Origin of the sequence: Bacillus sp. CGMCC 1.60114 (assembly GCF_042676365.1) — a bacterium.
GTDB classification, from domain to species: Bacteria; Bacillota; Bacilli; order Bacillales; family Bacillaceae_G; genus Bacillus_A; species Bacillus_A rhizoplanae_A.
In genome coordinates this window covers 1-115,343 of sequence record NZ_JBHTHG010000005.1, presented here as the reverse complement: position 1 = coordinate 115,343, position 115,343 = coordinate 1, and the positions used below count along the sequence as shown (strand labels likewise).

Genomic DNA, 115,343 nt, shown 5'->3' with positions numbered 1-115,343 from the left:
ACGGATGATTGCTAGTTTCACTTCACTTGGAATATGTCTCGCAACTTCTGTTCGATACAAAGTTGCACCAGCACCAACAGGATCAAACAAAACTGGTACATTGTGTGTATTTGCTGATTTCCCAGCAATGAGCATCGCTTCTACTTCTTCCGGGCGAAGTGTTCCCATATTTAAAACAAGCGCTCCAGCAATGCTTGCCATTTCAGCTACTTCTTCTTTCGCATATGCCATCACAGGCGATGCACCTAATGCGAGTAAACCATTAGCTGTAAAATTTGTCACAACAACATTTGTAATATTATGAACGAGTGGATTTCTTTCTCGTACTGTTTCAATTACTTGTGCAATTTCTTCGATTTTCATATTTGTCCATCTCCTTTTCTAATAATGGGAGATATAGCCAAAAAGACACTTTGCGCATGCAAAGTGTCTTAATATATGCTTTCACACTCTCCCTACGCTGGCATTATCCAACAGGTTCAAATGGTCAACGACAGATTAGCCGTACTCTCAGTTTGCATCCGCAAACTCCCATGTGTTTTATTATTCATCTAATTCAGAGTCTACTCTTATTCTCTCAAAATCACAAGTTACATTTTGTTATGAAAATTCTTCTCCTCTTAACTAACCAAAGATATAGAGTATTTCATTCATAACAATGGATGCGAATCTTCGGAATAACTGAATCCAAAAGGGATGTATGCTATAGTTAACTTACGGAAATTCGAAAGGATGTTTGAAATATGGCAAAAAGTGTTGTAATTGCTGAAAAACCTTCTGTTGCACGTGATATTGCACGTGTATTGAAGTGTGATAAAAAAGGAAATGGTTATATTGAAGGCAGTAAGTATATCGTTACTTGGGCTTTAGGGCATCTCGTTACATTAGCAGATCCAGAAAGTTATGATATGAAATATAAAAAATGGAATCTAGAAGATCTTCCAATGCTACCTGAACGCTTAAAATTAACAGTAATCAAGCAGACTGGCAAACAGTTCAATGCTGTTAAAAGTCAACTGACTAGAAATGATGTAAATGAAATCATCGTGGCTACAGATGCAGGAAGAGAAGGAGAATTAGTCGCTCGTTGGATTATTGATAAAGTTAAAATTAATAAACCTATTAAACGTCTATGGATTTCATCTGTTACTGATAAAGCAATTAAAGATGGCTTTGCAAACTTGAAGCCTGGTAAAGCATATGACAATTTATATGCTTCAGCTGTCGCACGTTCGGAAGCCGACTGGTATATCGGTCTTAACGCAACACGTGCATTAACTACAAGGTTCAATGCACAACTAAATTGCGGTCGTGTACAAACGCCTACTGTGGCGATCATTGCGGGTCGTGAAGACGAAATTAAAAACTTCAAAGCGCAAACATACTATGGTATCGAGGCTCAAACAACAGACAAGTTAAAATTAACTTGGCAAGATGCGAAAGGCAATAGTCGTAGTTTCGATAAAGAAAAAATCGATGCGATTGTAAAAAAACTAGGAAAACAAAATGCTACTGTAGTGGAAATTGAGAAAAAGCCTAAGAAGTCGTTTGCTCCTGGTCTTTATGATTTAACAGAACTACAACGTGATGCGAATAAAATCTTTGGTTATTCTGCAAAAGAAACGTTAAATATTATGCAAAAACTGTATGAGCAGCACAAAGTACTAACATACCCTCGTACAGATTCGCGTTATATCTCATCTGACATCGTCGGGACACTTCCAGAACGTCTGAAAGCTTGCGGAGTAGGTGAGTATCGTTCTTTAGCTAATAAAGTCTTAAATAAACCAATAAAAACTTCTAAAGCGTTTGTTGATGATAGTAAAGTAAGTGATCACCATGCAATCATCCCAACAGAAAGTTATGTAAACTTCTCAGCTTTCACAGATAAAGAACGCAAAATTTATGATCTAGTTGTAAAACGTTTCTTAGCAGTTTTATTCCCAGCCTTCGAATACGAGCAACTAACGCTACGCGCAAAAATTGGCGATGAAAACTTCGTCGCGCGCGGTAAAACAATTGTTAATTCTGGCTGGAAAGAAGTATACGAAAATCGCTTTGAAGATGACGATGCAGTAGACGATTTAAAAGAACAGATTTTACCTCGCATCGAACAAGGCGATACATTAAACGTGAAACTAATTGCCCAAACATCAGGTCAAACAAAGCCACCTGCACGCTTTAATGAGGCAACATTACTTTCAGCAATGGAAAATCCTACAAAGTACATGGGCACGCAAAATAAACAACTTGCAGACACGTTAAAATCAACCGGTGGACTAGGTACGGTTGCTACACGTGCTGATATTATTGATAAATTATTCAATTCGTTCTTAATCGAAAAGCGCGGCAAAGATATTCATATTACATCAAAAGGCCGTCAGTTACTTGATTTAGTACCGGAAGAATTAAAATCACCTACACTAACTGCTGAGTGGGAGCAAAAGCTTGAGGCAATTGCGAAGGGAAAATTGAAAAAAGACGTATTCATTTCCGAAATGAAAAACTACACAAAAGAAATTGTTTCTGAAATTAAATCGAGCGATAAAAAATACAAACACGACAACATTTCCACAAAAACTTGCCCTGACTGCGGTAAACCGATGCTAGAAGTAAACGGCAAAAAAGGAAAAATGCTTGTGTGCCAAGATCGTGAATGCGGTCATCGTAAAAACGTATCCCGCACTACAAACGCACGCTGTCCTCAGTGTAAGAAAAAACTAGAACTTCGCGGTGAAGGAGCGGGCCAAATTTTCGCATGTAAATGTGGCTATCGCGAGAAACTTGCTACATTCCAAGAAAGACGTAAAAAAGAATCAGGCAACAAAGCCGATAAACGCTCTGTACAAAAATACTTAAAACAACAACAAAAACAAGAAGAACCTCTAAATAATGCGTTCGCAGAAGCATTAAAAGGGTTGAAGTTTGATTAAAGCCATACTTAAGGGGCTATTTACTTCTTCTTTAATCTACTGGGTGTAGATTAAAAATAAGGTCGTACTATTTATAAAAAAGATGTACCGTTTTGAATGAGCTGATACGAAAAGAATTCGTGTCAGCTTTTTTTTATATCGTTTATAATAAATAATTAAAAACCCAAAAATTAACATCGGGAGTTAATCATATGAAAAATAACATTCTGTTAATCTTACTATCTTTATTTTCTTTTATATTATTTGCAATAGGTGTAGTTCAAAGTAATAATTCAATATGGATGATAATTGGATTACTAAGTTTTGTATCTTTTCTATTTTTAATATATAGACTTGTATCACTGAATTTAAAACAAAAGTAAATACTAAAGTGAAACTTTCGTCAGTGGGGTTTTCTTCATCCCCCACCTATCTTCTTTGTTTTCTCCGAACCTTGAGGTGAAGCAAAATAGCGGGATAAACAGAAGGTTCCTGCCATAACTGGCAGGAACCTTTTTCTATTAATGAATTAACTTACTTCCTTTTGCGTTTTCTACAAACTTTGAGCTCGACTTATTAATTGGCTTTTTCAAGACCAGTGCAACAATAAGCATAATAACGACCCATATACACAATGCGAGAAGATCCTTCCATACAATATCCCACAGCATACCGCCAACTGTCTCGCGAATCATACTAATCGCATACGTGAACGGTAAAAATGGATAAAGAGCTTGGAAGAATTTCGGCGTCATCTGAATTGGGAATGTTCCACCTGAACCGGCAACTTGTAGTACGAGTAAAATGACTGCCATTGATTTTCCGATGTTTCCAAATACAGAAACGAGCGAGTAAACAATGCAGACGAATACCGCACTAATCAACATGCTAAATAGAACAAACCAGAATTTATCTGCCACATAAGTACCTAGTAAGAACATATCACCCATTGCTACGATAAACGCCTGAGCAAGACCAACTGTTAAAAACGTTAAGAAACGTCCGAAGTAAATGTGATAGCTTTTATACTCCGCATCTTCCTCATGTACTTCTACTGTTAATAATGAAACCATGAGTAATGCTCCTACCCATAATGCTAACACTGTATAGAACGGCGACATCGCTGAACCATAGTTCGGTATTGGGTATAATTTATTCTGTTTTAAGTTTACTGGGTTTGCGAAGAAATCACTTTGTTTTTCTACGTCATGCTTTAACAAACGAATGATGTCATTTATATCTTCTTGTGATTTAAATTCGCGAATTTTATTGGCAATGTCTGTTATTTTCTTCTGTGCATCAGGAAGTTCAGCTTTTACTTTTTCAACTTCGTCTTTGCCAAGAGACAAACCTTTCGATGCATCTTCAAGTACTTTCTTCACATCAGGAAGACTTTTATTTGCTTCACTTAAGATTTTCGATGTATCTTTTGACATTTGTTTCGTACGCGCAATTGCATCGTTGAAGCTTGGAACAATTTCGGAATCATACCTTCCTAAAATGTCACCTAATGCCGCTGAAGCATTTTTAGATGCAGCATTTATACCATCAACTACATCCTTGGCAGGTTTCTGCCCTTTATTCATTGCATCTAATGCTAAATTTGCTCCATTGATTCCTTTTTGGAATTCACCTTTTACTTTGTTCAATTGATTAATTGTATCTGGTATATTTGTTGTTTTATTTAAATCTCCAGCAATTTTATCTGCATCATTTAATACCGGAATAATTCCATCTATTACTTGTATCCCAGCTGTCAAACTTGCTTTCAAAGAATTCAGTCCGTTTTTCGCTGGATCTAAATTTACGCCCTCTTGTTTTAATTGATCCAATTTAGGCCATGTTCCTAAAATATTGTCGATAATAGCAATCCCATCTTTAGCCCCTTGATCTAGTGCATTGATTGCATCTTGTGATGGCTGTTGCCCTTGATCTATAGCCTTAATCATATTATCAATCTTCTTACTTGTATTATCTAATACCGTTTTTAAACCTTTCAGTCGATCAATATTATCATTGAAAATTGTTGTGTTAAATGTATCATTAAGGGTTTGTAATAATGAAATGATTGTATCCACTTGTTTACTTCTAAAATCAATTTGATTTTTAATGATTTGAAGATCTTGTTTTGTCTTTTCAGGATCAACAACATTATTTTGTTTTATAGCATCTGCCATTTGTTGTGTAGATACTAACACTTGTCGAGTAGATGCTAAAAAGCTTTTTACAGTTTTTGATGATTCGGTTAATGTTTGTTCATTAATATTTGCTAAATCTAAATTCCCTGCTGGATTTTTCAAGAACTCTGTAATTTGCACCGCACCATCTGCAGACTGTTTTAGAAATGTTAGATTGTTTTTAATTGCTCCTGGTGCAGCTTCTAACGTTTTATTATTCTGTACAAAAAATGTATCTAAATCCTTCGTCATTTGTTGTCCATCTCGAATGACATTCTCAACGGTCGGCAATGTGTCTTGCGCTGTTTTTACAAGTTTTTGCGCTGTATCGGCATCCGTTAATGCCGTATCAACCAACTTGTTAATCTCTGGAAACTGCGCTTCTAATTTAAAAACAAGTTCTGTTACTTTTTCAATACTTGGCAAATTCGTTTCTAAATCAATCCCAAGTTCATTAAAAACTTTAAAAATCTCACCGTTTGCTGTTTTTACGAAGTTTTTATCTATTTCCTGTAAAACACCTGATGCACCTGATGATGTAATCTTTGGTGCAATCGCATTGACCTTTTCATTCACATAATATTGAAGCTCTGGTTTTTGCGGATTATCACTTAATACCGTTGCAATTTTTTCGGAGAAATCTTTTGGAATGGTAATACTTGCATAATAATCACCATGCTTTACACCATCTATTGCTTGCTTCTCATCAACGAACTTCCAACCGAGGTTTTTATTCTCTTTTAGGGAATTAACGACTTCTTTCCCTATATTAATGTCTTTCCCTCTTAAATTTGCACCTTTGTCTTCATTGGAAACTGCAATCGGAACATCTTTCGTATTGCCATAAGGGTCCCAAGAGGCTTTAATATTAAACCACGCATATAGCGATGGTAAAATCGTAAGCCCCAGTATGATAACAATTGCAGCCCAATGTTTCGCTACATTCCGTATGTCTGTCGTATAAATACGCCATATTTGTTTCATATTTTTTATCACCTAATCATATATTTTTTCTTTTTCCCAAATTCATACATACATTTTGCCATTATATCACTGTTTATCAAGATTTTTAAATTAAAATAATTGACACTTTCCCAGTAAACTTTATACGTCATTATATAATGAACACATGTAAATTATAACACTAAATGACCATTTTGGTTTTACGTTCAATATTTAAAATCATATATAAAATGTAATAAAAAAGCAACCAATCCGTATTTTACACGGCGGTTGCCTTTCTCATTACATATTAATTTGGACTTCAACACCAAAATGATCTGATACTACATTTCGGTTCATACCATTAAAAATCACTTGTGAGGAAACAACCTTCACAGGATGATTACTTAAAATAAGATCGATGCGTAAATTATTCTTATTTTCATCCCAACCAGCAATATTTCCTCGTACAGTTGTTCCTTCATCTTTTCTTTCAGCTAATTCATACGTGTCGTATAGACCATTTTTTATGAGATAGTCATATCCCTCACTCTGCGTACGTGCATTGTTGTTGAAGTCACCCATTAAAAACGACAACTTATTATGATCTACATGATTCAACAAATGATCTACTTGCTTCTTAAACGGCTCTTCTTCATCAATCCACCAGCCAAGATGACAAGAATAAATTGTCACCGGTTGATTGTTATAGGAAATTGTTGCGCTTACAATTTTTCGTGTTTTCCAGTACGTTGTATCTGTATTGGTTGATATGAAAAATGAGTCTTGTTTTATAATAGGATGCCTTGTTAAAACCGCTAATCCTTCTTCATATATATCATATCCGATATGGGAAAAATCCCACACAATATCGTAACCCGTTACTCCTAACTTCTCCAATTCAGCAAGCAATACGAGTCCGTAGTTGTCACGCTTCATGTGACCGCATACATTTTCCGCTGTAATCGACTGACTTACCTCTTGTAATGCAATAACGTCATAATCATTTTCTTGAATCGTTTTTGCTAAATAATGAATCTTTGCAAGTTGCTCTTCTTCTTGCCATGAATGACAATTTAAAGTTAATAATTTCATTTGTTATGCACCTAAAATATCTTGAATGTCTGACTTTAATACGTCAGCTTTTGGACCGTAAACAGCTTGTACCCCTTTATCTTTTACAATTAATCCAAGTGCTCCGTTTTTCTTCCACTTTGCTTCTGGTGCAACCATATCTAAGTCTTTTACTGTTACACGTAAACGTGTCATACAAGCATCTACATCCGCAATGTTACCTTTTCCTCCTAATAACTCAATAACCGCTGTTGCTAATGAACCTTCTTTTACATTTGCTGCTACTTCTTCAGTCCCATCTTCATTATCAATGTAGTTACCAGCACGTCCTGGTGTTGGTAAATTGAACTTTTTAATTAAGAAGTTGAAAATTGTAAAGTTTAATCCAAAGAATATAGCTGATACAACAACAAAGTTGATAAAATCTCTTGTTAATCCTGCCTTAATGATCATTGGTGTGCGAGTTAATAATTCAATAAAACCGAACGCATGGATGCGTAAATGAATAACATCTGCTAATGCGAACGCTACACCAGTTATAACTGCATAAACAACATATAGTACTGGAGCAACAAACATAAACATAAATTCAATCGGTTCTGTAACCCCAGTTAAAAATACTGCTAATGCTGCTGAGAAGAACATTGGTTTATATTTATGACGTTTTTCTATGTCTACGTTACGATACATCGCAAATGCGATACCAATTAATGATGCTGTGGAACCGATAACTTGTCCTACTTTGAAACGTGCTGGAACAACATTATTTAATAAATCATGATATGCTTTCATATCACCCTTATTTATTAAGTTATTTAAGTCTGTAATCCATGCAAGCCATAATGGATCTTGTCCTGCTACAACTTGCCCTGCCTTGGCACCTGTTAATATTGTGTACGAGCCGCCAAGCTCTGTATAGTTCATTGGAATCGTTAACATATGATGCAAGCCAAATGGTAATAATAAACGTTCAAGTGTTCCATATACAAATGGTGCAACAATTGGCGCACTATCTTTTGAAGCTGCAATCCAACGTCCAAATTCGTTTAATCCACTTTGAATGAATGGCCATACGAACGATAAAATAATAGCAGTGATTGTAGAACCAACGATTACTACGAATGGTACGAAACGTTTTCCGTTAAAGAATGCTAATGCTTGTGGTAATTTATCATAGTTATAATATTTATTGTATAACGTAGCTCCTAAGAAACCTGAAATAATCCCTACGAATACTCCCATGTTAAGTGCTGGTGCACCAAGAACAGAAGTAAAGTAATCTTTAACAAGTAAGTTCCCTGCTAATAAGGAAGAAACTTTCGCTTTTGAATCCGCTAACATTACAGCGTTTACACCAAAAATTGCTCCTGTAATTCGGTTTGTTAATATAAATGCTAGTAAAGCTGCAAATGCACCGCCTGCACGGTCCTTTGCCCAAGATCCCCCAATTGCTACAGCGAATAAAATATGTAAGTTTACAATAATTGCCCAACCGATATCTTCCATAACTCTAGCAATCGTTTGTACTGCAGATACATCACCAGCAGACATACCGATTAGTTTACCAATGGAAATCATTAAACCAGCAGCTGGCATAACCGCGACAACTACCAATAAAGCTTTTCCAAACTTTTGCCAAAAATCAAAAGATGCAAGCTTCTTCATTTCTTTGTTCCTCCTTTTTCTAAATTACAATCCCTCATGTATAAATAATAATTGCTTATCCCCTTACGAAAACATTTTTTACGCAATCGTTTTCATAAATCAATTTTAATAAAAGCGTTTTCATATTGCAATAATAATTTTATAAAAAATACAAATTTTTATAAAAAAAAGATGCTATATAAGCATCTTTTCCCTATTAATAAATACGATAAACTCTTGTTTCATATGGTTTTAAAGTTATTGTTGTCACTGCATCATGATCTTCTACTTCATAGTTATTTAAAAGCAAACGATTGCGTTCTAGCTTATATGAAGTCTCATCATATACAGCTTCACTCTTTGATAAATTGCTAATTACAATAACTTTTTTATTATTTAACGTACGTGTATACGCATAAATTTGTGGGTCATCTTCTAAAAGTAAATCGTACGTTCCATAAGTAAACACTTCGTGCTCTTTTTTCAATGCAATCATCTTTTTATAGAAATTTAAAATGGAATTTGAATCTGTTTGCTGCACCTCTACATTAATTTCTTTATAATTCGGATTCATTCCAAACCAAGGCATACCTGTTGTAAAACCAGCATTCTCTTCGTTACTCCACTGCATCGGTGTACGTGAGTTATCACGACAAGATGCCCAAATAATCTCCATAATTTCTTGGTGAGGTATACCCTCTTCAATCTTTTGACGATATAAGTTCTTAATTGCCACATCATCATAATCTTCGATATGTGGGAACTGGACATTTGTCATTCCAATTTCTTGGCCTTGGTAAATAAACGGTGTACCATGCATAAAGAAATACATTGCACCTAAAGCCGTTGCACTTTCGCGCCAATATTGTTTATCATCTCCCCAAGTAGAAACAATACGAGGCTTATCATGATTTTCAATATACAGCGCATTCCATCCTTTATTTTCCAAACCTTTTTGCCACTTCGTTAAAACTTTTTTAAGCCCTGCAACATCGAGTTCTTTTTTCTTTTCTGCATCCCATAAGCTTAAATGCTCAAATTGGAATACCATATTAAACTTTCCTTGTTCTTCTCCAACCCAAAGCTCAGCATCTTCAATTTTCACACCATTTGCTTCGCCAACAGTCATAATATCATAATTTGAAAACGTTTTTATTTTTAGCTCTTCTAAAAGTGGCTGAATGCCATCAACATTCATATGTTTATCAAAAGAAGGTACATACTTTAGCCCTTTTGGATTCGGCATGTCTTTAAACCCTTCTTCTTTTTTAATATGACTAATTGCATCAACACGGAAGCCATCAATTCCTTTATCAAGCCACCAATTGACAGTATCATATAACGCCGCACGCACCTCTTCATTTTCCCAGTTTAAATCTGGTTGCTTACGTGAGAACAGGTGTAAATAATATTGATTTGTTGCTTCATCATATTCCCAAGCAGAGCCATTAAAAATACTTTCCCAGTTATTCGGTTCTTTCCCATTTTTTCCGTCATGCCAAATATACCAATCACGTTTCGGATTATCTTTAGAAGAACGCGACTCAATAAACCATGGATGTTCATCACTTGTATGATTAATAACTAAATCTATAATGAGCCTCATTCCACGCTTATGAACTTCTTCTAATAACTGATCAAAGTCAGCCATTGTGCCGAATTCATCCATAATAGCTTGATAATCACTAATGTCGTAACCATTATCGTCATTTGGCGATTTGTACATTGGACAAATCCAAATTACATCTATACCGAGTTCTTTTAAATAATCTAGTTTTGAAATAATGCCTTGCAGATCTCCAATACCATCGCCATTTGAATCCATAAAGCTGCGCGGATAAATTTGATAAGCTACCGCTTCTTTCCACCACGTTTTATTCATAATTCCTTCTCTCCTTTTGCATAGGTTAATGCAAACGTTTTCGTAAAGCTATCATAACAAAATATGTGAAGTTTGTAACGTTTTTTTTATCTGATATTGTTACTTTTACTTATTCAATATGTTTATTTTTCTCTTCCTGATACGCAAATATCTGTATTTTTCAGTAAAAAATATAGTAAAACTCCCATATCACATAAAAACAAGGTAGCGCTCATGTGCTACCTTGTTTTTATTATTTACAAACTTTCACCTAATCGATTACTTTTTAATTTTTACAAGTTGTGCAGTTTCTATATCCTCACCTTGTTTTGGTAAATCTTTCGCTGGATCTTTATCAAACTTCAGCACACCTACAGATTTTTCTTCACCCTTAATTTTTGTATACATTGCATCATCTACAACAGCAAACATATCAGCATATGAGCGACCATCATAGTTACGAAAATTTCTCTATTACTAATAAAGGACTTATTATTGATAGCATTGGCTCTTTGCAATTGATACTGTATGGTTCGTTCCCTAAGCTCTCCTTGTTTTCCAAAGAAAATAGCTGTCCATTCATGGCTTCTCCTTTATTTAATCCTATTTGTATTTTTCTTCTTAAAGATTCATCCGAAATATAATTCAGAATATTAACAAAAAATATTGACTGATAATATTTTCTCTGCTAACCTTATTTTAATTCTTAAGTGAAGAAAATCTATGACGAGAAGAGTAGCCCAAGAACCTAGTTCTACAGAGAATCAACGTTTGGTGAGAGTTGATGTGCGAGACTTGTGCGAAAATCATCTCTGAGATGCAAAGCTGAATGACTAGTAAGCTTTGCCGGATTGTCCGCCGTTACCATGGAACACGTATGATTGTACGTTGATCGAGAGCCGCAGTGCACTTTTTGCTGCGGAAGTAGGGTGGTATCGCGAGTCAGCTCGTCCCTAACCATAGGGACGGGCTTTTTTTATTTTTCAAATTTGGAAGGAGTCGTTTTTATGAAGAAGAAAGAGACTGTATTTATCGGACTTATGTTATTTTCAATGTTTTTTGGAGCCGGCAACTTGATTTTCCCGCCGTTTCTCGGCATGAAAGCTGGAACCTCATTTTGGCTGGCAATCAGCGGTTTTATCGTGACAGGTGTAGGTTTACCGTTTGTCGTTTTAGCAGCGATGTCTCTTGTAAAGGGCGGGGCGCAAGCGTTAGGAAGTCGTGTACATCCCCTTTTCGGTTCTGTGTTTACTGTAATTGTATATTTATCAATCGGACCGTTCCTTGCGATCCCTCGTAATGCGAACGTCGCGTATGAAATGGGATTGAAGCCTTTTGTAGGCGGCAGTTCCTTAAATAATTCTGTACTCTTATTATTGTTTAGTTTTGTGTTTTTCGGTCTTGTTTATGCGGTGAGCCTAAACCCATCTAAGCTGGTTGATTACATGGGACGCTGGATTACACCGGCTTTACTTCTGGCAATTGTTGTTTTATGCGTAACAGCTTTTATTCATTTGGACGCTCCTTTGCATGCACCGGCGGAAAACTATCAATCCGGCGCATTTTTTAAAGGGTTCATTGAAGGATATTCCACAATGGATGCTCTTGCTGCCCTCGCATTTGGCGTTGTCATTCTGAATACTTTCCGTCAAAGAGGCGTGAAGGATAATCGGCAATTAATGCAGTCCACACTGAAAGCTGGATTTGTAGCTGGATTTGCATTGGCCTTCGTATATGTGGCAATCGGTTTAGTTGGCGCAAAAATGGCTTCGCAAGGTACATTTGAAAATGGTACTGCAATTTTGTCAGCAACTGCGAGTTCTTTTTTAGGTTACGGCGGAAAACTGTTGTTGGGCGTTATTTTTACACTTGCTTGCTTTACGACTTGCGTAGGTTTAACAACAGCATGCGGACAGTTCTTTGCACAGCTTTCTTCCAAATTCAGCTATAAATTTTTCGTAACTGCGGTAACTATTGTAAGTTTCGCTCTTGCAAACCTAGGATTGAATGAAATTATCACTGTATCCGTGCCATTCCTTGTAATGGCCTATCCATTAACCATTGTCTTAATAACACTTTCCTTCTTCACAAAGGCACAAAAGGTATACGGAAGTGCCATGCTGTTAACAGGATTGGTTGCTTTGTATGATGGTTTGAAAGCATTCGGTCTCCAATTGAAGCAAATGCAGAGCTTGATGGATATGCTGCCGTTTTCATCGTTTGGACTTGGCTGGGTTGTACCTGCTTTGATTGGGACTTTGATGGGATTTATTTGGGATAAATTTAGCCGCAAAGCGATTCCGGCAGCTTACGAGAAAAAAGCTTCCTAATAAATTATTTCGACTTTTGGGTGTTTTTGCACAACGTTCCGAAAAAGTTTAATAAGCTGTATCACTTGAACCACTTAAGTTTAGGGAAAGCCTCTCGAGAAGTACACTATTTGAAACATGCTGTTAAACTTGTCTTTTGTGTTTCATAAATACAACTTAAATCAATTTTAAACATATCAATAGTATTGTATACGTTTTGACATACGTTGTTTTTTTCTTAATAAACCTTTTCGAGGGGATATGTAAAAATACCCTTATTGTTAACTTTGCTAACTGCTACATTAGCTTATTTTCTCTCTCAAAAGAAATGAACTAACAGATGCTTAGTGAATAAACCCCCAATTTCATAAATAAATTGGGGGTTTATTCTGAAGAATTCTTAACGTTGTAAGTTCGCGTTTTTCCGTCAGTACCCCTTATACAGCTGGTGACTATGTAAACTGGCCAGATTTAGACATTAAAAACTGGCCAACCACTTATTACGGAACAAATTCCACAAGATCACAAGAAATGAAGACTGCATATAATCCTCATAATGTTTTTCGTTTTCCACAAAGTATTCCACCGCTTACAAAAAAATAAAAAGGAAGAACGATTCATCGTTCTTCCTTATACCATAAACTGTGCAATTGTCTTTTTTAATTCCACTGCGCGTTTCTCTAAATCTTTTGATAGCTGATCAATGAATATCATATTTTCAGATTGCTTCATCGTTACGCGAGCAACTTCCTGCGCCCCTGCTGAAGTTTCTTCAGCAATTGCTGCTACTTCCTTCGTTTGTATACCCGTTTCATGAATATAATTCATCTGTTCATTCATATAACCACTAATTTTTTGAATCGCATCCACTACTTCCATAATACTTGCTGTCATTTCTTTTAAAATAACCTCTGTTGCTTCGCCGCGTTTTGCCTCTTCTTTTGCTGCTTTCACTTGCTCTTTCATTTGCAAAGAAACATGATTCACTTCGTTTTGCATATCATGCAATAACTTTGAAATATTTTGTGCTGAACTTGCACTTTCATCTGCTAATTTTCGTACTTCTTCAGCAACGACTGCAAACCCTCTTCCATGTTCTCCGGCACGAGCAGCCTCAATTGATGCATTTAAGGCTAACAAATTCGTTTGGCTGGCAATCTCACTCACTAATGAGACAATATGCCCTACTTGCTTTGTATAATCTTCTAACTTTTGTACACTTTTCATCGACTCTTCATTTTCTTTTGCTAACATTTGAATTCCTTCAATAAGCGACACAAAAACACGTGTACTTTGTCCAAGCGCCTGCACCATTTGCGAAGATAATTGATCTGATTGTTTTGCTTTTCCTTCCACTTCACTTGCAATGGAAATTGTCGCATCCACAGTAGAAACAATCGTTTGAATAGAAGCTGCTGAATGCTCCGCTCCCACAGAAATTTCCGTGAGGGTTTCTGATACTCCTTGCGCTTGTTTCGTCGCCTCTCCTGTTTGCTCTCGAATTTGCTGTACTTGATTGTGTGTATATGTAAACGTTGTATCAATATCTTTCACCATTGTCCGTAAATTTCCAAGCATCACATTAAAAGCAACACTTAAAGAACGAATCTCATCATCCGCTTTCGGAAGTGAAACATCTTCACGAATATCCCCATTCGCCGCTTTATGGGCAGCTTCTTCTAGCTTTCGAAGTGGTTTAATAAGAAAATCTGCTGCAAAATATGCCAAAATCCCTGACCAAATAACCCCTAATACCATCACAATAATATTGTACATAGTTTGATTTACGTATTCATGAACATAATCATATACAACATAAATAAACACCAAACTTGTTGAATACGTAATGAGTGCTAAAATCGTCGTAAACAACACTAGCTGTATACGCAATCCAAAGGAAAAAGGCTTCTTTTCTTTTTCCATGCCAAGCTTCCCCCTATCTAAATGATATAAGTACCTTCTATATGTTATTATCTATATTTTTTATATAAAAAGATATATAGATTTTTAAAATAAATAATTAAATTTTAAAGTAAATAATTACACCTCTATTCCTTTCCATCAATGATCCTATATAACAGACCTAAATATAGCTGTTTACAGATTTTATATACGACAATTTATCCCGCTATTCACGGGCAATAAGCCCCCCACTGATGGAAGTTTCACTTTATAATCCCTTTAAATTTTTAACAAAAAATGAAGGAATATGACAATTTGTGACTAATTATCAAAAACAAGGTATTTTTATACGTCTGAATTTCATTGGAGGGGGATGCATGATACAAGTTCAAAATCTAACAAAATCTTTCGGTTCCTTAAATGTGCTCAAAAACGTCAATTTACACGTGCAAGAAAAAGAAGTTGTTGTCTTAATTGGCGCAAGCGGTTCAGGGAAAAGTACATTATTGCGCTGCTTAAATTTCTTAGAGCTGTATGATGATGGAGAAATTTCGATACAGGGTGAACAAATCCATCCAAAACATACAAATCTAAACAAAGTCCGCGAAGATGTCGGCATGGTTTTTCAACATTTTAATTTATTCCCTCATATGACCTCACTAGAAAACATCATTGAAGCTCCTATTCACGTCAAGAAGTTAGACAAAACAACAGCAACAACCATTGCTTACGAATTGTTAGGAAAAGTCGGATTGCAAGATAAGGCTAACGTAACACCCGATCTTTTATCAGGCGGCCAAAAACAACGAGTCGCTATCGCAAGAGCACTCGCAATGAATCCGAAAATTATGCTATTTGACGAACCTACCTCAGCTCTCGATCCTGAACTCGTCGGAGAAGTACTGCAAGTTATGAAAGATCTCGCAAAAGAAGGTATGACGATGATTATCGTCACGCATGAAATGGGATTTGCTCGCGATGTAGCTGATCGCATTATTTTTATGGACAACGGACGAATCATAGAGGATGCACCTCCAGAACAGTTTTTCACCGCTCCGTCAAATGAACGCGCAAAACAATTTTTACGAAACATTATATAAACATTGGAGGGGTTTTTATGAAACGAAAGATGCTTAAAGTAATAGCAATGATTACATTATGTGCTTCTTTAATATTAAGCGCCTGTAGTAAAGAAAGTAGCACTACATCAGCAGACGGAAAGAAAGAATTTCGCTATGCAATGAGCGGTTTATATAAACCATTTAACTATAAAGAAAATGGCAAGCTTGTCGGCTTTGACGTCGAAATTGGTGAGGCACTTGCTAAAAAAATGAATATGAAAGCTGTTCCTGTAACAAATCCTTGGGAAACACTCATACAAGGTCTGCAAGCAAAAAAATATGATGTAATTCTAGGAAGTATGGCCATCACAGAGGATCGTCTCAAAGCAGTTAATTTTACAAATCCATATTATCGCTCTGGGGCACAAATTTTCGTTGCAAAAAATAACACATCCATCTCCTCCGCTGAAGATTTAAAAGGGAAAAAAGTAGGTGTCGTAAAAGCAAGTACATTCAAAACGCTTGTTGCCAAGCAGACAGATCAAATTACAGAATACGATAGCGACATTACCGCTCTTATGGATTTAGAGCCAGGACGAGTTGATGCTGTTGTCACAGATCAAATGGTAGGCCTTCGCATGATGAAAGAAGGAAAATCAAATATAAAAGATGCTGGTAAACCATTATCTCTTGATGAAATGGCCATTGCTGTTCGCAAAGATGATAAAGAATTAATGAAAAAATTAAATAAAGCATTAGATGAAATCATTCAAGATGGTACGTATGAGAAGATCAGTAAAAAGTGGTTTGGTCGTAACATTCTAGGTGAGAAAGCAAAATAGATTTTTTATATGTGAGTAGTGCCCCGCACCTTTCATTGGGGCATTGCTATCATATTCGTAAAATTGAAATCAACCCTATAGAGGTGAGACGAATGATTGATATTTTTATCTCTACATATCCAACGTTCCTAAAAGCAATTGTTCTGACATTACAATTAACAATAACCTCCTTATTACTTGGATGCCTAATTGGATTGTTATTTGCATTTTTTCGTATTTCCAATAGCAAATTCTTAAATGGAATTGCGCATGTATACATTGCTATTATTCGTGGTATACCATTAGTTGTACAAATTATGATTCTCTATTTTGGAATTACTTCTGTTATTGTATTATCACCTTTTTGGGCTGGCGCTATTGCCCTTGCTATTCATAACGGTGCCTATATTACTGAAATTTTCAGAGGTTCTATTCAGTCTGTGGACCGCGGCCAACTCGAAGCAGCTCGCTCTCTAGGAATGACATATCCATTAGCAATGCGACGTATTATTTTGCCTCAAGCATTCCGGTTATCTATTCCTCCTCTAGGCAATCAGTTCATTATCGGCTTAAAAGACTCTTCTCTCGTTGCCTATGTAGGAATGTCCGAGCTATGGGGATCTGGACTTTCTGAAGCTGCTGCAAACTTTCAACAACTTGAAACATATATTGTCGTCAGCATCTATTACCTTGCGCTCGTTCTTCTATTTACGTACTTCGTTCATCTTCTTGAAAAACGATTAGCACGAAAAAATATGAATCACACACAACCCGCTAAACAAGAAGAAATATCTATGTAAAAAGCACGAACTCTTCATGAGTTCGTGCTTTTATCTTTATTATATAAAAATCATTGATTCTAATACCGAAATATATTTTAGCCGTTTTTTACATTTTTTACTTCTTCTATACTTTCCTCGCGATATTCAATATTCGCAGGATCTAATCCATTCCCTAAGGAACCGTATAGATGCGCTTTATGCGGATCAATTAACTCGCTACCTTCGTGGTACACACGCGGTGTATTCCAAAGCGTAGCTAATGCTTTCCCCATCGGCATTTCATGATAGCGCTCTGGCCACATTTCTTTAATTTTCTCTTTTACTAATGGATAGTATTTTGAGCTCATACCTGGGAACAAGTGATGTTCTGTATGATATGAGAAATTAAAATGTAATACGTCTACCCAGCGCGGCACCGTTACTGATAAACAGTTAGCAAGTGGATCATTTACAGGAACAATCGGGTTCAAACGGTGATTTGTTGCGATATATCCCATTACAATAGCGTTTGCAATTAATAATGGAATAACATAAGCAAAAAACCACTTTAAAGGTCCCATAATAAAAAATAAACTAATCCACACTGTCCATGGTAAAAGAAGCTGAAGCCATACAGATTTTTGAGTTGACGGCTTAAATTCCTTGATAAAAAGGAAAAACATACGAGACGAATGCATCGTAAATTGAAATGTTAACGATAGAAAGCTAAAGAAAGAACGAACGTGCAACGGAAGGCGATATACCCAGCGTAAAAATTTGCTTTTCTTAAACTTATCCATCGTTGGCCACGCATCCGGATCATGCTCCTCATGCTGTGTATGCACATGGTGAGTCAAATTGTGCCACTTTCTCCACAACTTTGGTCCAGTTGACAGCGGTAAGAACGCAATTGCCCCAAGAAAATCTCGCAGCCACGCTTTTCTTACTACTGTACCATGTAAAATTTCATGTCCAAGAAATCCCATAGATGCAAAACATAATCCTAAAACGATTGCAATTCCAAGATTAGCCCACACGTTCAAATCTAATAAACCAATTGTCAAAAATCCAGCTATCGTAATAAGTAAATAGGCCAGTCCACCAAACAAACGAGTTGGGACTGGTTTAAATGCCTTCTTTGGCAAATGCGGTGATACACGTGCTGCATACCATCCAAACGTATGAAGATCCTTCATTCTTTTACCCCCTTTTCATGCCGCGCTTACACACCTTACATACATCGATTATCGTTTCCAGATTGATAATACTATTATTATAAATATTATAAAATTTTCTTTCTCAAAGAAAATTATGCTCACTGACTTTTACAATTATTATTCATTGAAAAACATTTCTCTTTTTACTCTTTATCAACCTTTCCACTAGATGAATCATATCAGTAGACTTTCTATATTGTCAATAACTTTTATGACCTAGTAATAAAAGTTGGTTATATTTTCATAATCACTTTCTATGTTGATAAAGAAAAACTGCTTATTTACCAATACTTACACTCCCTACCAATTCTTTATCACTTCGTTGCTAAACACTTAATTTTGTGAATGAACTATACTTAATCCTATTTATCTTGTGTTTGTCAAGTAATTTAAACCAAAGAATCATATATAGAATCCTTGTTAATTTATTATTTTGAAATAATTTATTTTCAACACATGAAATTTTTGTTATTGGAAAAATTAAGTAAAAGAAATTCATTAGAATAAGAGGTGCATTCATATGGAACATAAACAAATGCCACAATTTCCAGAACCATATTGGCGAGATTCTACTAACTTCCCCACTTTTCCAAAGCTAACTGAGAACATAAAAACAGAAATTGCCATTGTCGGAGCAGGTATCACTGGTATTACAACAGCGTACTTACTTGCAAAAGAAGGAATCAAAGTTGCATTAATTGATGCCGGAAATATTTTAAATGGAACAACTGGACATACAACTGCAAAAATTACAACCCAGCACGATCTTATTTACGATGAACTAATTAACAATTTTGGGGAAGAGAAAGCGAGATTATATTACGAAGCAAACGATAAAGCGCTGCAATTTATAAAAGATACCGTACAACAGCACAATATCCAATGTGATTTCACAGAAGAAGATGCTTATCTATATACGAATTCAACCGACAATCTACACAAGTTAACGAAAGAATTAGAAGCATACAAAAAGCTTGGTATCCCTGGCGAATACATAGAAAGTATCCCGATTCCAATTCCTATAAAAGCGGCACTTGCTATAAAGAATCAAGCGCAGTTCCATCCGCTTCGCTATTTAGCGGTGCTTGTCGAACAATTCATTGAAGCCGGCGGCGTTATATATGAAAACACAACTGCAGTTGATGTGGAAAAAGGAAATTATTCGCAAGTTATCACAAAAGATGGGCACCGCATTACTTGTGGTTATATCGTTTCTTGTTCACACTTTCCGTTTTATGATGCAAACAGCTTTTTCTTTGCAAGAATGTACGCAGAGCGCTCCTATGTCCTCGGTGTAAAAACAAAACAGGAATATCCAGGAGGAATGTATATAAACATTGATAATCCGAAGCGCTCCCTTCGCTACACTACAATGGGTGATGAAAAATTGGTGTTAATTGGTGGTGAAAGCCACAAAACAGGACAAGGCATTAACATGATGAAACATTACGAAGCACTGCAAGCATTTGGCGAAGAAACCTTTGGCATAGAAGAAATTCCATACAGATGGGCAACGCAAGACTTAATTACACTCGATAAAGTTCCTTATATCGGACACATTAATGAAAATAACCCTAACATTTTCGTCGCAACAGGCTACCGTAAATGGGGGATGACAAATGGAACTGCGGCAGCTTTATTACTAAAAGCGTCCATCATGAAAATCGATAGTCCATATAAGGAACTTTACGCACCATCACGATTCCATACGAATCCAGATATCAAAACGTTCGTCACTCAAAACCTCGACGTAGCAAAACATTTAATTGAAGGAAAACTGGAATTTGCTCTTCGTAAAGCAGAAGACCTCGTAAATGGAGAAGGTGCTGTCGTAAACGTAAATGGGAAACGCGCTGGTGCTTATAAAGACGATGACGGCAAGCTTCATATTGTCGATACAACTTGCACACATTTAGGCTGCGAAGTGGAATGGAATAGTGGTGATTGCACATGGGATTGCCCTTGTCATGGTTCGCGGTTTTCGATTCAGGGAGATGTGATTGAGGGGCCGGCTGATAAAGCGTTAAAGAAAATTGAAGATATGTAGTACTGTTCATGTACAACCCTTACTAAGGAAGAGCACCAATATTATCGGTGCTCTTTCCATCTTTGATGTAGCATATCCCGAAACAGTACATTCAACTGCTCAATATCTATAGCCATCTTCTTTTCTAAACTCTTCACGTACTCCTCGTAATACGTAATCTGTCCTTCTAAAAATTCATTCAATGTCGCAATTCTTGGTCCTACATCCAGCTCGATACCTGCCTTTTTCTTCTCAAGCAGTTCCTCAATTTCTTTCAAAAGGTCTGCATCCAAGGCTAATCCATTCACTAGCCTTTCAAACTCAACAGGCGGCAATGTTCCTTTCTCTTCTAACCATCTGCAAGCTAATATCGGACGTAATACATAAAAGTATTTCTTTAGCTTTACTTCTTCACCTTGCAAAAACGTGCGATAGTTTTTAGATGCCATATGTAAATAATGATATATCGTTGCTTTTAGATCAAAATGACTACTCATTTCCTGCAAACGCTCCGGAAGATTTGATGTCTTAGCGTATACAATTGGCGAAAGAATCCACTCTAACAAAGCTGGATTCGATTTAGAAAATAGCTGTAATGCTTTACGGAGTTCCCAGCCACTTATATCAAGGGCATCGCTAATCGGGTACTCAATAACATCCCGCTTTTGTTCAATTGATAAGTACCAGTCTATTCGATGTACATATACAAAACGGACATCATAATCACTATCCTTCGACGGGAAACCCCACGCCCTGCTTCCGGATTCAACAGCGAAGAGAATCTTTACATCGTTTTCTCTTTCAATTCGCTGTAGCTCTAATTGGATTTTTTCTCTCATATTTATCACTCTCATTTTTCTATCATTTCCTCGGAAATTCGACACCGAATCCAAAACACCTGCCTTTAGTATGGCATCTGCGATAACATACATATACAAGTTTTCTATATATGTGATGTTTTCTTTTAAAATGAAATATTAATGAAGAAGATTCTCTATTTATCAACTACTGTAGCTTTGAAATAAAGTTTGATCAAAAATACCTCACAATTCCAAGTTTTACGATAAATAAAAAGAATCCATTTTGAAAAAAGATTGATCAAAATGGATTCTTCTCCAGCAAATTTAAGTTTAGTTTTTATAAAAAAATTTGATCATTTCTACCTATGTTGTTCCACAATCGCACCCTATAATGGAATAACTGATGTTTTTCTTACACCAAATTTACGAAGATCACAGTAAATTAGTAAAGTAAAGAAGAGAATATCCAAATTAACATTCTCTTCTTGAGATTTACCCGTTTAAAAAGAAGGTAAGTTATTTAAGTTATTTTCTTTAATACCATCAGGTTCACTACGTATAATATCCCTGCCATACTTATGAAATACGTCCACATGAGCTAACTTCCCTGATTTTGCTTCAGCAAGAGCAGTAATATAATCTAATTCTCTTCCACTACTTGTTTTAAAAGCAATAATGCCATCCTCATCATTTTTACGAACTGCAACAATTTGTTCTACTCCTGAATCGACTTCCTCAACTACTTCCAATCGAGCTTGGTCTTCCCCTTGTTGTAAGTATTCATTATAAATTTTTTGAAAGTCTTTTTTATCCATAAAATCCACCTCCAAAACATTTTATTAGTATGTTCGGAAGCTATTCGTTTTATGTACTATGATCCTTAACAAAAGTTTTTACAATTTTTCATACTTCCATTCCATAAATGCGAACCTAATCCAGCTTTTCAGCTCTTATTCAACATAGTCCCAATACATAAAGATTGAGTACAATTCTTGCTACAGAATTGCGTCCTTTAATGGAATAACATAACTTACGTTTTTAGAGATTGTTTTATCAATCATATTAGTAGATGAAGATTGTTTCCACGATGTAATAGTTTTATACGTACTAACCATTAAACATTCATTTTCAAATACCCAGAATCAAAAGGAATAGTGTACATAGCAGCATAAGAAATAAAAGAGGGAAAGAAAACTTTAGTATGGAGGAAATATTCCTATATTAACAGAAATAAGTATGGTTATAATTTCCAAACCATTTAACATTTAAAAGGAGGTAAAAACATGAGTGAACAGATACTGAAAGTAAATAAAGTAGATATATGTACAGAAAGTTTTGGAGATCCTAAGGATCCTACTGTGCTTTTAATCATGGGAGCGATGTCTTCATTAGACTGGTGGGATGAGGACTTCTGCCTCCGCCTTGCTGATCAGGGGAGATTTGTCATTCGGTACGATCATCGTGATTTGGGGCGATCCGTCACTTATGAACCTGGTACTTCTAACTATACAATAACGGACATGGCTGACGATGCGGTTGGAGTCCTGGATGCTTATTCCATAGAGCGGGCCCATATCGTTGGAATGTCCCTGGGCGGTTTGATCGGTCAGATTCTTGCCCTGAGATATCCAGAACGCATAGTTACGCTTACCCTAATTGCATCAAGTATATTCGGGACTGAGATGGAAAAACTGCCTCCAATGGACCAAAGCATACTGGATTACCATGCGAAGAGTACTTCCATAGATTGGTCAAATCGGGAGGCGGTCATTTCCTATCTGGCGGGTGGATGGAAAACTTTATGTGGTTCCAAACCTTACGAGGAGGTAAGAATATATAAACTGGCGGAAAGAGAGGCTGCCCGCGCTAAACAGCTGCCGAGCAGATTCAATCATGCCATGCTGCAAGGCGGAGGCGAGTATTACGATAGAATGGGTGAGATTAGCGTACCTGTCCTCATTATTCATGGCACAGAAGATCCAGCTCTCCCCTACGAGCATGGACTTGCTCTTGCGAAAGCTATTCCCCATGCTGAATTAGTGACTCTTGATGGATCAGGTCATGAGATTCATAGTGAAGACTGGGACCAAATTATAGACTCAGTTGTAAATCTTAGTTCGCGATAAAAAATTAGTGATTTCACTTTTGATATTAAAAGATGCCTTATTAAATTTTATACCTGTTGTATACTAGCTAATCTATATGAAGTGAGCAAAAACACTAATCCCTTACGGTTCAAGGGATTGGTGTTTATTCATGTTTTATCGTTTATACAGTTTTATACATTGTAGATAAATTAACGTTTTGGGCTTCTTCAATATCAAAAAATAACACCTTGGAAACCAAGGTGTTATTTTTGCTCTTGTGATATTTTCTCTGCAATCCGCTCAAACTCAGCTTGAATTTCATCTTTAAAGGCATCCACCTTTTCAAAGTCCATCGTTTCAATATAAATCTTCTCTAGCTTGTCACGTACAAATTTTGCCTTCGCTAAATAAGACATCGCTTCATTCATTTTTTCTCTATAGCGCCTTGATACATCTTGAATTTCTACTGCATATTTTTCATCTGTTCCCGGTGCAATAATAAGCTCATACATATCAATAATTTCATCACTCTCACGTGTTGGAAAATATTCATGAGGCGCCGTACTATCAAAAATTGCAAAGCCAAGTTCTCTTACAATGACCATATCAAGGCTATTCGGATCAAAGCCGCAATGATATATTTCAACATCGAAGCCCTTCTCCTCAGCTGCAGCTGCTAATTTCTTTAACATCGTCGATTTTCCAGAACCAGGACGTCCCTTTATAAAATAGCGTTTTGGTACATCTTCCGTTAAATTTGGAACAAAATCAACTGCTCCTTTTGGCGTTGCAGCTCCTAAAAAACGATGCTTTACATTTGCATGTTTCGTACACGCTTTATCAGTAAAAAATCGCTGTATGAGTTGTTCTGTCAGCTCATTTGCTTTTTCAAAATCAATATGATCAATATAAAACTTCTCCCACTCATCATGAATCTCTAACGCCATCTTAAAACACGCATAAGCGGACTGAAACGCCTTACTCGCTTCTGATGTATAACGCATAATTTCATCTTTATGTGCCCTAAGCTGAATAGAATCCCAAGCTATTCCTAAGTTTATATACTCTTCTACAACACCTGGTGCTTTCGGCTCGATAACATGCGGTGCTGTTCCATCAACAATTCCAACTTTTAATGACGGAATAATCACACCATCAATCGAGTTATTGTCAGACGAACAATGTAAAAGTTCAATATCATATCCTTTCTTCACCCACTCACGACCAATCGCTTTCATAAGTGAAGATTTTCCCGTTCCAGGTCCACCTTTTAAGATAAACAACCGGTCTAACCCGGTTAAGTTCTCTTCATATAAACTGTAAAATCCCCTCGCTGTATTACCGCCAGCATAATAATTTTTTATATTTCCTGTCACTGCCTTTCACTCCTTTGTAAGCAGTTTCACTACATAAGCTACAATATGCAAACAGGAAAGAATAGGTGAATACCCATCTACAAGCCAAAAAAGAGAAACTCATAACAGTTCCTCTTCATCTCTCATTATTCTTTTCTATATTTTTTTCTCCAAGAATACAGAAGAAGGCTAAACATAACTACAGTTTGCAGCATAATGAGCGCCGCATCCCAAAAATATAAATTCGATATTGGTTTTTGCAAGTTAGGAATCGTTTGCCTCATCATATACACCGATTGCGGAATATAAAACATAATTGCTAATGTAATTGTTACAGTAACGCCAATCACATAAAAAAGGCCATAAAAACGAACAACCTTCTCTTCACCATGAAACAATTCTCTATTGTTTACACGGAATTTTTGAACAAACAAACCTTTTATATAACGCTTTCCATTCTCCATTACATTATAACAAGCCGTCATATTTTCAAACACATAATACAAATCTGTTTTCATATATATACAGCATTGATATACCATACGTAAAGTAGTATCAAACACAATAATCGCAAGAATCCCTGACAATACTTGTGAATGGATTGGAAAAAGAAGTTGAATGATTAAAGCAATAAATAAAATAACTGTATCAAAACTCATTCCCGCTAAATACAGAATGTTTCTCTCTTTAGCAGGCAACTTCCAAACAGGTGACATATCTGTCTCAAGTACAACGAAAAACAAACGATGTCCAAATTCAACCTTTGTTGGAAAATCGTGTGCCCGAATCGCAAGCACATGCCCCATTTCATGAATAAACACAAAAAAAAATGTAACAAAAGCCCAAACTAAAATATTAAACGTCATCACATCAAACACGAACAAATCTTTATAGTTTGGCAATAAAGATGGATTCACAATAAAAAGGGCGATATTCACTAAAAAAAGAATCATATAGAGGAGCATTGTCTTTTGATTAAAAAAGAAGCGGCCAATTTTGGGAGAAATCCATGAAAATCCTAATTTCTCCTTCTCTTTCTTACAAACCATTTCCTCGCCATCTACCGCTTGAACGAGTTCTAATTCTAGCAATTGCTGTGCAAAATCTAGCATATCCACATCTTCTTCAGGATACTGTTCTTGTAATTTCCCTTCTGCTTCTCTTAAACTGAATCCCTTTTGAATCATAGTAATTGCATCAATACAAATAGAAGGCATTTCATAAAATTCACTGGTTGTTGTATCTTCAACAATGTAGTTTTTTTGATCTTGACGGACTTCTATATTATGTAATATTAATGTCGATTCATATGTTAGTTTCATAGTATTCACCTTTTTCTACAACAGCTGAAATAAATAAAAAAGGATGCGAAGCATCCTTTTTATTCCCACCATGGCCAACTACACCACCAGCATCCTGTCAACTTCACTTTTTTTAACTTGCGAATTTTCATACTTTCACCTCCTTTTCATGAAAAATTTTCATATCTTTCTTACAAGATAGCTTTTGATGTGTTTCTTTCCATGCTGGATACACTTTTTTAAACAAGTCTATTAAATCCGGATCAAACTGGGTTCCTTTTCCCTCAACAATTCGTTTATACGCTTCCTCTAACGGGAGTGCCGCTCGGTAAGATCTCGAAGATGTCATTGCATCAAATGCATCTGCAACTGCCGTAATACGTGCTAATAATGAAATTTCAGTTTCTTTCAATTGATCTGGATAACCTTTTCCATCCCAACGCTCATGATGAGAACGAATCACACTAATTCCTCGTTGTAAGCCTTCAACTTCTTTCACGGCATCCGCTCCAACAGTTGGATGTGTTTTAATGATTTCAAACTCCTCATTTGTAAGACGAGAAGGTTTTGTTAAAATATGATCTGGAATATGTATTTTCCCGATATCGTGAAGCAAGCAAGCATAATAAAATTCTTTCAGCTCATCAGATGTGAATTTCTCAGTATCCTTTGCAAGTATAAGCGCATAAGCAGCTACTCGTTCACTATGCCCCCTCGTATACGGATCCTTTAGCTCTAACGTTGCAATAACTCCTTTTACTAACGACTCTAATTGTCTATCATATGAAATTTTCAACACTCTTACATAACGCTCAAACTGTTTCAATAATATATAAGCAATAATAGCTAAAAATAACACAGATATAACGGCTAATATAACGGTAACTGATTTTAATACTAATCCAAGTAAAACATATTTACCTATTACTGCTAAAAAAACAAACCAGAAAAAATGAGTATTTACGAAAATGGGTGTAAATAAAACAGCAAATACTTCTACTACATTTCCACTTGCATATGGTCTGGGATACATCAGATAACTTCCTAAATCCTCTATAATTGTTAGTAGAATATAAACACCAAAACAAATATATTTTATTAATTTCCCATTATTTTTTTTTAAAATATAATACATTGATGGTAATAAAAGCATCATAATAATATAAAACCAAATTCCCATAAAACCTGTATGGTCTGTACCATTTTTAAAAATATAATTTGGGAATATGTAACGAGATAAAAAATCATATAATATAAAAATCGAATAAAATAATGATACAAACCATTTCGTAGCCTGCTTTTCTTCACTTTCTAAAGTGGGATTAATTAACATTTTTTTCATATTTGCCCCCGTAAGCTGTATGTACTCTTGGAAGTGTATATTACTTATTCAAATATACAACTACAAAGTTATTATAACCAACATAACATTTCGCTAATTATCGACATTTTCCTCTATTATAAATGAAATATTTTCTAAATAAAACAGAGCGTCCCCTCTTTAACGATACTTTCACATTTTATTTACTCATAATCATGTATAAAAAAACTCTTCTTTCATCGTTTGAAAGAAGAGTCTTTTTATACATATATTTATTTTACCTCTGCCACCGGCAACATAACATTTACCTTTGTCCCAACGCCAATCTTGCTTTCAAATACTATTTTACCTTGATGCTCTTCAATAATTTTATATGTAACCATTAGTCCTAATCCCGTTCCATTTTCTTTTGTCGTATAAAAAGCTTCACCTATTTTATCTATTTTCTCTTGATCCATTCCGCACCCTTCATCAATAACACTCACTACAATTTGATTATCCTGAACTAAATTCGCTTCTACAATAATATTGCCGCCATTTGGCATAGACTCTATCGCATTTTTAATAAGGTTAAGGAATACTTGTTTCATTTGTTTCTCGTCACATTGTATAGGAGGTAATGCCTTATTAAATATTGTCGAAATTGTAATACCATATTGTGAAGCTGGCTGTTCTACAATATAAATCACATAAGATAAAATATCTTTTATATTATGTAATTTATATTCTCTCTTTTTGGGCTTCCCAAGAACCATTAATTCACTAACAATCGTATTCATGCGTTCAATTTCTTGAACCATAATGTTATAATACTCAGCATCTTCAGGATGTTTTTCTCGCTGCAGTTGTGTAAATCCTTTTAATGCTGTTAATGGATTACGAATTTCATGTGCAATCGTAGTCGCCATTTTCCCAACGACTGCTAGCTTCTCAGCTTGCTGCGCCTCTTCAAATATTTTTGTAATAGTACCTACATACGATTTGAAACGTGTTAACAAAATGAAGGATATGATTGCAAGAATCGCACATAATACGATTGGGATAATAACCGTTGGTATATGTAAGACAATTCCCAAAAGGGCATATTTCCCAATCATACCAAGTGAAACTAACCAAAAATATCGTTTATTCACAAAAAGAGGCGAAAATAAAACGAGAAACTGTTCTACCGCATTCCCGCTTGCAAATTTTTGATTGGAATCTAGATAAATCATTATATTATTAAGTAAATCAATGAAGGTATATCCAAAAAAAATGATATACTTTACAACATATGGATTTTTCTTTTTTATTAAGTAAATTCCAATCGGCAATAACAGAAACATGAAAATATGCATTCCAAATCCTAATCCACCTTTTGGAAAACCGATTGACCGATTATCTATTTTCATTGCCGGATAAACAAAATAATATATGATATCATAAGAGAAAAAAATAATATAAAATAAACTTAAAAAAAGCTTTAATGCTTTAATTTCCTCTTTTATGAGCATATGAGCTTTGTCCACGCTAAAACTCCTTTATACATAACATCAATTTTATGTACCGCTTATTATTTTATAAGAAAAAACAAATTTACGAAACTATTCTTCCTAGAATATATTGTTATTCATCAAACAAATCTATCCTTCATTGCTTGATTGGCAAGATAGCCTCTATCCTTATACCAACATTCGCTACATAATCAAAATGAATGTGGCCTTGATGTTCATCCATAATTTTATAAACAGCCATTAATCCTAGATCAATTTCATCTTCTTTTGAGGTAAAAGATACTTCTCCAACAGTGATTGCCTTTTTCTCATTTATTACATATTCCTTATCAGCAATATATATAACAACAAATTTTTCTTTTATAGTTTGAATGCAAATATTTATTGTATTTCCTTGTTCCATTGTCTCCATTACATATTTCATAATATGAACAAAAACATATTTTATTTGTTTTGCATCACATTCTATATTTGGCACATTCGCATCAAAAATATAGTTCACCTTTATTTCGCTCTCTCGAATATTCCTTTCTTCCACATTGATTACATCTGATAATAGCTGCCTTACGTTATATGTACCATATTGTTTCGACTTCGGTCTCGCTAAAATCATAAGCTCACTGATTATACCATTTATTCGTTCAATTTCTTGAATCATATTATGATAGATTGGATCATTAGGGTACTTCTCTTTCTGCAATTGTGTAAAACCTTTTAAAGATGTTAACGGATTCCTTATTTCATGTCCAATAGTTGCGGCCATTTCTCCTATAACTGCCGACTGCTGATTTTGTTTTGTTTTCTTAAATACCTTATTGATTCCCTCAATATAAGAGTAAAAGCGCATTAATAAAATATAAGAAACACCCAATACTACAGCAGAAACAATCATTGTCATCAAAGCCTTTGGCTGTTGAGATACAACAATAATTACACTGTACTTTATAATCAAACTAATAATTAAAGTCCAAAAATACCTTTTACTCATAAAAATAGGAACAAAGAAAGTTAACACAACTTCTACAAAGTTTCCACTTCCCAATTCAGCAGCGTCTCTCCAATATATCCACACATTAAGGAAAGTATCTCCAAATAAATATCCTATTAAATATACATATTTCACAGCATGCGGAATTTCTTTTTTCACACAATATATTCCAAGTAATAATAAAAGTAGCATGAGCGTAGATAAACCAAAGTTAACAATAAATTTAATTGTATTTATATTACAATTTATTGTTTTTATGTGTGGACCCTGCAAAATTATATAAGAAAAATTAAACACCCATAAAAATAACTTTGCACTTTTCCTCTCTTCTTGAAATAACATTGTACTTGGATTCACATTAAGCTCCTTTATAGGTCTGTATAGTTTCAAATAAAAAGCCCCGATATTTTATTATAGTGGTATGCGTATGATATACAATCTTATTTTAAAAATAAAATAGAAAAAGACTAAGAATCATATCCTAGTCCTCGTCTTTCACATCTATATCTTCAGGAATTGGCTCATTTAATATTTCTTCTACTAGCTTTTTATATTTCTCCATTTGTTCTAAGTGCGTATTAAATTGCTCTTTATTCAGCAAGTACTGTTCTCCATCATGGACAGCACGAATGCGTTTTTGTTGGATTAAGCTTTCAATATATGATTCTGGCATACTTAAAAATTCAGCTGCTTCTTTTATTGTTAAATACAATATATTCATTCCTCTCTGTATGAAATACAAAATTTCAACTATATAAACTTTATCACATACAACATAGATTTTGGAGCTGACAACGCAATTGTATTCTATATAAACAAAAGATTAGAGAAACCAATCTCTAATCTTTTATTATGACCGAATTGTATTTACTTTTGACCGTACGTCTCAAACTTCTTCGCTAATACAGCTAATTCTTCTTCTGGTAATAGCTTCGGTTCTCCAATGCATTTCGTTTGATAGTAAATTTGCGCGCAAAATTCTATCTCTTCTGCGACTGTAAACGCCATTTTAATATTATGTCCCCCTGCAATAAGTCCGTGATTCGCAAGTAAAACAGCGCGGCGATCTATCATTCCTTCATAAGCTGCTTCTGCTAATTCTTTCGTACCAAATGTTGCATACGGTGCACAGCGCACATTTGGACCCGCAAAAGCTACTAAATAAGAAACAGCTGGAAGCTCCCAACCTAATGATGCGATTGTCTTTGCATAAGGAGAATGTGTATGCACAAGTGCATTCAAGTCTTCTCTTTTTTGATAATAAATGAGATGCATATCGAGTTCACTAGATGGTCTTCTTGTTCCATCAACAACCTCCCCATCCAAATTCAGTACAACCACATCTTCAGGTGTTGTCTCAAAATAATCTAATCCGCTTGGACTCATCGCAACTAGACCTTGTTCACGGTCAAAAATACTAATATTACCGCCTGTCCCCTTTGTTAGCCCGCTTGTAATTAATTTCTTTCCATACTCTACAATTTCTTCTCTCTCTTTTTGTAGTAACATATACATCCTCCCTAGTAGGAACCTTGTTACAGCTAGTTTGCTATAATGACCGGTATTCCATATTCTTTATAGCTTGTAATGCATTCTTGCTGCATCGGTGTAAGTGGTATGAGTTCATCTGTAATAATTTTTGTAATACGCTGTTTATCACACACTTCAAAGAAAGCGACCTTTCCAAGCTTCGTATGATCCACTAGAACAATGATTTTACTTGCCTTATTCAGCATCGCCTGCTTCGCTTCCCCTTCATCTATTGCGGTATCTGTTAAACCTTCATGGAAGCTTAACCCTTTACTTGAAATAAAAGCTTTATCAATATAAATTGATTGCATGTATTGCTGTAAGGATGATCCCATGATAGACAATGATTTTCCTCTTAAAAAACCACCAAGCAAAACCACTACAATATGAGGTGCATCTGCCAGTTCGATTGCAATGCTCAAATTATTTGTTACAACTGTAAGGTTTTTTCGATTTTTAATGAACTTACTTACTTCAAGCGCCGTTGTACTTGCATCAAAGGCTATTACATCGCCATCTTCAATGAGCTTTGCTGCTTCTTTCGCAATTGCCATCTTTTCTCGCTTATTACTCTTTAACCGCTCTTCCATGGAAGCTTCGTATACACGTTTCGTTTTCAGCTTTACACCACCGTAGACCCGAATGACCTTACCGTCTTTTTCAAGCCGCTCTAAATCTCGGCGTATCGTCATTAATGACACTTGAAATGCATCACTTAAATACGAAACATCTGCATACTCCGTCTTCTCGAGCATCTCAATAATTTTATTTCTTCTATCTACCGGTGAATTAGACATGATAATCGATCCTCTTTTTTGTATTTTCTTATATGTCTAATATGCAAAATTCATTATGACTGAAATAACTTTTTTAAATTCTCCGCAAACGGTGGACGTACAATACCCTTCTCTGTAATGATTGCTGTAACATTCTCGTGCGGCGTTACATCAAATGCAGGGTTATATACCTTACTATTTTGCGGTGCTGAATATTGCCCAAAGCGGTTAATAACTTCAGAAGCATCGCGCTCTTCGATTGGAATTTCTTTTCCTGTCGGTGTTTTCAAATCAATTGTTGGCGTCGGTGCTGCTACATAAAATGGAATGTTATAATACTTTGCTAAAATGGAGACACCCAATGTTCCAATCTTATTCGCTACATCACCGTTTGCTGCCACACGGTCACACCCTACAATTACTGCATCAATTTTCCCTTGTGACATTACCATCGCTGCCATATTATCAGTAATGACTGTTACATCGATACCTGCTCGCTGCAGCTCTAACGCAGTCAGCGTAGACCCTTGTAATCTTGGACGCGTTTCATCAGAATAAATTTTTAAATCCCAGCCTTTTTCCTTTGCTAAATACATCGGCGCTGTCGCAGTTCCGTATTTCGTCGTTGCCAAAGCACCTGCATTACAATGCGTTAACACACCCATACCATCTTGAAATAACGTAAGCGCATGTTCACCAATTTGACGGTTAATCTCCTCGTCTTCTTTATGAATCATTTTTGCTTCTTCTAACAATCTATTTTTCAAATCTATGATAGATAAATGAACATTTTCTTTTGCCACGCTCTCTATTCTCTCAAGCGCCCAAAATAGATTTACGGCTGTCGGTCTTGAAGTTGCTAAATAAGCACATACCTTTTCAACTTCATTTATAAACACTTCTATGGAATCTTCCGGCACATCTTTTACTCCTAAATACACACCGTAAGCTGCTGAAACTCCAATCGCCGGTGCACCGCGTACCTTCATCACTTGAATCGCATCCCATACGCTCTCTGCTGTTGTAAAAGATTCATAGACAACCTCATTTGGTAATAAAGTCTGGTCTAATAAAACTAAAGCTTCATTTTTCCATTGAATCGGTATTAATTGCTCTGACATGATTTTCTCTCCTTACTTTGTGCTAAGTGATAATGCTTGTGTTTTTAACGTTTGTAAAAAATCATTGCCTGTTTTGTGCGTACTTGCTTGTAAAATAAACAATTTCGCAGCTTGTAAACAAATACGTTCCGCTCTAGCACGCGCTTCTTCATCTGCAATAGATGTGATATCCTTCACCTTTGCTAAGCCAACAATACGGCGAATTAATTCAAGACCAGTAACAGCTGCTGTATCTTCTAACACAGACTGTAAATACCAACGATCAAATCCCTCTTCTTTCGCCATAATGTCTGTAGCATGCACCTTCCAAGCTTCTAAGAACTTCGCCGAGAATAGATCAATTATATCTGTAATCGTACATTCCAACCAGTTCATATATGTATCCTTTTCCACACCAGAACCTATTGTTGCATCTGCATTTGCCCATGCAAATATTAAGTTTGCCACAACGTTCCCAATGTCATATCCCATCGGTCCATAAAACGCAAATTCTGGATCAATTACCTTTGTAGAATCTGTTCTTACAAATACAGACCCAGTATGCAAATCTCCATGCAATAACGCCTGTGCATTTGTCATAAATGCAAATTTCAGTTTTGCCACTTCCATGCGAAGTTCTTCATCACTATATATATGCTCTCGAATCCAGCCTTCATTTAAAGAAAACAACTCATTTCTTTTGTTATGATCTGTAAACGGCTCAGAGTACACAAGATCTTCTGTAATCTCACATAATTCTGGATTTATATAATTTTTCACGAGCTCTTTCTTCTCTTTATGGTTCATAACCACATCCGATGTTAATAGCAATGTGTTCACCATAAAGGTTGTTAAATCATCTGCAAGTTTAGGAAAGATTTGATGGTTCATAAGTGCAGTTCGAAGAATCGTATGATCTGATAAATCTTCCATTACACAGCAATTCATTACATCATCATACAAATACACATCCGGCACGAGCCTCGGTGCCAGCTTCCCCTCTAGCTGGAGCACATCTGACTCAATGCGAATACGATTCGTAGATAATTTAAACTCATCAGAAATACGCGCCGTATCTCCCGCTTGCTTCACAATAACAGAAGTTCCCTTCTCTTCATCCCAAACACGGAACACATAATTTAAATTGCCATCCCCGATTTCCTTGCACTGCAAACGCTGTGCGTCCTCAAACATCGATAACTTTTCCATCACATACGGTATTACATCACTAGCTTCCATTAAAAAATACTTCGTGAACTTAGACATGGTTTCTCCCTCCATACCAAATGTAAGCGTTTTCTAAAAGCCGTAAAAATAATAGATTGATAGTATTTTCCCAACCTACGATATGTTCTTTTTGTATCATATTTTGTTCGAAACGAACATCTAGTTTTTATTATAGCTTGTTAAGGAAGGGAGTCAACATTTTCCTATATAAAGTGATTTCCATCAGTGGGGGCTTCATCCCCCACCTATCTTCTTCACTTTTCTCTGAATCTTGAGGTGGGGGTCTTACTGCCCGTTAATTCGGGATAAATAATCGTTCCGTTTAGATTAATGTAAATGGAATCTCTTTTTTTCAAAAACTGATTATATTTTTGCTCATCCTGAAGTTGAATAACCGCTTTCTCTATTTGCCCACTAAACGGAAATTCCGCCACTGGATAGTTAGTGCTCACGGCTGTTAATCGATCTCGGCCTATATCTAATCCCTCAGTAGAAATAAGAAATGGTAGTGTTCGAGGCATATAAAGTGTTCCAACCTGTTGATCATTGATATAAAGAATGCCCGTTCCCTTATTTAATATCCCTTTTTTAAATTCAAATCGTATGGTCGAATGCCCAACAGGTACTTCAACAGAAGATTGCATTTTATAAACAGTTCCAACATAGTTATATTCATAAAATAAATAGTTATCTTTTATATATAATGTATAACCACTTGAATGATTGCCATGAGCAATCATTACACCTTCTGCTGTACGACTTGAACGAAAGATTGGAACTGTAATTGAGTAAGAGGAAAATGTTATTTTCGGGGCAACACTTGTCGGCAAATGAGCCATACCAGGATAGAAAATGAACGTTGTTCTTCCCTCCTGTAAACCTTCATACCCTTTTCTATATGGATTATCACTTAAGGGTAAAACGCCGTACTTCTTAGCTTCCTTCCACCATATTTCTTGAAGCTCTCTCAATTTTAGCGGATACTTTTTCGCTAGATTGTACTTTTGCGAAAAGTCTTTATTTACATTGTATAATTCCCAATGATCTTCATTATAAGGTATACCTGTTTCATGATAGGTAACGGCAACCCATCCATCTTGCCAAATAGCCCGGTGCCCGAGCATTTCGAAATACTGTGTTTTTCGCTTTGATGGTGCCTGCGGTTCTGTAAATGTATCCAGCATGCTCAGACCATGAAGCGGCATCTGCGGAGCACCTTCATATACTTTGGGAGCTTCAATGCCTAGAAGGTCTAGTATAGTAGGAGTAATATCAATAGCATGATAGAATTGGGAACGAATGGATCCAGGATCTGAAATACTTTGAGGGCATTGGATAATGAGCGGGACATGCGTCCCTCCAAAAAAAGTATTTTGTTTATAATATTTAAAAGGTGTATTACAAACTTGTGCCCATCCTTTAGGATAATTAGGACTTGTGGAAGGTCCCCCTATTTCATCTATATGATCAAACATAGTATCCACACTTTCCTGGATTCCATTAAATTATGCCGAATCATGAATCGAACCATTCCAATTTCCTTCCTGACTGCCTCCGTTATCAGAAAGCAAAACAATGATAGTATGATCTAACTTGTTTTTTGATTTTAAGAAATAGAGTAACCTGCCAATTTGTTGATCTGTGTGTGTTAGAAATCCAGCATATGTCTGCTGAAATTTAATAAACAATTCTTTTTCTTTCGTTGTCAGCTCACTCCATGGCTTAATTCCTGGATTGCGTTCAACGAGTTCTGTATAAGGCGGAATAACTCCCAATTCCTTTTGCCTCTTGAATCGTTCTTCCCTTATCTCATCCCATCCCTTATCATACATCCCCTCATATTTTCCTATAAATTCTCTTGGTACTTGATGAGGCTCATGCTGTGCCCCGAAGGCTAAGTATAGAAAGAATGGCCGGTCCGGAGTAACAGAAATATGATCCGTTAAAAATTCCAAGGTTTTATCAACTAGATCCTCTGATAAATGATAATTAGATGTGTCCGGCTTCTGCACACGATGATTATCGTATACTAAATCCGGTGCATACTGATCTGTCTGAGCTAATAAAAAACCATAATATCGTTGAAACCCTTTTGAGAGTGGCCAATTCTCAAAAGACCCGCTTGATGCTGCTTCATGCCCAGGAACCAAATGCCACTTTCCAACCATATATGTAGCCATCCCATTCAATTTTAAAATTTCAGCTAAAGTGGCAGCAGTATCTGAAATTCTCCCTCGTTTATTAGGGTATTGAGGTCCCCAATCTAGTTCAGTTATAAATCCCACCCCCACAGAATGGCAGTTACGACCTGTTAAAAGACAAGCGCGAGTAGGAGAACATAAAGGAGTTACATTAAAGTTATTGTAACGCAGGCCATTTTCAGCTAATGAATCAATATTAGGTGTTTCAATCTCTGAACCAAAACAACCTAAAGCGGAATAACCCACATCATCTAGAACAATATATATTACATTGAGCGCAGGTTTTTTATCGGAACTTCCAAGTCCTGTCCTTAATCCCATTATCATCTTTCCTTTCATACTGACAAGGTTTGTAAACAATGGGTCATATTAAGTAATTTATTACGGGGCTGATTTTATAATGAATACTCTCGTTAAAAAAGAAGCTTAAAAAAATGATTAGTTATATGTACTTGCTGCTCTTATAAAGTGAAACTTCTATCAGTGGGGGCTTACTGTCCGCAAATAGCGGGATAAAAATAAAATTGCCCTACACCTCACCAAAAAGGGAATTGTGTAGGGCAACTTAAGTTGCGCTTCTTATTATGAAATGAAACTTTTCATTTTTAAATTAACATCACTAACAAATGTACTTAAATCCACTATTTCCTGCTTAATTCTTAGATACTGCTTTCCAAAACTCATCCGCTACCACATTATAGCCTGCTAAACTTAAATGAGCATCAGATTGATTTGGAATATACTCTGCATAATTCGCTTCAATTGCCTTTTCAGTAGGTACAAATGTATCACCATGTGAATTAGCCTGTAGTTCCATTTGAGTATTTAAATCGTGTAATAGTGGTAATAACACCGTTTGTTGTTCTTGTGATTGATATGGGAAAGGATTATAGTATCCCATTACATAAACATTAACATGATTATTAAGATTATCTATAGTACTCAAAATCGTTTCTAAATTCGCACTTACATTTTGAATTGCTTGTTGGGCTTGATTTGAATTTGTTTGAATTACAGGAAGCAGATCATTCAAACCAATATCGATAGTAATATGACTTGCTTCTTTTATTTCTTTTTGAACTTTTTCATTGGATAAAACATCGTTTTTCAATTGAACGGATGTATATCCCGCAGTACCGAAATTATTAAAATCAACTACATGATAAGATTTTTGAAAGCGTTCTTTAATAAAATTAGGATAACCTGCATCCACTTTTCCATATGGCGTTTGCCCAGCTGCTAAAGAATCACCTAAAGCAAGATACTCAATCTTAATCCAAGTACCATTCTTATCTAATTTATAACCATCGATTGTAGTATTAGCTGCCATTGATCCATTATCATAGAAATAATACCAATCCTCACCGGCTTTCATCCAACCAGTTTTCATGACACCAGTTTCATCTAGATAATACCACTTTTCGCCATCTGATAACCAGCCGCTTTTCATCGCTCCATTGCCATCTAAGTAATACCATTTCCCTCTGTCTAATAACCAGCCGCTTTTCATCGCTCCATTATCATCTAGGTAATACCATTTCTCTTTATCTAGTAACCAGCCAGTTTTCATCGCTCCATTACCATCTAGGTAATACCATTTTCCTTTGTCTAATAACCAGCCGCTTTTCATCGCTCCATTGCCATCTAGGTAATACCATTTTCCTCCGTCTAATAACCAGCCAGTTTTCATCGCCCCATTGTCATCTAAGTAATACCATTTTCCTCCGTCTAATAACCAGCCAGTTTTCATCGCTCCATTACCATCTAGGTAATACCATTTTCCTCTATCTAATAGCCAACCGGTTTTCATCGTTCCGTTGCCATCATAGAAATACCATTTACCATTTGCTTGTTTCCAACCAGAAACAACATAATAGCCATTGGAAGCGGCAATCGTATCGAATGTATCATTGGTATTTGTTATGATTACTGTTGTGTACAGCTGCACTTGATCGAAAAGCCAACGAACTTCATCATTGTGCATTCGTACACAGCCTGAACTTACATAATTTCCAATTGAATTTTCATTATTATTTCCATGTATAGCATAAGTTGTACCATATGTACCTCTTGCATTTAATCCCATCCAACGGTTACCTAGAGGATTGCGAGGATCACCACCTGGGATATTGCCTGTATAATATGGCCGGTTTACAATCTTATTTACAATTTTAAAATTCCCTTCTGGCGTTAAAGAGTTGTCTCTTCCCGTAGCTACTTTAAATGTTTTGACTAAAGTACCTCCATTATAATAGGCCAGTTGATTTATTTTTTTATTAATGATAATTAACTGGGAACCACTATCTGCTTTTGTGTGGTCTGTATAGAAAAAGATACTAAACAATAAAACAAGCATAACTGTGAATTTTTTCATATGTCCCCCCGAATATATGTATATTTTAAAATTAACAATATCATATTCTATAAAAAAATTCTGTCAAATTTTGCTGAAAAAAGGTGATATTTTACTATTCTTTATGTCACGTATTTTAGAGTTAGTTTATCCTGCATGAACGAATAAAGCTCCCGCTGATGGAAGTTGTACCTTATCGATTTAGCCTCACTTACTAATATGCTAATCGATATATTAAAAAACGCTCATTCGAATTCCGTTCATACAATCCTGGCAGTATAACTTCCTCTTTTAATTCAAAAGACGTTTGATTATCTAAAAAATAAATATAATCTTCCGATGGATAATATAGGACTAGCTCTACTTCCCTTTCTGCTTTTTCCACTGAAAGCAATATATTGTTTATCACATTCATAAACACTTGCACTGAAAACGGATTAAAGAAATAAAATCGATTATCGAGCGGATCAATCTCGTATTCTTGTGCCAAGCAACAATGAAAATGAATTTTATCTTTGCTTGTTTTAGACTTCTTCAAATAACGATCTCGATTTTCTATTGCCTCTTGGTAAAAAGTTTCGTTCATTTCTATACCTACTACAGATGCATGATAAAAATGATGGATATAAAAATTTAATCGTCCTTTTCCGCATCCAAAGTCAACAATTCGATCACTATTTTTCAGTTCATACTTATTAAACAACTGTTCTAGTGCAAAATATGGTGTCGGTTCATAACGATGATAATGCAAAGACTCGTAGAATCCCTTTTGCTCTCCTACTGTTTTTATGCTTAATACTGCATCATAATATTTTTCGTTCATGGATTTACTCCTAATTAAGAAATTATAAACTTTACTATAAAAAGACCCCTGATAAAGTTAACGGTCTACTGATCATGCTTCTTCATCTTATCCACACACGCTACAAAGATGTTGGTAATAATTAAAGAATCTCCATAATGTGTTGGCATTTTTTTTCTTCAGAAATTTTTCCAATGACATATAAGCCAATTTTATCATATACAAAAATTTCGAACCTACACCATATAAAAAGCTACCCTAAAAGGCCAAACATTTTTGACCTTTTCAGGGTAGCTTTCGTATCTTCAAATAGAAACTATATTATCCCGCATTAGCGGGCAGTAAGACCCCACCGATGGAAGTTTCACTTTATTTCAAAACTTCCAATACCGTTTGCTTCAATATTTGCACGCCATCTACTATACAAGTGTGATCAAACGTCATGTGAGGATGATGTAGTCCTGGCTTTAAATTCGCACCTAATCCTAGCATGGCAGCTTTTAAGTGTGGCTTCTTAACCGTATAATAATGAAAATCATCACTTCCTGCTGTAGGAAGCGGTGGAGTGCAGCCACCTTCGCCATATGTTTGGAGAATTCCCTTACGAAGGAACTGCTCTGCCTCACCTGATACCTGTGCTCCTGGTGCGAAATCCACCCATTCATAAGAAATCTTCACACCCATCGATTCTGCTGCTTGAATAACTTTTTCTATCTTTTCCTTTAACTCTTCCAACAATGGATTGCTTTCTGCTCTTACATCTAACGCAAAATGTCCGTTCCCTGGAATGATATTTAAACTTTCACCACCCGCTTGGCATCTCGTCATTTTAACGGAGTATGAATGCTGTGGTGACAGCCATATATTCTTCAATCCAATATTAATCATCGAAATCACATCGATTGCGTTCACACCTTGGTGTGGCCGTGCACCATGAGCGTCAGTTCCATATATATGTGCTTCCAAAAAGTCAGCAGATCCATGTCGAATAGATGGCGCTGCTTGTTTCAATGATAATTCCTCTATTGGTCGTAAGTGAACACCAAATAGGAAATCAACATCATCCACAACACCTTTCTCCACCATCTTCAGAGCTCCGCCTCCCTTTTCTTCTGCGGGCTGAAAAATAAAGCGAACCGTTCCTGTTTGCCACTCCTCATTTTTTAACTGTAAAATAAGTCCCATCACAATCGTCATATGACCATCATGGCCACATGAATGATTTGCTTTGAACTCACCATCTACCTCTTGCCATAATGCATCCATGTCAGCGCGAATGGCAACAACCGGTTTTCCACTTCCTATTTCTGCAATTACTCCAGGACAATCATCAAATGTTTTATAAGAAATTCCTTCTGCCTCTAAAAATTTTGTAATATAAGTAGTCGTATTATATTCATTCCAACTCACTTCAGCATGCTCATGTAAATATTGAAAAATTTTATTTAAACGATTCTGCAAATCTTCTCTTTTCAACTTGATGCTCTCCCTTCTATACGCAAAACAATTCTCTTAAGGCTGTTTTGAAATAACATTCATTCAATACAAAACAACTTTTTTATTTATAACATTCATGTTTTTCAAAAACATATTGAATATTCATTCAGATGTCAAGCGATTTCTCTCTTAGTATGATGAATGAACTTTCCAAGTCAGAAAGAATGACACTAAGAAGCTACATCAGAGACGTAGTATAAAAAGAATAAGTGGGAAGCTTTAACTCATAAAGGGCGCGAGGACGTCCTTGTTGATAAGGCATCTCCTCACCGCAAATATTTGCATACCCTTGATCAACCAATTTCTTTAAAATACGCTCTGTTGTACGTCTTGTTACTTGTAAATATTCCGAAAGATCGGCTGCTGTAAATTGAAGTGATGAACGAGATTGACTAAATTGAATAATTTTCGATAAATTTGCCGGACTAAGCTTTGTTTCTTTCGCTATCTTTAGTAGTTCCTGGTCATCATTTTTAAGACTCTGTACTTTCTTTTCTTTTGGAAAAGGACCAAACAGTTCTTTTTCATCCGTTAATATATAACAACAACTTTCCATTTGGTTGTTCGTTGCGAAACTTTGAGCAATCTTAGCATTTTGTTCCGCTTCTTTTACTGTTCTTCCGTAGCCAAAGCCAAGCGCTATAGGATCTTGCAAATTGCTCAAAAAGTTTTGAAGGGAACTTGTTTTTATAAGCGTCTCAATATCACCACGTGTCGTATATAAAACGTATGAGGTTTCATCTACTTGGCGAAATGAACCGTGAATTTCACGAGCAAACGTATCGAGATGCTCCGTTGACATATGGTGTGATGCCGGGAATGCTACCACACAAGCTGCAACAGTCGCTGAATAACTTTTAGCTAACTGCGCTTTTGCTTTTGCATCTTTTAATCCTTGTATAAGAGCTTTTTTCGGATCAAGCATTCGCTGTGAAGGCACACCAAGTTCGATAAGTTTGTCATAGACAGCATGAACACTCGTTAGTGCTAAATCAACCAATCCCAACTGGTGCCGAGAATAATGAAAATCAACAATCTCCTTTATTTCAAACATATTCGGTAACATATCTTGATAATCCATAACATGAGGAACCCCTGTAATACCAATATCAGTGAAAACATTTGTAACGAAAGAGGCATTCACTAAATCAATTGAAATCCGCTCCGGTTGAATGTTCTTATGATGTAAAATGAAAAGTAAAGAAGATGCAAGCGCCATTTCATTTTGCTGTAAATAAATACTTGGAATTCGTAATTGTTCTCGCATTTCTTTTGAAATATAATAGGGTAAAGCACCAGAGAAGAAGATAACATCACACGGCTTTAAATGCCGAACAATTTCTGAAGATTCTTTCGGATGAGAATAAACATAAGGTTCAATCTCTATATCTTCGACTTGGTGGGCAACAGCCACAAGGTTCTGAATCGAATCTTGTGTACCAATAACCGCAATTTTTATCATCATTTGTTCAAACTCCTTATACCTATTTAACGACTATTTAACGACAACTATATCAAATGCACAAGAGCATTGTAAACAGAAAGGGGTATTTTCAATGAAAATCACAGCAATTCATCTTTATGCCATTCGTTTACCGCTTCGCAATCCATTTATCGTAAGCTACGGCACTTATCCTGATATGCCTTCCATTATTGTAAAACTCGAAACTGATGAAGGTATTATTGGTTACGGAGAAGGCGTAGCTGACGAGCATGTTACAGGGGAAACATGGGAAAGCACTTTTCATGTGTTACAGCACACATTAGCTCCTGCCTTGCTAGGTAAAAATCCAATGAATATCGAGAAAATACATGACATTATGAATCAAACCATTTACGGGGTACCTACTGCCAAAGCTGCAATTGATATAGCCTGCTTTGATGTAATGGGGAAAAAACTCGGACAGCCTGTGTATCAATTGATTGGCGGGCGCTATCATGAAGAATTCCCAATTACTCATGTTTTAAGTATCGATTCCCCAGAAAACATGGCGGAAGAAGCTGCTTCCATGATAAATAAAGGATACCAATCCTTTAAAATGAAAGTCGGAACAGATGTCAAAAAAGATGTTGAGAGAATTGAAGCTGTACGTGAACAGGTTGGAAATGATGTCGCAATTCGCGTTGATGTGAACCAAGGCTGGAAAAACAGTGCGACGACGTTAACCGCATTACGTTCACTTAAGCATTTGGACATTGATTGGATTGAACAGCCTGTTATAGCCGACGATATCGACGCAATGGCCTACATTCGCTCAAAAACAGATCTTTCTCTTATGATTGACGAAGGATTAAAAGGCCCGCGTGAAATGCGCCAAATTATTCAAAAACAAGCAACTGATAAAGTAAATATTAAATTAATGAAATGCGGTGGAATCTATCCAGCTGTCAAACTAGCCCATCAAGCAGAAATAGCTGGCATCGAATGTCAAATTGGTTCAATGGTCGAATCATCTGTCGCCTCTTCCGCAGGATTCCATGTCGCTTTTTCTAAAAAAATCATTACAAGTGTTGAACTAACAGGGCCATTAAAATTCACAAAAGATATTGGGAACCTCTCCTATGATGTCCCTTTTATTCGCCTAACAGAAAAGCCCGGATTAGGTGTTGATGTCGATGAAGATATACTCAACGAATTAACTGTTTTTCAAGATATCGTTCGCTAAAGGAGGCAAATGTATGAACATTCTTTACGAAGGAACATTAAAACAAAACGAACAACCATTCAAAGTCGCACCATTGTCTTTGCATCACATCGAGCAAATTTTATCCGTACAAGATGATGTAATTGAAGCACTAGAAAACAAAGAAAACTTACAGCCTCTTACATTAGAAGAATTTCAAAATATATTAACAGGAAGTGGCTTAATGATCGGTGCATTCGCAGACGAACAACTCATTGCATTTCGTGCGCTCTTAGCTCCACCTATCGATGAAGAGCATTTAGGATTGGATATTGGCCTAAAAGGTGAAGAATTAGAACGTGTCATCTACCAAGAAGTCTCAAACGTTCATCCACTTTACCAGGGAAACGGGCTTCAAAAAATATTAGCTAAAGTGATTATGGAGCAATTAAAACAGGTAAATAACAAATACAATTACGTTTGCTGCACCGTTGCACCGTTTAATATTCCTAGTTTAAAAGACAAGTTCGCACAAGGAATGGAAGTTGCTGCGCTGAAAGAAAAATATAGCGACCGACTGCGATATGTATTTGTGAAAGAATTACAGGGTAATAGACAAAAAGAATGGACGAACGTAGAAGAACTTTCAATGAGCGATATTGCTGGGCAGCAAGCGCTATTAACTGAAGGCTATCGTGGATATACAATGGAACATCGTGATGGAGAGTATTGGGTGCGATTTGGGAAGGAAAATAGCTGAATCAGTCACGCCTCAATTATCCCGCTATTCGTGGGCAGTAAGACCCCACACCTCAAGTTTGAGAGAATCGAAGAAGATAGTGTGGAGATAACTGCTGGCATGCGCCCGATTGATGAGAGCTTTCAATCAGTGGGAGATAAAGCCCCCCACTGATGGAAGTTTCACTTTATTATAAGATGAAGTGTTCTTAAAAATGAGAAAATCCCCTTTCGTAAAGGATCGAAGAGGAAACTTTCTCATTATTTATTAAGCTCTAACAAATCCCTCTGTTTCAGATTTTTCCTTACTGTCCTTTTGCTCAACCTTATAACGATCTCCACCTACAAATAAGGAAACAAGCAATCCAATAATACCAGCTATCATTGCCAATATAAAGCCATGGTGCAATGCTGCTTCTAATGCTCCTCTCATGAACTCTACTAGCTGAGGAGGAAGCTGTGTATGATTTTGCATCAAGATTTCTGGTTTTGCTAATTTTTCAATTTGATTAGCCGGCATTTGAGAGGATGCCGCAAAATCTATCATCTTTTCTTTTAAATCATTGTTCACAATGGTTGCTGTAATTGCAGCCCCCATCACACCACCAATACTTCTCCAAAACCCAACAACTGATGAAGCAATCCCCATATATTTCATATCGACGGATTGAGCGACAGCATTTTGTGCGACACTCATAAGCGGACCAAGAACAATTAATCCCATTGTGATCATCACAAGAGTTACTGTCAATTTCGCAGTATCATGTGTAATGTTACTAAGCATATAAGCTTCAAATATTCCAACTGCCATCGAAATGATCATGATAGTACGGAAAGGAATTTTCGTACAAAGGAAACCTCCTAAAATCGCACCAATCATAATCGGAAACATCATCGGTGTTAATACACCATTTGAATTTTCATTCCCAATAATAGCTACTGAAAGAATGGGAAGATACGTAATCGCAGAGAACATGATTGCTCCCTGACAAAATACAACAATACTTGTACCTAACACCATTTTATTTTTAAATATGGAAAGAGGTAAAATCGGCTCACTAGCCTTCCTTTCCACTAATACGAACAACACAATTGATATCGCAGCTGCACTGAACATCCCAATAATTTGAGCGGAATCCCAAGCATAATCCTTCCCGCCCCATTCTAAACCGAGAAGAAGAAGAACAGTTGAAGCAATTAATAAAACCGTTCCAAAATAATCAACTTTTGGTTTATGTTCCGACTTAGATTCTTTTAAAGAAAACAATAGAGTAATAATAGATAATATTCCAAAAGGTACATTTACATAAAAGCACCATCTCCACCCTAACCAAGATGCTTCAGAAATCCAAGTACCGATTTGTGGTCCAAGGACTGAGGATATACCAAATATCCCGGCAAACACACCAGACATTTTCGCTGCTTGTTTAGGATCTGTAGAAATTGAATAAATGATTGTGAATGAGATCGGAAAAATAGCCCCTGAACCTATCCCTTGAATAACACGATACGCAATCAACTGATCTATATTTTGAGCAGTTCCGCATAATGCCGAGCCAATTAGAAATAAACTGATCCCGAGTAAATAAAACAGTTTTCTTCCAAATAAATCGCTCATTTTCCCAAACACAAGCATCGTACTTGTTGCCGCAAGCATATAAGCCGTAAAAACCCAGCTCATTTTATCAAATCCACCAATATCCTTAATGACTTGACTAATACTCGCAGAAACAATGGTGTTATCCAAAGATGACATAAACAGTCCCAATGCCATAGCTACGATTACAAAGGGCATTCTTTTATTCTTTTCCATTGCGCTCTCTCCCCGTTTCTTCAATCCTACCCACTCAAATAGAATAACATTTTTCCATTAAATAACAATAAAATTCGAGAGTGATTTTCTGACAAAAATCTACTTCATTTGTAGCCAAAAACAGCTACTGACTATAATTACGCTTTGAAATTTAAACTATGTGGATTAATTGTTGCTAAAGGTATTTTAAATGTATGGAGTCTATATTTCTGTAGATATAAAGAGAAGCCCACTTCCCGAAAAGGGAGTGGGCTTCTCTTATTGAAGTACTAATGCTGCTGTAGCTTTAAAAAAATGTTTGAACAAAAAATATCTACAAACGTTGATTTTATAATAGAAGAAAAACTTGCATTTTGAAAAAAGATTAATCAAAGTGGATTCTTCATTTATCAATCTAGACTTAGTTTTTATAAATAAGTTTAATCAAAATGGATTTTACCTTTTAAAGTGATGTTGGAATACTTTTGAAATATAAGGCTCTGCACATTGTTTACATGTATTCAATGTATTCTTGTGGGAGCATCACAAAAAGCAGGCCATAACTGGAACAATTCAGTCTTGGCCTGCCTTTTTTCTGTCATTCAAGTATCGTTTTCGTTAGCTCAATCATCCTATTTTAACTTTTTTAAGGCAGACCTGCTTTATTTGTTTCAAACCCGTAGACCAGAAATAAACGTTAACAGAGCGGTTCCGCAATTTCCTCAGGTAAATAACCGCGCTCATCCCTTTGAATAAATAGGAATTGCTGCTTAATGCCGTCAGTAGCATATCTGTGCTAAAGCTGCTGTTAGGAGGCGTTTTCTCCGTTGCTGACATTTCGTCAAATAGCTCGACAAATATTTGATGTAATTCGTGATATATAGGGCCCCACGTTCTCGAACTGCAGTGCAACTTTTTTCCTATTCAAAAGAGCGGTGCGATGGCCAAGAGCCTTGCAACTTGCGGATCAGGATAATTTGGCCCGTATGATAAGCGTCATGGAGAATGAGGCTGTTCAGCCACTCGTCTAATGGACGATTAGTAACAAGAGCTTGCAATTGGTCAACGTTTAAATTCGTAATACGCTCACGGATGCCAAGATGGACGCTTTTTAGCCTATTTTGCGTGGCTTCCCAATCGCTCTCCGTTTTCGAAGCGACTGCGAACGTATCGTCATTCGTCAACCCTTCCGGATACTGTGATTCCTCACCGGCAATTCTTTTGAGCAACCGTTCCTTGTAAAAAATCAAATGCTCAACTGTCTCCCAAATCGTGTTCGCATGCTCGCCAGCCGGGCGCCAATCTGCTTGCTCCGCCGTAAGCGCTTTGAGTGCGTCAGCGAGCGGCGGATACCAATCTTCTTTATCGTAGCAAAAGTCCCAGTTTTGAAGTAACGATTCCGTTCTGTTCATTCCAAATCCTCCTTAGCGCGTATTGTAACCATTAAAAAGTTTTCACTAAATAATTCAACTAATGGAAATATGACTCCTTCTTCAGATACATTGTTATTTAATTCAATGTCTTTATTCCACAATCTGGATCTTTAGTGGAGTAACATTACTGAAGTTTTACTACATCGACAAGACATGCTTAATTTCATGCATTGTTAAAATCCCAATGTTCATAAAAATAATAATAAAGTCATTTTGTTTTTATATTTCTTAGAGGGCTTTCAGTTCTTTTAACATTTTTTTAGATGTTCTTTTTCTTTTAGACATAAAAACACCCCTTTAGACAAAGATATCTAAAGGGGGAAAAGCTTCGCAACTTTCTTTCACATCTACAGCTGCCACACACTCCACATGTCCAGAGTGTATGCAGCAATATAATGGGATATTTGCGAGTTCAATTATAAGAGAAAAAGCAATTATAAACTAAAACTGTAGTGCAATAGTAATCGCTCCACCGATGTCACTGCTAAACAGTCATTTTCCAGCTTGATAATGCTAACCAGTTTTCCATTTCCTTATAATCAGGCATTATCTTTCCGACAAGACGCCAAAAAGATCGATCATGATTTAAATGAACCATATGACACATTTCATGAACAACTACATAGTCAAGCACCCGCTGTGGTGCCATTGCTAGCTTCCAATTGAATGTTAACTGTAGATTTGAATCACAAGTTCCCCACGTACGGTTACTATCTGAAATACGAATTGAACGCGGCCTTGTTTTAAAGTTGCTTTGATAGGATTGGATACTCTTCTCTACTAACGCTTTACACTGCTGATAATAAAATCGTTTTAATGCTTGTTTTATTTTCTCATCCTCAAGCTGTTTCACATATATATGTAGCTTATCCCCTTCAAACACTGCATGGTCTTGTTGAATACTTGCATCTTGAGAGATCTGTATGGGATATGTGTTCCCTAAATATAGAAAGCTCTCACCTTGATCATAGGCCTTCTCCTGTGGTCCAAGCATTCTCTCATTCATTTCCTTGCGTGTTTTCTGAATCCAATCCCACTTCTCCTCTAGCAATTGGACTACGTATTCAACAGGCGTCCCTTTAGGAGTCTGCACTTCAACATTTCCATAAGAATCTACATAAATACGTACAGATTTTTTCTTCTTGTAAGTTATATGAAAATTAATTGTCTCACCTAAATATGTATGTATCATTTCATCACCTAGAATATTCGTTCATGTTATTTTTGCATGATGTATTAAAAAAATAAGAGTAGGATACAAACTTCCTACTCCATCCATTGTATCATCTACTTTCTTAACATGAATACACATGCAATGTTAAGAAGTTACAATGCTTATTCCTTATCCTCTATACTTTACAGCTAGTCCCTTTAAGAAATTCCTTGCGTATCTGTCACCGCATTCTTTGTAATTCTTATGACCTTTTTTCCTTAATAGAGCGCCTAACTCTCCTTTTGTTACCTTAACTCCTACTCCTTCTAATATATCAAGCACATCTTCACTCGTTAATGAAAGTGCTATTTTCATTTTCTTTAGAAGAAGGTTATTGGCACTTTCATTACTCTGTAAAGGCATCGCTTGTCCAGCTGGTTGCCCTGGTTTCGTATCTTGCTTTCCTCTTTTTAAAGTAATAAATCCATTTAAAAATGACTCTAACATCATCATATCGCATGTTAATACGTAATCATCTTCGACTACATCAGCATTTTCAGCTTCATGCTGGGGACTTTTCTTTACTTTTGTAAGCATATCAACTACTTCTTCTTTCGTTACTTCAATGCCACCAAGTTTAAATATCTCTACCATATCTATATCTTTTATATCCATAGCATATCTTACTCTTTTTAATATATCATTATTGCTCATTGCCATTGTTAGTCCTCCTAAAATGTTGATTATTTATACGGCTGTTAAAGTTTATCCTCTAACATGCTTTAAACTATCATGTTTAATATAACCTTTTAGTTAATGTCCGCTAAATTAATACTTTAACATTTTAAAGGTGTGTTTTGTAGTCTTATCCGGATTAATACCTGGGAAGGTTATGCTAAAAACACCAAGAAATACTACCTCATATATTTCAAGAAACATAAAAAGACAACTCTCCCAAAGGAAAGTTGCCTCATCTTAAACTCAACCAAACCACACACTCCACATACTCAGAGTGTTCGTGGCAACACAAGGGTGCTGGTTGTTTTATTACACTCTTAAAACCTTTTTCTTTTAGTTGCCGTCTGCAAAGGAACCCGAAACTGAACAAAATAAATACACATAAGTTGATGTAATTCATCTCTCTCTAACTTTTGAGAGTTACATCATTTTCACTGTCCCCTGCCTCATCAACACTCTTTTCAAATTTATCAAGCAATGCACGCACTTCATCTGTTGATTTCGTGCTCATCAATTGATTTCTTAATTCAGCAGCTCCATGGAATCCTTTTACATAAATTTTGAAAAAGCGATGAAGCCCTGTGATTGAACGTGGTAGTACTTCCGCATATTGATCTTGAAGATCAAGCTGTAGTCTTAAAAGATCAAGGTGTTCTTTACTGGTGTGCTCTTTTGGCTCTTTTTCAAAAGCAAAAGGATTTTTAAAAATACCTCGCCCGATCATAACGCCATCAATACCATATTGTTCAGCAAGCTGCAGCCCAGTTTGACGGTCAGGAATGTCTCCATTGATTGTTAGTAGCGTATTTGGTGCGATGCGGTCACGTAATTTTTTGATTTCCGGAATTAGCTCCCAGTGCGCATCTACTTGGCTCATTTCTTCTCTTGTACGTAAATGAATAGAAAGGTTCGCAATATCCTGTTTGAAAATATGCGTTAACCACTCCTCCCACTCATTTAACTCCTTAAAGCCAAGTCGTGTTTTCACGCTGACAGGCAGTCCGCCAGCTTTTGCTGCTTGAATAAGTTCTGCCGCAACGTCTGGACGCAGAATAAGGCCACTACCTTTCCCTCTCGATGCCACATTCGGTACAGGACAGCCCATATTAATATCGATACCTTTAAATCCTAGCTCTGCCATGCCAATACTCATTTGACGGAAATATTCGGGATTATCCCCCCAAATATGCGCCACCATTGGCTGTTCATCTTCTGTAAAAATCAAACGGCCACGCACACTTTTCATACCCTCTGGATGGCAATAGCTATCCGAGTTTGTAAACTCCGTGAAAAATACATCCGGTCGACCGGCTTCACTTACTACGTGACGAAAAACAACATCTGTCACATCTTCCATTGGTGCAAGTACAAAAAATGGTCGTGGTAAATCACGCCAAAAATTATCTATCATTTCAAATTCAAATCCTCTCACTATGAATACAACTTCAAACTCTCGATCAAAAAATATAAAGCCAAATATTACATTTATATCATGCTTCATAACTTATTATGAAACACAAGTACATTTGTGCATTTATAATCTGTGTAAATCGGCAATATTTATTTTAACTAAAATCGGTCCTGAATGGTATTTTTATAAACAAAAAAGCAGATGGTATAGATTTTTTCTATATCAACTGCTTTTCTATTATACCAACTTAAGCCAAGCAACACACTCCACGTGCGTAGTATGCGGGAACATATCCACAGGCTGAACTTCCTGCGTTTTATATCCGCCTTCTTCAAGAACTTTCAAATCACGGGCAAGTGTTGCTGGATTACAGGATACGTATACAACGCGCTTTGGTTTCATATCAATAATTGTGTTTAGTAGTGCTTCATCACAGCCTTTACGCGGTGGATCGACTACGATTGTGTCAGCGATGATACCTTGTTTGTACCAATTTGGAATGACTACTTCTGCTTCGCCTACGCCAAATTCAACGTTTGTCATGTTGTTTAGTTCTGCGTTTCGGTTTGCGTCTTCGATTGCTTCTGGTACGATTTCAACACCGTATACTTTTTTCGCTTTTTGCGCTAGGAATAAGGAGATTGTTCCGATGCCGCAATACGCGTCGATAACTGTTTCGTTTCCATCTAGTTTTGCGTACTCAAGCGCTTTGTCGTACAGTACTTTCGTTTGCGTTGGGTTTACTTGATAGAATGAACGTGCTGAAATAGCAAATTTAATATCACCGATGAAATCATAAATATATTCTGATCCGTATAGGACTGTCGTTGTGTCACCAAAAATTACGTTCGTACGTTTGTTGTTTACGTTTTGGACGATCGACTTTACATTTGGGAACTTCTCTGTAATTTCTTCGATGATTGCATTTTTGTTTGGAAGCTCTGCCGTACGTGTAATAAAGACAAGCATGATTTCGCCTGTTACTTGTCCGTAGCGAGCCATTACGTGACGAAGCGTTCCTTTATGACGCTCTTCGTTGTATGCCGTGATGCCGTGTTTCTCACAAATGCGTTTTATTTCTTGAATTAATGTATCGTTTTCCTCTGCTTGAATTAAGCATGTTTCCATATTAATGATGTCATGCGTTCCTTGGCGGTAGAAACCAGCTACAAGTCCGCCTTCACGTTCTCCAATTGGCACTTGTGCTTTATTTCGATATACCCATGGATTTTCCATGCCAAGAACAGGATGAACAGGCACATCATGCAGTCCACCGATGCGTTGCATAACGTCACGCACTTGTTTTTCTTTTGCTTGCAGCTGTCCTTCATATGTTAAGTGCTGAAGCTGACAACCGCCGCACTGGTTATATACTGGACATTCTGCCTCTTTGCGATATGGACTTTCTTTATGAAGCTTCATTAAACGACCGAAAGCAAAGTTCTTTTTCACTTTAATAATTTTAATTTGTGCTTCTTCACCTGGTAATCCATTTTTCACGAAAATAGGATAGCCATCTACTTTCGCAACACCGGCACCGTCATGTGTTAAATCTTCAAACACTACATCTATAAACTCATTTTTTTCAACTGGTGGCGTCATTTTATTACTCATTTTCCGACCTCTCTTTTTTCATCACACTGCGTTACATTTTACCATACTCCCCTGTCCTTTAGCCATTGGAAGAAAAAAAGCTATTGACGATTTTTGTCGATTAATGTTACGCTTACTACTAATTGCATACGGATGGTGTTACCTCATATATACTTGATGATATGGATCGAGAGTCTCTACCCGGCAACCGGAAATTGCTGGACTATGGGGAAAACTAATGAATATTAGCTTTTTTTTATATACAAAGACTCATATTGATTAGCTTTCTCGCATAGAAGGAAGTCGATCTGTATGGGTCTTTTTTTATTTTTATTTTAAAGGTCAGACATCATACGTATAACTTAGAATCTTTGAGGTTAACTCTTCTATTTACTTAACAGCATCTGAAAGGAGAAAATTTTGTGCACTATGTAATGAGTATTATCGGCATTCTTGCCGTATTAGGAATTTGTTTTGCTTTTTCCAACAACAGAGCAAAAGTTAATTTCCGCGCTATTATTATTATGCTTGTTTTCCAAATTTTAATTGGTTGGTTTGTATTTGGTACAAAAACTGGTCAGCAAATTATTTTTTGGATCGGTAAAGTCTTCAATAAATTGATTAAACTTGGTACTACAGGTGTAGACTTTTTATTTAACGGCATTCATAAAGATTTTGTCTTTTTCTTCAATGTATTATTAATTATTGTCTTTTTCTCAGCACTACTTTCTATTTTTAGTTATCTTGGTGTTTTACCTTTCATCGTTCGCGTTGTTGGCGGTGCGATTTCGAAAATTACAGGTTTGCCGCGTGTGGAATCGTTCCACGCTGTAAACTCCGTCTTCTTTGGATCAAGTGAAGCGTTACTTGTTATTAAAAATGATCTCCAGCATTTTAATACAAATCGTTTGTTTATCATCTGCTGCTCGGCAATGAGCTCTGTATCTGCTTCTGTCACAGCATCTTATGTGATGATGTTAGATACAAAATACGTATTAGTAGCCCTGCCACTGAACTTATTCTCTAGTCTAATCGTTTGTTCACTATTAACACCAGTTGATACGGCGCAAGAAGATGAAAAACTGCAAAAGTTCGATAAAAATCTTTTTGGCAGCAGCTTAATCGACGCGTTGATTAACGGTGCATTAGACGGTTTAAAAGTAGCCGGAATTGTTGCGGCATTAATGATTGCTTTTATCGGTGTAATGGAAGTTGTAAACTTCGTGATTTCTTACGCATCAGGCGCACTTGGCCATAAAATTACACTACAACAAATTTTCGGTTACATTCTTTCACCGTTTGCATTCTTAATGGGAATTCCAGCACACGATGTGATTTCTGCCGGCGGTATTATGGGGACAAAAATTGCATTAAACGAATTCGTTGCGATTCTAGATTTAAAGAAAATCATAACTACATTATCCCCGCGTACAGTTGGAATTGTTACAGTATTCTTAATCAGCTTTGCAAGCATTAGTCAAATCGGTGCCATTGTCGGTACAATTCGTGCTCTATCTGAAAAACAAGGGCGCATTGTATCACGCTTTGGATGGAAACTTCTTTGTGCTTCGACGATGGCTTCTATTTTATCTGCAACAATTGCAGGGTTGTTTATCTAATCATGCAAGCAGCTTCCTATTTAGAATAGGAAGCTGCTTTTTGTTTTCTTCACAAAAATTTTACATTTTCATCATAAACTAAGAAAATACAGCATTTTTGTTGTATTTAACCAAAAAAGGATATTTCCCTCTATATATGAGAGTGATATGATTAACAAGGGTATAATACACAATAGAAGGATGGATATGATGAAGAAATATGCACTAATTGCTTTACTTTCTTCCACCATTCTCACAGGTTGCAACACTAGTGTAACTGGTGATAAACAGAAAAAAGATGCAACTGCTGAGAAAAAAATGGAACCGAAAAAAGTGGAAGCAAAAACAGTAACTGTTCCTTTAACGCAAGGGAACATAACGTGGGAGCCATTTGCACCTGATGCAAAAAATACTGTGCTCTATATGAGTAATTTACAAGATGCGTTTAAACAAGTACAATACCATGTTTGGCGCACTGCTGATGGCCCTGAAAGCAAACAAACATTTTCATCTCAAGAAAAAGAACGTAACTTTGCTTTGCCATTCCACTTAAAAACCTTCAATTTGAAACGCGGGGAATATCAAATTGAAACAACAGGAGTAAAAGAAGACGGCACACAAGTACCTCTTGCTAAATCCACAATTACCTTTCAACAATCTGTACCATTTCTAATGTATCATGCAATTGAAAAATATTCAGGACCAGGTGATGGTACGTCAAGCTTATATGTGCCCCCAGAGCAATTCGAAACACATATGAAGTATTTAAAAGATAACGGGTATACAATGCTGACGTTTGAACGTTGGGGTGATATTAATCGCGTCAATAAGCCTGTCTTTGTAACATTTGATGACGGGAGAAAAAATAATATGAATGCCCTTCATATTTTACAAAATTTAAGAGATGACAAATTTCAGCCAGCAGCAACAGAATTTGTTGTTTCAAATACAATCGATACGCCAAATCGTCTATCAACAGATGATATTAAACAAATGCTAAACTCCGGTATCTTCTCCATACAATCGCACACAGCTAATCATACTATGATGGTTTATGCAAATAATTACGATGAAGAATTACATGGATCAAAAGAAAAAATCGAAAGTATTACTGGTAAAAAAGTAATTGCTCTTGCTTACCCTGTAGGCTCTTATAATGATCAAACAATTGCAGAAACGAAAAAATATTATGAGTTCGCAGTGACAACGAATCATGGAAATCACATGACAAAAGGTGAGCCGAACGAACAATATTTAATTAAACGGCATTTTGTCGGCCCTAAAACATCAATGGCAGAATTTGCATCATTGGTAAGGGAACGCAACTAACTATTTAAAACTGTTGCATTGAAAAAACCACTTCTTTTCATACATTTTTATTAAAGGATGCTTACACGATGAAAAAATATATTTCAACTATATTACTGTCTACGCTGTTCATCTCTGGTTGTAGTCATGCAACTCAACTAGATCCAAAAAAGGAAGTACACGCTGCTGAGCAGCAAACAAAAAAGAAAACGGAAGAGAAAGTGCAGCCACAAGGAGCTATTTCGTGGAATCCGATTACATACGAATCAAAAAATACAGTTTTATATACGAAAGATGTAAAAGTGCCAATTACAGAAGTACAATATAAAATTTGGCGCACTGCTGACGGAAAAGAGAGCGCAAAAACATTTTCTTCTAAAGGAAAAGAGAATGATTTTTCTTTACCGTTTGATCTAAAAGAATTTGAAGAAAAGCGCGGAGAATATCAAATAGAAGCAAACGGTGTAAAGGAAGATGGGAAAACTATTCCACTTACAACATCGGCAATTGTATTCCAGCAATACGCACCGGTTCTAATGTATCATGCGATTGATGATTATAAAGAGGGCTACGGCCTGAAAGATTTGTTTGTATCTCCTGCCAACTTTGAAGCGCAAATGCAATATTTGAAAGACAATGGCTACACATTGTTAACCTTTGAACGCTGGGGAGACATTAACAAAGTCAACAAACCGATTTTTGTTACATTTGATGATGGTATGAAAAATAATATGAATGCCTTTCATATTTTACAAAAGCTTAAAGATGATAAGTTCAAACCAACCGCGACAGAGTATGTAATTGTCAATTCCATCGATACAGAAGGCTCAATGTCTACAGCAGATATAAAAGAAATGATCGATTCTGGCATTTTTTCTGTTCAATCTCATACAGCAACACATGCAGATTTGCCGAAAATTACAAACTACGAAGAAGAGCTAAAAGGATCGAAGGAAAAACTCGAAAAGATTACTGGAAAACCCGTTATCGCTATTGCTTATCCATTTGGCCATGTAAATGACCATGTTGTTGCTGAAACAAAAAAATATTACCAATTCGCGACAACAACAAAATCCGGTCAATTTATTGAAAAAGGTGAACCAGATGAATTGTTACGTATAAAACGCGTCCGTATTCATAACTCAACAACAGTAGAACAGTTTGCACTGGCAATTAAATAAGAACATAGAACCCGATTCCAATCGGGTTCTATTTATATTTTCAGAATTTTCCTGTATTATATTTATAAGAACTATTTATGCAAAGGAGAATATATATGTCATTTGAACAAACGTTAGAAAAGTACGCTGCTCTAGCAGTAAATGTCGGAGTAAATATTCAACCGGGACAAACATTAAGTATTGGCGCGCCAATTGAAGCTGCTCCATTTGTTCGTCTTGTTACAAAGAAAGCTTATGAGTCAGGTGCAAAGCATGTCTATGTCGATTGGGTTGATGAAAATTTAACACGCTTAAAATTCGACTTAGCACCAGAAGAAGCATTTTCTGAATTTCCTGCTTGGAAAGCGCATGCACGCGAAGAACTAGCAAAAGAAGGTGCAGCATTTTTATCCATTTACGCAGAAAACCCTGATTTATTAAAAGGTGTAGATCCAAAGCGCATTGCTAGCGCAAATAGAGCAGCTGGAGAAGCAATGAAAGCAGTTCGCGAATATATGATGGCTGATAAAGTAAGCTGGTGCGTTATTTCTGTTCCAACAACAGAATGGGCAGCAAAAGTGTTCCCTGATGTACCGGAAGAAGAACAAGTAGCAAAATTATGGGATGCAATTTTCCAAGCAACTCGTGCTAATTTAGAAAATCCTGTTCAAGCTTGGAACGAACATAATAGTAACTTACATACGAAAGTAAACAATTTAAACGACAAACACTATAAAGCACTATACTATAAAGGACCAGGCACAGATTTAACAATCGAACTTCCTGAAAAGCATTTATGGGTTGGTGCTGGCAGCGTTAACGAAAAGGATGTACCATTCATGGCAAACATTCCAACAGAAGAAGTATTTACAATGCCTTTAAAAACAGGTGTAAACGGCTATGTAACAAGTAAAAAACCATTAGTTTATGCTGGAAATGTTATCGATAATTTTACGCTTACATTTGAAAACGGCCGCATTGTAGACTTCAAAGCTGAAGTTGGCGAAGAAACATTAAAACATTTAGTCGAATCAGATGAAGGCTCTCATTTCTTAGGAGAAGTTGCATTAGTACCGCATGACTCACCTATTTCGAATACAAATATTTTATTCTACAATACACTATTTGATGAAAATGCATCTTGCCATTTAGCAATCGGTAATGCTTATGCTTTTAACTTAGACGGCGGTAAAACGATGTCTAAAGAAGAACTAGCAGAAAATGGTGCAAACTCTAGTATTACACACGTAGACTTTATGATCGGTTCTGCTGAACTAGATATTGATGGTATTACAGCAGATGGTACACATGAACCAATCTTCCGTAAAGGAAACTGGGCGTTTTAATAAATAAAATAAAAAGAGTCACATCAACGTTTTCGTTGATGTGACTCTTTTTTATTCCTCTATTTTGGGCATTAAGCACCCACTACTTTATAGCCCTAACGAAATATATTTAATTTCTAAGTACTCTTCAATTCCAAAGTAACCGCCTTCACGACCAATACCACTTTCTTTAAATCCGCCAAATGGGGCTTGTGCGACAGATGGAAGACCGTCATTTAAACCAATAATCCCGTATTCCAATGCTTCGCTAATTTGGAATGCTTGGCTAATATTTGTTGTAAAGATATATGCTGCTAAGCCATATGGCGTATTATTTGCACGCTCAATTACCTCTTCAGCTGTTTTAAATTTCGCAACAGGTGCAACCGGTCCAAATGTTTCTTCTGTCATACATAGCATATCATCATGTGCTTCGCCAATTACAGTCGGTTGAACAAAATGACCATTTAATTCTGTGATCTTTTGTCCGCCATTAAGTACCTTTCCACCCTTTTGAATCGCATCTTCTATATGTTCTTGTACTTTTTCAACAGCTGACTCATCAATAAGTGGTCCAACAGTCGTGCCTGCTGCAAAACCGTCACCTACTTTTAGTTCTCCTACAGCTGTTTGGAATTTCTCTACGAAGCTTTCATACACATCTTCTTGAACAAAAACTCGATTCGTACAAATGCACGTTTGACCTGCATTACGGAATTTCGAGCCGATTACTGCTTCTACAGCTTTATCTAAATCTGCATCATTCATTACAATAAACGGTGCATGACCACCTAATTCTAATGAAACTTTTTTCACTGTTTCAGCTGCACCGCGCATCAATTCTTTTCCAATTTCTGTTGATCCAGTAAAAGATACTTTTCTTACGCGCCCGTCATTCATCCATGTATCAGCAATTGCTTTCGCACTTCCTGTTACAATATTTATGACACCTTTTGGAATTTCTGCTTCATGTGCAAGTTCAGCTAATTTTAATGCTGTTAATGGTGTTTGGCTTGCTGGTTTTACAACCGCCGTACATCCCGCTGCTAATGCAGGCGCCACTTTTCTTGTAATCATCGCTGCTGGAAAGTTCCATGGCGTAATTGCTGCAATTACACCAACAGGCTGTTTCGATACAAGAATACGTTTATTCGGATGAGAAGCAGGAATCATGTCTCCATATACACGTTTCCCTTCTTCTGCATACCATTCTACAAAGCTATTCGCATAGTTTACTTCACCAAGCGCTTCCGCGAATGGTTTTCCTTGTTCCTTTGTCATAATAGCTGCAATTTCTTCTTTATGATCATCAATTAATGTGAACCACTTTTTCAATTTGTTCGCACGCTCAGCTGCCGTTAGCTTTGACCAAGTCTTAAACGCTTCATGTGCAGCATCTACCGCTTGCTTTGCTTCAGTTACTCCACCTTTTGGAACAGTAGCAAATACTTCTTGTGTGGCCGGATTGTTAATTTCAATTTGTTCATGTAAATGAACAAATTCCCCATTAATATACATCGCTTTCTTATCTAAATTGATAGCCATTGTTTTTTTATCCAACCTTTTCATCCTCCTTTATATTTACCGTACCAATCACGAAAGAAACATTCAAAGGCAATGGTACTTTTTTAAATTCCTTCTTCTCCGCCAATGAGAAGTTCTTCTCCAACAAACTTTTTAATTTTTCTAGTTGCTGCGGACTGACTAATTTTTAAATTCTCTGCTACTTTGTAGCTTGATTGATGTGCTTTATACGCTTTCACAATAATATTGCGTTCTACTTCCTCTAACATTTCATACAAACCTTTTCCAGATTGTTCAATTGTAGAATTTTGCATAGATAATGGTAAGTCTTCCATGGTAACAAGCTCATCCGTAGTAATAACAACACGTTCCATCACATTTTCTATTTCTCGGTTATTCCCTTCCCAAGGATACTCTAAAAATGCTTGTAATACATACGGAGATAGCTTCACATTACGCCCATACTTCTCATTAAAATGCTGCAAGTAATAATAGACTAGTGGTAAAATATCTTCTTGTCTATCACGTAAAGGAGGAATATAAATCGGAATCACATTAAGGCGGTAATATAAATCCTTTCGAAACGTTCCCTGTTTCACCATTTCTTTCAAATTTCTATTTGTTGCAGCCACAATGCGTACATCTACTTTTTTTAATTCCCTTCCTCCTACTGGGCGGAATGTTTTTTCCTGTAATACTTGTAAAAGCTTCGCTTGAATTTCAAGAGGCATTTCTCCAATTTCATCTAAAAAGAGTGTTCCCTTATGAGCTAGTTCTAAAATCCCTTTTTTCCCTTCACGGTGCGCACCTGTAAAGGAGCCACTTGCATATCCAAACAGTTCAGATTCAATTAAATTTGTTGGCAAAGCCGCACAATTGATCTCATAAAACATTTCATTTTTACGATGGCTAAGTTCATGTAGATGACGTACTAATCTACTTTTTCCAACTCCTGTTTCTCCTAAAACAAGAACCGTACTATCTACTACGGATACTTTTCTTATCGTGTCAACTATCCTCTGCATAACTGCACTTTTAAAAATAAGCCCTTCATGCTCATATGTTTCTCGCAATTCTTTTTTATACGTTTTTAATTGATCCGCCATAGTCTCTACCTTTTTTCGCAATTGATAGAGCTCTGTTAAATCTCGCGAGTAGCTAATAACCCTTCTTAAATTACCGTGGTCATCGAAAACCGGACGTGTTCGAACATGTAAATATTCCCCTGACTTTGTCGTCTGCACTAATTCAATCGGCTTCCCTTTTTCGATAACCTCAAGCGTTGCGGACGGATAAAAAATCCCTTCCTTTTGTAACTCTTTTACACTCTTGCCAATCAATTTTTCTGCTGGTAGCTGGTAATGTCTTTCGCACATGCTGTTGACACGAACAACAATCCCTTTCTCATCTGTTACAAAAATCTCATCAAATGCATGTTCAAATACATCTTTTAAATCCATAAATACTCGTTCCTTTTCCGCCACCATCCCAGTCACTCCCTGAAGTTTAAATATTTTCAAAGTTTTATAACCCTGCTATGATAAAGAGCATTTGAAATATCCTAGATTGATGGGTTTACCTTAGAAGATAAATGATATCCAAATACGTCCAATTTATATAATACTTTGTCATTATTATATAACAGGGAGAACTGGAACAGTTGCAAACAAGTTTTTAAAATGAATATTTTACAGGAAGCTCAATACGCTTATAGCTTATACGTGTGCTTTATCTACTTTTCCATAACAAGCTTGAAGTGATTCTTCAAGAATGTTAAGACCTTCTTCAAGTTGCTCATCTGTAATAACAAGCGGCATTAAAACGCGAACGACATTTCCATATGCCCCTGCCGTTAATAGCAATAAACCTCTCTTATTTGCTTCTGCAGTAAGACTTGCAGCTAACGCTTTATCCGGCTCTTTCGTTACTTTATCTTTTACTAATTCAAAGGCACACATTGCTCCTAATCCGCGAACATCACCAATGCATTCATATTTTTCAGCCATTTGATGGAAACGATCCATTACTACTTTCCCAATATGCACAGCACGTTCATTTAAATTTTCCTTCTCCATTACTTCAAGAACAGCTAATGCAGCACTGCATCCTAATGGACTTCCAGCATACGTTCCGCCTAATTCACCAGGTGCAGCCTCATCCATTACTTCTTTTCGGCCAATTACACCACTAATTGGTACACCTGCTCCTAGTGATTTAGACACAGTAATTAAATCTGGTACTACATCATAATGATCAATAGCAAAATATTTACCCGTACGGCCAAATCCTGTTTGAATTTCATCAGCAACAAACAAAATGCCGTGTTCAGCACATAAACGATGTACTTCTTTCACAAACTTTTTACCAGGAACGATAAAGCCGCCTTCCCCTTGTACAGGCTCCATCACAACAGCTGCAATACTTTCTGGCGCAACCTCTGTGATTAAGAAGTTTTTGAACTCTTCAATGATAAAATCTTCATATTGTTCTTCTGTTAGTCCAGCTGGACGGCGATATTCGTAAGGGAATGGAGCTTTATAAACCTCTGGTGCAAACGGACCAAATCCATCCTTATATGGCTTTACTTTACTTGTCATTGTCATCGTCATTAATGTACGGCCATGAAACCCTTTTGAAAATGCAATAATTCCTGTTCGCTTCGTATACTTACGAGCAATTTTCACTGCATTTTCAACAGCTTCAGCTCCGCTGTTTAAAAACAATACTTTTTTATCAAAAGCACCTGGCGCTAACGCAGCTAGTTTTTCTGCCAATTCAATATACGATTCATACATCATTACGTTAAAACCAGTATGGATATATTGATCGATTTGCTTATGAAGAGCTTCTGTAACAGTCGGGTGACAATGTCCGACGTTGATTGTACCGATCGCCCCAGCAAAATCGATAAATTGATTTCCATCCACATCTGTAACAAGCGCCCCGTGAGCCGATTGTACAAATGTTTGAATTCCATTACTTACTCCTCTTGGTACGATATTTTGGCGGCGTTCAAATAATGGAGCTGCTTTTGAACCCGGAATAGTTTGATTAACTTTAGCAAAATTTGTTTTCATTGTATATTCCACCTCTTTTAGTGATTTGCTTTTTATAATGCAAAATGCATGCCAACTTTAAAGCACACTGTACTCCTATATTTCTATAGATTTTGGCACAAAAAATAAGTCTATAAAGACTCAAAACGAGTCTTTATAGACTTACCTGAAAGATTTCTATCTATTTTCAATGAATTTTTCCGTTTCATTCCATACTAACTTACCAGAATCAGAAATCAACTCTCCTACAGATGGCAACAATATGTCAGCTAGTGGCGCTAACGTTTCTTGATCACCTGTTCCTGAAAGAACACCAATCGCATAACCCGCTCCGCTATTTTGAGCTAAATGCATATCTGTTGGTGTATCTCCTACAATCACAACTTCAGAAGGATGCAGTTGAAACCGGTCACAAAACGCGTCTACAATTTGCTTATTTGGCTTTTGCGCTGGAAATGTATCTGACGTTACGATAAATTCAAAAAACGATTGTAGTTGATATTGCTGTAAAAATAACTGCGTAGGTTCATAATCGTCTGCTGTGACAACACCGAGAATATACCCTTGTTCTCTTAATTTTGTTAGTAGTTTTGGTAAATCCGCTGTCATTTTCATATGCGCACGCTGTACATACATAAAGGAGAATAACTTTTCACTTATCCATTCTCGCATTTCAGGTGCAGAAATGGATGGCACATACTGACAAAAGATATATGCTAAGTCCATACTTGTTCCCGCAGCCAATACACTATGCGGATTCACAAACATTTCTTCTACGCCAATCTCTTTCAGCAACGTTGTTTGTAACGTTGTAGGTAGTTTATATGTTCGAATTAGCTCTGCAACAACTTCCTCTGCAACTTTTACCCAAATGGAATGAAAATCCATTAATGTACCATCTTTATCAAATAAAATTGCTTTCATTTCCCCCATAACCTCCTACCTTCCCTTTGTTACTCACCTTTATTGTAACAATGGAATATATATGAACTATGAAGGAATTGTAAAGATACAATAAAGAAACAACAAAACACCAATTTACACTCTTTACAAAAAACTACCTTTTACAAGGTAGTTTCTTTTTGTTCTGGAATGAATAATTCCAAACAGTGATACACATTTTCAAACTCCATCGGTGCATCCCCGCCGTATTCACCATCTAAATTAATCATTAATTTTTCTGTTGAATGTACTTTAATTCGATTTGCTTGTGTATATAATACTTTCGGATTATTTATATGCTCACCGCGCTGCGCTTGTGACGCTGCTTTTATTAAATCCGCAATCGATCCTTTTTTTAATATTAACAAATCAAATAAACCATCATTAATTGATGCATACGGTGCTACTTTTTCAAAACCGCCAACAGATCGTGTATTTGTAATTAAAAACATTGTAATTTCTTCTTGCAGCATTTTGCCATCATACTCAATTTCTACATATGTCGGATGTAAAGATGGTAGCATTTCAATACCTTTTAAATAATATGCAAGTTGTCCGAGTACTGTTTTTAATTTACTTGGCACTTCGTATGTTAATTCTGTAATACGGCCACCACCAGCAATATTAATAAAATATGTATCATTTGCTCTTCCAAGATCAAGAGGTACCGTTTGACCCGCACAAATGATATCAACAGCTTCTTCGATTGAACGAGGTACACCAATCGCCCGGGCAAAGTCATTTGTCGTTCCAACTGGAATAATTCCAAACTTCGGGCGATGGTCATTACCCACTAACCCATTCACCACTTCATTTAGCGTACCGTCACCACCGGCTGCAATCACAACATCAAACTTACGCTCTGCCGCTTGCCTCGCTGCCACAGTCGCATCTCCAGGGCCTGTCGTCGCATGACATGATGCTTCATACCCTGCTTTCTCTAACTTTTGTAGTACTTCTGGTAAGTTTTTCTTAAATAACTCGCGACCAGAAGTTGGATTATAAATAATTCTTGCACGTTTCATATAACATTAGCACAGGAAAACCCTCATTCATCAAAAAGGGAAAGGAATAGCCGCCAAGCATTTGCTTAGCATTCCTATGCATACCCTCCTCTCAATTCTACATATACTTCCTTAAACCTAACAAAGCATATAGTTTCATTGTTAACACTAAATCAACATTTATTTCATATCATATCATGAAAAAATTACCTCTAGATTTAGATTTATCATTATTACAACCTTTTTGCAACTATCATACCATACTTAACTGACGGCTTTTTTCTTATATTTGTCAGTTAATCAAACGTTTGTTTAAACGAAATATTATTTAAACAAACGTTTGATTAACTCAGAAAAACACCCATATTTGGGTGTTTTTCTGTTTAATCTTTGGTGTTTTCCAGCTTATCGTTTATTAATCTCTTCAAGTAAGATTTTATTAACAAGCGGTGGATTTGCCTGTCCTTTTGTTGCTTTCATAATTTGACCAACTAAGAAACCAATTGCACGATCTTTACCGTTTTTGAAATCTTCAATAGACTGTTCGTTATTATCAAGAATTTCGGTTACGATTTTACGAAGCGCTCCTTCGTCCGAAATTTGAACAAGACCTTTTGCTTTTACGATTTCTTCTGGGTCTCCACCATTTTCAATTAACTCGTTAAATACTTTTTTCGCAATTTTAGACGAAATTGTACCTTTTTCAATTAATTGAATCATTTTAGATAAACCAGCTGGTGTTAATGCTACGTCTTTTAATTCTTTTTGTTGTTTGTTTAAGTATGCTAATACTTCACCCATTAACCAGTTTGATGTTAATTTCGCGTCTGCACCATCTACAACTGTTGCTTCAAAGAAATCAGACATCTCTTTCGTTAATGTTAATACGTGTGCATCGTAAGCTGGTAAGCCAAGCTCTTCAACATAACGTACTTTACGAGCATCTGGAAGTTCAGGAATAGAAGCACGAACACGTTCTTTCCACTCATCATCGATGTAAAGTTCAACTAAATCCGGCTCTGGGAAGTAACGGTAATCGTCAGATCCTTCTTTTACACGCATTAAGATTGTTTTCTTCGTTGCTTCATCATAACGACGTGTTTCTTGTTGGATGATACCACCAGATAATAGTTCTTTTTCTTGACGTGCCTGTTCAAACTCAAGACCTTTTTGTACGTAAGTGAAAGAGTTTAAGTTTTTCAGTTCTGCTTTTGTACCGAACTTTTCTTGTCCAACTGGACGAAGCGAAATGTTCGCATCACAGCGAAGAGAACCCTCTTCCATCTTACAATCAGATACGCCTGTATATTGAATGATTGATTTTAGTTTTTCTAAGTAAGCATATGCTTCTTCTGGTGTACGCATATCTGGCTCAGATACGATTTCAATTAATGGCATACCTTGGCGGTTGTAGTCTACTAGGGAGTATCCTTCGCTTGTATGCGTTGATTTCCCTGCGTCTTCTTCTAAATGAAGACGTGTAATACCGATGCGTTTCTTTTTACCATCTACTTCAATTTCAATCCAACCATTTTCTCCAATTGGTTTATCATATTGAGAAATTTGGTACGCTTTCGGGTTATCTGGATAGAAATAGTTTTTACGGTCAAATTTTGTTTCTGTTGCGATCTCACAGTTTAATGCCATCGCAGCTTTCATTGCAAAGTTAACTGCTTCTTTATTTAGAGTTGGAAGCACCCCAGGATATCCTAAGTCAATTACACTTGTTTGTGTATTTGGATCCGCTCCGAATTCTGTTGGACTCGCAGAGAAAATTTTCGAATTTGTTTTTAACTCAACGTGAACCTCTAAACCGATAATTGTTTCAAAATTCATCTATGCTCGCCTCCTTACAGACTTGCTTTTTTTGTATGATAATCTGTTACTTTCTCGAACGCATGTGCAACGCGATAAATTGTTGCTTCATCGAAGTGTTTACCGATAATTTGTAGTCCAAGTGGCATGTTGTTTGCGCCGAATCCACATGGAACAGAAATTGCTGGAACACCTGCTAAGTTTACTGGGATTGTTAAAATGTCGTTTGCATACATTGTCATTGGATCATCGATTTTTTCGCCCACTTTAAACGCTGGAGTTGGCGTTGTTGGTCCGATAATAACATCATAGTTTGCAAATACATTTTCAAAGTCATTTTTAATTAATGTACGTACTTGTTGTGCTTTTTTGTAATATGCATCATAGTAACCAGAGCTAAGAGCAAATGTACCAAGCATAATACGACGTTTTACTTCATCACCGAAGCCTTCGCTGCGTGTATTCTTATAAAGATCCATTAAGTTATTCACATTATCAGAACGAACGCCGTAACGTACGCCATCAAAACGTGAAAGGTTAGCAGACGCTTCAGAAGAAGAAATTAAATAGTATGTTGCTAATGCATATTTAGAGTGTGGAAGTGAAACTTCTTCCCAAGTCGCACCCATGCCTTCTAACACTTTTAAAGCAGCTAGTACGGACTCACGAGCCTCTTCGCCAACACCTTCACCTAAATATTCTTTTGGTACAGCAATACGTAAGCCTTTTACATCACCTGTTAAACCAGCTAAGTAGTTACCAACTTCAATGTTTGCAGAAGTTGTATCCATGCGGTCAACACCTGAAATAGCTTGCAGTAAGTATGCATTGTCTTCTACTGTACGTGTAATCGGTCCAATTTGGTCAAGTGAAGATGCAAATGCAACTAAACCAAAGCGAGATACACGACCATATGTTGGTTTTAAACCAACAACGCCGCAATATGCAGCTGGTTGACGGATCGAACCACCTGTATCAGAACCTAAAGAGAATAATACTTCTCCTGCCGCTACTGCTGCTGCAGAACCACCGCTAGATCCACCTGGAACATAATCTAAGTTCCATGGGTTCTTTGTTGCATAAAAACCAGAGTTTTCATTAGAAGAACCCATTGCAAACTCGTCCATGTTTAATTTACCGATTGTAATTGTGTCAGCAGCGTTTAGCTTTTGCACAACTGTTGCATCGTAAATTGGATCAAAGTTTGCTAATATTTTACTCGCACACGTTGTACGAAGACCTTTTGTTACAATGTTATCTTTTACACCAATTGGCATACCAAATAGTAAACCGTTATCTTCAGCGCCTAATTTCGCATCTAATTCTTTCGCTTTTGCACGTGCATTTTCTTCATCTAATGTAAGAAAAGCTTTTACGTTATCTTCAACATCCGCAATACGTTTGTAAGATTCGTCTACTAAATCCGTAACGGAAATTTCTTTGCTTTGTAATTTCTTATGTAACTCTGATACAGAATGATCAAATAATGACATCGAAATTCCCCTCCTCTATTCTAAAACTGCTGGAACACGGATTTGATTATCTTTGTGATCCGGTGCATTTTTTAATACTTCTTCAACTGGTAAACCTTTTTCAGGTACATCTTCACGCATAATATTCTTCATATCTAGTACATGAGTTGTTGGTTTTACGTTTGTTGTATCTAATTCATTTAACTGCTCAGCAAATGTAACAATTGCATCGAGTTGTTTTTGAAATTTTTCTGCTTCTTGATCTGTAATTGCAAGACGTGCTAAATGCGCAACATGCTTTACATTCTCAACGGAAATTCTTGACACGGCTAGGCCACCTCCATAATATATCGTACAATCTACAATACTATTGATGATACCAAATTTTCAGTAGTTCAAGCAAGTGAACACAGCACACTTCACTCATTTTTGAACAAAAAAAGAAAGGCTTTCGCCTCTCTTATCAACTTGCTATATAAAATTCCATTAACATTAAACAGAATCTGTTCTTACTTCTCAATTGTTTCTTTTTTGGAAACTGGTTCAGCATGGATGTTGTTTGCATTATCTTCCTCATTATCACGAATTGTTTTTTGCAGTACAAAACAAGACATTGTTAAAAATAATGTTCCTATTAAATAGTATCCTTTTACACTAAGTGGTTCATCTAGCGTATAAATACCAATTAACATTCCAGAAAGCGCACAAACGAAAGATGTCCATGCTAAAAACGTGAACGCTTGCGTATTTCTTTTCCTCATTGTTCTCCCCCTTGTTAGCTGACATTTATAATAGGTACATACATTACTATTCCTATTATGGATTTTTATGTAAAATAATCTCCTCTTTTTATTACTCTATCACACACATTTCCCATTATAAAGCGTATTTTTTGTATAATCTGAAGAAATAAAAAGATAATTACTTTATACATTTTCAACTAAACATAGAATGAAAAGCAATTTGAAGAATGCAAAAAACAGGTGCCTGGATCGGCTGTCAAAATAGCTGTTTTTTAATTTTCATTGGGTCCCACTTCTTTATTGCAAGAAACACGGAACACCCAATATCGGCTTCCTATGAAATTTATTAAACTACCAATCAATGTTGCAGTCACTTTAGAAACAGCCAAAGACTGCTCTAAAGTGTCATGCATACCACTTAGTATTAGAGATACTACAACAAGACTTAAAAGATTCACGCATATAAATTTCAATGGTTCTTTTACAACTTGTTTTCTTCCCTTTTGTTGGAACGTCCATCGTCTGTTAAGTAAGTAACTACTCGCTACGCCACAACTATAAGATATCCACTGTGCCAATAAAAACGGTACCTCCTCCTTGACCAGCAGTGTAAAAATCATTATATCGATACCAGTATTAAGCACACCCACTGCCAAGAATTTCAAAACTTGTATCAAACTCTTATTCATACACTACCTCATGGTTCGTGATTGACTTTTCCTTTATCTGTTCCCCATAAAATTCTCGGACAATATATAAAGGTCTTCCTTTTGTTTCATCGTAAATCCGCCCAATATATTCACCGATAATCCCTAGCATAAATAACATAAAACCGTTAAAAATTAGCATAATACTAATTATAGAAGGCCAGCCTTTCATGGTTGCCTCAGTAAATATAGTAAGATATAGAACATACATAAGATATAGGAAACCCGACCCAGATAGAAGCAATCCGGAATAAATCGCCAACTTCAACGGCTTATAAGAGAAGGAAAGAATTCCATCCAAGCATAGCTTTATCATTCGCTTAAGAGGATATTTGGTTTCACCTGCCATCCTTTCATCTCGAACATATTCAACTGCAGTTTGACGAAATCCGACCCAACTGACTAATCCTCGTACAAACCTATTATTCTCATTTATCCGTTTCATTTCTTTACATACCTTTTGGTCCATAAGACGAAAATCTCCAGTATCCACTGGTATATCGATATCGGTGGAAGCGCGAAGCACGCGATAAAACGTGCTTGCCGACCACTTTTTAAACCATGTTTCACCCTTACGCTTGATTCGTTTTGCGTAGACTACTTCATAACCTTCCTTCCATTTTTCAATCATTTGCAAAATTAATTCAGGTGGATCCTGTAAATCAGCGTCAATGATAATAACCGCATCCCCTTTTGCATAATCCACGCCAGCTGTAATTGCAATCTGATGACCAAAATTCCGGGAAAAATCAATGAGCTTTACTGTTTTATCCCCTCTAGCAAAGTCCTTTATAATATCAGCACATTTGTCTTGACTCCCATCGTTAATGAACAATAACTCATACGTATCATTCGTATCCTTCATGACCTTTTTCAGTCTTCGATAAGTTTCTTCAATAACTGCTTCTTCGTTATACATGGGGATTATAATCGAATAGCATACATTGTTTCTCATTCTTGTTCTACTCCTTTACAATGTTACTTTATATAAAGTGTTTGAGCGCCCAGGACCACCCATATTCCCTCTTTCCTTGTCGCTATTTTGCATTGTCTGCCACTCTTCAGATGGAATTTTCTCACCATATTCCTGAATCCACTTTGTCGCTTCAGAACTTCCGCGTCGCATCCCTTCATCTGAAATGAGGAAGTATTTCACTTTTCCACTTGATACTAATTTCTTTAATTCTTCAACGGTATAAACCGGATCAGAACCGGAAAATCCACCCATTATTATGACGGACTCCCCTTTGTCTATCATGTAAGGGGCTGCAGTTTGATAGCTTGTTGTAGCAAACAAATATTGTTCACCAGTATTGTTTTTCTTTAAGTATGACAAAGTTTTACTATCTAAACTCTCGCTACCCATTCCTGCTTGCTTGTTTCTTAGCATTCCTGAAGGTTGCCCGCTAGCCATTGAAACTTTCATACGATTTTCTGATGAAGTATTAGATCCATCAGCATAATCTTGTTCGGCTAGAAGTTCACCACTGCCAGGTCCTCCTTGTCCATTCAATCTAGGCATCACTCCCCCCGGGAAACCACCCATATTACCTTTACCATCTGCCGAGCTCGGTCCCGCCTGTGGTAACATACTGTTTCCACCATACGTAATTGGCGTAGCAGCCCAATACAATGGTCCAATCAGCAGTATAGGCAATCCTGCAATGCTTGCCGCAAGAGGTAACTTTACCTTTCTATACTTAAACAAAACAAGCACTAGAGCAAAGATTATTCCTGCAGACGCTATACCAATAGACCACCCAGCCCCAATTACATCATCATAAGGGTGGATAATGTACCATTGGAATCCCGCTGTTCCTACAACTGCTGCCGGCAATAACCAGGATTTCCAGCCGGCATTGTTTTTGTAATCCTCAAAAAGCTGTGTCCAACCGGATCCAAACAGAGCTGCAATAGGAGCTGCAAGCATAATCAGATAATAATGATGGAAGAAACCTGCAATACTGAAGAATCCCATCGCCGGGATTAACCATACAAGCCAAAAGACTGTTTCTTTATGCTTCAACGTTATATTGTTTCTTCGTAAACCAGCTAGTAAGCTGATACTAGCGATAGCAACAAACGGAAGAAGCCAACTAGCCTGACCAGACAATTCAGACTGGAACAGACGGAATAACCCTTTCTCACCAGTTCCAAAATTACCGCCTATCTTGCCGCCTGGACCGCCATTATTACCTCCGGGTGGGCCACCTCTTTGAACGCCTTGAATATTATCATCTCCGTTTATTGGAGCAACTCCATTTTCAGTGTTATCGTTCTGCTTCGCCTCATTGTTATCTTGAGGTGGTTGCTGTTGATTGTCCACACCGGGTGCTCCCCCGCCGCCTCCTTGATTTCCTGTAAGACGCGAAATTCCATTGTAACCAAACGCTAATTCTAGAACTGAGTTTGTCTGACTGCTACCAACATAAGGACGCTTATCTTTAGGAATAGCATCCACAATAACTGCCCATGAAAGAGAAATAACAAGCATGATAACTGTTGCCGCAGAGAGTAAACCAATCTTTTTCTTCCAGTTTACTTTGGCAGCCCAAACATAGAAGACATAAAAAGCCGGAAGTACCATATAAGCCTGTAGCATCTTCATATTGAAGGCCAAACCTATTACCGCAAAGGCACCAAAGAGACTCCAAATGCTACTACGCTTCACGCTTTTAAATAAAAGCCAAGTAGCTATCAAGAGGGTAAATACGAGCATACTATCAATATTATTTGTGCGGCTCACTGCCGCTGCAATTGGCGTACATGCAAAAGCTAAAGCACCAAGTCGTGCAGCAGCTAAACCGAAAGATGGTTTTACTAAAAAATAAATGAGCAGTACTGAACCCACCCCAGCCAATGCCTGAGGAAGAATCACACTCCAACCGTGCAAACCAAAAATATAAGCACTTATCGTTTGAATCCAAAATGTAACGGGTGGTTTATCTACTGTTACAGATCCTGCTGAATCGAGAGAACCGAAAAAGAAATTATGAAAGTTTTGCAACATACTTGCTACCGCAGTTGTATAGTAAGTATTTGCGTATTGATCGGTCCAAATGTTATATCCATTTAAAAAGACTGCCAATAAAACTATTAATATTAAAGGCATATCTAATCGTTCTTTTAATCGTGAAAACATGATATTACAACTCCTTCATCATTTTATATTTTGAACTAGGCCATGGCTGCATTATCATCCTTTCACCTGAAGTGGACTTGAATATAAGCTGAAAGTTTCCTGAACACGTAAAATCCTTTTAATATTAAGGATTAAGTAAGGAGAAATAAAAAATTTTCACTACTAATTCAGACTACTTTCAGCAAATTTTCAGCATAATCGTAGATAATAGTAATAATTACAGACAGGAGGCGTGAAAAAGATGCACTCTCTTAAGGGAATTAAAATACTGTTAGTAGATGACGAACCACACATTTTACAATTTTTAGAAATAGGATTAATGAATGAAGGATATGAAGTAAAGAAAGCTACTGATGGGATAAGCGCTATTAACTTGGCACAAGAATTTCAGCCGCATGTAGCAATCTTAGATGTAATGATGCCCGGCATCGACGGGTTTGAAGTGTGTCGTATGATTAAAAAGAGCGGTTCTCACACTTCCGTTATCATGCTTACTGCAAAAGACGAAGTGGATGATCGGGTAAAGGGACTAACGTTAGGAGCAGATGATTATGTCATAAAGCCATTCAGCTTCGAGGAATTACTCGCTCGTATACATGCTCGTCTTCGCAATCAATTTCCAAATCTATTCGGAGAGGTCATTTATGGCCCATTTAAAGTGGATGATCGTAGGAAAGAGTTACTATTTAACAGCAAAATATTAGAACTTTCCCCAACGGAATATGAGCTTCTTAAATACATTGTAATCAACCATGGAATTGTATTGAGCAAGGGAATGATACTCGATAAGGTATGGGGCTATGATTTTCAAGGAGATGAAAATATTGTAGAGGTGTATATTCGCTCGCTCCGAGAAAAATTAAAAGATAAGGAACACCGACTTATTCGCACGATTAGAGGAGCGGGTTACCGTGTGGATTTACCATGATTAGACGTATTACTTCTTTTATAAAAAAGGTGCTTTTGCCTCGCTCTCTGCGCCTTCAACTCCTAACGCGAACATTATTTATTTTATCTCTTATTCTTTTGAGTATTGGTCTTTTGCAATATTGGGTGATGAAAAACTTTCTATATAACAATGAAGCTGAAACGTTAAAGGCAAAGCTAATGTCTTTACCGCCAGAAATAGATTTACTTCCCTTTGATTCACAAAATAAAGTAGAAAACCATCCTGAACCTAACAAACCAAAATTCCTGTTTTCACAAGATATTTCACTTGCAGCTATCAGGAAAGATGGTAGTTATAAAGATTTAGCAAGGAACACTGGAATGTCCTCTCCAAAGCTTTCAAACGAGGATTATACAAAAATATTTGAGCAATTCTCAAACCACAAACGAATCGACTATAGAGTGGTACATAATAAGGAAGGAACCGAACAGTTAGTAGTGTTCAGACCAATTGGAGGTACTCCTGCTGGTCCGGATCACAATTTAAATCAAGCTCCTGATTATATGATTCAAATTGGAACGGATACCGGTCCCTTACGTGCTGTTCTATTTCAACAACTGCTCACGTTCATTGTTCTATCTGGACTAGCTCTAATTGCTGGCTTAGCACTATATTTACCAGTTTTAAAAAAAACACTTGTCCCTCTTTCTAACATTGTAAATGCAGTGAAGAATACAAATGCAGGCAATTTAGCTGAGCGCCTACCTACACACCAAGGGCAAGAGGAAATTGACCGTTTATCAGAAACGTATAACGGCATGCTAGAGCGATTGGAAGCATCCTTTGAACATGAAAGAGAAACAAAAGAGCAAATGAGGCGCTTTATCGCTGACGCTTCTCACGAACTAAGGACACCGCTTACGTCAATTCATGGTTTCTTAGAAGTGTTATTGCGAGGTGCAGCAGATCGTCCTGAGCAGCTCTATAATGCTTTAAATAGTATGCATGGCGAATCAAAGCGCATCATCAAGCTAGTAGAAGACTTATTATTTCTTGCAAAGATGGACCGCGAACCCGGGCTACATGTATCAGAAACCAATCTTACTAAACTTATTCAGCAGATGGAGCCACAATTAAGCGTTTTGGGAGGCGACCGAAAGATAACATATGATCTAACAGAAGGTATAAAAGGAGATTATGATACCGATAAAATCAAACAAGTGATCTTAAACTTATTTCACAATGCAGTTCAACACACCGACCCCATTACGGGAAAAATAACAATCTCTTTAATGGTCCTGGACAATCAAGCGGAACTTTCAGTCCAGGATAATGGTTCCGGTATAAAGGCCGAAAACCTTTCCTATATATTTGACCGTTTTTATCGAATAGATAGCTCTCGAACAAGACAGTACGGCGGAGCTGGTCTAGGTCTCGCTATTACACAAACTATTGTTCATGCACATGGCGGAACAGTAGTTGTAAAGAGTAAAGTTGGAGAAGGAACTACATTTTTTGTTTATCTTCCGTTAACATAAGCCATCGCTATTCTTTTTAAAGTTATAATCTGTTATGAAAAAAGGAGAGAACCACGGCTCTCTCCTTTTTCTAAAACGTATCTTAACTCTTATGAAGAATAACCCATTCATAGTACTCATACTTTTCCATTGAATTGAACCAACCTGCGATGAAATGTCATACAAAGTATCTCTTTCTCTCTTATTGCTTTAGCACATAAAAAATCTCCTTATAAGTAGACTAAAAAATCTAAATAAACATTTGACATTTATTCCTATCCAACATAGAATGATAATAAATATTACGAACCTCGAAATATACGGGAGTGGAAATAATTGCTGCAATATGAACACTTTTTAGACTTACTGCTCGATAACGCCAAGAAGCTTTTCTATCCAGAAGAATGGGTAAGCCTTGATTTATCACTTTCAAAAACAGAAGTATTCTGTCTGCTATGGATGGAGCGAAATACAGACATTACGATGAGCAAAATTACAGAACTTCTTGATATTCCAATGAGTACAACGACAGGTGTCGTCAATCGTCTCGTAAAAAAAGGATATATTGAACGCTACCGAAGTGAAAGTGATCGTCGTATTGTATTAATTCGTTTAACAGAAACTGGTATAAGGCTTGTAGAAGAAGTAAAGCAAAATGCTGCTCATTATTTTAATCTTGTAACTGAAGCACTATCAGAAGAAGAAAAAGCATTTTTACTGCAAATCTTCCAAAAAATAATGAATCACATCGCTACGTCACAACAAAAACCAGAAGAAAAACTTACTTCACCTAAAATGAAAAACATTCCGATTGAATAGGCCCCATTGCGGGTTTTTATTCAAACACATATTTCGACTCTCGTAATATTCGACTACCGAAATAAAGGGGATATGATGATGAGAATTATTTTGTACACAGGTAAAGGCGGCGTAGGAAAAACTAGTATTTCAGCAGCAACGGCACTTCAAAGTGCTAAACAAGGATTAAAAACATTAGTGATGAGCACCGATCCAGCTCATAGTTTAGGAGATTCGTTCGGCATAAAATTATCTTCTGAGCCACAAGAAATTCGAGAAAATTTATGGGCACAAGAAATTAATACAATCTATGAAATGGAAAAAGGCTGGGGCAAACTGCAAAAATATATTACATTGCTATTCACATCAAAAGCAGCTGACGATATTACAACAGAAGAACTTACTATGTTCCCAGGTATGGAAGATTTAATTAGCTTACTACGTGTATTAGATTACTATAAACAAAAAACATATGATGTCATCATTATTGATTGTGCACCAACCGGTGAAACGTTAGCAATGTTAAGCTTCCCTGATATGCTCGGCTGGTGGATGGAAAAACTCTTTCCAATTAAACGCAAAGTATTAAAGGTTGTACGTCCTGTTGCACAGCCATTGCTCGGTGTCCCGCTTCCTACTGATGATATTATGGATGAATTAACAAATACACTTGAACAACTAGGAGAAATGCGTGATATTTTATCCAACCGAGAAGTAACAAGCATTCGTGTTGTTGTAAATCCAGAAAAAATGGTTATTAAAGAGGCTCAGCGCAGCTTTACGTATTTAAATCTGTACGACTATAACGTTGATGCCATCATGATAAATCGAGTCATCCCTAACACCGTCACAGACTCTTATTTTCAAGCCTGGAAAGATGCGCAAAAGAAATATAAAGCATTAATTCAAGATAGTTTTCAGCCGCTTCCTATTTACGAAGCACCTATGTTTGAACAAGAAGTAGTTGGCTTATCTATGCTAGAGCGTGTTGGCGATGCTTTATTTAAAAGTGATTCTGATCCAACTGCCGTGAAATTCAACGGACGGACGCAATATGTCACAAAAAATGGTGATGAATATACCTTTGTTCTTTCCATCCCATTCTCGAATAAAAGTGAACTCTCTTTAAATCAAAAAGGCGATGAACTTATTATTCGTGCCGGTTCCGTAAAACGAAACATTACATTGCCAAAAACATTAACACATTTGTCCATTCAAGGAGCAAAATTTGAAGGTGATGTACTCAACATTCGATTTGGAGGTGTCGTTCATGCATGAGGATTTATTGCGGAAAATGATTCGGACGAAGCTAGAAATTGGAGGATACGTTATAAACAGATTACCTGCCCCGCTCCATCAGCGAGCAAACGAGGTGCTGAACATGTTTCATGAAGAGTTAACTTCCTATATACAAGAGCAGAAACAACCTGCGGAAACCTCTTTAAAACGTGTGACAATTGAATAAAGTGAAACTTTCATCAGTGGGGGTTTACTGCGCGTTAATGCGGGATAAATATATAAGAAGAGACTAGGAAAAATCCTAGTCTCTTCTACCTATTATACCTAACAAACATGGAATTCTATATTTCACAGAATTTGGGGTACAAAATTAGGGTATTGTCTGTTAGGCGCTATATGTTGAACTAATTATCAGAAGAGGGGGCCCATCTGATAATTAGTTAAACCCAATATTATTTCACAATCTTCTCAATCTCTTTTAATGGAAGATTCACAGAAATAGATCCGCCATTTGTTTCTTTCTTAAGTGCTTCCTCTACTTCTTTTGAATGATATAATTCAATGATTTTTTTGTATGTTGCGTTATCTTTATCTTTCGTACGAGCAGCAAAAATGTTCAAGTATGGTTTTGCACTATCATTCTTTGGATCTTCTAAGAAAATGGAATCTTTAACTGGGTCAAGATTCGCTTGCCCTGCTACACCATTGTTAATAACAGATGCTGCTACGTCTTTTAGTACGCGCGGTGTTTGCTGCGCTACAACCGGTGTGATTTTTAATTTTTTTGGATTTTCAACAATACCACTTGGATCACCAAATAACCCAAAGTCTTTTTTCAGTTTTAATAATCCAGCTGCATCGAGAAGTTTTAACGCGCGAGCTTGGTTTGTTGGATCATTCGGAATTGCAATTTCTGCACCGTTTGGAATTTCGCTTGGTTTCTTATACTTTTCTGAGAATAAACCCATTGGTGCAATTTGTGTTGTACCAATGGCTGTAATATCTAATTTATGCTCTTTTTTAAATTGCTCTAAAAAAGCAATATGTTGAAATGCATTTAGTTCAATGTCTCCATCTGCTAGTGCTTTATTAGGTGTTGTATAGTCAGAAAACTCAACTAACTTAATTTGAATTCCTTCTTTTTCAGCTTTCTTTTTGAGAATATTCCATGATTCTCCATCCGTTCCTGTTACACCAATGCGAACGACTTTTTCCTTCGCTGCTGCTTCTTTTGAATCCTTACCACAACCACTTAATACCGATACACTCACAACCGCCGACAATGCAAATGCTAATAATTTTTTCATTTCATTTCCCTCTTTTCTTATTCTGTTTTATGATCTACGTAAAAATCTCTTCGCAAAATAGTTTCCTAAGTTTTGTGCAACTTGCACAAGAAGAATTAATAATACAACTGTTACAAACATCACGGATGTATCAAAACGCTGATAACCATATGTCATCGACAAGTCGCCAAGACCACCACCGCCAACAAGACCGGCAACTGCTGAAAATTCGATTAACGCAACTGTCATAAACGTAATCCCTAAAATTAATGGGGCTAACGCTTCTGGAACGAGAATCTCAAAAACAATTCTTAGCGGAGAAGCCCCCATCGCTTGAGCTGCCTCAATAACTCCTTTCGGAACAGAAACAAGATTTGTTTCTACCATCCTTGCAATTCCAATAGAAGCAACGAGCGTCATTGGAAAAATCGCAGCAGCCGTTCCAATCGTTGTTCCAATAACAGCACGCGTCACAGGACTAAGAGCTACTAAAAAGATAATGAACGGAATAGGACGAATCGTATTAATAACAATATTAAGGATAGAAAAGACCAGTTTATTTTCTAAAAAATTACCTTTTCTTGTCACATATAAAAGTAAACCTAGAGGTATACCAAGAATTGTAGCGAATATAAGGGTAGCAATAACCATTAATACCGTATCTCCAGTCGCATCTACAATCCGTGGCCAAAATGTACTCCAATCAACTCGCATGACTTTCAACCTCCCTCAACTGAACTTGCAAGCGCAGATGATGAATTGCCTTCTGAATTTCTTTTGACTCCCCTTGTAATTCAACGAGAAGATTTCCAAATAAAATGCCTTGTAGTTCAATAATATTTCCATAGAGTACATTTACATCAACGTTATAATGTTTGGCAATATAAGATAATAGCGGCTGTCCTGTTGCTTCACCAGTAAATGTTATACGATAAATGAGGCCTCCACTTTGAATTTTAGCAATCACGCTCTCTGGTAAGTGATCATTAATAACAGACCTTACAAAGTTTTGCGTCGTTTTTGTTTTTGGGCTTGTAAACACATCGAAAATCGTGCCTTCTTCAATCACCTTTCCCTTTTCCATAACAGCAACCCGGTGGCAAATTTCTTTTACAACTTGCATCTCATGTGTAATGAGAAGAATCGTAACTTTATATTCTTTATTTACCTTTTTTAAAAGATTTAAAATTTCTGACGTTGTCTCTGGATCCAATGCTGATGTAGCTTCATCACAAATTAGTACATCTGGGTATGTAGCAAGTGCTCTTGCGATGCCAACGCGCTGTTTCTGTCCTCCAGATAATTGCTCTGGATAATAATTCGCCTTATCTTCTAACCCGACAAATTGTAATAATTCTGTTACTCGCCTTTTAATTTCATTCTTTGGTAACTTCGCTAATTTGAGCGGATAAGCAATATTTCCATACACAGTTCGTGAACTGAACAAATTAAAGCTTTGAAAGATCATCCCAATCCTTTGACGCAACTGTCGTAACTCTTTTGTCGATAACAATGTAATGTCTTTCCCATCAATGGACACAATACCTGATGTTGGATGCTCTAACATATTGACTAAACGTAATAGTGTACTTTTCCCAGCGCCACTAAAACCGATAATACCGAAAATTTCACCTTGCTCAATCGTTAAGGATACATCTTCTACCGCATGTACAGATTGACCGCTCGACTCATACACTTTACTCACTCTGTCGAATGAAATCATCCTATTCCCTCCTATTCTCTGTAACAACCTGAAGTCATTCTTAAGGCAAATAAAAAATGCCCTTCTTCTTATCCAATTTCATAAGAAGAAGGGCATTTGAATATGCGCACTCACATCTTCTTATCTTTCAAGCTTCAAAAAGCTTGCTGGAATTAGCACGGTATTCAAAAGAATCCGTTGCTGAGGTATCATAGGGCCAGTCCCTCCACCTCTCTGGATAAGAATTCATATCGATTTAGTTGTCATTTAATTAGTTTTCATTATAAAACTCTGAAAAGTAAGAGTCAACAAAAAAATTAAACTTTTCAGTTTTAATTTAATGTAAATTTCTTTATCTCACATTTTTCTAAAAGGAAAACTCCCCAAAATAATGGAATAATTAAACGAATACAAAATCGAAACTGGGGGCTGTAACTGAAATGAAAACTGCTCTTTTACTCGTTGATATCCAAAATGATTATTTTCCAAACGGAAAAATGGAACTGCGCAATGCTAGCGAAGCGTGCGAATATGCAAAACGCATACTTCAACATTTCCGTGAAACAAATCAGCCTATTTTTCATATCCAACATGTTTCCACTCGCGAAAATGCAACATTTTTTCTTCCAAATACAGAAGGCGTACACATTCATGAGAATGTTCGTCCTTTGCAGCACGAAACAGTCATACTGAAGCATTATCCAAATAGCTTTCGAGAAACTTCATTATTACAGGAATTACAAGATTTACAAATCGAGCAAGTCGTTATATGCGGTATGATGACACATATGTGCATTGATGCTACAGTACGAGCCGCCTTTGATTTTGGCTTTACATGTACAGTAATACACGATGCGTGTGCAACGAAAGACTTAATCTTTAAAAATGTGTCTATTCCAGCTGTATATATTCACAATACAATTCTAGCTTCCTTAAATGAAGTGTATGCTGAGTTAATTAGCACAGAAGAGTTTATAAAGCGCGAAAAATCCCTTTAGACTTAATGAGGATATTAAAAAAACCTACTTCGACACAAAAAGAAAATAATTACCCATCATACATGGTTAATTGGGACAAACACCCTTTCAAATTACAATATAAATTCGTATTCTAGCACATTTTTAATTCCTATAACTCTATATTCTTATCAAGATGCACAAAAAGAAACACCGCCTTCAGCGAGCAAACTGAAAGCGGTGTCTTCTTGTCTAATCATAGATTTTCCTTCAAGTTGTATTATACAGGAAATATGTGAAATTTATACAGAGAAATACTACAAAATATAATATATTTTCTACAAATATAACGTATTTTTAATAAAAATGTTAAAAACTAAGCAGATTCAATATATATTCACTCTTTTTATTGTAATTCCTAATAGAAATAGTTTTAGACTACAGGTACTAAGTAAAGTCCCATGGTCCGTCAATACGAAGATAAAACCTTTTTCATGTTTCTTATCCTAAAGGTCTCATAATTCTTTCCCGTTGTTCAAATGTAGCAATTTCCCTTATTCCTTTTCCCAAAAGCATTTCCGTATTTTTCTCTACATATGCCCCTAAATCATCAGGGAAATGAGAATCCGAAGATGTCGTAAATGCTACTCCTTCTTGAACTAAAATATCTAAAAAGGTTGGACTTGGACACATTTCTTTCACAGGATAACGATAATATAATCCCGCATTAATCTCAGTTGCTGTATTTGTTTCGATTAACGCTCTCGCAACTTCTTTATAATGCGAAAGGAGAAGATTCTCGTCCGGCCGGAATTTAAAAACTTTTAAATTATCAAGATGAGCAACAAAATCAAATAGTTCACTTCGAATTGCCTTTTCTACTACATGGAAGAAGTCCTTATATAATTCTACTAAATTATAATTATAAAAATGCTCTTGAGTATCAGGATTATCAAAGCCCCATCCATATATATAATGAACAGAACCAATTACATAATCCCAATCGTATGCTCCAAGCAACTCTTTCAGTTCTTTCTCTCCGCCAGGAAAATAATCTGCCTCCATTCCAAGGCGCAGCTTTACTCCTTCTTTTTCCCAGGTTACTTTTGCATCTGTAATAGCTTGTACAAATTCGTCCATAGATTGTGTCATAACTTGATCTAGCCATAATCGTTGCTTTCTTCCAATTTCCGTATCACTCAAGTCCAAATACCGCTCAAAATACGAACGAGTTTCTTTAAAACGATATAAATGATCTACAATTCCAACTTCGCTTAACCCTTTTCTCTTTGCCTCTTGTAAATATAAATCAAGCCAAGATGCATCATATGCACCTTTTTGAAGGCGATGTCCCAATCGTTCCATGCTTTTATTCAACCATTCTAGCGTATGATACTTCTCCTCAATTGGACTAAAATGATTTAAAGCAATATTTGTACGATTAAGCCAGCGTAATGAATAGGGCCCTTCTTCTAAATGTAAATGATAATCAACTTTCATAGTGCTCTCCACCTTTGACAATAATCCATTGCAACATCGTATCTAGCTGGTTTTTTCTCCATGCATACGGCATATCTTGATCACAAATGATATAATCAACCGCCGCCAATGGGCAAATACGATAAAATGATTTTGTATCCACTTTAGAAGAATCAGCCAATACAAATATTTGGCTCGCTTGCTTTACCGTTGCAGCAGAAACAATAGCCTCTTCCAAATCATAGTCACTCACATCTGTCTGTGTAATTCCTCCGCATGAAAGAAATACTTTATCAAATTGAAACTCCTGTAGAATTTTACATGTTAAAGAACCGGTAATTGATTTTTGCTCAGGATTTAATACTCCCCCAAGAATAATAACCTTCCCATCGAAATGTTTCTCTTCTAATCGTTGATTTAAAATATCGGCTACCGCTAATGAGTTTGTAACGATAGTAACTCGCTGTACATCTTGTATAGAATGAGCTAAATGGATGGTTGTTGTTCCTATATCAATCATTACAGTATCTCCATCTTGAATAAACTGTGCAGCCCTTTTTCCAATCTCCTGTTTCAAATCGTAAAATACATTCATTTTCTGACTAAAATGAGGTTCATTATTCGTTTGATGATAGTTAACCGCACCGCCATGTACTCTTTTCAGTTTTTTCTCTTTTTCTAAAATATCTAAGTCTCTTCTAATTGTTTCCGGTGTTACTCCTAAACTTTTAGCAAGAGAAGCGACAATAATCTTTTTTTCTCGTTCTAACTGATCTAAAATATATTGGTGACGCTCGAGTAATGATAAATTCATATCAGTGGAATCACATCCTCTTTACTAATGTATAATTTTTTCAGTTCATTTTCTTGTAAGATCTCTCTAGTGCTATGAAGATGCTCAGCTGTTATCGTTACATTGTTAGAGCACAATTCGTAGCGTGTAACATTTCCAAGCATCATAACCTTATGAATTTTCCCAGAAATCGTATAGGTATTTGATTGGCATTCAGGGCTAAACACTTCCGGACGTATAGCATATAAGTCATGTGTAAACTCTTCTGTATCCCCTATTAACAACTTCATTTCATTTCTCGTTAATACATTATAATTCCCGATAAATCTAGCCACAAATTCATTGGTAGGATGAGTATAAATTTCATGCGGTGTACCACTTTGGGCAATATATCCTGCATTTAAAATGTAAATTTTATCACTAACAGCCATTGCCTCTTCTTGATCATGTGTAACTAGTACAGTCGTCATATTTAATTCTTGTTGAATAGATTTCAACAGCTTCTGTAAGCTTTTACGAATTTGTGCATCTAACGCGCTCAACGGTTCGTCTAAAAGCAACACTTTCGGTTCTGTTACAAGAGAGCGAGCTAATGCAACCCTTTGTTGTTGTCCCCCAGATAATTCCCTCGGATAAGATCGTTCTTTTCCTTGTAAGCCGACAAGAGTAATCATACGGGATACTTTTTGGCGAATCGTCTCTTTGTCCATTTTTTTCATCTTTAACCCGAACGCTACATTTTCTTCTACAGTCATATTTGGAAATAATGCATATGCTTGAAATACCATCCCTACTTGGCGGTCTTTCGGTTTTGCATTTGTCACATCTTTTCCGTCAATTTGAATTGTACCGCTGTCCATTTCTGTTAACCCTGCTAAAGTGCGAAGCAATGTACTTTTCCCGCAACCGCTTGGCCCTAATAACGTTACAAATTCGCCTTCTTTAAAAGAAAGAGAGACATCATGCAGAACTGTTTGATTATGAAAGGACTTCGTAAGGTTTTCTATTGTGACATAACTCATATTACACTGTCTCCTTTTTGATACGTGTCATTTTTACAATAATTGTTGAAAGGATACACATTAAAAAGAAATAGCAAACTACAATAGCACTCGCAATGTGCCCACTTTTACTTAAATTTTGATACAAATACGTTTGAATCGTTTCGAAACGCCCCCCGACAAGCAAGTTAATTAATACAAATTCGCCAAACAACATAGAGAATGACAAGAGAGACGATACTAAAAGCCCCGATAAAATGTTAGGTACAATGATTTTCATAAATGCCGTAAAGCGACTGGCTCCCAACATTTCTGCTGCTTCCATCAATGATTTTGCATGTATTGTCCGTAAACTATTTCGTGTTCCTTGATACATATAAGGAAGAATTGTAACAAAGTAAGCTCCAACAACTACTAATACCATCGAAATTCCGCTGCTTGAATAAGAACGGATTAAACCTACGCCAATAATGACACCGGGCATTGCATACGTCATGATAATAAGCGCTTGTACAAACTTTTCTAATCTAGGTGCATATACAACAATTGAAAATATTGCAGGCACCATAATGATAATTGCTAATACAGTGGACCCTAATGATAATAATAAAGATCGTCCAAAAGCTTCTATAAAACGCATATCGCTAAATAAATTACTATACCACTGCAACGTCAGCCCTTCTGGCAATATTGTTCTATTCCAATTTGTCGCAAAAGAATATAGAATTGTTGCAAGCAACGGAATAAATAAATACAAAAAAACGATTCCTATTGTAACGTAATGATTAAACGGTCGTTTCAAGATAAATCCCTCCGAATTTTACGAGTTAACCATTCATTAATTAACATCGCTACTACCAGTACTAAACCTAAAAGAACCGCTAATGCACTGCCTAGTTCAGGACGGGCGAATATATCTCCTGAAACTAAAGCTCCTACTCGAATTGTCACAAGGTTATACGTACTTCCAGTTAACGCATAAGCCGAAGCATATGCTCCCATTGCATTGGCGAACAAAATGCTAAATGTCCCCGCAATACTTGGCAATATAACCGGCAAGCCAATTCGTAACCAGAATTGATAAGAAGATGCCCCAAGCAATGCAGCTGCTTCTTTCCATTGTTTTTGAATTCCTGCATAAATTGGATAAAGAAGCATGATTCCTAACGGTAATTGAAAATAAATATAAATGAATACAAGTCCTGACCAAGAATATAAGTGGAAGGAGCTTAACGTATCCCACCCCAAATGTTGAAACAATAACATAAACAATCCACTATTCCCTAATAAAACAATGAAAGCGAAGGCTAAAGGCACACCTGCAAAGTTAGATGTCAAGTTCGCAAAAATTAAAATTCGATCTTGTATTTTTTTAGGAAAAAGAGTAATTGAGTACGTAGCAAACACAGAAATTACAATCGCAATAAAACTTGAAACAATCGAAATCAAAATACTGTTTTTAAATGCTTGATGATAATAAGAATTCTTAAATACTTCTATATAATTAGAAACGGTGAAACCATTTCCTCCTGTTTGTTGAAAGCTTCCATAAATCATAGAAATGAGGGGAACAAATAAAAATAATACAATCAATAAAAAGAACGGAATAAGACTTGCTATAAGCATTCCATTAATACGTTTCAAATTTAAAACTCCTCTCTTAAAAGAAGAGGCGTCTTCTTAAACGAAAGACGCCTTCTTTACACCAGGAATAGCTAAATTTTGCATACGGTGTGACGACTGAATTCCAAGTAGATTACAAACTAAAGGAGCAATTTGTAATTGAGGAATTTCCTCCTCATATATTCCTGTTGTCACTTTATCACTAATGATAAACAACGGAACATCACGATCAGCTGCCGTTGTTCCCCCATGATTACCGTCATCATTCATTCCATGATCTGCAGTGATAATTACTTGATACCCAGCTTCTATCCAAGCCGGTAAGATATTTGCTAAAATAACATCTACAGCAATAACCCGATTACGATACTTATCTGAATCCGCTGTAAATTTATGTCCGTCATCATCTACATTCATAGAGTGAACATATAAAAAATCTGGTTGATATGTTCGCAGTAAGTAATTCGCATCCGCAAACAAATGTGTATCTGGATAATGATCTTCCCAATAGAAAATGCCTTTTTCAATCGGGCGGGAATCGTCCAATTGAATACGATCCGTTTCAGGATGAAACGGCGCTTTATTATATAGCTCACTTACCCAATAATACGAAGCCGTTGCATTTGTTAAACCATGTTTTTTCGTTAAATGAAACAAACTTTCTTGATTTGATAAACGAACTACATGATTTGTTGTAATACCATTTTCATAAGCTGGAGTACCTGTCAACAACACCTCATATAAAGGACGAGACATCGATGGTAATTCTGATTTCACTTTATATCTTGCTGCTTTTCCCTTTTCAACAAGGTGATGCAGGTAACCCATTTGCATCACCGCAGTGTCGTAACGCAAACCATCAATCATAATAAATGCAAGTTTATTTGACATACGTTAACACCTTCTCTTGCCATAATTGCGGTAATTGTTTTGTTACATCTTCCCAAGCTTTTTCATCTGCTACGTGTCGTACATTTTTGTACATTGTATCTGGGAGAAGCTTTGCCTTTACATCTGCAGGAAGCTTCACATTTTCACGAATTGGACGAGCATATCCACTAGCTAAATTGATCTGCCCTTTATCTGATAAAATTTGCTCACGCGCTAACATAGCTGAGTATGGATGTTTTGTATACTTATTGATAATCGTAGCATAACCAGACATAACAGACGTTTCTTCTGGAATCACTACGTCAAAACGATTTGGATCAATTTTATCGCGATATCCTAGTGCATTAAAATCCCAAACGATTGCAACATCAACTTCTCCTTTTTCTAAAGCAGCTAAGTTAGGCTCGGCTGTACCTAAGCGTCCTTGTTTAGCTAGTTTTTGGAAGAAATCAATACCTGGCTCGATATTCTTTTCATCCCCACCATTTGCATAAGCTGCGGCTAATACCCCAAATTGTGCTTGATTTGCTTTTTGCACATCACCGATTGTTACCTTGTAATCTCCTTTTTCAAGATCTTTCCATGATTTTGGTGGATTTTTCACTTTATTCTTATCTGTAATAAAGGCAAGCGTTCCTGTATACCCTACTACCCAATGGCCATCCTTATCTTTTGCCCATTCAGGTATATCATTCCAATAGGATGTTTTATACGGTAATGTTAATCCTTTTTCTTTTGCTAATGGACCAAAAGCAATACCAACATCACCAATATCCCCTGTTGCATCATTCTTTTCCGATTCGAACTTCGCTAACTCTTCAGCGCTCGACATATCTGTATCTGTATGTTTAAGGCCGTACTCTTTATTCAGGTCATCCCAAGTTCCTTTCCAGTTTGCCCATGCATCAGGCATCCCTACTGAATTGACCTCTCCCTCTTTTTTCGCCTTCTCTACAATTTCTTGAAGCGAAAGCTTATTATAATCAATTGCTTTTGCCTCTTTTTCTTCTTTACTTGAACATCCTGCAAACATAGAAACTGCTAACGCACCTGCTGTTACGATCTTCCAAATCGATTTTTTATTCATATAAAAGTCAGTCTCCCTTTTTGTTTTATTGTTTGTTTGCTTTTGTTTACACTTCAAATAATAATAAACAAATATGAAGCAAAAATAAAAAACTTGTAAATGTTTAGTTTTTTAATCGTTAAGAAATTGTAAATTCATAAAATTATTTGTACCTTTTAAAGGTTGGATGTAATGATTCAAAGGCATTTCACTCATACATCTTGAACAAGTTTGAATTTTCCGATATTACGGAGCGTAGCAACAACAAAGCATCTATAACCAAAAGGGGTGTAGAAATTTAAATATTTCCAATTCATGAAACTTATAGGTTAGTAAGAGTATATAGCTATTAGAGACAGGAGAGGGTGTAATTGTATTTTCCATCCAAAAAAGATTTATGGTTATATCCCATTTATTTTGGCTGCATAATTGCTTGTTTTGTTCCATTATTTATAAGAAGAGACTACGAGGCTCTTTTTTTTACAATACCTTTTGCAATTTTGTTAATTTGGAGTTGGTTTACAACAGGATATAAAATAAATAACGAACTACTAATCATCCAAAATGGGCCGATAAAAAAGAGAATTCCAATAAAAGATATAAAAAAAATTACACAAACAAAAAATCCGTTAGCATCTTCCGCGCTTTCAATTCATAGGCTTGAAATCATTTATGACTCTAATTTTGGAATGGCACTTGTATCTCCAAAGGATAAACAAAAATTTGCATCTTTGTTGGAAAGCATGAATCCACAAATTGAGGTGGAAATCCGGTTAAATCAATAAACTTTTGGAGTGATTTTGAGAATCACTCTATTTTTATCCCTATTAACAACACTATTATTTAACTCATATTCTACTAAGCTAACATATCTGTTCATGAAAACAGTGGTACTTACTATTTTATGTACATTGCAACTTTCAAAATAACACGAACAAAAAAGACCTTCCCACTAAGGAGAAGGTCTTTCCTATACTTCTTATAGAGTTTCAGAAGTAGTTTTTGCTTGCATATGAAGTGCTAAGTAGTCAGGGCCACCAGCTTTAGAGTCTGTACCAGACATATTAAAGCCACCGAATGGTTGGTAACCTACGATTGCACCAGTACATCCACGGTTGAAGTATAAGTTACCAACGTGGAAGTCTTCACGTGCTTTTTCAATGTGTTCACGGTTATTAGAAACAACAGCTCCTGTTAAACCGTATTCTGTATTGTTCGCAATTGCAAGTGCATGATCAAAGTCTTTTGCTTTGCAGAATGCTACAACTGGTCCGAAGATTTCTTCTTTCATTAGACGAGCATCTTCTGCAACGTCAGCGATGATTGTTGGTTTAATGAACCAACCTTTAGAATCATCACCTTCGCCACCTGCTACAAGTTTACCTTCTTCTTTACCAATAACAACGTAGCTCATTACTTTATCGAATGCAGCTTGGTCGTTAACTGGTCCCATGTTTGTACCTTGTACAGTTGGGTTTCCTACTGTTAATTCATTTGTTAATTCAATCGCACGATTTAATACTTGATCGTATACATCTTCATGGATTACAGCACGAGAACATGCAGAACATTTTTGTCCTGAGAAACCAAATGCAGATGCAACGATAGATTTTGCTGCTAATTCAAGATCTGCTTCTTTATCAACAACGATTGTATCTTTACCGCCCATTTCAGCGATAACACGTTTTAACCAAATTTGTCCTGGATTTACTTTTGCTGCGCGTTCGTAAATACGAATACCAACATCGCGTGATCCAGTGAAGCTGATGAAGCGTGTACGAGGATGATCAACTAAGTAATCTCCAACTTCAGATCCGCTACCAGGAATGAAGTTTACTACGCCTGCTGGTAAGCCAGCTTCTTCTAATACTTCCATAAACTTCGCTGCTACTACAGGTGTCGTACTAGCTGGTTTTAATAACACAGTGTTACCAGATACTAATGCAGCTGTTGTCATACCTGCCATGATTGCAAATGGGAAGTTCCAAGGAGAAATGATAACACCTACTCCTAATGGAATGTAAGAGAAACGATTATATTCAATTGCACGGCTTTCTACTGGAATGCCATCTTTTAATTTCAACATTTGACGACCATAATACTCCATGAAGTCGATTGCTTCCGCTGTATCAGCATCTGCCTCATTCCATGGTTTACCTGCTTCTTTCACAAGAATTGCGGAAAACTCATGTTTTCTGCGGCGAACGATTGCAGCTGCGCGGAATAAAATGTCTGCGCGCATTTCTGGCTTCGTTTTTCTCCAAGTTTGGAATGTTTCATCCGCTACTTGCATTGCTTTTTCTGCTAATTCACGACTTGCTTTTGAAACGCGGCCAACGACTTCTTCTTTATTTGCAGGATTTACAGAAACGATTTTATCGTCTGTAGTGACCTTTTCTCCCCCAATAATTAATGGATAGTCTTGTCCAAGATAAGATTCTACTTTCTTTAAACCTTCTTCAAACGCTACTTTGTTTGCCTCTACTGTAAAATCTGTAAATGGCTCATGTTTGTATGCTACTACCATTATTTTAGCCTCCCCTTAGAAAAAAACGTTTACATAATACAACATTATTCTACACGATAATTTAGATTTGTTCAAATATTCTTAGACTTATATTTTTAAAATTAAATAATTTTTTAAATATAATAAATAAAAAAACAACAGGATGCATATGCATCCTGTTAGAAAATATGAACGTATTCCCAAAAGTTTTTCCCAATTAACAAAATGGTTACGGCCAAAAATAAAATTCGTATATATCCTACACCCTTTTGAACAGCAAATCTTGAACCGAAATATGCCCCTGCAATCATTGATAAACCCATGATCAAACCATATTTAAACTGAATTGCGCCTAAAAATAAAAATGTAATCAATGATACAATATTACTAACAAAATTTAAAACTCGACCAGATGCTGCTGCACCGATAAAATCCAACCCAATTAATAAAAATGCAAAAATTAAAAATGAACCTGTGCCCGGTCCAAAAAAACCGTCATAAAATCCAAGCATTAAAATGACGAAATAAAATAAAAATGTTTTTCCCTTCGTCATTTTCTTATAGGTAGCTACACTACCCCAATCTTTTTTTAGAATAATATAAATGGCAATTAATACAAGTAAAACTAGCACAAGCGGTCGTAAAACAGCCGGCGGGATGTACTTGACAACAAATGCCCCTGCAATTGCCCCAACAATTGTGAACGGAATGAGCTTTCCTACAATGCGAAAATCTACTTTTTTAGAACGAATAAAATAAACCGTACTCGTAAATGATCCCATTGTTGCTGCCAATTTATTTGTAGCAATAGCCGAAGCCGGCGGCAGCCCAAGAAACATAAGTGCTGGAAGGGAAATTAAACCGCCTCCTCCAACCACAGAGTCGATAAATGACGCTAAAAATCCAAAAGCAATGAGTAGTATAATGACTTGTAAATTTAAATCTTCCATCTGTACTTTCCCTCAATCCCCTTTTTTATTAACAACATTAAAAATTATAACAAAATTTCTACTATAAAGTGAAATTTCCGTAAGTGTTTTTATCCCTCATCTCTCTTCTCTATTTCCCCTAAATCTTGAAGCGGGGGGCTTTACTGTCCGCGAATAGCGGGATAAAAGTGAACACTGAAAAAAGCTGCTTCAACACAAAAAGAAGATAATGATCCATCATATATGGATCATTATCTTCTTCACTTTGTCGATACTTAAATTCAGTTGCTTAAAGTAAATTCTTTTTCAGCCGCTCTTAGGAAAAGGACTGACTTTTTCTTAATCTAAAATTTGGACAAACGGTTTATCTTGCTTCACATCACGAATAATAATCGCTTCTGGACGTTCCACCGACTTAATCGTTACTTGTACTTTAATATAATTAGGGAATTTATCCATAACAACTCCAGATACATATTGTGTAAATCCAATAACTTCCGCTTTTCCACTAAACTGAACTGGAATCTCAAGCTTCATTTCTTTTAATTGACCGTCTTTATAGAATCCCCTGCCAACAACTGCAGTATAATCGTCTTTAAAATACTTCGCTACGTCAGCGTTAAAATTCTTTACGATTGTTGCATCGTCACGATAATCGGTGTCTGCTGCATTCGAAGGGAACAAATAATACTTTTCATCTATCGCTTTCCAATTGTCAACTTTGTCACTGCCTTTATCAACTGTTGCATATGATAAATATGAACCTGGTACAAGTGAAGATTTAGATTCTTGCCTGTAAATCGCAAATGTAATTGGCACATTTTTCAATTCATCTTTCTGTTGCAAAATCGGTAAAATTTCTTGAGCCATTTTTTGACCTTGATCTAGCAATGTTTTATCATCAATTTTTTGTTCACGCGGATAACCGTGTTCTTCTGTATAATAATTAACAGAATTCATCGCAAGGCCAATAACAACTCCGCCTAACTCTGCTTGATTATCTTTTACTTTTAAATAATCTTGCTCTAAAATTTGTGCTAAATAAAGTGGACTCTTTTCATTTCTTGCTGTTAATGTTTCTGATTCTCCGGCTGGTAACTCTGGATTTAAACCATTTGGCAGCTTCTTCTTCGCTACTTTTTCTAAATTAGCTTGTGCCTCAGACGTACGTTTCCTGCCCAATAACGCTTGTATTGTATCTTTATCTAAATACTTTCCGCCCTGCAATACATAATCTTTCGTACTAAATGATTCTTTTGCAATGCGCATTAATCCTGTTTCAAATTCATCAACATCTAAACGACTATTTAATCCTTGGGCAACTAACCCGCGTGCTGAACCTGCGTCAGATGAAGTAACTGCTGTTTTGTAAAAATCATCTGAAATAGAGTATTTCGGAACAACCGCTTGATTTTTGGAATTACCTGTTTTCTCCACAACTTTATCTTCTTTTTTCAAACTAGTGCTACATCCACTGAGAAGTAACCCAAGACTTAACACTGCTAATATCACTTTTTTCATGGTAACTTTGCACCTCTTAATTATTGAGCTCTTGTAAGAACCTCTCTTCATCCCAAATCTCAACGTTATGTTTTTGTGCTTGCGCTAACTTAGAGCCCGCAGCTTCTCCTGCAACGACTAAATCTGTACTTTTGCTCACACTACCTGTGACTTTTCCGCCAAGCGCTTCAATTTTCTTCTTCGCTTCACTGCGCCCCATCACTTCAAGTTTACCAGTTAAAACGACTGTTTTTCCTGTAAAGTAAGACTCAACATTTTCTAAATCTGCTCGTTTTATTCCTTTATAAATCATATTTACGCCATATGATTTAAATTGCTGTAATAGCCCTTGTACATCTTCATTGTCAAAATACGTAACGATAGATTGCGCCATTTTTTCGCCGATCTCATTAATGTTTTTCAGCTCTTCTTCTGTAGCTTTCACTATGTTATCCATCGTTTCATAATGTTCCGCTAATGTACGAGCAGCCTTTGCACCAACGTGGCGAATACCAAGGCCGAACAGTAATCGCTCTAATGAATTGTCTTTTGAAGCTTCAATTGCTTGTACTAGATTTGAAGCAGACTTTTCTCCAAAACGTTCTAGTTGTAATAACTGTTCTTTCGTTAATGTATAAAGATCTGCAAACGTACGAATATAGTTCGCATCGAATAACTGCGTAATTACACGTTCACCTAATCCGTCAATATTCATTGCATTACGTGATACGAAGTGAATTAATCCTTCCCGAATTTGCGCTGGGCATGCTGGATTAATACAACGAAGTGCAACCTCTTCTTCTAAACGAACAAGTTCACTCTCACATGCCGGACAATGCGTTGGCATATGAAACTCTTCTTCTTCCCCTGTGCGGCGGTCTACAATCACATTTACAACTTCAGGAATAATGTCTCCCGCTTTCTTTACAACAACATAGTCGCCAATGCGAATGTCTTTTTCACGAATTAAATCTTCATTGTGCAAAGAAGCACGGCGGACAATTGTTCCTGCAACACGTACTGGTTCTAATTCAGCGGTTGGTGTTACAACACCTGTGCGTCCGACACTTAGTTCAATACCCGTCAGCTTCGTAACAACTTCCTCAGCTGGGAATTTATACGCAATTGCCCATCTCGGACTTTTTGCTGTTGTTCCTAATTCTTCTTGAAGAGACACATCGTCTACTTTAATAACGATACCATCAATTTCATAGTCAAGATGCGGGCGTTTTTCTTGCCAATCTTGTACATAATGAATGACATCATCAATTGTTTCACAAACTTGGCGATTAGGATTTGTTTTAAAACCTAGCTCCCCTAAAAAGTTTAACGATTCACTATGCGATGTAATCGTCTTTCCTTCTAAATCGGCAAGTCCATATACAAATAAAGATAAATTACGCTTTGCCGCAATTTTTGGATCAAGCTGACGCAATGAACCTGCTGCTGCATTACGAGGGTTCGCAAATACAGCTTCACCGTTCTGTTCTTTTTCTTCGTTTAATTTCACAAATGAACGTTTCGGCATGTACGCTTCACCGCGCGCTTCAAGCGTCACTTCTTCTGTTAAACGGAGAGGAATTGCTTTAATTGTTTTTAAATTTTGTGTGATATCCTCACCCGTTATACCATCACCACGAGTTGCCCCTTGAATGAAGCGCCCTTTTTCATAATGAAGGGAAACGGCAAGTCCGTCAATTTTTAATTCGCACACATATCTTACATTTTGCTCGTCAATTCCTTGACGTACCTTGCGATCAAAATCGCGTAAATCTCCTTCATTAAAAGCATTCCCTAAACTTAACATCGGTGATTTATGCGTTACTTTCTCAAAAATATCAAGAACCTCTCCGCCAACGCGAACGGACGGAGAATCTTCTGTAAATAATTCTGGATGTTCTGTTTCTAATTTTATAAGTTTTTGCATATGACGATCATACTCTGCATCGGATACAGATGGATTATCTAGCACATGATACTCATAATTAAACTTATTTAAAATGTCACGAAGCTCTTCAATGCGCTTTTGTGCTGCTTCTTTCGACATAACCTCATTCCTTTCTTACACTTTCGTAACTGGCGCAAATTTAGCCAATAATCGTTTAATACCAATTGGACTTGGGAACGCGATATCTAATTCTTTCGCATCTCCTTCGCCTTTCACACTCACAACAGTACCAATGCCCCATTTTTGATGTGATGCTTTATCACCAACTGACCAGCCAATTTGTTCACCGCCTGTTGTTTTCGCAGCAGGACGAACAAAGGCTGAGCGTGAACGAGTTGTCGTTGTAGTCATAGGTTTTGACTTTGCACTAAAGCTTTCACGCTTTGGTTTCACTTCATGAAGCGTTTCAATGAGATCCTCAGGAATTTCGGAAATGAAACGTGATTCTTTATTCATGCTTGTTCTACCAAATATCGTTCGCATTTGAGCATTCGTTACGTACAATTCTTCTTCTGCACGTGTAATACCAACGTATGCTAAGCGGCGTTCTTCTTGCATTTCATCTTCTTCCATTAAAGAGCGCGTATGCGGGAAAATCCCTTCTTCTAATCCTAAAATAAAGACAACAGGGAATTCCAATCCTTTTGCAGAGTGCATTGTCATTAAAATGACTTCTTCACCAGCAGTTGGATCTTCATCTACACGATCAATATCAGCAACAAGCGCTAAATCGGTTAAGAACGCAACAAGGCTCTTATCTTCACTTTGTGATTCAAACGTTTGTGTAACAGATAAGAATTCTTCTAAGTTTTCTAAGCGTCCTTCTGATTCTAATGTACGTTCATTCTTCAGTGCATCACGGTAACCTGTTTTCTCTAATACTTCCTCAACAAGCTCTGTTACTGATAAATACTCTTGCATGTTTACCCAATTATGAAGTTGCTTTGCAAATTCTGCTACTGTCTTCGTAATTTTTGCACTTAGTCCAACGTGTTCAATTTCGTCTAATACAGCCGTCAGCGAAAGACCATTTTGTACGCCATAATTAATAATTTTATCAATAGATGTTGCTCCAACACCGCGTTTTGGTACATTAATAATACGAGCGAAACTAATTTCATCATCAGGATTCGCAATTAAACGTAAATATGCCAATATATCTTTAATTTCTTTACGATCGTAGAACTTAATTCCACCGACAATTTTATATGGAATATTGGACTTCAGGAAAATCTCCTCGACCATACGAGACTGAGCATTTGTACGATATAGTACCGCAAAGTCTGTGTACTTTCGATTGCCTATTTGCACTTCATCACGAATCTTTTTCGCGACAAAGTAAGCTTCATCCTTTTCAGTTGCAGCACGGTAATACGAAATTTTACTCCCTACTTGATTATCCGTCCATAACTTCTTCGGTTTACGGTTCATATTATTTTCAATAACAGCATTCGCTGCGTTTAAAATACTTTGCGTCGAACGATAGTTTTGCTCCAGTAAAATAACCTGTGCATTTTCATAATCTTTTTCAAACGACAAGATATTAGAAATATCTGCCCCGCGCCAGCGATAAATCGATTGATCCGAGTCACCGACTACGCAAAGGTTTTTAAAACGAGCGGCCAATTTATTAACGAGAATGTACTGAGCACGGTTCGTATCTTGATACTCATCCACGTGAATATATTGAAATTTACGTTGATAAAACTCCAGTACTTCTGGTATACGCTCAAATAATTGAATCGTCGTCATGATTAAATCATCAAAATCAAGCGCATTATTTTTGAGAAGACGCTTTTGATACTCTGTATACACATCGCTTGTCATCTTTTCGTATGGATCTGCAATTGAAATTTCCTTCGCATATTTTTCTGCAGATAACAATTCATTTTTCGCATTACTAATTGTCGCAAGAACAGAACGTGGTTCAAACTTCTTTGGATCAATATTGCGCTCTTTCATAATTTTTTTCACAACTGTTAATTGGTCACTTGCATCTAAAATCGTAAAGTTACGATTAACACCAATGCGATCAATATCGCGTCGTAAAATGCGAACACACATGGAGTGGAATGTTGAAATCCAAATATCCTCTGCTTCTGGACCAACAAGTTTGTCAATACGCTCACGCATTTCACGTGCTGCTTTATTTGTAAACGTAATCGCTAATACATTCCACGGTGCAACACCTTTTTCACCAAGTAAATAAGCAATTCGGTGCGTTAACACACGCGTCTTACCACTACCTGCACCTGCCATAAGTAACAGCGGTCCAGCCGTTGTTTGTACAGCTTTTTGCTGCTGCGGATTTAATCCTGTTAATAATTTTTCTGTTATACTCATGTATTCGGTCACCTACTCTCCTTTTACAGCTTTTACTGTTGCTAAAGCTTGCTTTATATCTTCATAAATTAAATTTCCAACGACAACTGTATCCGCATACTGTTCCATTTCCTTCGCTTGATCTGCGCTTGCAATTCCGCCGCCGTAATATAATGTTGCATTTTGCAGCTCAGCTTTCACTTTTCTTACGAGTTCCACATTTCCATATGTGCCGCTGTATTCTAAATAGAAAATTGGCAAATGAAGAAGTTTATCCGCCAAACGCGCATATGCAATCACATCGTCTTCTGATAACTCACAGTTTGCTTCTGTTAACTTTGCCACTTTCGCTTCTGGATTTAATACACAGTATCCCTGCATAAAAATTTCATCCCAGTTCATAATATCGCCAAACTCTTTCAATGCCGCATGGTGAAGGCCCGTTACCCATTCGACCTTCCGGCTATTTAATACGCTCGGGATGTAATAAAAATCGAATCCTGGTGTAACAGAATCCATCGTTGAAACTTCTAATACACAAGGAACCGCATATCTACGAATGCTTACTAGCATGTGTAATACATTATCAATTGTAATTCCGTCACTTCCGCCTACAATAACAGCGTCCGTCCCTGACTCACAAATAAGCTCTAAATGTTCGTCGCTTAACTCCTTATTCGGGTCAAGCTTAAATACATGTTTCCACTGTGAAATATCGTACATGAAAACACCCTTTCTTTTTATCTAATCGTCTTTACACATTCTTTCATTATAACAAAAAATACTGTGCTGACACACGTTCCATACAACATCTTTTTCTACGTCAAATGTTGGATTGTATATAGAGAAAGTATGAAAGGAACAATAACTCTTGAAATAGATATATCTATTTTAAAGCTGGTGAAGAGGGAGTGAATTTCTTGTTCAAACAAAACATCGGCACAATGAATGCCTTTATTCGTATTACCATTGGTCTTGTTTTGCTTAGCTGCAATACAGCAAAGCTTACAAGAAGACCATGGTGTATTTGGTCCAAAATTATGCTTTGGGTTGGAGCAATGAAAATTGCAGAAGGAATCGTTCGTTTCTGTCCTATTGTAGCAGCATGTAAACTCGGTAAATATATGAATATCCCGGATTTAAAAATGCCTGGCATGGATTTTATGAAGAATGGACAATCTAATAAACAAGAAGCACATCATACTTCTCATGACGAAGAAAAAACAAGCTCTGGAAGTTATGATGCTTCTGATAAGGAAATTGAGTCTGCACTTGAAAAGGCTCTTATGTCCAAACCGCTTTGAATCATTTGTCACTATGCAAGATGCTCTAAAAGAAACTTAGCTGCTGCAGTGGGCGGCTAAGTTTCTTTTATTTTACCACAAAAAGAACATTTGTTCCTATACTAGAAAATCCAATCAAAAAATACATATTATCGTATTTTTAACAAAATTAGGTTATAAATCTATTGTCATCTTTGATATAAAAGTGATATCATTTTTATATCAAAAGGAGGCGAGGTCATGAAAGAAAAACAAGTATTTCATGTCAATGGATTTTTAGGAATGTTTGCAGTTTTAGTTTTAGTTGGTATTGGTGTATTCAGCCTTATTAATGAAATATTTTCTATTGGTGTTATCTCGTTTTTATTAGCAGTAATTATTGCAAGTGGCATTGGTATTGTCCAGCCAAACCAAGCAAAGGTAATCACATTTTTTGGTAACTACTTAGGAACAATTCGTGAAAATGGTCTGTTTTTAACAATTCCATTTGCATTTCGCCAAACCGTTTCACTACGCGTAGAAAACTTTAATAGTCAGAAATTAAAAGTAAACGATGTAGATGGAAATCCCATTGAAATCGCAGCTGTTGTTGTATACAAAGTCATTGATTCCGCAAAAGCAATCTTTGGTGTCGAACATTATGATGCCTTCGTAGAAATTCAAAGCGAAACAGCAATTCGCCATGTGGCAACGAAATATCCGTATGATAATTTCCAAGATGAAAACATCATTACACTGCGTGGAAACTCAGAAGAGATTTCTGAAGAGTTAAAGCGAGAATTAGAAGCACGTTTAGAGATTGCAGGAGTAGAAGTAATCGAAACTCGTTTAACACACTTAGCTTATGCAACAGAAATTGCACATGCAATGCTTCAGCGTCAGCAAGCAAAAGCAGTATTAGCTGCACGAAAAGAAATTGTAGAAGGTGCCGTACAAATGGCGAAAGATTCTATTCAAAAGCTAGATGAAGAAGGTATACTTGATTTAGATGACGAGCGAAAAGCAAATATGGTCAATAACTTATTAGTTGCCATTGTTTCAGATAAAGGAGCACAGCCAGTCATTAATGCAGGAAGTCTATATTAAAGGTTGTCAGTAATTATGGCTAAAAAGAAAAGCTTTCCATTACGAATTGATCCCGAGTTGTACGCAGTTATTGAAAAATGGGCAAACGACGAATTTCGGAGTGTAAATGGTCATATTGAATATTTACTTCGCGAAATGGCAAAGCAAAAGGGAAAATTAAAAAAAGAAAACGAGTCCTAACTTTTTAATAAGTAGGACTCGTTTTCTTTTTAGGGGTATCGCCACATCGCTATCAAGCTAAGCTTAAGTAAGAATTAATAGGAACTATTTAAAAATCTACATAAAATTTCATTAATGATTTGGATACATCTCTTTCAAAAAACCTACAGATTGTTTGATTAGTGCTTTTAGAACATGGATATCAATGTCTGCTACTTTATTAATATATACACATGATTTTCCAGACGTGTATTTTCCAAAGTTTTTTAATAGTTCTTCTCGCCTAGGGTCACCAGGTGCAAAATATAAACTAATTTTGGCTTTTCTAGGGGAAAAGCTCACTAATGGGGCATCGCCTTCATGACCGGATGCATATTTATAATGGTATGTTCCAAATCCAATAATGCTCGGTCCCCACATCTTTGCTGTATAGCCCGTTGTTTCAGTAAATATATCTAATAATTGATATGCGCTTTCTCGTTTTTTAAGACTTTCAACATTTTCAATACACTCAATTACGCTATTGTCGGTTTCTGTTGTTTTGAGTTTGTACATATTAGGGATCCCCCTTTTTAGATATCGGTTTCATCACATACATAATTATAATATAGGGGTTACCATACATATCCATCAAGTTAAGATGAATTTGTATCCATGTAACGAAAAAAAGCTATTCTTTTTGTAGAAATATGCAGAAAGGATGGCATTTTTTACACCTGGAGGTAATTGATATTCTTAAGTTGATGGGCATGAGGAAAATTCCAACACCAATAAAACAGCCTCCTAGTAATTAGGAGGCTGTTTTATTGTTTTTTATTTTATGTATCGCAATTATTTATTGCCAAACATTTTATCTATTGATTTTGAATTTGCAAGCAATGCTTCCTGTAAATTTTCATCAGAAACAATCTTATATTTACCATCTTTGTCTTTCTTTAAGTTCAACGTAACTTCACGAGTCGCCATTGTCGCATCTTTATCAGACAAGTTCTTAACAAGAGTTGTCGTCATCATTTGCTCCATTGCCTTATCAGATTGTTCTTTGTCTTCACTAAACGCACTTGCAAAAGCCATAGGCATGATTTCCCCAATTGTCTTTGTAGTTGCAACAGCCATGTCAACAGAAGTGATCTTTACTTTAACCTTTGCTTTATCATCTTCCTTGGATACTTGTTCTGGTTTTTCAAATTTATAGTTCTTTACGATTGCATTGAATACAGCCTTCCCCTCAATGCCATCTTCCTTTTTATTTAGTTTGCTAAAATCATATCCCTTATCATTTGCATAGACATAAGTACTTGCTTTTTCATAATCTCCCTTTTGTATCGCCGTCAAAAATTCTTGCACAGTATCATTAGGATTCGAGCATCCTGCCAATACACTCATTAATAACCCTATCATCATGACAAATGTCAATGATTTAAACATCTTTTTCATAATTATCTCCCTTGCTATTTATTAGAAATATTTAATAACATTAATATATTACATTATAAAGAAATATCAAACAAGGAAAAGTAATATTTTGATAAATTGAATGCATGACTGCAATCGCTTGCTAAATTTACTGAATTATATAAAGTAAAACTTCCATCGGTTATCCATAACCTATATTCTTTACTTCTCTCTCAATCTTGAAATGAGGGTCTTACTGTCCGGAAATAGTAGAAGAAAATAAAAGGATCCAAAGCAAAATGTACTTTCACTTTGGATCCTTATTGTTTCGTAGTTTTAAAGAGTGCTTAGCAAGAAACTCGCTCGATTATCAACATTATTGTTTAACAGAGCCAGTATTTAAAAAGGGGAAGCCCCCCTTCTAGCAATCTACTTTCGCAATTGCGCGGTACCCTATATCACTTCGATAAAATAAACCATCACTTTCAATCTTTGCAATTTCTGCGTATACTTTATCCTTTGCCTCTTGTAAACCTTTTCCTTTACAAGCAACAAATAATACACGGCCACCGTTAGTTACAAATTCTCCATCTTTAACATCCGTTCCGGCATGAAACACAATAACATCTTCCAATGTTTCTAGTCCTCGAATTACAGCACCTTTTTCGTAAGCTTCTGGATATCCTTTAGAAGCTAATACAACACCAATTACTGCTTCTTCAGACCACTCTAAAGTAAGTTCTGTTCCATCTAGTACATGATTACATACATCAACTAAATCGCTTTCTAACCGAGGTAAGATTACTTCTGTTTCTGGATCACCAAATCGAGCATTAAATTCAATTACTTTCGGCCCTTCGCTTGTTAAAATAAGCCCTGCATATAAAATACCTGTGAAAGAACGTCCTTCTTGTATCATTGCTTGAGCTGTTGGATGTAGAACAGTTTCAATCGCTTGTTCTACTGCTGATTGCGGAATTTGTGGTACCGGAGAATAGGCACCCATTCCGCCTGTATTTGGTCCTTTATCACCATCAAAAGCACGTTTATGATCTTGTGCAATTACCATTGGATATACAGTTGTTCCGTTTACAAATGCCATAAGTGAAAATTCTTGGCCGTCTAAAAACTCTTCAATGACAACCTTTTTGCTTGCTTCTCCAAACTTTACATCTTGCAGCATTTCTTTTACAGCTTGCAGTGCTTCTTCTAATGTCATGGCAACCGTTACGCCTTTACCAGCTGCTAGGCCATCTGCTTTAATAACAATTGGTGCGCCAACTTTTTCAATGTATTGCACAGCTGCTTCATACTCTGTAAATGTTTCATATGCCGCTGTTGGAATATCATACTTTTTCATAAGCTCTTTCGTAAAAGCTTTACTACCTTCAATAACAGCTGCCTTGCTATTTGGTCCAAAGACGCGAAGACCCTCTGCTTCAAAACGATCCGCGATTCCGTTCATAAGCGGAATTTCTGGACCAACAAACGTTAAACCAATATGATTTTCTTTCGCAAACTTAATAAGCGCATCAAAATCATTTTCGTCGATAGCTACAGGCGTTGCTACATCTTTCATGCCTTCATTTCCCGGTGCTACATATACAGTCTCTACTTGCTCTGATTGTGCAAATTTCCATGCTAATGCATGCTCACGTCCACCACGGCCAATTACTAAAACATTCATATTTCATCCTCCATTATTCGAATAAGTACAAAATAGGAGCTTCTCTGCTCCTATTTCGTTTCTAGATTAATGTTTGAAATGACGTACTCCAGTGAATACCATCGCGATGCCATACTCGTCCGCTTTTTTAATTGAATCTTCGTCACGAATAGAACCGCCTGGTTGAATGATTGCTGTAACGCCGGCTTTAGCCGCTTCTTCTACTGTATCTGGCATTGGGAAGTATGCATCAGATGCAAGTGCACTTCCTTGCGATTTTTCACCCGCTTGTGTAATTGCAATTTTTGCTGAGCCGACGCGGTTCATTTGCCCTGCACCAACACCAATTGTCATATTATCTTTTGCTAGAACAATCGCATTAGATTTTACATGTTTCACAACTTTCCATGCTAATTTCAAATCATTCCACTCTTGCTCAGTTGGTTCACGTTTTGTTGGAATTGTAATCGTCGCATCTTCTAATGCTAATGTATCTTCTTCTTGTACAAGTAAACCACCTTGTACGGAAGTTAGCTTTTTACTTGCTGTTTCTGCTTTTGCGATATCGATAGTTAACAAGCGTAAATTTTTCTTACTTTGCAGTACTTCTAACGCTTCTTCTGAGAAAGAAGGTGCAATGATGATTTCTAAGAAAATCTCATGTAATTTTTCTGCTGTTGCTTTATCAATTTCACGGTTTGCTGCAATAATGCCGCCAAAAATTGATACTGGGTCAGCTTCGTAAGCACGTGTATATGCTTCATTAATATCTGTACCAACACCAACGCCGCATGGATTCATATGTTTTACCGCTACAACTGCTGGCTCTGTAAACTCTTTAACGATGCTCATCGCTGCATCTGCATCATTTATATTATTGTAAGACAGCTCTTTGCCATGTAACTGCTCTGCATAAGCAATCGAAGAAGCTGCTGCAAACGGTGCTTTATAGAATGTTGCTTTTTGATGTGGATTTTCACCGTAACGTAAATCTTGTTTTTTCTCAAACGTAACAGTTAACGTTTCAGGGCTTTCTTCTCCTGTTTGTTCTGTTAAATAGTTTGAAATTAATGCATCATATGCCGCTGTATGACGGAATACTTTTGCTGCTAATTTACGTTTTGTTTCTTTTGAAACTTCTCCGCTTTCCTTTAATTCCCCTAATACAACATCGTAGTCTGTTGGATCTACGATAACTGATACAAACTCATGGTTTTTCGCAGCAGATCGAATCATTGTCGGTCCGCCGATATCGATATTTTCAATTGCATCAATAAATGTCACATCTGGCTTTGCAATCGTTTCTTTAAATGGATATAAGTTTACAACAACAAAGTCGATTGGTTGAATGCCGAGTTCATTCATTTGGGACATATGCGTTTCGTTATCACGTACTGCAAGCAATCCGCCATGAATGTTTGGGTGTAATGTTTTCACACGTCCGTCCATAATTTCTGGAAAACCTGTTACTTCAGAAATTCCAATGACTTGTAAGCCATTTTCTTCTAGTAATTTTTTTGTTCCGCCTGTTGAAATAACTTCAATACCTTGCTCAAGTAATCCTTTTACGAACTCTACAACTCCAGCTTTATTTGAAACACTTACTAATGCACGCTTTTTCATTTATTCTTCACCCCTAGTTGTATTAAAATGCTGCTCTTATGACTTCACTTTAGAATGTAATAAAGATTTCACCGTATCCACGTACAATCTATGTTCGACAAGTTGAATTTTCTTTTGTAAACTTTCTCGTGTATCATCTTCAGAAACTGCTACCGCTTCCTGTGCGATAATTGGTCCTGTATCCATTCCTGCATCCACGTAATGGATTGTTACTCCCGTTACTTTCACACCAGCTTCAATCGCCTGCCCAACCGCGTCTTTTCCTGGAAAACTTGGCAATAACGACGGATGAATGTTAACAATTCTTCCTCCATAAGCAGCTAGTAACGTTGGACCAATTAGACGCATATACCCTGCTAAAATAATCCAGTCAACCTCGGATTCTTGTAATTTCTTTAATATTTCCTGTTCAAATGCATCCTTTGATTCATAATCTTTCGCTGAAAAGGAAAAGCAAGGAACATGATGATCATTTGCACGCTGGACAACACGCGCACTAGGTTGATCACATACAAGTAAACTAAGCTGTACATCTAATCTTCCGTCTTCTACTGCATCTACAAGTGCTTGAAAGTTAGAACCACTTCCTGAAGCAAAAATTGCTATTCGGCTCATGATACTACTCCCCCATTAAATGTAACCCCAGAACCTTGTACAGTACGTCCGATAATATGAGCTGTTTCCCCTTGTTCTTCTAAAAGTTTGATAGCACCTTCTGCATCTTCTTCTTTAACTGCTACTACCATGCCAATACCCATGTTAAAAATATTGAACATTTCTTCTCTATTTAATTGACCAACTTCTTGCATTAAATCAAAGATCGGATGAACTGTCCAAGAACCAAGTTCGATTTCTGCTCCAATACCGTCTGGCAACATACGTGGAATATTTTCAATAAATCCACCACCAGTAATGTGAGCCATACCGCTTACATTATATTTCTTCAATAGCTCTAAAATAGGTTTGACATAAATTTTAGTTGGTTTTAATAGTTCCTCACCAAGTGGTAGTTCTAAACCATCATACATACGATCAAGTGAAAGCTGTCCATCCTCTAATAGCACCTTACGTACAAGAGAGTAACCATTACTATGAATTCCGCTGGAAGCAAGTCCGATTAATACTTGATTTGCTTCAATGGATTGCCCCGTAACAATTTTCTTTTTATCCACAATACCAACTGTAAAACCAGCTAAATCGTACTCTTCTTCAGAATACATACCTGGCATTTCAGCTGTTTCCCCGCCGATTAGTGAACAACCAGCCTGACGGCATCCTTCTGCAATTCCTTTGACGATGTTTTCAATTTTACTAGGTTCTGCTTTACCACAAGCAATATAATCTAGGAAAAAGAGCGGCTCTGCTCCTTGAACAACAATATCATTCACACACATTGCAACTGCATCGATGCCGATTGTGTCATGCTTATCCACCATGAAAGCGAGCATTAATTTTGTTCCTACACCATCTGTTCCAGACACTAATACTGGCTCTTCTAATGCAAATTTTGAAAGATCAAACATTCCTCCAAAACCGCCTAAACCGCCTAGCACTTCTTTTCTCATCGTTGTTTGCACATGCTTTTTCATGCGAGATACCGCTTCATATCCAGCCTCAATATCTACTCCTGCTTGCTTATATGCATTCGCCATCGTTTCTCTACACCTCGTCTTTTTATACTGAAAGAATTTCTCACGTCTACCGAACAGTAAAACTAAAATGATGAAACTTCAAGAAAGGCAAGCTTCTACACAGCATATAGTAGAAGCTGCTATACTTTCTTATTACTCTAATGTGTAATACTTTATTTCATGCTTTCTAAAAGCTCTTGTTCGTAATCATAAAGAGCGGTTGGATAATCTCCATTAAAGTAAGCCATACATAAACCGCCATATTTCCCTTCATATGGGCGTCCAATTGCATCAATTAAACCTTCTTCACTTAAAAACGTTAAAGAGTCTGCTCCAATGATTTGACGAATTTCTTCTATTGAATGATTTGCTGCGATTAATTCTTTTCTTGTTTGAATATCAATTCCATAGAAGCATGGATACTTAAGCGGCGGTGAAGCAATTCTTACATGCACTTCCGTTGCCCCAGCCTCGCGAAGCATGCGAACAATTCGCTTGCTTGTTGTACCACGCACAATAGAATCATCAATCATAACAACACGTTTCCCTTCAACAACACCGCGTACTGCTGAAAGCTTCATTTTTACACCTTGCTCACGTAATTCTTGTGAAGGTTGAATAAAGGTACGTCCGACGTAACGATTCTTAATTAACCCTAATTCATAAGGAATTCCTGTCGCTTCCGCGTAGCCGATTGCAGCTGAAATACTAGAGTCCGGTACACCTGTTACAACATCCGCTTCAATTGGAGCTTCTTTAGCTAACAATTTCCCCATATTTTTACGTGCTGCATGAACGTTAACACCAGCAATGTTTGAATCAGGACGCGCAAAGTAAATGTATTCCATGCTGCAAATCGCATGCTCTATATCATTTGTATAGCGATCTGCGTGTATTCCCTCATCATTAATAACAATAATTTCTCCAGGCTCTACATCACGAATATGTGTTGCACCCACAACATCAAATGCACATGTTTCAGATGCTACAACGTACGCATCTCCCATCTTTCCAATTGAAAGGGGTCTAAATCCATTTGGATCTAATGCAACAATCATTTCGTTTCCTGTTAATAATAAATAGGCAAAAGCACCTTTTACTTTGTTTAGTGCATCTTTTACACTTTCAATTAATGTACCTTTTGTATTGCGCTTAATTAAATGAAGCAATACTTCTGTATCCGAACTTGTTTGAAAGATGCTTCCTTCTGCCTCTAATTCACGACGAAGCATTTTTGCATTAATTAAATTACCGTTATGAGCTAATGCCATACTATGGTCTGAAAAGCGAAATAACAGTGGTTGAACATTTGCAACTTCAGCGCCGCCTGCTGTCGCATAACGAACATGCCCAATCGCCGATTTTCCGTTTAAGCCTTCTAACTCGCCGCGCGAAAATACTTCTGATATTAAACCAAGACCTTTATGACCAATGATTTTATCCCCATTATTTACAACAATGCCGGCGCCTTCTTGGCCACGGTGCTGCAAGCTGTGCAGTCCGTAATACGTAACTTGAGCAGCATTTTCATGCCCCCAAATTCCGAAAACGCCGCACTCTTCATTTAGCCCCTTTATTTCATTAAGCATGGAATAGCCCCTTTCCAAGCCGTTCTCATTTCATCAACATCTGCTGTAAGCAATACTTCGTTTTCTTCATTACGAATTGTTAATTGATTTGCACTTGTTACTTCCCCAACATAAAGTGCATCTATCATACTTTCAAACGCTTCTTTTTGCTCACGTTTTACTGTAACAACAAAGCGAGATTGTGATTCTGCAAATAACATTGCTGTTGCTTCTCCAGCTAATTTCACATCTGCACCTAATCCGTTTGCACCCATTGCACTTTCTGCGAAAGCAACTGCTAATCCGCCTTCTGCAACGTCATGCGCTGATTGTACAAGACCTTTTTGAATAGCTGCTAGTAATTGCTTTTGGCGTTTTTCTTCTACTTCTAAATCGATGCTTGGTGCTTGACCGAAGATTTTACCATGTAACATTTTTTGTAGCTCACTACCGCCAAACTCAGCTTTCGTTTCACCGATTACATAAACAAGATCGCCAGCTTGCTTAAACTCTTGCGTTGTTACATGCTTTATATCATGTACAAGACCAACCATACCAACAGTTGGTGTTGGGTATACCGCTTCACCGCTGCGTTCGTTGTACATCGATACGTTTCCGCCAATAACAGGTGTACTTAACGTGCGGCACGCTTCGCTCATACCATCTACTGACTTCTCAATTTGCCAGAAAATTTCTGGCTTTTCTGGATTACCGAAGTTTAAGCAATCTGTAATTGCAAGCGGCTCACCGCCAGAACATACAATATTACGAGCTGCTTCTGCTACAGCGATTTTCCCGCCCATTTCTGGGTCTAAATAAATGTAGCGAGAGTTACAATCTGTTGTCATTGCTAATGCTTTATTTGTTCCGCGTACACGAACAACCGCTGCATCAGATCCTGGTGTAACAACTGTGCTTGTGCGTACTTGGTAATCGTATTGATCATATACCCACTCTTTACTTGCAATCGTTGGTTGCTGTAATAGAGATAATAATGTTTCTTTATAATTCTCCACCTTTGGTGTTTCCATCTTCATTTGTTGGAACTCTGCAAAATACGCTGCTTCTTTTGAAGGCTTATGATAAACAGGTGCTTCTTCTGCTAATGCATCAGCTGGCACTTCTGCAACCATTTCGCCTTTATGGAATAAACGAAGCATTTTATCTTCAGTTACTTTTCCCATTACTACTGCTGCAAGACCGTATTTTTCAAATAACTCTACAATCTCTTGCTCTCTGCCTTTTTTCACGACGATTAACATACGCTCTTGTGATTCAGAAAGCATCATCTCATATGGTGTCATACCTGTTTCACGTTGTGGTACATCATCTAAGTACATTTCAATACCCATACCTGCTTTACTTGCCATCTCTGCAGAAGATGATGTTAAGCCTGCTGCTCCCATATCCTGAATACCGACAAGTGCATCAGATTTGATAAGCTCTAAGCACGCTTCAATTAAAAGCTTCTCCATAAATGGGTCGCCTACTTGCACTGCTGGACGCTTTGCATCGGAATCCTCAGATAGTTCTTCTGACGCAAACGTTGCACCATGAATACCGTCACGACCTGTTGCTGCACCAACATACATTACTGTATTACCAGCACCGTGCGCTTGGCCTTTTTTAATATCTTCATGGTTAATTAAACCAACACACATTGCATTTACAAGTGGATTTCCTTCATAGCATGGATCGAACTGTACTTCTCCGCCTACAGTTGGAATTCCAATGCAGTTACCGTATCCTGCAATACCTGCTACAACTTCTTCAAATAAATATTTCACGCGTGGTGATTGTAGTTCACCAAAGCGAAGTGAATTTAACATAGCAATTGGACGTGCTCCCATAGAAAACACATCACGTATAATACCGCCAACCCCTGTCGCTGCACCTTGATATGGCTCAATTGCAGATGGATGATTATGACTCTCCATTTTAAATACTACTGCTTGATTGTCACCGATATCTACGATACCAGCGCCTTCACCAGGACCTTGTAATACACGTTCACCAGTTGTTGGGAACTTACGAAGAACTGGCTTTGAGTTTTTATAACTACAATGTTCTGACCACATAACAGAGAATAGTCCTGTTTCTGTATAGTTTGGAAGACGACCTAAAATCTTTTCAACCATGGCAAACTCTTCGTCTGTTAATCCCATTTCTGCATAAATGCGTTGTTCTTTAATTTGAGTTGGATTTGGCTCAAGCAGTAACGACATATGTTTCCCTCCAATGTTTCAAAATAGATTGAAATACTTTTAGACCATCTGCTCCTCCAAGCAATTCATCAACAGCACGCTCTGGATGCGGCATCATGCCAAGTACATTTCCTTGTTCGTTTACAATTCCTGCAATATCTGAAACGCTTCCGTTTGGATTCTCTACATAACGGAACACAATTTGATTATTTTCTTCTAACTGTTTCAATGTTGCTTCATCACAGTAGTAGTTTCCTTCACCATGAGCAATCGGAATATCGATAACTTCGTCTTTCTCATATTGCGACGTGAACATTGTTGTATTATTTTCAACACGAAGCTGAACAGTACGGCACATAAATTTTAAGTTCTTATTGCGAATTAATGCCCCTGGTAAGAGTCCAGACTCTACTAAAATTTGAAAACCGTTACATACACCTAAAATTGGTTTTCCTGCTTCAGCTGCTTTTTGTACACCTTTCATTGCGTTTGCAAAGCGAGAAATAGCTCCGCAGCGAAGATAATCTCCGTAAGAGAAACCGCCTGGTAGTAAAATTCCATCGTACTCATCTAAGTTTTCTGTATCATGCCAAACGTAGTCTACATCTTGGCCAAGCTCATCTTTAATTGCATGAAACATATCCACATCACAGTTCGAACCTGGGAAAACGATTACGGCAAATTTCACTGCGCGACAACCTCCTCAACTTCATAGCGATAATCTTCAATCACTACGTTTGTTAATAATTTCTCACACATTTCTTTTACCATTGCATCAATATCTGTAACTGATTTATCAATTGTTAACTCCATATATTTACCGATACGAACATCTTGTACTTCTGTAAACGAAAGACTATGAAGCGCCCCTTTTACCGCTGTTCCTTGTGGATCTAATACACTTTCTCTTAACGTTACATATACCTTTACTTTATACATGTGAAGCTCCCCCTAATCGTTTTAAAAGTTCTTCATAAGCATCTGTTAAATTACCAAGATCGCGGCGGAATACATCTTTATCAAATTTTTCATTGCTCGTTTCATCCCATAAACGGCATGTATCAGGTGAAATTTCATCCGCTAATAAAATTTCTCCCGCTTCTGTTACTCCAAACTCTAATTTAAAATCTATTAATCTTACACGACAACTTGCGAAATGCTCAATCAATACTTGATTGATCTGTAGAGCTTTTTCTCGTAATATGCTTACTTGCTCTGGCGTTGCAACGTTTAGCACACGAATATGATCTTCTGTTACAAGCGGATCTCCTAAATCATCATCTTTGTAGTAAAATTCCACAATTGGTGTTGTAAGTACAGTTCCTTCTTCCATTCCTAGTCGTTTTGAAAGACTGCCTGCAATTACATTTCTTGTGACAACTTCTAATGGAATGATGCTCACTCTTTTTACGATTTGTTCTGTTTCCGATATTTTCTCAACAAAGTGTGATTTGATTCCCACTTCTTGTAACTTTCTGAATAAAAGAGTTGTAATCTCATTGTTCAGGCGACCTTTTCCAGAAATCGTCGCTTTCTTTTCCCCATTGAAAGCAGTAGCACTATCTTTGTACTCTACCCAAACCATATCTGCTGTTTCTGTACGATAAATTCTTTTTGCTTTTCCTTCATACAGCAATTCTAGCTTTTGCACTTCGCAAGCCCCCTGTAGTTTGAAAAATATGAATAGTATAATTAAAAGTAACGGCACAGAATGATCCTATTCTGTGCCATATAAAATTATCAGTTTAAGCCAAGACGTTCAAAAATTGTATCAACGTGTTGTAAGTGATGTTCATAGTTGAAACATTCATTGATTTCTTCTTGTGTTAATTTGCTTGTAATGCGCTCATCAGCTTCTACAAGCTCCTTAAATTGTACCTGTGTTTCCCAAGCTTCCATCGCTTTAGGCTGTACGATATCATAAGCTTCTTCACGTACCATACCTTTATCGATTAGCGTAAGCATTACGCGCTGAGAGTAAATTAAACCATATGTTCGTGTCATATTGCGTTTCATGTTTTCTGGGAATACCGTTAAGTTTTCCACGATATTACCAAAACGATTTAACATGTAATTTAATGCAATCGTTGCATCCGGTAAAATAATACGTTCCGCAGATGAATGTGAAATATCACGCTCATGCCATAATGGAACATTCTCGTAAGCTGTCATCATGTAACCACGGATAACACGAGCCAAACCAGTCATATTTTCAGACCCAATCGGATTACGTTTATGTGGCATTGCAGACGAACCTTTTTGTCCTTTCGCAAAGGCCTCTTCTACTTCACGTGTTTCACTTTTTTGTAAACCGCGAATTTCGACTGCCATTTTTTCGATAGATGTTGCAATTAGTGCAAGTGCTGACATGTAATGTGCATGACGATCACGTTGCAGCGTTTGTGTTGAAATCGGTGCTGCTTCTAATCCTAAATTTTCACAAACATATTTTTCTACGAATGGATTAATGTTCGCGTACGTACCAACGGCACCAGAAAGTTTACCAACGCGAACTGTATTAGCTGCCTCTTTAAAACGCTCTAAGTTACGTTTCATTTCTTCGTACCAAAGACCAAGCTTTAAGCCGAACGTTGTTGGCTCTGCATGAACACCATGTGTTCTTCCCATCATAATTGTGTATTTATGTTCTTTTGCTTTATTAGCTAAGATACTAATGAAGTTCTCTAAGTCTTTTAATAAAATTTCATTAGCTTGTTTTAAGATGAAAGATAACGCTGTGTCTACTACGTCTGTAGATGTTAAACCGTAGTGTACCCATTTACGTTCTTCACCTAATGCTGGTGTTTCAGATACTGCACGAGTGAATGCTACCACATCATGACGTGTTTCTTTCTCGATTTCATAAATACGGTCAATATCGAAAGATGCATTTTCACGGAGCTTTTTCACATCTTCTTTCGGAATATCTCCAAGTTCAGCCCAAGCTTCACAAGCTAAGATCTCAACTTCTAACCACGCTTTAAATTTGTTTTCTTCCGTCCAAATCGCACCCATCTCAGGGCGTGTATAACGACTAATCATCTTTTTCCCTCCAACAGTTGTTCTTGATGGTCCCAAATGTGCAACGTCCGCGCTTTGTTTAATGCCACATCAATATTTTCATTCAAAATATTTACATGCCCCATTTTACGCTGCGGCTTTGCATCTTCTTTACCATATAAATGCAAGTAACACCCGGTTAATCTATTCACTTGCTTTAGGACTCCTTCTATATGTTCGCCTAAAATGTTTACCATGACAACTGGTTTTAACAAAATTGTTTCTCCAAGAGGTAAATTACAGATTGCTCGGATATGTTGTCCGAATTGACTGATTTCACATGCATCAATTGTATAGTGCCCAGAGTTGTGCGGTCTTGGTGCTAACTCATTGATATAAATGTCACCATTTGCTGTAGCAAACATCTCTACTGCTAGTGTTCCCACTAACTTTAGTTCATCCGCTAATCTCTCTGCATATTGAATTCCTTTTTGTGATAGTTCTTCTGCAATACGAGCTGGTACGATTGATTCATGTAAAATGTTATTCACGTGAATGTTTTCGGCTACCGGAAATACTTTCGTTTCACCGTGTACACTACGTGTAACAATAACTGAAATTTCTTTTTCAAATGAAATCCACTTTTCTAAAATACATTCAGCCTGATTTACAAGTTCTACAGCTCTCGCAATATCAGCTTCACTTCTTAGTACAACTTGCCCTTTTCCATCATATCCCCCTGTTGTTGTCTTTAACACACAAGGGAAGGAAAATTCAGCAATTGCTTCTAAAAGCTCTTCCTGCTTCTGAACGAGTCTGTATGGTGCTACTGGTAAACCCGCTTTCGTGATTGCATTTTTTTCTGTATAACGATTTTGTGTTGTATATAATAACTCACTGCCCTGTGGTAAATAAGCATTCTTTTCAAGCCATTGTAAGCAGTTATAATCAATATTCTCAAACTCATATGTTACAACGTCACTTATTTCTGCCAAGTGCTGAATTGCTTTTAAATCATTATACGGTGCCACAATTTCAATGTCAGCGACTTGTGCACACGGCGAAGACTTTGCTGGGTCTAATACTGCAATCTTATATCCCATTTCCTTTGCTGCCATCGCCATCATTCTGCCAAGCTGTCCTCCGCCAATAATACCAATCATTTGTCCAGGTAAGATCGTTTTTATCACTGCAGTTCACTACCTTCTCGCACATTTTTTTCAATTGCTTCTCGTCTCAGTTCTAATGCATCGTGTATATCATCATGAAACGATCCTAGTATTTGCGTAGCAAGTAAACCTGCATTTGTAGCTCCAGCTTTTCCAATTGCGACAGTCGCAACTGGAACACCTCCTGGCATTTGGACAATAGATAGTAAGGAATCTAAACCATTTAACGCTTTCGACTGAACAGGAACACCAATAACAGGAATATTTGTTTTTGCAGCAACCATTCCTGGCAAATGAGCGGCTCCGCCTGCCCCAGCAATAATAACTTTTAATCCACGTTCACGAGCTGTTTCCGCATATTCAAACATATAATCTGGAGTCCGATGAGCAGATACGACTTTCTTCTCATACGGAATATTTAATTCTTCTAATATTTCACAAGCATACTTCATTGTTTCCCAGTCTGACGTGCTTCCCATAATGACTCCAACTAGTGGTTTCATATTAGAATCCCCCCGATTCAAATAAAAAAAGCCTGATATAGAACATTTCCCCTTTACTATGAGAGAAAGTGCTCTACTCAGGCATACACGTATCCCACGTGAATAGAAAAATACCGAGTGACTTTCCCTCATAGTCCAACGATTAACGGTCGTTAGGTAGAGACTTGCAGGCCATATTCCCGCGATTATATGAGGTACGATATAATATTGTTTCTACCGTTATATTAACAGGTGTCATTCAAACATGTCAACAAATAATCGAATGTTTTTTATGGAGTCCATTATAACGTTCGTGTTTTAGTTATATTAAAAAGAAGAACCGAAAAAATATACAGTAAAGAGAGGAATTTAAAGGAAAAAGACGAGAATATATGCAATTTGATCTTAAAAAGATTTCATAATTATTTCCTGTAAGGAGTTAATCTGAAAGTGAACTTTTGTCAGCCTTTTCTCGTACGTTCAGCATATTGAACATCGTTGAAGCGTCGACATATTGCAAGTAACGGCCAATATATCAGTAGACATGTAAGAAGGAATTTATCTCCAAAAGGCATCTACATCTCTTCAATTTATAATTGTTCCATTTGGAGATATAGCATAGAGCGGTTATTTTACATCTAATACAGGGGAATTAAAATATACATCTTATTTTTTAAGACAAATAAAAAAACCTAAGTCAAAACGACTTAGGTTTTTGCCTGGCAACGTCCTACTCTCACAGGGACAAAGTCCCAACTACCATCGGCGCTAGAGAGCTTAACTTCCGTGTTCGGTATGGGAACGGGTGTGACCTCT

The 115,343-nt window shown here is 36.8% G+C and carries 94 protein-coding genes, 1 rRNA gene, 5 pseudogenes, 4 riboswitches and 1 other annotated feature (1 of these 105 running past the window's edge); of the genes and pseudogenes, 24 read left to right on the top strand and 76 right to left on the bottom strand.

Going from position 1 to position 115,343, the window contains the following annotated elements; genetic code table 11:
* On the bottom strand, positions 1 to 363 hold the 5' portion of the coding sequence (thiM, locus tag ACFQZ1_RS02810; protein WP_377880582.1) for a hydroxyethylthiazole kinase. 447 nt of this gene lie to the left of the window's left edge; only the first 363 of its 810 coding nucleotides appear in the window; it begins with the start codon at positions 361 to 363; its stop codon lies beyond the left edge, outside the window.
* A 72-nt stretch (positions 364 to 435) separates the two neighbouring features.
* Positions 436 to 545, bottom strand: a riboswitch (TPP riboswitch).
* A gap of 198 nt (positions 546 to 743) precedes the next feature.
* On the opposite strand from thiM, the gene ACFQZ1_RS02805 reads away from it, so the two are divergent.
* Positions 744 to 2,933 (top strand): DNA topoisomerase III, encoded by a 2,190-nt coding sequence (locus tag ACFQZ1_RS02805; protein WP_377880581.1) that lies wholly within the window; start codon positions 744 to 746, stop codon positions 2,931 to 2,933.
* Between the two features lie 500 nt (positions 2,934 to 3,433).
* Here ACFQZ1_RS02805 and ACFQZ1_RS02800 read toward each other — a convergent pair whose 3' ends face one another.
* From ACFQZ1_RS02800 to ACFQZ1_RS02775, 6 genes and pseudogenes are all read right to left on the bottom strand, one after another.
* Entirely contained in the window at positions 3,434 to 6,073 is a 2,640-nt protein-coding gene (locus tag ACFQZ1_RS02800; protein ID WP_377880580.1) for a YhgE/Pip family protein, read from the bottom strand.
* A gap of 261 nt (positions 6,074 to 6,334) precedes the next feature.
* Positions 6,335 to 7,126: an endonuclease/exonuclease/phosphatase family protein gene (locus ACFQZ1_RS02795; RefSeq protein ID WP_377880579.1), complete on the bottom strand. Its 792-nt coding sequence runs from the start codon at positions 7,124 to 7,126 to the stop codon at positions 6,335 to 6,337.
* 3 nt (positions 7,127 to 7,129) lie between these two features.
* On the bottom strand, positions 7,130 to 8,770 hold the full coding sequence (locus ACFQZ1_RS02790; RefSeq protein WP_377880578.1) for a PTS transporter subunit IIBC: 1,641 nt from the start codon (positions 8,768 to 8,770) through the stop codon (positions 7,130 to 7,132).
* Between the two features lie 196 nt (positions 8,771 to 8,966).
* The gene (locus tag ACFQZ1_RS02785) at positions 8,967 to 10,631 is read right to left on the bottom strand and encodes a glycoside hydrolase family 13 protein (RefSeq protein WP_377880577.1); all 1,665 of its coding nucleotides are present in this window, start codon (positions 10,629 to 10,631) and stop codon (positions 8,967 to 8,969) included.
* Positions 10,632 to 10,889: 258 nt separating this feature from the next.
* Positions 10,890 to 11,060: pseudogene (locus ACFQZ1_RS02780) on the bottom strand (lipoprotein BA_5634 family protein); the annotation flags it as partial.
* 44 nt (positions 11,061 to 11,104) lie between these two features.
* Positions 11,105 to 11,262 (bottom strand): annotated as a pseudogene (locus ACFQZ1_RS02775) (Tn3 family transposase); the annotation flags it as partial.
* A gap of 62 nt (positions 11,263 to 11,324) precedes the next feature.
* Positions 11,325 to 11,568: a binding site (T-box leader), on the top strand.
* Positions 11,569 to 11,617: 49 nt separating this feature from the next.
* On the opposite strand from ACFQZ1_RS02775, the gene brnQ reads away from it, so the two are divergent.
* Together brnQ and ACFQZ1_RS02765 are read left to right on the top strand one after the other, a co-directional pair.
* The gene (gene brnQ, locus ACFQZ1_RS02770; protein WP_377880576.1) at positions 11,618 to 12,940 is read left to right on the top strand and encodes a branched-chain amino acid transport system II carrier protein; all 1,323 of its coding nucleotides are present in this window, start codon (positions 11,618 to 11,620) and stop codon (positions 12,938 to 12,940) included.
* Between the two features lie 414 nt (positions 12,941 to 13,354).
* Positions 13,355 to 13,522, top strand: a pseudogene (locus ACFQZ1_RS02765) (BBE domain-containing protein); the annotation flags it as partial.
* A 27-nt stretch (positions 13,523 to 13,549) separates the two neighbouring features.
* Here ACFQZ1_RS02765 and ACFQZ1_RS02760 read toward each other — a convergent pair.
* Both ACFQZ1_RS02760 and ACFQZ1_RS26670 read right to left on the bottom strand, forming a co-directional pair.
* On the bottom strand, positions 13,550 to 14,476 hold the full coding sequence (locus ACFQZ1_RS02760) for a methyl-accepting chemotaxis protein (RefSeq protein WP_445291723.1): 927 nt from the start codon (positions 14,474 to 14,476) through the stop codon (positions 13,550 to 13,552).
* Between the two features lie 15 nt (positions 14,477 to 14,491).
* Positions 14,492 to 14,677, bottom strand: a pseudogene (locus tag ACFQZ1_RS26670) (HAMP domain-containing protein); the annotation flags it as partial.
* Positions 14,678 to 15,198: 521 nt separating this feature from the next.
* Between ACFQZ1_RS26670 and ACFQZ1_RS02755 the strand changes: the two are divergent.
* From ACFQZ1_RS02755 to ACFQZ1_RS02745, 3 genes are all read left to right on the top strand, one after another.
* On the top strand, positions 15,199 to 15,921 hold the full coding sequence (locus tag ACFQZ1_RS02755; RefSeq protein ID WP_377880574.1) for an amino acid ABC transporter ATP-binding protein: 723 nt from the start codon (positions 15,199 to 15,201) through the stop codon (positions 15,919 to 15,921).
* Between the two features lie 17 nt (positions 15,922 to 15,938).
* Complete coding sequence (locus ACFQZ1_RS02750) at positions 15,939 to 16,724, top strand: ABC transporter substrate-binding protein (RefSeq protein ID WP_377880573.1); 786 nt, start codon at positions 15,939 to 15,941, stop codon at positions 16,722 to 16,724.
* Positions 16,725 to 16,816: 92 nt separating this feature from the next.
* Complete coding sequence (locus ACFQZ1_RS02745) at positions 16,817 to 17,503, top strand: amino acid ABC transporter permease (RefSeq protein ID WP_377880572.1); 687 nt, start codon at positions 16,817 to 16,819, stop codon at positions 17,501 to 17,503.
* A gap of 77 nt (positions 17,504 to 17,580) precedes the next feature.
* Here ACFQZ1_RS02745 and desB read toward each other — a convergent pair whose 3' ends face one another.
* On the bottom strand, positions 17,581 to 18,660 hold the full coding sequence (gene desB, locus ACFQZ1_RS02740) for a Delta(10) desaturase DesB (RefSeq protein ID WP_377880571.1): 1,080 nt from the start codon (positions 18,658 to 18,660) through the stop codon (positions 17,581 to 17,583).
* Positions 18,661 to 19,201: 541 nt separating this feature from the next.
* Here desB and ACFQZ1_RS02735 point away from each other — a divergent pair.
* Positions 19,202 to 20,728, top strand: coding sequence for an FAD-dependent oxidoreductase (locus tag ACFQZ1_RS02735; RefSeq protein WP_377880570.1), 1,527 nt, complete (start codon positions 19,202 to 19,204; stop codon positions 20,726 to 20,728).
* Between the two features lie 41 nt (positions 20,729 to 20,769).
* Here the strand turns inward: ACFQZ1_RS02735 and ACFQZ1_RS02730 are convergent, their stop codons facing one another.
* Together ACFQZ1_RS02730 and ACFQZ1_RS02725 are read right to left on the bottom strand one after the other, a co-directional pair.
* Positions 20,770 to 21,546 (bottom strand): nucleotidyltransferase domain-containing protein, encoded by a 777-nt coding sequence (locus tag ACFQZ1_RS02730; RefSeq protein WP_377880569.1) that lies wholly within the window; start codon positions 21,544 to 21,546, stop codon positions 20,770 to 20,772.
* 461 nt (positions 21,547 to 22,007) lie between these two features.
* The gene (locus ACFQZ1_RS02725; RefSeq protein WP_377880568.1) at positions 22,008 to 22,322 is read right to left on the bottom strand and encodes a DUF3892 domain-containing protein; all 315 of its coding nucleotides are present in this window, start codon (positions 22,320 to 22,322) and stop codon (positions 22,008 to 22,010) included.
* 468 nt (positions 22,323 to 22,790) lie between these two features.
* On the opposite strand from ACFQZ1_RS02725, the gene mleCBF reads away from it, so the two are divergent.
* The gene (mleCBF, locus tag ACFQZ1_RS02720; protein WP_377880567.1) at positions 22,791 to 23,633 is read left to right on the top strand and encodes a CBF family alpha/beta fold macrolide esterase; all 843 of its coding nucleotides are present in this window, start codon (positions 22,791 to 22,793) and stop codon (positions 23,631 to 23,633) included.
* Between the two features lie 224 nt (positions 23,634 to 23,857).
* Here mleCBF and ACFQZ1_RS02715 read toward each other — a convergent pair whose 3' ends face one another.
* The 15 genes and pseudogenes from ACFQZ1_RS02715 to ACFQZ1_RS02645 form a co-directional block, all read right to left on the bottom strand.
* The gene (locus tag ACFQZ1_RS02715; RefSeq protein WP_377880566.1) at positions 23,858 to 24,970 is read right to left on the bottom strand and encodes a PRK06851 family protein; all 1,113 of its coding nucleotides are present in this window, start codon (positions 24,968 to 24,970) and stop codon (positions 23,858 to 23,860) included.
* Between the two features lie 125 nt (positions 24,971 to 25,095).
* Positions 25,096 to 26,271: a hypothetical protein gene (locus ACFQZ1_RS02710; protein ID WP_377880565.1), complete on the bottom strand. Its 1,176-nt coding sequence runs from the start codon at positions 26,269 to 26,271 to the stop codon at positions 25,096 to 25,098.
* 127 nt (positions 26,272 to 26,398) lie between these two features.
* The gene (locus ACFQZ1_RS02705) at positions 26,399 to 27,592 is read right to left on the bottom strand and encodes an HD-GYP domain-containing protein (RefSeq protein ID WP_377880564.1); all 1,194 of its coding nucleotides are present in this window, start codon (positions 27,590 to 27,592) and stop codon (positions 26,399 to 26,401) included.
* 251 nt (positions 27,593 to 27,843) lie between these two features.
* On the bottom strand, positions 27,844 to 29,079 hold the full coding sequence (locus ACFQZ1_RS02700) for an ATP-binding protein (RefSeq protein WP_377880563.1): 1,236 nt from the start codon (positions 29,077 to 29,079) through the stop codon (positions 27,844 to 27,846).
* A 121-nt stretch (positions 29,080 to 29,200) separates the two neighbouring features.
* The gene (locus ACFQZ1_RS02695; protein ID WP_377880626.1) at positions 29,201 to 30,394 is read right to left on the bottom strand and encodes a histidine kinase dimerization/phospho-acceptor domain-containing protein; all 1,194 of its coding nucleotides are present in this window, start codon (positions 30,392 to 30,394) and stop codon (positions 29,201 to 29,203) included.
* A gap of 139 nt (positions 30,395 to 30,533) precedes the next feature.
* A complete protein-coding gene (locus ACFQZ1_RS02690; RefSeq protein ID WP_377880562.1) occupies positions 30,534 to 30,773 on the bottom strand; it encodes an excisionase family DNA-binding protein in 240 nt (79 codons plus the stop codon).
* A 146-nt stretch (positions 30,774 to 30,919) separates the two neighbouring features.
* Positions 30,920 to 31,561 carry an L-fuculose-phosphate aldolase gene (locus ACFQZ1_RS02685; protein WP_377880561.1) on the bottom strand — a complete coding sequence of 214 codons (642 nt, stop codon included), beginning with the start codon at positions 31,559 to 31,561 and terminating at the stop codon, positions 30,920 to 30,922.
* A gap of 32 nt (positions 31,562 to 31,593) precedes the next feature.
* Positions 31,594 to 32,379, bottom strand: a complete 786-nt coding sequence (locus tag ACFQZ1_RS02680) for a DeoR/GlpR family DNA-binding transcription regulator (protein ID WP_377880560.1) — start codon at positions 32,377 to 32,379, stop codon at positions 31,594 to 31,596.
* Positions 32,380 to 32,432: 53 nt separating this feature from the next.
* Positions 32,433 to 33,479 carry an S-methyl-5-thioribose-1-phosphate isomerase gene (gene mtnA / locus ACFQZ1_RS02675; protein WP_377880559.1) on the bottom strand — a complete coding sequence of 349 codons (1,047 nt, stop codon included), beginning with the start codon at positions 33,477 to 33,479 and terminating at the stop codon, positions 32,433 to 32,435.
* 12 nt (positions 33,480 to 33,491) lie between these two features.
* On the bottom strand, positions 33,492 to 34,724 hold the full coding sequence (gene mtnK, locus ACFQZ1_RS02670; protein ID WP_377880558.1) for an S-methyl-5-thioribose kinase: 1,233 nt from the start codon (positions 34,722 to 34,724) through the stop codon (positions 33,492 to 33,494).
* Positions 34,725 to 34,939: 215 nt separating this feature from the next.
* Positions 34,940 to 37,207, bottom strand: a pseudogene (locus tag ACFQZ1_RS02665) (arylsulfatase).
* A 331-nt stretch (positions 37,208 to 37,538) separates the two neighbouring features.
* Entirely contained in the window at positions 37,539 to 39,260 is a 1,722-nt protein-coding gene (locus ACFQZ1_RS02660) for a L,D-transpeptidase family protein (protein WP_377880557.1), read from the bottom strand.
* Between the two features lie 193 nt (positions 39,261 to 39,453).
* On the bottom strand, positions 39,454 to 40,062 hold the full coding sequence (locus ACFQZ1_RS02655) for an SAM-dependent methyltransferase (RefSeq protein ID WP_377880556.1): 609 nt from the start codon (positions 40,060 to 40,062) through the stop codon (positions 39,454 to 39,456).
* Between the two features lie 348 nt (positions 40,063 to 40,410).
* Positions 40,411 to 41,517 (bottom strand): M20 peptidase aminoacylase family protein, encoded by a 1,107-nt coding sequence (locus ACFQZ1_RS02650; RefSeq protein ID WP_377880555.1) that lies wholly within the window; start codon positions 41,515 to 41,517, stop codon positions 40,411 to 40,413.
* Positions 41,518 to 41,716: 199 nt separating this feature from the next.
* Positions 41,717 to 43,003, bottom strand: coding sequence for a transcriptional regulator (locus tag ACFQZ1_RS02645; RefSeq protein ID WP_377880553.1), 1,287 nt, complete (start codon positions 43,001 to 43,003; stop codon positions 41,717 to 41,719).
* A gap of 91 nt (positions 43,004 to 43,094) precedes the next feature.
* On the opposite strand from ACFQZ1_RS02645, the gene ACFQZ1_RS02640 reads away from it, so the two are divergent.
* Positions 43,095 to 44,204 (top strand): mandelate racemase/muconate lactonizing enzyme family protein, encoded by a 1,110-nt coding sequence (locus ACFQZ1_RS02640; RefSeq protein ID WP_377880552.1) that lies wholly within the window; start codon positions 43,095 to 43,097, stop codon positions 44,202 to 44,204.
* Positions 44,205 to 44,217: 13 nt separating this feature from the next.
* On the top strand, positions 44,218 to 44,922 hold the full coding sequence (locus ACFQZ1_RS02635) for a GNAT family N-acetyltransferase (protein ID WP_377880551.1): 705 nt from the start codon (positions 44,218 to 44,220) through the stop codon (positions 44,920 to 44,922).
* A 246-nt stretch (positions 44,923 to 45,168) separates the two neighbouring features.
* Here ACFQZ1_RS02635 and ACFQZ1_RS02630 read toward each other — a convergent pair whose 3' ends face one another.
* The 6 genes from ACFQZ1_RS02630 to rlmD all read right to left on the bottom strand — a co-directional run bounded on the left by ACFQZ1_RS02630 (position 45,169) and on the right by rlmD (position 53,041).
* Positions 45,169 to 46,713: a DHA2 family efflux MFS transporter permease subunit gene (locus ACFQZ1_RS02630; protein ID WP_377880550.1), complete on the bottom strand. Its 1,545-nt coding sequence runs from the start codon at positions 46,711 to 46,713 to the stop codon at positions 45,169 to 45,171.
* A gap of 899 nt (positions 46,714 to 47,612) precedes the next feature.
* The gene (locus tag ACFQZ1_RS02625) at positions 47,613 to 48,104 is read right to left on the bottom strand and encodes a DinB family protein (RefSeq protein ID WP_377880549.1); all 492 of its coding nucleotides are present in this window, start codon (positions 48,102 to 48,104) and stop codon (positions 47,613 to 47,615) included.
* Between the two features lie 505 nt (positions 48,105 to 48,609).
* Positions 48,610 to 49,317, bottom strand: a complete 708-nt coding sequence (locus ACFQZ1_RS02620) for a M48 family metallopeptidase (protein WP_377880547.1) — start codon at positions 49,315 to 49,317, stop codon at positions 48,610 to 48,612.
* A gap of 150 nt (positions 49,318 to 49,467) precedes the next feature.
* Positions 49,468 to 49,998: a YehS family protein gene (locus tag ACFQZ1_RS02615; RefSeq protein WP_377880545.1), complete on the bottom strand. Its 531-nt coding sequence runs from the start codon at positions 49,996 to 49,998 to the stop codon at positions 49,468 to 49,470.
* Between the two features lie 424 nt (positions 49,999 to 50,422).
* Positions 50,423 to 51,427, bottom strand: a complete 1,005-nt coding sequence (locus ACFQZ1_RS02610) for a tRNA dihydrouridine synthase (protein WP_377880544.1) — start codon at positions 51,425 to 51,427, stop codon at positions 50,423 to 50,425.
* A gap of 237 nt (positions 51,428 to 51,664) precedes the next feature.
* The gene (gene rlmD / locus ACFQZ1_RS02605; RefSeq protein ID WP_377880543.1) at positions 51,665 to 53,041 is read right to left on the bottom strand and encodes a 23S rRNA (uracil(1939)-C(5))-methyltransferase RlmD; all 1,377 of its coding nucleotides are present in this window, start codon (positions 53,039 to 53,041) and stop codon (positions 51,665 to 51,667) included.
* Between the two features lie 123 nt (positions 53,042 to 53,164).
* Positions 53,165 to 53,266: riboswitch (purine riboswitch) on the top strand.
* Positions 53,267 to 53,442: 176 nt separating this feature from the next.
* Between rlmD and ACFQZ1_RS02600 the strand changes: the two genes are divergently transcribed.
* From ACFQZ1_RS02600 to ACFQZ1_RS02585, 4 genes are all read left to right on the top strand, one after another.
* The gene (locus ACFQZ1_RS02600; protein ID WP_377880542.1) at positions 53,443 to 54,639 is read left to right on the top strand and encodes a NupC/NupG family nucleoside CNT transporter; all 1,197 of its coding nucleotides are present in this window, start codon (positions 53,443 to 53,445) and stop codon (positions 54,637 to 54,639) included.
* 189 nt (positions 54,640 to 54,828) lie between these two features.
* Positions 54,829 to 55,947, top strand: coding sequence for a polysaccharide deacetylase family protein (locus ACFQZ1_RS02595; RefSeq protein ID WP_377880625.1), 1,119 nt, complete (start codon positions 54,829 to 54,831; stop codon positions 55,945 to 55,947).
* Positions 55,948 to 56,015: 68 nt separating this feature from the next.
* Positions 56,016 to 57,107 (top strand): polysaccharide deacetylase family protein, encoded by a 1,092-nt coding sequence (locus tag ACFQZ1_RS02590; protein WP_377880541.1) that lies wholly within the window; start codon positions 56,016 to 56,018, stop codon positions 57,105 to 57,107.
* 95 nt (positions 57,108 to 57,202) lie between these two features.
* A complete protein-coding gene (locus tag ACFQZ1_RS02585; RefSeq protein WP_377880540.1) occupies positions 57,203 to 58,432 on the top strand; it encodes an aminopeptidase in 1,230 nt (409 codons plus the stop codon).
* 87 nt (positions 58,433 to 58,519) lie between these two features.
* On the opposite strand, the gene ACFQZ1_RS02580 is transcribed toward ACFQZ1_RS02585, so the two are convergent.
* The 12 genes from ACFQZ1_RS02580 to ACFQZ1_RS02525 all read right to left on the bottom strand — a co-directional run bounded on the left by ACFQZ1_RS02580 (position 58,520) and on the right by ACFQZ1_RS02525 (position 72,816).
* Positions 58,520 to 59,929, bottom strand: a complete 1,410-nt coding sequence (locus ACFQZ1_RS02580; protein ID WP_377880624.1) for an NAD-dependent succinate-semialdehyde dehydrogenase — start codon at positions 59,927 to 59,929, stop codon at positions 58,520 to 58,522.
* Positions 59,930 to 60,039: 110 nt separating this feature from the next.
* Entirely contained in the window at positions 60,040 to 61,422 is a 1,383-nt protein-coding gene (locus tag ACFQZ1_RS02575; RefSeq protein WP_377880539.1) for a sigma-54 interaction domain-containing protein, read from the bottom strand.
* Between the two features lie 228 nt (positions 61,423 to 61,650).
* Positions 61,651 to 63,012, bottom strand: a complete 1,362-nt coding sequence (gene gabT / locus ACFQZ1_RS02570; RefSeq protein WP_377880538.1) for a 4-aminobutyrate--2-oxoglutarate transaminase — start codon at positions 63,010 to 63,012, stop codon at positions 61,651 to 61,653.
* 156 nt (positions 63,013 to 63,168) lie between these two features.
* The gene (locus ACFQZ1_RS02565) at positions 63,169 to 63,924 is read right to left on the bottom strand and encodes an HAD family hydrolase (protein WP_377880537.1); all 756 of its coding nucleotides are present in this window, start codon (positions 63,922 to 63,924) and stop codon (positions 63,169 to 63,171) included.
* Between the two features lie 131 nt (positions 63,925 to 64,055).
* A complete protein-coding gene (locus ACFQZ1_RS02560; protein WP_377880536.1) occupies positions 64,056 to 64,958 on the bottom strand; it encodes a diacylglycerol kinase in 903 nt (300 codons plus the stop codon).
* 384 nt (positions 64,959 to 65,342) lie between these two features.
* On the bottom strand, positions 65,343 to 66,773 hold the full coding sequence (gene gatB / locus ACFQZ1_RS02555) for an Asp-tRNA(Asn)/Glu-tRNA(Gln) amidotransferase subunit GatB (RefSeq protein ID WP_377880535.1): 1,431 nt from the start codon (positions 66,771 to 66,773) through the stop codon (positions 65,343 to 65,345).
* A gap of 14 nt (positions 66,774 to 66,787) precedes the next feature.
* A complete protein-coding gene (gene gatA, locus ACFQZ1_RS02550; protein ID WP_377880533.1) occupies positions 66,788 to 68,245 on the bottom strand; it encodes an Asp-tRNA(Asn)/Glu-tRNA(Gln) amidotransferase subunit GatA in 1,458 nt (485 codons plus the stop codon).
* Positions 68,246 to 68,260: 15 nt separating this feature from the next.
* Positions 68,261 to 68,551: an Asp-tRNA(Asn)/Glu-tRNA(Gln) amidotransferase subunit GatC gene (gatC, locus tag ACFQZ1_RS02545; RefSeq protein ID WP_017154187.1), complete on the bottom strand. Its 291-nt coding sequence runs from the start codon at positions 68,549 to 68,551 to the stop codon at positions 68,261 to 68,263.
* A gap of 182 nt (positions 68,552 to 68,733) precedes the next feature.
* A complete protein-coding gene (locus ACFQZ1_RS02540) occupies positions 68,734 to 68,985 on the bottom strand; it encodes a YiaA/YiaB family inner membrane protein (RefSeq protein WP_377880532.1) in 252 nt (83 codons plus the stop codon).
* Positions 68,986 to 69,239: 254 nt separating this feature from the next.
* Positions 69,240 to 69,656 (bottom strand): GtrA family protein, encoded by a 417-nt coding sequence (locus tag ACFQZ1_RS02535; protein WP_377880531.1) that lies wholly within the window; start codon positions 69,654 to 69,656, stop codon positions 69,240 to 69,242.
* Positions 69,649 to 70,629, bottom strand: coding sequence for a glycosyltransferase family 2 protein (locus tag ACFQZ1_RS02530; RefSeq protein WP_377880530.1), 981 nt, complete (start codon positions 70,627 to 70,629; stop codon positions 69,649 to 69,651). The genes ACFQZ1_RS02535 and ACFQZ1_RS02530 overlap by 8 nt, the downstream gene beginning before the upstream one ends.
* 15 nt (positions 70,630 to 70,644) lie before the next feature.
* The gene (locus ACFQZ1_RS02525) at positions 70,645 to 72,816 is read right to left on the bottom strand and encodes a glycosyltransferase family 39 protein (RefSeq protein ID WP_377880529.1); all 2,172 of its coding nucleotides are present in this window, start codon (positions 72,814 to 72,816) and stop codon (positions 70,645 to 70,647) included.
* 241 nt (positions 72,817 to 73,057) lie between these two features.
* Between ACFQZ1_RS02525 and ACFQZ1_RS02520 the strand changes: the two genes are divergently transcribed.
* The 5 genes from ACFQZ1_RS02520 to ACFQZ1_RS02500 all read left to right on the top strand — a co-directional run bounded on the left by ACFQZ1_RS02520 (position 73,058) and on the right by ACFQZ1_RS02500 (position 77,485).
* Complete coding sequence (locus tag ACFQZ1_RS02520; RefSeq protein ID WP_377880528.1) at positions 73,058 to 73,744, top strand: response regulator transcription factor; 687 nt, start codon at positions 73,058 to 73,060, stop codon at positions 73,742 to 73,744.
* Entirely contained in the window at positions 73,741 to 75,243 is a 1,503-nt protein-coding gene (locus ACFQZ1_RS02515) for a sensor histidine kinase (RefSeq protein ID WP_377880527.1), read from the top strand. Before ACFQZ1_RS02520 ends, ACFQZ1_RS02515 begins: the two co-directional genes overlap by 4 nt.
* A 315-nt stretch (positions 75,244 to 75,558) precedes the next feature.
* A complete protein-coding gene (locus tag ACFQZ1_RS02510; RefSeq protein WP_377880525.1) occupies positions 75,559 to 76,041 on the top strand; it encodes a MarR family winged helix-turn-helix transcriptional regulator in 483 nt (160 codons plus the stop codon).
* Between the two features lie 75 nt (positions 76,042 to 76,116).
* Entirely contained in the window at positions 76,117 to 77,298 is a 1,182-nt protein-coding gene (locus ACFQZ1_RS02505) for an ArsA family ATPase (RefSeq protein WP_377880524.1), read from the top strand.
* Positions 77,291 to 77,485 (top strand): DUF3926 domain-containing protein, encoded by a 195-nt coding sequence (locus ACFQZ1_RS02500; protein ID WP_377880523.1) that lies wholly within the window; start codon positions 77,291 to 77,293, stop codon positions 77,483 to 77,485. The genes ACFQZ1_RS02505 and ACFQZ1_RS02500 overlap by 8 nt, the downstream gene beginning before the upstream one ends.
* Before the next feature lie 226 nt (positions 77,486 to 77,711).
* Here ACFQZ1_RS02500 and ACFQZ1_RS02495 read toward each other — a convergent pair whose 3' ends face one another.
* The 3 genes from ACFQZ1_RS02495 to ACFQZ1_RS02485 are packed head-to-tail and all read right to left on the bottom strand — an operon-like array spanning position 77,712 to position 80,268.
* A complete protein-coding gene (locus ACFQZ1_RS02495; protein ID WP_377880522.1) occupies positions 77,712 to 78,566 on the bottom strand; it encodes a MetQ/NlpA family ABC transporter substrate-binding protein in 855 nt (284 codons plus the stop codon).
* Between the two features lie 27 nt (positions 78,567 to 78,593).
* Positions 78,594 to 79,259, bottom strand: coding sequence for a methionine ABC transporter permease (locus tag ACFQZ1_RS02490; protein ID WP_377880521.1), 666 nt, complete (start codon positions 79,257 to 79,259; stop codon positions 78,594 to 78,596).
* Positions 79,249 to 80,268: a methionine ABC transporter ATP-binding protein gene (locus ACFQZ1_RS02485; RefSeq protein WP_377880520.1), complete on the bottom strand. Its 1,020-nt coding sequence runs from the start codon at positions 80,266 to 80,268 to the stop codon at positions 79,249 to 79,251. The genes ACFQZ1_RS02490 and ACFQZ1_RS02485 overlap by 11 nt, the downstream gene beginning before the upstream one ends.
* Before the next feature lie 117 nt (positions 80,269 to 80,385).
* Positions 80,386 to 80,492: riboswitch (SAM riboswitch) on the bottom strand.
* A 195-nt stretch (positions 80,493 to 80,687) separates the two neighbouring features.
* Here ACFQZ1_RS02485 and ACFQZ1_RS02480 point away from each other — a divergent pair.
* Positions 80,688 to 81,245, top strand: a complete 558-nt coding sequence (locus tag ACFQZ1_RS02480; RefSeq protein ID WP_377880519.1) for a cysteine hydrolase family protein — start codon at positions 80,688 to 80,690, stop codon at positions 81,243 to 81,245.
* Between the two features lie 459 nt (positions 81,246 to 81,704).
* Here ACFQZ1_RS02480 and ACFQZ1_RS02475 read toward each other — a convergent pair whose 3' ends face one another.
* Genes ACFQZ1_RS02475 through ACFQZ1_RS02445 form a run of 7 tightly spaced genes read right to left on the bottom strand, consistent with a single transcriptional unit; the run spans position 81,705 to position 88,077 of the window.
* A complete protein-coding gene (locus ACFQZ1_RS02475; protein ID WP_377880518.1) occupies positions 81,705 to 82,703 on the bottom strand; it encodes a histidinol phosphate phosphatase domain-containing protein in 999 nt (332 codons plus the stop codon).
* Entirely contained in the window at positions 82,693 to 83,496 is an 804-nt protein-coding gene (locus tag ACFQZ1_RS02470) for a DeoR/GlpR family DNA-binding transcription regulator (RefSeq protein WP_377880517.1), read from the bottom strand. The genes ACFQZ1_RS02475 and ACFQZ1_RS02470 overlap by 11 nt, the downstream gene beginning before the upstream one ends.
* A complete protein-coding gene (locus ACFQZ1_RS02465; protein WP_377880515.1) occupies positions 83,493 to 84,497 on the bottom strand; it encodes an ABC transporter ATP-binding protein in 1,005 nt (334 codons plus the stop codon). Before ACFQZ1_RS02465 ends, ACFQZ1_RS02470 begins: the two co-directional genes overlap by 4 nt.
* Position 84,498: 1 nt before the next feature.
* Entirely contained in the window at positions 84,499 to 85,278 is a 780-nt protein-coding gene (locus ACFQZ1_RS02460) for an ABC transporter permease (protein ID WP_377880514.1), read from the bottom strand.
* A complete protein-coding gene (locus ACFQZ1_RS02455) occupies positions 85,275 to 86,120 on the bottom strand; it encodes an ABC transporter permease (RefSeq protein ID WP_377880513.1) in 846 nt (281 codons plus the stop codon). Before ACFQZ1_RS02455 ends, ACFQZ1_RS02460 begins: the two co-directional genes overlap by 4 nt.
* A 36-nt stretch (positions 86,121 to 86,156) precedes the next feature.
* On the bottom strand, positions 86,157 to 86,990 hold the full coding sequence (locus tag ACFQZ1_RS02450; RefSeq protein WP_377880512.1) for an alkaline phosphatase family protein: 834 nt from the start codon (positions 86,988 to 86,990) through the stop codon (positions 86,157 to 86,159).
* Positions 86,980 to 88,077 (bottom strand): ABC transporter substrate-binding protein, encoded by a 1,098-nt coding sequence (locus ACFQZ1_RS02445; protein WP_377880511.1) that lies wholly within the window; start codon positions 88,075 to 88,077, stop codon positions 86,980 to 86,982. Before ACFQZ1_RS02445 ends, ACFQZ1_RS02450 begins: the two co-directional genes overlap by 11 nt.
* A 350-nt stretch (positions 88,078 to 88,427) precedes the next feature.
* On the opposite strand from ACFQZ1_RS02445, the gene ACFQZ1_RS02440 reads away from it, so the two are divergent.
* Positions 88,428 to 88,841, top strand: coding sequence for a PH domain-containing protein (locus tag ACFQZ1_RS02440; protein WP_377880510.1), 414 nt, complete (start codon positions 88,428 to 88,430; stop codon positions 88,839 to 88,841).
* Between the two features lie 194 nt (positions 88,842 to 89,035).
* On the opposite strand, the gene pruA is transcribed toward ACFQZ1_RS02440, so the two are convergent.
* The 6 genes from pruA to pcrB all read right to left on the bottom strand — a co-directional run bounded on the left by pruA (position 89,036) and on the right by pcrB (position 97,984).
* Positions 89,036 to 90,583: an L-glutamate gamma-semialdehyde dehydrogenase gene (gene pruA / locus ACFQZ1_RS02435; RefSeq protein ID WP_377880509.1), complete on the bottom strand. Its 1,548-nt coding sequence runs from the start codon at positions 90,581 to 90,583 to the stop codon at positions 89,036 to 89,038.
* A gap of 158 nt (positions 90,584 to 90,741) precedes the next feature.
* The gene (locus ACFQZ1_RS02430) at positions 90,742 to 91,512 is read right to left on the bottom strand and encodes a TSUP family transporter (RefSeq protein ID WP_377880508.1); all 771 of its coding nucleotides are present in this window, start codon (positions 91,510 to 91,512) and stop codon (positions 90,742 to 90,744) included.
* A gap of 318 nt (positions 91,513 to 91,830) precedes the next feature.
* Positions 91,831 to 93,012 carry a CamS family sex pheromone protein gene (locus ACFQZ1_RS02425; protein ID WP_377880507.1) on the bottom strand — a complete coding sequence of 394 codons (1,182 nt, stop codon included), beginning with the start codon at positions 93,010 to 93,012 and terminating at the stop codon, positions 91,831 to 91,833.
* A 16-nt stretch (positions 93,013 to 93,028) separates the two neighbouring features.
* Positions 93,029 to 95,038, bottom strand: coding sequence for an NAD-dependent DNA ligase LigA (gene ligA / locus ACFQZ1_RS02420; RefSeq protein ID WP_377880506.1), 2,010 nt, complete (start codon positions 95,036 to 95,038; stop codon positions 93,029 to 93,031).
* 15 nt (positions 95,039 to 95,053) lie between these two features.
* Positions 95,054 to 97,294 carry a DNA helicase PcrA gene (gene pcrA / locus ACFQZ1_RS02415; RefSeq protein ID WP_377880505.1) on the bottom strand — a complete coding sequence of 747 codons (2,241 nt, stop codon included), beginning with the start codon at positions 97,292 to 97,294 and terminating at the stop codon, positions 95,054 to 95,056.
* A complete protein-coding gene (gene pcrB, locus ACFQZ1_RS02410; RefSeq protein WP_377880504.1) occupies positions 97,295 to 97,984 on the bottom strand; it encodes a heptaprenylglyceryl phosphate synthase in 690 nt (229 codons plus the stop codon).
* Between the two features lie 221 nt (positions 97,985 to 98,205).
* Here pcrB and ACFQZ1_RS02405 point away from each other — a divergent pair, with 221 nt between their 5' ends.
* From ACFQZ1_RS02405 to ACFQZ1_RS02395, 3 genes are all read left to right on the top strand, one after another.
* Positions 98,206 to 98,565, top strand: coding sequence for a YgaP family membrane protein (locus ACFQZ1_RS02405; RefSeq protein WP_377880623.1), 360 nt, complete (start codon positions 98,206 to 98,208; stop codon positions 98,563 to 98,565).
* A 219-nt stretch (positions 98,566 to 98,784) separates the two neighbouring features.
* A complete protein-coding gene (locus ACFQZ1_RS02400) occupies positions 98,785 to 99,630 on the top strand; it encodes an SPFH domain-containing protein (RefSeq protein ID WP_377880503.1) in 846 nt (281 codons plus the stop codon).
* A gap of 15 nt (positions 99,631 to 99,645) precedes the next feature.
* Complete coding sequence (locus tag ACFQZ1_RS02395; protein ID WP_377880502.1) at positions 99,646 to 99,810, top strand: type II toxin-antitoxin system antitoxin; 165 nt, start codon at positions 99,646 to 99,648, stop codon at positions 99,808 to 99,810.
* Positions 99,811 to 99,921: 111 nt separating this feature from the next.
* On the opposite strand, the gene ACFQZ1_RS02390 is transcribed toward ACFQZ1_RS02395, so the two are convergent.
* From ACFQZ1_RS02390 to rrf, 15 genes are all read right to left on the bottom strand, one after another.
* Positions 99,922 to 100,344 carry a DUF1801 domain-containing protein gene (locus ACFQZ1_RS02390; protein ID WP_377880501.1) on the bottom strand — a complete coding sequence of 141 codons (423 nt, stop codon included), beginning with the start codon at positions 100,342 to 100,344 and terminating at the stop codon, positions 99,922 to 99,924.
* 276 nt (positions 100,345 to 100,620) lie between these two features.
* Positions 100,621 to 101,226, bottom strand: a complete 606-nt coding sequence (locus tag ACFQZ1_RS02385; protein ID WP_377880500.1) for a hypothetical protein — start codon at positions 101,224 to 101,226, stop codon at positions 100,621 to 100,623.
* Positions 101,227 to 101,605: 379 nt separating this feature from the next.
* Positions 101,606 to 102,871, bottom strand: a complete 1,266-nt coding sequence (purD, locus tag ACFQZ1_RS02380) for a phosphoribosylamine--glycine ligase (protein WP_377880499.1) — start codon at positions 102,869 to 102,871, stop codon at positions 101,606 to 101,608.
* Between the two features lie 66 nt (positions 102,872 to 102,937).
* Positions 102,938 to 104,473 (bottom strand): bifunctional phosphoribosylaminoimidazolecarboxamide formyltransferase/IMP cyclohydrolase, encoded by a 1,536-nt coding sequence (purH, locus tag ACFQZ1_RS02375; protein ID WP_377880498.1) that lies wholly within the window; start codon positions 104,471 to 104,473, stop codon positions 102,938 to 102,940.
* Between the two features lie 36 nt (positions 104,474 to 104,509).
* Positions 104,510 to 105,088, bottom strand: a complete 579-nt coding sequence (gene purN, locus ACFQZ1_RS02370; protein WP_377880497.1) for a phosphoribosylglycinamide formyltransferase — start codon at positions 105,086 to 105,088, stop codon at positions 104,510 to 104,512.
* On the bottom strand, positions 105,085 to 106,125 hold the full coding sequence (purM, locus tag ACFQZ1_RS02365) for a phosphoribosylformylglycinamidine cyclo-ligase (RefSeq protein WP_377880496.1): 1,041 nt from the start codon (positions 106,123 to 106,125) through the stop codon (positions 105,085 to 105,087). The genes purN and purM overlap by 4 nt, the downstream gene beginning before the upstream one ends.
* A 152-nt stretch (positions 106,126 to 106,277) precedes the next feature.
* Complete coding sequence (gene purF / locus ACFQZ1_RS02360; RefSeq protein WP_377880494.1) at positions 106,278 to 107,693, bottom strand: amidophosphoribosyltransferase; 1,416 nt, start codon at positions 107,691 to 107,693, stop codon at positions 106,278 to 106,280.
* Positions 107,678 to 109,897, bottom strand: a complete 2,220-nt coding sequence (purL, locus tag ACFQZ1_RS02355; RefSeq protein ID WP_377880492.1) for a phosphoribosylformylglycinamidine synthase subunit PurL — start codon at positions 109,895 to 109,897, stop codon at positions 107,678 to 107,680. Before purL ends, purF begins: the two co-directional genes overlap by 16 nt.
* Positions 109,881 to 110,564, bottom strand: a complete 684-nt coding sequence (purQ, locus tag ACFQZ1_RS02350; protein WP_098309203.1) for a phosphoribosylformylglycinamidine synthase subunit PurQ — start codon at positions 110,562 to 110,564, stop codon at positions 109,881 to 109,883. Before purQ ends, purL begins: the two co-directional genes overlap by 17 nt.
* Positions 110,561 to 110,815, bottom strand: a complete 255-nt coding sequence (gene purS / locus ACFQZ1_RS02345) for a phosphoribosylformylglycinamidine synthase subunit PurS (protein WP_098309204.1) — start codon at positions 110,813 to 110,815, stop codon at positions 110,561 to 110,563. The genes purQ and purS overlap by 4 nt, the downstream gene beginning before the upstream one ends.
* Positions 110,808 to 111,527 (bottom strand): phosphoribosylaminoimidazolesuccinocarboxamide synthase, encoded by a 720-nt coding sequence (gene purC / locus ACFQZ1_RS02340; RefSeq protein ID WP_377880491.1) that lies wholly within the window; start codon positions 111,525 to 111,527, stop codon positions 110,808 to 110,810. The genes purS and purC overlap by 8 nt, the downstream gene beginning before the upstream one ends.
* Before the next feature lie 89 nt (positions 111,528 to 111,616).
* The gene (purB, locus tag ACFQZ1_RS02335) at positions 111,617 to 112,918 is read right to left on the bottom strand and encodes an adenylosuccinate lyase (protein WP_377880490.1); all 1,302 of its coding nucleotides are present in this window, start codon (positions 112,916 to 112,918) and stop codon (positions 111,617 to 111,619) included.
* Entirely contained in the window at positions 112,915 to 114,066 is a 1,152-nt protein-coding gene (gene purK, locus ACFQZ1_RS02330) for a 5-(carboxyamino)imidazole ribonucleotide synthase (RefSeq protein ID WP_377880489.1), read from the bottom strand. The genes purB and purK overlap by 4 nt, the downstream gene beginning before the upstream one ends.
* Positions 114,063 to 114,548, bottom strand: coding sequence for a 5-(carboxyamino)imidazole ribonucleotide mutase (gene purE / locus ACFQZ1_RS02325; RefSeq protein ID WP_377880488.1), 486 nt, complete (start codon positions 114,546 to 114,548; stop codon positions 114,063 to 114,065). The genes purK and purE overlap by 4 nt, the downstream gene beginning before the upstream one ends.
* 111 nt (positions 114,549 to 114,659) lie before the next feature.
* A riboswitch (purine riboswitch) is annotated at positions 114,660 to 114,761 on the bottom strand.
* A 483-nt stretch (positions 114,762 to 115,244) separates the two neighbouring features.
* A 5S ribosomal RNA gene (rrf, locus tag ACFQZ1_RS02320) occupies positions 115,245 to 115,343 on the bottom strand; the annotation flags it as partial.

What these genes read in the sequence shown, in the direction of transcription:
- ACFQZ1_RS02805 (WP_377880581.1), top strand. Translation starts at nt 744, where the DNA reads ATGGCAAAAAGTGTTGTAATTGCTGAAAAACCTTCTGTTGCACGTGAT.
- ACFQZ1_RS02800 (WP_377880580.1), bottom strand. Translation starts at nt 6,073, where the DNA reads ATGAAACAAATATGGCGTATTTATACGACAGACATACGGAATGTAGCG.
- ACFQZ1_RS02795 (WP_377880579.1), bottom strand. Translation starts at nt 7,126, where the DNA reads ATGAAATTATTAACTTTAAATTGTCATTCATGGCAAGAAGAAGAGCAA.
- ACFQZ1_RS02790 (WP_377880578.1), bottom strand. Translation starts at nt 8,770, where the DNA reads ATGAAGAAGCTTGCATCTTTTGATTTTTGGCAAAAGTTTGGAAAAGCT.
- ACFQZ1_RS02785 (WP_377880577.1), bottom strand. Translation starts at nt 10,631, where the DNA reads ATGAATAAAACGTGGTGGAAAGAAGCGGTAGCTTATCAAATTTATCCG.
- brnQ (WP_377880576.1), top strand. Translation starts at nt 11,618, where the DNA reads ATGAAGAAGAAAGAGACTGTATTTATCGGACTTATGTTATTTTCAATG.
- ACFQZ1_RS02760 (WP_445291723.1), bottom strand. Translation starts at nt 14,476, where the DNA reads ATGGTGAAAGATATTGATACAACGTTTACATATACACACAATCAAGTA.
- ACFQZ1_RS02755 (WP_377880574.1), top strand. Translation starts at nt 15,199, where the DNA reads ATGATACAAGTTCAAAATCTAACAAAATCTTTCGGTTCCTTAAATGTG.
- ACFQZ1_RS02750 (WP_377880573.1), top strand. Translation starts at nt 15,939, where the DNA reads ATGAAACGAAAGATGCTTAAAGTAATAGCAATGATTACATTATGTGCT.
- ACFQZ1_RS02745 (WP_377880572.1), top strand. Translation starts at nt 16,817, where the DNA reads ATGATTGATATTTTTATCTCTACATATCCAACGTTCCTAAAAGCAATT.
- desB (WP_377880571.1), bottom strand. Translation starts at nt 18,660, where the DNA reads ATGAAGGATCTTCATACGTTTGGATGGTATGCAGCACGTGTATCACCG.
- ACFQZ1_RS02735 (WP_377880570.1), top strand. Translation starts at nt 19,202, where the DNA reads ATGGAACATAAACAAATGCCACAATTTCCAGAACCATATTGGCGAGAT.
- ACFQZ1_RS02730 (WP_377880569.1), bottom strand. Translation starts at nt 21,546, where the DNA reads ATGAGAGAAAAAATCCAATTAGAGCTACAGCGAATTGAAAGAGAAAAC.
- ACFQZ1_RS02725 (WP_377880568.1), bottom strand. Translation starts at nt 22,322, where the DNA reads ATGGATAAAAAAGACTTTCAAAAAATTTATAATGAATACTTACAACAA.
- mleCBF (WP_377880567.1), top strand. Translation starts at nt 22,791, where the DNA reads ATGAGTGAACAGATACTGAAAGTAAATAAAGTAGATATATGTACAGAA.
- ACFQZ1_RS02710 (WP_377880565.1), bottom strand. Translation starts at nt 26,271, where the DNA reads ATGAAACTAACATATGAATCGACATTAATATTACATAATATAGAAGTC.
- ACFQZ1_RS02705 (WP_377880564.1), bottom strand. Translation starts at nt 27,592, where the DNA reads ATGAAAAAAATGTTAATTAATCCCACTTTAGAAAGTGAAGAAAAGCAG.
- ACFQZ1_RS02695 (WP_377880626.1), bottom strand. Translation starts at nt 30,394, where the DNA reads ATGTTATTTCAAGAAGAGAGGAAAAGTGCAAAGTTATTTTTATGGGTG.
- ACFQZ1_RS02690 (WP_377880562.1), bottom strand. Translation starts at nt 30,773, where the DNA reads ATGAATATATTGTATTTAACAATAAAAGAAGCAGCTGAATTTTTAAGT.
- ACFQZ1_RS02685 (WP_377880561.1), bottom strand. Translation starts at nt 31,561, where the DNA reads ATGTTACTACAAAAAGAGAGAGAAGAAATTGTAGAGTATGGAAAGAAA.
- ACFQZ1_RS02680 (WP_377880560.1), bottom strand. Translation starts at nt 32,379, where the DNA reads ATGTCTAATTCACCGGTAGATAGAAGAAATAAAATTATTGAGATGCTC.
- mtnA (WP_377880559.1), bottom strand. Translation starts at nt 33,479, where the DNA reads ATGTCAGAGCAATTAATACCGATTCAATGGAAAAATGAAGCTTTAGTT.
- mtnK (WP_377880558.1), bottom strand. Translation starts at nt 34,724, where the DNA reads ATGTCTAAGTTCACGAAGTATTTTTTAATGGAAGCTAGTGATGTAATA.
- ACFQZ1_RS02660 (WP_377880557.1), bottom strand. Translation starts at nt 39,260, where the DNA reads ATGAAAAAATTCACAGTTATGCTTGTTTTATTGTTTAGTATCTTTTTC.
- ACFQZ1_RS02655 (WP_377880556.1), bottom strand. Translation starts at nt 40,062, where the DNA reads ATGAACGAAAAATATTATGATGCAGTATTAAGCATAAAAACAGTAGGA.
- ACFQZ1_RS02645 (WP_377880553.1), bottom strand. Translation starts at nt 43,003, where the DNA reads ATGATGATAAAAATTGCGGTTATTGGTACACAAGATTCGATTCAGAAC.
- ACFQZ1_RS02640 (WP_377880552.1), top strand. Translation starts at nt 43,095, where the DNA reads ATGAAAATCACAGCAATTCATCTTTATGCCATTCGTTTACCGCTTCGC.
- ACFQZ1_RS02635 (WP_377880551.1), top strand. Translation starts at nt 44,218, where the DNA reads ATGAACATTCTTTACGAAGGAACATTAAAACAAAACGAACAACCATTC.
- ACFQZ1_RS02630 (WP_377880550.1), bottom strand. Translation starts at nt 46,713, where the DNA reads ATGGAAAAGAATAAAAGAATGCCCTTTGTAATCGTAGCTATGGCATTG.
- ACFQZ1_RS02625 (WP_377880549.1), bottom strand. Translation starts at nt 48,104, where the DNA reads ATGAACAGAACGGAATCGTTACTTCAAAACTGGGACTTTTGCTACGAT.
- ACFQZ1_RS02620 (WP_377880547.1), bottom strand. Translation starts at nt 49,317, where the DNA reads ATGATACATACATATTTAGGTGAGACAATTAATTTTCATATAACTTAC.
- ACFQZ1_RS02615 (WP_377880545.1), bottom strand. Translation starts at nt 49,998, where the DNA reads ATGGCAATGAGCAATAATGATATATTAAAAAGAGTAAGATATGCTATG.
- ACFQZ1_RS02610 (WP_377880544.1), bottom strand. Translation starts at nt 51,427, where the DNA reads ATGATAGATAATTTTTGGCGTGATTTACCACGACCATTTTTTGTACTT.
- rlmD (WP_377880543.1), bottom strand. Translation starts at nt 53,041, where the DNA reads ATGAGTAATAAAATGACGCCACCAGTTGAAAAAAATGAGTTTATAGAT.
- ACFQZ1_RS02595 (WP_377880625.1), top strand. Translation starts at nt 54,829, where the DNA reads ATGAAGAAATATGCACTAATTGCTTTACTTTCTTCCACCATTCTCACA.
- ACFQZ1_RS02590 (WP_377880541.1), top strand. Translation starts at nt 56,016, where the DNA reads ATGAAAAAATATATTTCAACTATATTACTGTCTACGCTGTTCATCTCT.
- ACFQZ1_RS02585 (WP_377880540.1), top strand. Translation starts at nt 57,203, where the DNA reads ATGTCATTTGAACAAACGTTAGAAAAGTACGCTGCTCTAGCAGTAAAT.
- ACFQZ1_RS02580 (WP_377880624.1), bottom strand. Translation starts at nt 59,929, where the DNA reads ATGTATATTAATGGGGAATTTGTTCATTTACATGAACAAATTGAAATT.
- ACFQZ1_RS02575 (WP_377880539.1), bottom strand. Translation starts at nt 61,422, where the DNA reads ATGGTGGCGGAAAAGGAACGAGTATTTATGGATTTAAAAGATGTATTT.
- gabT (WP_377880538.1), bottom strand. Translation starts at nt 63,012, where the DNA reads ATGAAAACAAATTTTGCTAAAGTTAATCAAACTATTCCGGGTTCAAAA.
- ACFQZ1_RS02565 (WP_377880537.1), bottom strand. Translation starts at nt 63,924, where the DNA reads ATGGGGGAAATGAAAGCAATTTTATTTGATAAAGATGGTACATTAATG.
- ACFQZ1_RS02560 (WP_377880536.1), bottom strand. Translation starts at nt 64,958, where the DNA reads ATGAAACGTGCAAGAATTATTTATAATCCAACTTCTGGTCGCGAGTTA.
- gatB (WP_377880535.1), bottom strand. Translation starts at nt 66,773, where the DNA reads ATGAATTTTGAAACAATTATCGGTTTAGAGGTTCACGTTGAGTTAAAA.
- gatA (WP_377880533.1), bottom strand. Translation starts at nt 68,245, where the DNA reads ATGTCATTATTTGATCATTCTGTATCAGAGTTACATAAGAAATTACAA.
- ACFQZ1_RS02540 (WP_377880532.1), bottom strand. Translation starts at nt 68,985, where the DNA reads ATGAGGAAAAGAAATACGCAAGCGTTCACGTTTTTAGCATGGACATCT.
- ACFQZ1_RS02535 (WP_377880531.1), bottom strand. Translation starts at nt 69,656, where the DNA reads ATGAATAAGAGTTTGATACAAGTTTTGAAATTCTTGGCAGTGGGTGTG.
- ACFQZ1_RS02530 (WP_377880530.1), bottom strand. Translation starts at nt 70,629, where the DNA reads ATGAGAAACAATGTATGCTATTCGATTATAATCCCCATGTATAACGAA.
- ACFQZ1_RS02525 (WP_377880529.1), bottom strand. Translation starts at nt 72,816, where the DNA reads ATGTTTTCACGATTAAAAGAACGATTAGATATGCCTTTAATATTAATA.
- ACFQZ1_RS02520 (WP_377880528.1), top strand. Translation starts at nt 73,058, where the DNA reads ATGCACTCTCTTAAGGGAATTAAAATACTGTTAGTAGATGACGAACCA.
- ACFQZ1_RS02515 (WP_377880527.1), top strand. Translation starts at nt 73,741, where the DNA reads ATGATTAGACGTATTACTTCTTTTATAAAAAAGGTGCTTTTGCCTCGC.
- ACFQZ1_RS02505 (WP_377880524.1), top strand. Translation starts at nt 76,117, where the DNA reads ATGATGAGAATTATTTTGTACACAGGTAAAGGCGGCGTAGGAAAAACT.
- ACFQZ1_RS02500 (WP_377880523.1), top strand. Translation starts at nt 77,291, where the DNA reads ATGCATGAGGATTTATTGCGGAAAATGATTCGGACGAAGCTAGAAATT.
- ACFQZ1_RS02495 (WP_377880522.1), bottom strand. Translation starts at nt 78,566, where the DNA reads ATGAAAAAATTATTAGCATTTGCATTGTCGGCGGTTGTGAGTGTATCG.
- ACFQZ1_RS02490 (WP_377880521.1), bottom strand. Translation starts at nt 79,259, where the DNA reads ATGCGAGTTGATTGGAGTACATTTTGGCCACGGATTGTAGATGCGACT.
- ACFQZ1_RS02485 (WP_377880520.1), bottom strand. Translation starts at nt 80,268, where the DNA reads ATGATTTCATTCGACAGAGTGAGTAAAGTGTATGAGTCGAGCGGTCAA.
- ACFQZ1_RS02480 (WP_377880519.1), top strand. Translation starts at nt 80,688, where the DNA reads ATGAAAACTGCTCTTTTACTCGTTGATATCCAAAATGATTATTTTCCA.
- ACFQZ1_RS02475 (WP_377880518.1), bottom strand. Translation starts at nt 82,703, where the DNA reads ATGAAAGTTGATTATCATTTACATTTAGAAGAAGGGCCCTATTCATTA.
- ACFQZ1_RS02470 (WP_377880517.1), bottom strand. Translation starts at nt 83,496, where the DNA reads ATGAATTTATCATTACTCGAGCGTCACCAATATATTTTAGATCAGTTA.
- ACFQZ1_RS02465 (WP_377880515.1), bottom strand. Translation starts at nt 84,497, where the DNA reads ATGAGTTATGTCACAATAGAAAACCTTACGAAGTCCTTTCATAATCAA.
- ACFQZ1_RS02450 (WP_377880512.1), bottom strand. Translation starts at nt 86,990, where the DNA reads ATGTCAAATAAACTTGCATTTATTATGATTGATGGTTTGCGTTACGAC.
- ACFQZ1_RS02445 (WP_377880511.1), bottom strand. Translation starts at nt 88,077, where the DNA reads ATGAATAAAAAATCGATTTGGAAGATCGTAACAGCAGGTGCGTTAGCA.
- pruA (WP_377880509.1), bottom strand. Translation starts at nt 90,583, where the DNA reads ATGGTAGTAGCATACAAACATGAGCCATTTACAGATTTTACAGTAGAG.
- ACFQZ1_RS02430 (WP_377880508.1), bottom strand. Translation starts at nt 91,512, where the DNA reads ATGGAAGATTTAAATTTACAAGTCATTATACTACTCATTGCTTTTGGA.
- ACFQZ1_RS02425 (WP_377880507.1), bottom strand. Translation starts at nt 93,012, where the DNA reads ATGAAAAAAGTGATATTAGCAGTGTTAAGTCTTGGGTTACTTCTCAGT.
- ligA (WP_377880506.1), bottom strand. Translation starts at nt 95,038, where the DNA reads ATGTCGAAAGAAGCAGCACAAAAGCGCATTGAAGAGCTTCGTGACATT.
- pcrB (WP_377880504.1), bottom strand. Translation starts at nt 97,984, where the DNA reads ATGTACGATATTTCACAGTGGAAACATGTATTTAAGCTTGACCCGAAT.
- ACFQZ1_RS02405 (WP_377880623.1), top strand. Translation starts at nt 98,206, where the DNA reads ATGAATGCCTTTATTCGTATTACCATTGGTCTTGTTTTGCTTAGCTGC.
- ACFQZ1_RS02400 (WP_377880503.1), top strand. Translation starts at nt 98,785, where the DNA reads ATGAAAGAAAAACAAGTATTTCATGTCAATGGATTTTTAGGAATGTTT.
- ACFQZ1_RS02395 (WP_377880502.1), top strand. Translation starts at nt 99,646, where the DNA reads ATGGCTAAAAAGAAAAGCTTTCCATTACGAATTGATCCCGAGTTGTAC.
- ACFQZ1_RS02390 (WP_377880501.1), bottom strand. Translation starts at nt 100,344, where the DNA reads ATGTACAAACTCAAAACAACAGAAACCGACAATAGCGTAATTGAGTGT.
- ACFQZ1_RS02385 (WP_377880500.1), bottom strand. Translation starts at nt 101,226, where the DNA reads ATGAAAAAGATGTTTAAATCATTGACATTTGTCATGATGATAGGGTTA.
- purD (WP_377880499.1), bottom strand. Translation starts at nt 102,871, where the DNA reads ATGAATGTTTTAGTAATTGGCCGTGGTGGACGTGAGCATGCATTAGCA.
- purH (WP_377880498.1), bottom strand. Translation starts at nt 104,473, where the DNA reads ATGAAAAAGCGTGCATTAGTAAGTGTTTCAAATAAAGCTGGAGTTGTA.
- purN (WP_377880497.1), bottom strand. Translation starts at nt 105,088, where the DNA reads ATGAGCCGAATAGCAATTTTTGCTTCAGGAAGTGGTTCTAACTTTCAA.
- purM (WP_377880496.1), bottom strand. Translation starts at nt 106,125, where the DNA reads ATGGCGAATGCATATAAGCAAGCAGGAGTAGATATTGAGGCTGGATAT.
- purF (WP_377880494.1), bottom strand. Translation starts at nt 107,693, where the DNA reads ATGCTTAATGAAATAAAGGGGCTAAATGAAGAGTGCGGCGTTTTCGGA.
- purL (WP_377880492.1), bottom strand. Translation starts at nt 109,897, where the DNA reads ATGTCGTTACTGCTTGAGCCAAATCCAACTCAAATTAAAGAACAACGC.
- purS (WP_098309204.1), bottom strand. Translation starts at nt 110,815, where the DNA reads ATGTATAAAGTAAAGGTATATGTAACGTTAAGAGAAAGTGTATTAGAT.
- purB (WP_377880490.1), bottom strand. Translation starts at nt 112,918, where the DNA reads ATGATTAGTCGTTATACACGCCCTGAGATGGGTGCGATTTGGACGGAA.
- purE (WP_377880488.1), bottom strand. Translation starts at nt 114,548, where the DNA reads ATGAAACCACTAGTTGGAGTCATTATGGGAAGCACGTCAGACTGGGAA.